This window comes from Bradyrhizobium sp. WSM3983 (assembly GCF_000473045.1).
Lineage (GTDB): Bacteria > Pseudomonadota > Alphaproteobacteria > Rhizobiales > Xanthobacteraceae > Bradyrhizobium.
The window spans coordinates 57,672-160,174 of sequence record NZ_AXAY01000023.1 but is presented as its reverse complement, the minus strand read 5'-3'; the positions used below and the strand labels follow the sequence as shown (position 1 = coordinate 160,174).

The window sequence follows — 102,503 nt, the reverse complement described above, 5'->3', positions numbered from 1 at the left end:
CGCATTGCCTCATTCAAAATGTTACTGGAAAACTTCTCGCCCATGATTGGGTCGGTGCCACCGAATTGGTTCGGTGGCCACTATGGCGGGAAAGATCAGCATGGGCGCGCGGCGCGAAGTGGTGTCAGCGGTGACGGAGCAATACCAGTCGGCCAAGCGGGCGGAAAAGGGACGGATCCTCGACGCGCTGTGCGCGACGACGGGCTGGCATCGTAAGCATGCGGTGCGCATACTCCGGCGGCGCACGACGGTTGGGCCCAGCGAGGCCGAGAAACCGCAAGAGCGTAAACGTAGATATGGTACGACGATCAAGGACGCGATGACGGCGCTGTGGGAGGCGTCGGATCGGGTGTGCGGCAAGCGGCTCAAGGTGATGGTCCCGACCTTGCTGCCGGCGCTCGAGCAACATGGCCGATTGCGGCTTGGCCAGGCGGACCGTGATCGTGTTCTGGCCATCAGCGCCGCCACCATTGATCGCCTGCTCGTCGATGTGAAGATTGCGGCGAGCGGCGGCAGGCGGCGCCGTGCCGGATTCTATTCGGCAATCCGGCGCGAGGTCCCGATCCGCACGTTCAATGACTGGAACAGCCCGGTGCCCGGCTTCTGCGAGGTCGACATGGTCGCCCATGGCGGCACGTCGGTGGCCGGCTCGTTCATCCAGACCCTGACGATGGTCGATATCGCCACTGGCTGGACGGAGTGCCTGCCGTTGCTGACGCGGGAGGGTTCGCTGGTCGTCGAGGCGATCAACCGCGCACAGAGCCTGTTCCCCTGGTTGTTGCGCGGCGTTGACTTCGACAACGACAGCGCCTTCATGAACGATGTCGTCGTGCCATGGTGTCGCGAACAGAAGCTCGAAGTGACGCGCTCGCGCGCGTACAAGAAGAACGATCAAGCATTCGTCGAGCAGAAGAATGGTGCCGTCGTCCGCCGCCTCATGGGCTATGGCCGCTTCGATGGCGTCGAGACGGCGCGCGTGATGGGCCGCCTCTATGCGGCCGCGCGGCTCTACGTCAACTTTTTCCAGCCGTCGTTCAAGCTGAAGGAGAAGCGTCGCGAAGGGGCTAAAGTGATCAAGCGCTATCATCCCCCATCGACGCCCTACGAGCGTGCATTAGCGCATCCCAAGGTGACCGCCGCCGTGAAGAAACGGCTGCGCGATCAGTATCGCTCGCTCGATCCGGTCGCGCTGTTGGCCGAGATTCGCGCAACCCAGGACGAACTCGGCAATCGCGTCGATCGTCGTGCCGGACAGGCGCGTGGCCTGCAATCCGTTCACACGAGCAACGCGCCGGTGACCGCGGCGACGTTCGCGAAGACGCTCGGCAAGAGGGTGACCGCCGGCGAGCCGCGTGCCACGCACCGGCGGACTCGTCGGCCCTATAAAACCAGGGTTCGCATGCCGTCCAAGCTCGACCCGCATATTGCTGCTGTCGAGGGCTGGCTCGCGGAGCAGCCGCAACTGACGGCGCTCGCAATCGTCGGTCGGCTGAGCGAGACTCACCCCGAGGAGTTCGGGGCGAGACAGCATTCGATCGTGCAGCGCCTGCTAAGGGCGCTTAGACAAAAGACGGCCGAGCAGTTGGTCGCGGAGCGGCCGCTTGCGGATGCCCCGACCGCCGCTCCATCGCCCGGGGTTGTGGACGGCTCGGGCTATGTAGGGCCCGACCCGCCCACAGCCCCTCTCGTCGAGCAAGCCGGGAAAGCTACCTGGCGCGGCCGATCAGTCGACCTCGCATCCGTGCCATCAGGGTAACAGTTGCTGATGCGGCAATACGGGGGTCAATGTTCGAGGCCGAAACACACTCCATAGTTCAAGTTCCTCAATCCACGGGCCGCCGGTTGGCGCCCTTTTTCCGATTTGCCCGATTCCATTCAAGACAATCGCGCGTCGGCCGACGCCTGACTCCTGCAAAGGGCACACCTTCGTCAGCGTGCCACGAGCGATTTCGGGCCGGCTGAAGACCCTGTGGGAAGCTCCTGACGACGACCCCACCGCTGCGCCAGGGCCGCGCAGACCATCAGTTGGATCTGATGGAAGACCATGAGCGGGAGGATCACCGCCCCCACCGCGTGGGACGCAAAGATTACCTTGGCCATGGTAACCCCCTGGGACAGGCTCTTTTTCGAGCCGCAGAAGATGATCGCCACACGATCGGCGGGCGCGAAGCCCAGCCATCTGCTGACGAATCCGGTGGTGACGAGCGCGGCAGCGAGAAGAATGCCGTCGGCAACAACCAGCCCCGCGAGTGCGGACGGTGGCACCTGATGCCACAGGCCTTCGCTGACCGCCGCGCTGAAGGCGGAATAGACGATGAGCAGGATCGAGCCCTGGTCGACCGCGCCAACCACGCCTTCGTGACGTCCGATCCATCCGCCAATTAGCGGCTGGAGCAGCTGCCCGCAGACAAACGGCACAAATAGCTGCAACGTGATCTGTCCAATGGCATCCCAGCCCGAGGCCCCGCCCCCATGATTCGAAAGCACGAGACCCGCAACGAGCGGCGTGACGAAAATACCGATGATGCTCGACGCCGACGCACTGCAGATCGCCGCCGGAACGTTGCCCTTGGCGATGGCGGTGAAGGCGATCGAGGATTGGACCGTGGACGGCAGGGTACAAAGGAACAAGATGCCGGCGTAGAGCGTCGGCGTCACCAGCGGCGACAGGATCGGCCGGAACGCCAGGCCGAACAGCGGAAACAGCACAAATGTCGTGAGCAACACCAGTACGTGCAGCCGCCAATGACCCGCTGCGGTGATCACGGCCTGCCGCGACAGCTTTGCGCCATGCAGGAAGAACAGCAAGGCAATCGCGAAATCGGTGAGGTGGTCCACCACCAGCGCCGCTGTCCCGCGGCATGGCAGCTCGCTTGCCGCGATGACGGTAGCGATCAGCGCCAGGGTGAAGTTCTCAGGCAGAAATTTGGGCCGGGACATGCTGAGGATCCGTTCGCCAGAGCCGGGAATCGATCCGGCCCGGTCGCTACGTCAGCGCACCTTGCGACGCAGCGGAAACATCCCCCAGTGAGAACAACTGATCCATCGGTCGTGATCGATCGCGACTACAGATGCCGATGTAGTGGAGGTCATGGTCTTCTCCTGTAATTGTCCTGACAATCCAGAAGTAGGACGCGGCCAACCCGTCACCCACTAAAACTCTATTTAGTCACCCGGAGCAGAACCACGTTGGCGCGCAGCAACGCAGTTTTCGCATCCGGATCAGGTCCGGCCTGAACCAGGCCATCATGGCGCATCGAGAGCACCGAGACCGGCGATGCCGTCGCCCGTTCGAGCAGTGCGTGCAGCTTCGGATGAAGCCCTTCGCCGCGCGAGGCGGCGAAAGAGCTGAATTGATGAAAAGAGCACATTGCCAAGACTCCCAGGGCTGCTTCCGGCTCGGATCAAGCAATGGGAAAGTAGTCGCTCGCTCCCGGATCACGATTAAATCCGCGTTCAGTCAACGCCATGCCGCCTGGTCCCGGACGGGGACCTGCGCACGCGCGCCCAATGCCCGTACATGCTATGCGATCGATCGCGGGAAGATTGCGTGGGGAGGCCCTTCACTTGCGAAGCGGCGGATTTGTATTGCTCCAAGACGGCACCGCACTGGTCACGCCAACCGACGGCCAGTTGTAGGATCCTATCGATGGAGCGGTCACCGTTCCGACGGACGTTCCGGATGCCCCATAGGTGCTGGATTGCGTTGCCGACGGTCCAGACCTGCCATAGGTCTCCGCTTGCATCGTCGAAACATCGTACGTCAGATTTTCGTACGTCCTTGTCTGGCCGGCAAGCGCTGAGCTCGCCAGCCCTGCACTCATGAACGCGGCGATCAATAGTTTCGTGGTCATCATGTTTTGTCCTCTCTCATCCTAGATGGGAGATAACTAGCGTTCTGCACGCCCCGGCCCGCTAACTTCTTGTTGAGGGTGTGTGATCTTCTGCGATCAGACAGTCGCGAACCGCACAGGTTCGAGCGCAATGAAACAGCCTCGGCGCACGGCCCAGACTGCCTCTCAGCCGGCCTTGGCCGCGACGGAGGGCCGGCCCGAGGCACCGGCCGAATCCATCACCGACGCGCGATCGGCCTGCCGCTCGTAGTGCTCGGCAAGCGCCCTAAGCCGATCTGCGATCGTCTGGTCGGCCATCTCGCGAGCGACACGGGCCAGAGTGGACGCTGTCTTCAGATACGGCTCGCTCAACATATTCGTCTCCACGATGACATCGTCAGACCGCTTGACCGGCATCAGGCATCCTGCTTCGGCGTGTATTTTCCGAGCACACACTTGTAAGCCTTCAACGTCCACTCGTGGTACGGGCCGTTGGCCAGCCAGTCGGCTATTCCGATCTGACCATTCACTTGGCATGCAGCCATCGTGATGCCGGACTGCTCGTTGTTGGTGACGACCTTCTCCAGGCACAACGGGCCATTGCAGAGGATAGCGACAAGTGTAACGAGCATGGTCACCTAGATTTTCCGAACGAGTGAAACAACGGCCGCGGCACAGGCGCCCGGCCCCTTCCGGATCACTGCGTTGCTCTCGGGATCCGATCGATGCGATCCAGAATACCGCGCGCAAAGCCACGCTCCATTCCACCGTCGTCTCGATTGGCTAAGCTCTTTAGAAGGGCACATCATACCCGGGTATCGTCATGCCCGACCGCTCACGCCCGGCAGGGACAGCTCGGTATCAAGCACCCGGCCCCTGATCCGATTTGAGCGCGGCCTCGAAGCATCGAATGAGCCCCTCCGCGTCGCACGGCTTGGTCAGGTAGCAAATCGCTCCAGCCGCAAGCGCCTGCGCGCGGATCCTCTCGTCCGGGAAGGCCGTGAAGAAAATGAAGGGAACGCGGCTCCCCTGGGCGCGCAGATGATCCTGCAAATGGACGCCGCTCATGCCTGGCATCTGAACGTCCGTGATGACACACGCGAAGTCGTCGATGCGGTCCGACCTCAGGAACTCCTCGGCGGATGAGAATGTCTGCACGGCGCTTCCAAGCGACCGCACGAGGCTGTCGGTCGTGACCCGCACCGATTCATCATCGTCAATGATTGCAACAAGGGGACGCTTCGACAAAGCGATCTTTCCTCGGTGCGGGATTGGACTGAAGCGGCACCGGTACCCCACGACGATGCACCGGGGATAGAGGTCTGAAAACGATACCCGGGTATATGATGTCGCTTCGAATCTAAAGTATCTTGGGACTTCTGATCCCGAGCGAGTCCGCCATTCCAACCAGCTCAACGACCGACCGGGCTCTCATTTTCCGCATCATATTGACACGATGGACTTTCACCGTGATCTCGGAAACCCCAAGCTTTGCTGCGATTTGCTTGTTCATCAAACCATCGACGACGAAGCCCATCACCTCCCGTTCACGTGCTGTCAGGGAATCGAGCCGCCCCCGAATTTCCCCAACGGCCTTGGCGCCTTCGCGGCGCTTCTGATCGCGCTCAAGCGCTCTGACGACGGCATCCAGCATCTCCTGGTCGCGAAACGGCTTGGTCAGGAAATCGATCGCGCCGGCCTTCATGGCCTGAACCGACATCGGAATGTCGCCGTGCCCCGTCATGAAGATGATCGGGATGTGAATGTCGGCCTTTGCCAACTCAGCCTGGAAATCGAGGCCGCTCGGCCCGGGAAGCCGGATATCCAGCACCAGGCAACTCGCTGCGTCGGGCTTCTCGCGCTGCGCAAATTCACGGGTCGATCCGAACAATTCCACCCGCAAGCCTACGGATCGGAAAAGGCTGCTCAGTGTCTCACGCATCGCCACATCGTCATCGACGACGAAGACGACACGATCCGGCGTTGTTTCGCGCTGCGGTTTCGAGCTGACTGTCACGCGGCTTCCTCTTGATATGACGGCAAGGTGAATCGAAAGCTCGCTCCCGGACCGGCGTTGTTGGCGGCCGACAGCCGTCCGCCATGGGCTTCGATGATCGAGCGGCAGATCGAAAGCCCAATGCCCATTCCACCGGTTTTCGTTGTGAAGAACGCATTGAACAGCCGTTCGGCATTGTCGGCAGATATGCCGGTGCCCGAATCCACGACATCCACGACTACGCGCTGGGCCCCATCGCGGCCGGACCTGACAACGAGTTCGTGCGGTCTATCCGCAATAGGCTGCATGGCTTCGACGCCGTTCATGACCAGGTTGATGATCACCTGCTGAAGTTGAACCCGGTCGGCCAGAACATTGGGAAGAGCAGGCGCCAAGTCCAGCCGCCAACGCACCTCGCGTGTCGCCAATTCGCGCTGAACCAATGCCATCACCTCGTCGACGATGCCGTTGAGATCGAGCAGCTCCTTTTGCGTTTCGGCATTCTTTGCCAGCGCACGGATGCGTCTGATGACCTCAGCAGCCCTGTTCCCTTCCTTTGTAATCCACGCCACGGCCTTTCGTGCTTCGTCCAGGTTCGGGGGGCTGCCATCGAGCCACCGCAGGCAGGCGCCGGCGGCATTGACGACCGCCGCGAGAGGCTGATTCACCTCGTGCGATATCGAGGCCGTCATTTCCCCCAGCGTCGTTACGCGCGACACCCGTGCGAGTTCGGCCTGCGCCATCTGAAGCTTCGCCTCGGCCTCCTTGGTCGCAGTCTCATCGACCACCGCCCCGACATATTCAAGCTGGCCCGCATGATTCTTGTCCGCGTGAGCGACGACGTGGACATACTTGATTGATCCGTTCGGCATCAGCAGTCGATGTTCGTAGTCGAGATCCTCGCCGTTGCAAAATGCGCGCTCGATCGCGCCTTTCACGAGTGCACGATCTTCCGGGTGAGCGCGTTGAAGAACCATGTCGAAAATCACCGAATGGGGATCATCAAATCCCAGGATCCTGAAGAACTCCCGCGATCCGACCCTCTCACCCGTCGGCACGTTCCAGAAGAAGCTGCCGGTCCGGCTTACACGCTGTGCTTCGACCAGCTTGGATTCACTTCGACGCAATTCCTCCTCGGCTCGCTTGCGATCCTCGATATCGGTGGACGAACCATACCATTTGAGAACGTTGCCGGCCTCGTCGTGCAGCGGCTCGGCGCGAAAAAGGAACCACCGATATTCGTCATCGAAGCGCCTCAGCCGGGCTTCGAGCTCTCCAGGCATGCCTGACGCACGTATTGCGCTCCACTTCTGCAACATACCCTTCTTGTCTTCAGGATGAAAGGCGCGAGGCCAGCCGGTCTCCGCCTGATCCAGGGTAAGGCCGGTGTAGTCGAGCGCGGGTTGATTGAGGAAGTCGGGAATCCCTTCCGGGCTCGCGCGCCAGACGAGCGCCGGGATCGTGTCAACGACCAGCCGAAGCCGGTCCTCCGATCTCTTGATATCGTCGAAGGCTTTTTTGAGTTTCTCGTTTGCGAGATGCTGCTCGGTGACATCGATATGGGTGCCGACCATTTCCACCACTTCACCGTCCGCATTCAAGAACGGATGTCCCACGGAATGGACGTATCTGATCGATCCGTCAGGGAGCGCGATACGAAAATGGACTTCGAGATCAGCTTTTTCCCGGACCGCTCGCTGCGTAATCTCGATGACACGATCTCTGTCTTCCGGGACGATGTGACCATGAAAGGGTTGCGGTGATATGGTGTCGGCCTTCGGATCGATCCCAAACAGATTGTACACTTCCAGGGACCGGTACACGAACTCTCGACGACGTACGTCCCAGGCCCAGCTGCTGGTCTGGCTCAAACGCTGGGCTTCGGCCAAGTAGGCCTCGCTGCGTCGCAGCGCGGCCTCGGTGCGGCTTTTCTCCTCAATAGCCATGCGCAGGTCGTTGCTTGATCGTCGAAGGTCTTTCGTTGCTTTCCTTTGAGCCGCAATCAAAAACGCAACAGCGATGGACGTCAGGAAGAACAGAGCAAGACGCGGCCCCTCTCCGGGCACCGTTAGTACTGTCAGATCCTGCTTCCAGACGAACGAGTTGCTCGGCGGAGCAAGATAATAGTGAAAGGCCAGGAGGGCGAGCGCGATCGTCAACAACGCGGGGCCGAAACCACCCATCCATGCGGCGAAAACGATTGCGCAAAGCAAAGCGGATGCTATGGCTTCCGCATTCAGCAGACGTGTCAGCAGATCCGCTGCAATGATTGCAGCTGCGACGGATACGACCGCCAAAGCATACAAGCTCGCGACCGGCTCGGATCGCCCATCGAGAACACCGGATTTTGCCATCCTGCTTAACCCTGTTTGAGGTGATGAGACAGCATGTTGCAGAAGACGCGTCGCACCGGATCCGTGGTCGGGAAGTTCGCCACATGACCCCAAGCGTCCTGGCGGACAAGATTAGAGCATTTTCGAAGAACCGTCCGGGCAATTTGAGCGTAATCGCACGAGGATTCCGAAGGTGCCGGATCAGGGTCGGGCCTGATAGCTCGCGTCCGGACATCCGCGCCTACCGGTCGACCGAAACTCAGGCCAAGACAGCTAAACCTCCATTTAATTGTAGCGATGACCGACGAGAATTAGCTTCTTGCATCGAACAGTGCGGTCGCGTTCTCCTCCCTGACGCACTGTTTGCTCGACCTCGCGGACGGTTTCGCGTCGACACATCCCCACTCTCGATGCGATTCCGTCCGCGTCTTTGTCCCTCCGGCTCCCGTCGGCCCACCGCGGCTTTCCCGTCTTCCGAGCGCGTCCGATCTGCACGACAGGCGACCGGGGCGTGCTCTTCCGCGGGACAGGCGCTGGGCCGTGCTGCCAAGCGATGGCGGTCAAGAGACGAGCATCATATCCCTGGGTATAGAGTTGCTGATCCTTTTCCTCACCGGACTTTACCTCGGTACGATAGAGGCACGGCTTTCATCCTCGTAGTCTTCCTGACTATTGGCCAGCCCAATGAGGATCGGGACGGCAAATGCAGGAAGGCAACGATCTCACGCGAATCAAAGGAGAGCAGGATGCACAACATTTTCGATGCCATCGTAACGGCACTGCCACGCATTGTGCGATTTGCGAGCGACCGTTTGGGCTCATCCGCCATTATTCCTGGCGAACGCCGCTCTGTTCGAAGAAATGCGTCGAGCGGTTCGCGGCGCGCCGGAACATGGACCGCAGTTGGCTATTCTGGATCTCTAAGGCGGACGAACCGCGCTCGTCCGCCGCGCCCCGGTGAGGAGCGATATCGAGCCTCGACTCAATCGAAGACCTGACCATACGAACATCATTGAAGATTGACCGGTCAAAGCAGCCCGGCAACGAAAGAACATCACATGAGCACTCCTCACATGAGCAGCAACCTGCGCTGGGCCGAGCAGACTTTCGTCGACGATGCCCCAAGGATGCAGCCGAGGTTGGCGCACATGCCGAGCCGATCGGCCAGATGCGGCCAGCATCGCGATGCTGACGCAAGCACGGGGCATCAGCCGAAACCACAGCGCGCGCATGCGGAGCTACTCGCCGATATCGACGGGATTCCGGTATTGGTGCGCTTTCTGCTTGCCGATACACCTGGAGAGCTGCCGTCCGACTTCGCATCCGGAGGAGACGATCTCCACGCCCTGTTGTCGACCAAGGTCGAGAAAGCGGCTGAAAGGTTGGGAGGCTCCCGGCTGCGAAGCGACGATCGCGCCAAACGGCCACTCGCAATCGTCGAATTGATCGCGAGTATTGAGCACATGGCACGACCTCCGGCGACACCGGCCCATACCGTGTTGCGCGTGGGACCACTTGAGCTCGATCTTCTGGACCGAACCGCGACACGTGACGGCCGCCGAGTTGATTTGAGACCGCGCGAGTTTCAGTTGTTGAAGTACATGATGGAACGCAGCGATGTGTTACTGACGCGGGCGATCCTTCTCAAGGAGGTGTGGCACTACAAGTTCGTGCCCGAGAGCAACCTCGTCGACGTCCATATGAGCAAGCTGCGTCGCAAGGTCGATGGCTCCAACGAGTTTCCTCTCATTTGCAACGTCCGCGGCGCCGGCTTCATCCTGAGTCCACCGCCCGTCCCGCGGGCCTCAAGGCCGGCGAGTGCCGAACCAATGCCAAACGTGGCATCAGGAAAGACGACGGGCGCGCTGGACCGATTTTTGCTGCGGTGACCCATGCAGCCTTGCACGCAACGCAACGGCTCGGCAATGACGCCGGCCCGCGCTGACATTAGATCGCGCGCGCCTGTCTGCGGACCTCGTTCGCGACCGGCCTAAGGGATTCCGCCGGCGCCTCGCCGACGACGCTGTAGCCGATTCCGTTATCTGCCCAGGCAAACCCGGTGGCGCCGCCGTCCGCATGTGCTGTCATTGGCGCGTTCTGGTCTGCATTGCTCATCGGCCGTGTCAGCACCACAACCCGGCTGCCATGGTCGTCATCATACATGAACATCGCCGCTGGTCCGTGCTGGGTCGCAACCAGCCGTCCACCCATCAGACGGTAACCTGAGTTCGCCAGGTCCGGCACATTGACGGGCCGGTTGAGCCGGCCGGAGATCCATTGGACGAGCTGAGCGGTGTCCGAGGCCCGCACCTCGACCGGGCGGGTCCGATCCGGTGCGTAGACATTGTAGGAATAGGTGGCTTCCTGCGCGAGAGCCGCCAGGCCGCTGGGTGACATCCCCAGCGAGCCGCGCGCCACCCAGCCACCAAATCCGCCCACGCTGAGCAGCAGCATGGCCGCGATCGTCCACCAGGCCGGATGGGAACGACGCCTCCGTCCCTCGATCATGCGCGAGAGGTTGAGCTCGGGTGGCAGCGGCTCGTCGGCGATTGGCGCCAGCGCCGCCCGAAGCAGCTCCCGCTGGTCGGCCAAGCCGGCGACGCGCTTGGCGACATCCGGATGATCGGCGAGGTAGGAGCCCACTTCCGCTCGACGCTCCGGCTCGAGGACATCATCCACATAGGCGTGGAGATCGTCTTCGGTAATCGGTCGATTGTTCATGTCTGCCTCCGCAATATCACCACATTCCCTTGCGCCCCGGCGACGCCGTCGAGCTCCTGCTGCAACCTTTCGCGTGCCCGCGACAGGCGCGACATCACCGTGCCGATCGGAATGTTCAATACTTTCGCGGCATCCGCATAAGAGAGATCCTCGACTGCAACCAGCAGCAGCACGGCCCGCTGCTCCTCCGGTAGCTTCGCAAGCTTGTCTAGTACATCCAGATACATCAGCCGATGCTCCTGAACGGCTCCCCCCTGAAACTCGCCCTCACCCGCCTCCTCGATCGACACGTGCCTGCCGCGCGATGACGCCTGACGGAATCGATCGGTGGCGAGGTTGTGCAGGATCGCGAACAGCCAGGAGCGCACGTTGCCGTCGCGCCTCTGATGCCAGCGGCTGACGGCGCGCTCCAGGCAGTCCTGCACCAGATCGTCGGCGTTTGCGCGGTTGCGCATGAGCGCGCGCGCATAGCGGCGGAGGGCGGGAATCAGCGGCTCGACCTGAGCCAACATATCCTTCATGGCGCCCTCCGGCTGAGTTCCTTCTCGCTGCAGCTGACGTCAACGGGCCTCAACCTGAACCGTCTCGCCGGGCTTGGCCGCTTCGCCGGATGCGATCACGAGGTATCGCCTGTCGGCTCTTGCGCCTTGGTCGACGATCTGGCGGATCGGGCCGGCGGCGTTGACGATAGCCGATCCCGCCGGGTTCGTCATGAAGGCTGCGAGCGGCTGCAACGAACCCGTGCCGTCCTCGCGCTCGGCGAGCGCCAGCACATATTTCTGCTTGGGCTGGAGACCCGTCACCGAAGCCTGCAGGATCTGGATCAGGCCCTGGTCGAACAGCGACACGCTGGTCGGCGCCTTGCCATCGCCCGTCCGCTCCTTGGATGCCAAGGTGAGATGGGCAACCTGGCCCGCAACGCCGAGCGGCTGCAGATTCTGGCGGTCGTCAGGATCGGGCGCGGCGTTGGGGACATAGGCGATCGCCTGCGGAGCCTGACCGATCGGAATGTTCGCAATCACCTTGTTGGTCGCGGTATCGATCGCGGTCAGCGCATCGGCATTCTCGAGGCCGACATAGACGCGCGATCCATCGCCTGCCGGCCAGATGCCATGCGGCAGGTTTCCGACCGGGATGGTCGCGACCTGGGAGAAGTCATCGGTACGGAACACCTTGACCTCGTTGAGGCCGCCGATGGTGACATAGGCGAACGATCCGTTCGCCGTGTGAGCGAAGTTGACGTGGTTCGTGATCGGGCCGGTGTCGATCGTCCTGATGAGGTTGAACGGGGGCTGGGCGTTGAACACCTGCGTCCTTCCGACATCCTTGAGCGTGAACCACACCTGCTTGCCGTCGGGCGTCGCGGCGATGTTCGGGCAGAACGGGCTGTCCTGCTTCACCTTGGCGACGATCTTGTGATCGGCGACCGTGACGACATCGGTTTCCGGATTGAACGAAGAGCAAATGTAGCCGTACTTGCCATCGGGCGAGAAGATCTGCATGCCCGGGCCGCTCGGAGTCGTGATACGCGTCTTCTCCTCGAACGTCTTCGCATCGATCACGGAGATATAGTTCTCGCCGCGCACCGTGACCCACACCTCCCTGCCATCCGGCGTATAGAACGCCTCATGCGGCGAACGGCCGACATAGGTTGTGTGCTTGACGGCATTGGTCGCTGTGTCGATGAAGGTCACCGAATTCGAGCCGATCGACACCACCGCGAGCGTGCGGTGATCGGGCGAATAACCCATGCCGTGGACCAGCACCTGGCCCTTGTAGAGCGGGCTGAAATTGATCGGCTGCGGATCGCCCAGCCGGATCACGCCGAGCAGCTTGTTGTCGACGGGATCGGTCACCGAGACCGTGTTCGAGAACTGCTCTGCCGCGTAGATGCGGTCATGGTGGCTGATCGGGATGTCCGGAGAGGACAGCGCACCCGGCGCCTGCCCAGCCCATGCGGCGGATCCAGTTGCGAGCATCGTTGCCGCCAGGAAGGCTGTTTTCCACGTTTTCATGTTTCGCTCCTAATGTTTCATTCCGGCGGACATGTCCATCTGCATGCCCGAATGATGGTGGTCGTGCGCGGCAGGCAGAGCCTGCGGCTGCGTCGGCGCGGGCGTCGTGTCGGTTGCCGGCTCGCCGATTGCGAGCTTCATCGCGGCGATCTCCTGCATCTGGTCCACGATGATTTCCTGCGCGATGCGCCGAAGCTGCTCGTTCTTGCCGTAGCGCAGCTCGATCACCGCCATGTCGATGGCACCCTGATGATGCGGGTTCATCATGGCGACGAAGTCGCGATCGATGTCACCGGTTGGCTTCGCCGCCATGTCGTTCATCATCTTGGCCATCGCCACATCGTTCTCCTTCAGGAACGCGGATTCCTCGGCGCTCAGCCCTGCCGGCGGATCCGCCGGGTGGGCTTCATGCGCGAACGCGAGCGGCGGAATCGCGCAGGCGATGAGGACCCGGCCACCCAACAGGATCGTGGCAAGCCCTGGTTTTCGAAAACGACATCTGCTTGTGAATGTCGCAAGGAATCTGCGGGACGGCTGGTGCATCTGAACTCCCGTGTTGATCGCATGGGAGGTTGACGGAGCAGCGTGCGTTCTATTCCGAACGGCTTGCAAAAGTTTCTTTGGCCGCGCGTGGCGCGCCTTCAAAACTCGCGCCAAAACAATGACTAAGGCAAAGTCTTCAACCCGATCACAGAAGCGTTAGTGCCCTGAACGGGGCCCGATTGATCGATAGTATCGATCATCATGTGTTATTCAATCAGTTGGATAAATTTGTCGTAGTCCACCACTATTGGCGTAACCACGGAGTGACGCCAATGACCTCTGCCACCGACTTCAACCGCTCTCCAATCAAGCTCGGCGTGCGCGGGACCATAGCAGCACGCATGGAATCCGCCGGTGCCATCATCCCCGGAATAGCGTTGGCCGGAGCCATCGCGCTCGTCGCCAGATGGTTTCACAGCGTCCCGGGGATTGCTTCGTTCAGCCCGATGATCCTCGCGATCACGATCGGGATATTGATGCGCAACCTGGTCGGCACGCCCTCGTTCGCCGCTGCGGGGATTGCCTTCAGCATGCGCCGTCTGCTTCGGGCCGCGATCGTTCTGCTCGGCTTTCAGATCACGCTGACCCAGCTTGCGGCGGTCGGCGCGAAGGGACTGCTCATCGTCATCGGCACGCTCGTCGCCACGTTCGCGTTCACTCTTGCAGCCGGCCGGGTGCTGCACGTCGACCGGAAGCTCACCGAACTGATCGCTGCGGGCACCTCGATCTGTGGTGCTTCGGCGGTCGTCGCGACCAACACCGTCACCGGGGCATCCGACGAGGACGTCGCGTATGCGATTGCCTGCGTCACGATCTTCGGTTCGATCGCGATGTTCGTCTATCCCGTGCTCCCCCGCCTTTTGCACCTCGATGGCGGGGCCTATGGCCTGTGGAGCGGGGCCTCCATCCATGAGATCGCGCAGGTGGCCGCCGCTTCCTTTCAGAACAGCCAGCGAGCCGGCGAAATCGCGACGGTGACCAAGCTTGCCCGGGTCATGTTGCTGGCGCCGGTGGTCCTGGCCCTGAGCATCGTGCCTCGGGGCACCTCCGGCAGGTCGGCAAGGCCGCCCCTACCCTGGTTCGCGATCGGCTTTGTTGCGGTTGCTGTCTTCAACAGCGTCGTCATGCTTCCGGCAGAGGTGCGGGGTGCGACGGTCACCCTGTCCACCTTCCTGCTCACGGTCGCGCTCGCCGCCATGGGTCTGGAGACCGACGTCTCGAGGCTCTACGCGCAGGGCCTGCGCCCGGCTATATTGGGCGCCCTTGCCTTCCTGTTCATTGCAACCTTCAGTCTGGCTCTCATCAAGCTCACGGGGTGACCATGACGCTCGAACAGCTCCGGATCTTCGCTGCGGTCGCCGACAAGCAGCACGTGACGCAAGCCGCCCGCGAATTGAACCTGACGCAATCGGCCACGAGCGCGGCGATCGCCGCGCTCGAAGGCCGTTATGGCGTCAAGCTGTTCGATCGGGTCGGCCGCGGCATCGTTCTCACCCATATGGGTCGCTCGTTTCTCGGAGAAGCCCGTTCCGTGCTGGCGCGCGCCCACGCGGCGGAGCAGGTCCTGCGGGATTTCGCCGGGCTCAAGGCGGGACGGCTCGTGATCGCCGCGAGCCAGACCATTGGCAGCTATTGGCTGCCAGCGAGGCTGCTGGCTTTCCAGGCCGCCTATTCCGGCATCGAACTTGACGTGAAGATCGCCAACACGGAACAGGTGGCGACCGACGTTCGCGAAGGCATGGCCGATCTGGGCTTCATCGAGGGCGATATCGACGACGCCGCATTGTCGGCCCGCCGAGTCGACGGCGATGCGCTGGTCGTTGTCGTTGGCCCGCAACATCCCCTGGCGAACCAGAGGAAGCTGCCTGCGGACTGGATCGCCACGACACCATGGATCCTCCGCGAGCCGGGTTCCGGAACACGCGCCATGTTCGAACGGGCCCTGAAGAAACGTGGTGTGCGCCTTGCCGATCTCACGGTACAGCTCGAGCTCGCATCGAACGAGGCCATTCGAACGGCTGTCGAAACGAGCCGGTGCGCCGCGGCCATCTCCGACCTCGTGGTCGAGAAGGCGATCGCCGCAAAGCGGCTGATTCAGCTGGAAGGCGAGATGGCGAAGCGCTCGTTCTACGCGTTGCGTCACAAGGAGCGGCATGTGAGCAAGGCCGAGGCCGCACTGATGTCTAGTATCGCGGCGAGCGCCGCTACCTAGGAAGCCCTTCGCCGCCGGCCCACTCCCTTCTTCGCAATGATTGAACCGACGCCTCATCGGCAAAGCTTGGGGTTGTCGACGCGCGGCAGCGAGCGCGCATTCAATCGTGGCCGACGATCAGAACGACCTGATCATCGCGTTGGATTGCTGACGCGTTGCGGTCTACCTCTTTCGACAGCGGCAAGCACATCGAACACATCGCTTGCCGGAACAGATGGAGATTCACAATGATCAGTTTCCGCCGCGTTTCCCCCGCGATCGCCGTGCTCGTCACCACCGCCTCGTTGCTCGGAGCGCCGCTCGCGCACGCGTCCAGCCCGATGCATTCTCCGAGCAACAGGCGTGCAATTCACGCGCAAGAGCGCTTTCGGTTTACGACAGGCCACCTTCCGCGCATTCGCCAGGCGCAACCCCACCCGCAGGTGGAAGATCCCCTCGCTGACATTCGCCTAGGATGACCGGGCCTACATCGACGTGAATCCAATTCAGCAGGTGAATTTCGATGCCGCGATACCGCAACGATGAACGCTTTCAAGCCCTGTCCCGCCGCGCCGTTCTCAAGACCATCGGAGCCGCGAGCATGGCGCTCGCCGGCTCAGCGGCCTGGGCAGATCAATCGGTGCGCCTTCCGTTCGCCAGCGGTCCGCAGCAACGGCAGGTGACGCATGACTTCCCGCAGAAGGGGCCCATGATCCTGCAGCGCGCCCGCCCGCCGCTGCTGGAAACGCCGATGGAGGTGTTCGATCTCGGCGTGTTCACGCCGAACGACCAGTTCTACGTGCGCTGGCACTGGGCCGTGATCCCGACGTCGGTGGATGCGGACGCCTTCAGGCTCGCCGTGCGCGGCCACGTCAATCAAGTGCTGTCCTTGTCCATCGGCGACCTGCTCAAGATGCCTCGCGTGGAACTCGCCGCCGTCAACCAGTGCTCGGGCAATTCGCGAGGGTTCTTCTCGCCCCGAGTCCCGGGCGCGCAGTGGGCGCACGGCGCGATGGGCAATGCGCGCTGGGCGGGCGTCCGGCTCAAGGACGTGCTGGACCGCGCGGGGATCAAGTCCGGCGCGATACAGGTCCGCTTCAGCGGGCTGGACGAGCCCGTGGTGCCGGAAGCACCTGATTTCCGCAAGTCGCTCGACATCGATCATGCGCGCGACGGCGAGGTCATGATCGCCTACGCGATGAACGGTGATCAACTCCCCCTGCTGAACGGCTTTCCGCTCCGCCTGATCGTACCAGGATGGTACTCGACCTATTGGGTCAAGATGCTCAACGACATCGAGGTGCTCGATCGCGTTGACGAGAATTACTGGATGGCGACAGCCTATACCGTCCCCGACACGCCGCACGCCAACATCGCGCCGGGCCAGACCGGCGTGAAGATGGTCCCGATCAGCCGTATGGTGCCGCGGTCCTTCTTCACGAACATTACAGACGGCGCATCGCTTCCGACGAACGCAGCTGCAACGATCCGCGGGATCGCCTTCGGAGGCGATGCCGGCGTCGCCAAGGTCGAGTTGTCGATGGACGACGGACAGACCTGGCAACCGGCAACACTGGGCGATGACTTCGGAAAGTACAGCTTTCGCCACTGGCAGGTAGCCGTCCCCCGGCTCGCGCCGGGCCGTCATTCACTTAAGGTTCGCTGTACGAATCTGAACGGCGAGGCCCAGCCCGCGACGCCCAACTGGAACACCAGCGGCTTCATGCTCAATTCCGTCGAGACCGCTCATGTCAACGCCATCTAGGAGAGTTCTTATGCGACACACTGTCGTTGTTCTGGGCGCAGCAATCGCCGCTCTGCTGATGCCTGCCACGGACGGGCACCAGCTTGCCCCGGCGATCACATCCACCACGGTGGAGCTTCCATCGGGCGACGCGCTATTCCCCGGTGGGGCGAACGCGGATGCCATCAACAACAACTGTCTGGCCTGTCACTCCGCGGACATGGTGCTGAACCAGCCGGCTCTGTCCAGGTCCGCCTGGGACGCCGAGGTCCACAAGATGATCAAGGCTTATAAGGCGCCCATCGACGAAAGCGATGTGTCAGCGATCGTCGACTATCTCGCCAGCACGAAGGGAACGAACTAGCGCTCCAGAGATGATCGATCGCACCCACTGGCGGCGGTCCGGCTAGGGTCGGCCCCTCCCCAGGCCCTGCACGGTGTCTCGCGATGGCCTCGCAGCATGACGGCGAATGCTCCAGTGCATGACGAGGCCCGTGACGGCGAGGCTCAGGAGCGTCGATCCGATCAGGCCTGCGGCAATCGGCATCCATTCCGACCGTAACACTTGTATCTCTACAATCAGACCGACGCCGGCCGGCACGAATAGAAGTCCCATGTGACGGATCAACGCTTCGGACGTCTGCTCCAGGCTGACAATGACCGGCGAGTTGGACGTCGGCGCCTTTCTTTTGAAAACCAGCGCGGCGGCCAGGATCGTCATGCCGATCACAGGTCCAGGTACTGGAAGCGCAAGCACCTGGCGAAGCAGATCGCCGGCAAGCTCACAGGCCAATAGAACGAGGAAAGCGGATAGCATCTTGTCTGACGACGTGCACGGCTTCAACATCCGCGGCATATCGATCCTTCCAGCATCTTTTCAACCTGCGCATCTTCCTTGTCGATGCCAGGGTTCGTGCCGAGTAGCGGACCTTTCATGGCGTGGCCGCCGTCGCCGGATGACGGCAGCGCGGTTCCCAGGGAATTCGTTCCCGGCGTCGCGGCGTTCGTGCCGAGCGCACCACCCATGTGCGACCCCATCGATCCCATGCCGCCGCGGGCAAAGGCCGTCGTGGCGGAGAGGACGAGACAAAGTGCGAAGCAAAGCAGGGACAATAGCCTCATGATTGGTGCTCCAGGTGTTGGGGTGACCTGTGCCTGAATCTAGGCATCGGACACGCTCCGCGCCGAGCACGATCCCGCGAACGATCATGACAAAGAATACAGAGTTTCGCATCGATGCGTTCTGCGCCTCCAATCGATTTCGCTTTCCCGAAAGAGTGATCCGCAACGATCCACGATCCGCGGCGGGAGTACCTACATCAGACGTGAATGGCGGCGCCTTGACGGCGGCAGGCCGGATGGGCCTCGAGCGGGCCGGCGGCGCCGCTCCTGTGTTCGCCGGCGGCTACGTCCATCACGAGATGCGGCACACTAAGCGCGAAGCGTGCATAGCGCCATACGGGGTGTTGCCGCAGACTGCGGCGCACCCTGTTTGCTATGCGCACCTCCAGCATCGATCGGCTTTCATTGGGGCCGGACCGCATTTTCCGTGGGAGGAAACTGCAACGCCAGATCCCGCCGCGAATGTGGCCGCGAGGAATGACGGCCGCTGGACAACACATATTTTCCGCCGTGGCGAACGAACGTTTGCATACAGCTGGAGCCTTCACAATGTTCGGGCGCAGTCGGGCAGTGGAGCAGCGAATAATCAAGCCGAACGACCGTCGAGTTGGCGTCGTAAGTCGCAAAGTAGTGACCGGCCTCCGCATCGGCACCGCATCTGGCAACAACAGCCCTCCTGATTTCCGGCGGAAGGCGGGCAATTCGGTCGGCACTCATTGGTGGATCGGGAGGCACGACCGGGACGGCGTAACCTGGCGACACCTGTCCGGAGATTGCCAGTACGATCAGCAGGAATGTGGCTCGTCGCATCTTGTACCTTTGCAAACAGCCCCTTTCGGAGAGCCCATCCCCGACGCTTCTCCGCCATCTAGGCGCTGGAGGCGCTCGGCCAGCCATCATCACAGCGAATTGCAATTCGAATGACACAGGGCTCCGCTCTCGAAAGTGAATTGGATCTGCTCGCCCGACTGCTTACGTCTCGATTCGGCAAATCGATCGTGTGGGATTTTGATGCGCAAATACATGTGGGCGGCAGCCGCTCTCCTGGCGGCCAACAACAGCTGTCTGGCCCAGGTCTCGACCATGGGCACGACCGCCATGGCCATTCCGACAACTCCAGGCGCCATCGTGTCCTCTCCGCTGACGGGACCCAGTCCGTTCACGAACCTTTTCTCGGCCTCAACCGTCCCCGGTGCACCCGCAACCACTCTGGCTTCGCCACCGCTGGCGCAAGATCCGACACTTCCGGGAACGACCGTCAATTGCGCGCCAACAGAGGTGGAGCTTTCACCGTCCGTAGCGAGCGTCACCGCCACGACCAACACTGCTTCCGCAAATCCCGCCGCAGCGACGAGCGCCATGGGTGCGATCGGCGGCATGTTGGGGCCTGCCGCTTCGACGAGCAGCACAAGCCCGTCACCAACCCTTCCGGCAGGCATGCCCGTGACCATCGTCGGCACTGTCACCGGCAGCACGACGGGAACGGTCGCACCGGCACCTGCGCTCGGGAGTTCCACACCGGGAAGTTCGTGCACGTCGGCGCCCGGAAATACGCTGACCAACGCTGCGGCCTTGCCGGCCTTCACCGCTGATATCCCCTCAAGCCCCTCCCCGGGCACCATTCAACCGCCAACGCTTGATTCCGACACGACCAACACAGGCATCAGTCCCACGCCGAGCGTGGTACCGACCCCGAACACGGCCGCATGCAGCGAAAGCATTTCGATGGACATCGCCAATCCGGCCCCGACCAACCCCGTCAATGCGGGCGGCGCTGCGGCCATGACAGGCGCATCACCGCCGGCCGGCTGCTGACCAGCACTCTCAGCCAATGCACCGGCCCGCGAGCCCCGGCGATCGCGCTCGCGGGTAAGATCGCACAAGCCAGGCCAGGTCAGATTGTTCGACGCCCAAGTTGCGCCTCTGGGCTCAACCTCCCAACTGGCCGGTCTCGACGAGTTCCTCAGCAAATCTGCGGATCGTCTCCATGGTCGCAGGTTCCGCCCGGCTGCTCCGATAGCTCTGTGGAGGCCCCGGCGGATGGCGAGAGCATCCCAAAGCCACCAGTAGCGCCTTGAGCCGAAAAGATACTCGCATGATGGGCACGCTCCATGGCGTGACGTCCCTGAAAGGAATCCTCATGCGCACTGGCTGCTGTCGTAAACATCGCGCTCGCGATCAGTCCGATCGACAAGATCTTCAATATTGTCATCTGCCTTCTCCATTCAAATGCAAGCAATGATTTGCTCTATGATGGAGGTGCGGATTTCTACGGCAGATCCGAATGCAAGTCTGTCTCACAGACTCTCAATCCGGTGTGAGCCTACTCGCGACATTTTCCAAACCGTCGCGATCGCGCCGCGCACACGAAGGTCCCGCTTCTGAGGGACGCACGACCCGCGAATTCGAGACAAGGACTCGGATGTGGGGCCAACTGCGTTCTACGACGTGGCGTCGTTGACGCCTTCTCGCGCGCATTGCGCGCAGCCCCCCGCATCAAACTAGCTTGTCTGCGGCCGGCGAGCAGAGACGCGGCTTCCCTCTGTCAACGTCAGCGCCGGATTGAGGATCACCTGATCGCCCGGCTTGACGCCATCGTGCACCTCGACCTGCTTGCCGAAGTCGCGAGCGATCGAGATCTTGCGCATATGAACAAGGCCGTCGCTCACGACCGCGACATGCAGGCCATTTTCATCGAAGACGATGGCATCAGCCGGTACGATCACCGACGGCGTCTTACGCGGAATGAACAGATCGACGGTACAGTAAATGCCCGGCTGAAGCATGCCGTCAGCATTGGGCACGTCGATCTCGGTCAGCAGCGTACGGCTGCCGGGCTGCAGCGCGCTGGCGATCCGGGTGACCTTTCCAGGAAACGTCCGCCCCGGCAGCTCCGGGACGCGGATGACCGCCTCGACACCCGGCTGAACGCCAAACGCCTCGTCCTGCGGCACGAACACCTGCGTACGGATGACATTGGCATGCATCAGCGTGAACATAAATGTCGAGCCGGCCTGCACGAGGCCGCCGTTGTCGACGTTGCGCTGGGTAATTACGCCGTCGAACGGAGCCACCACGCGCTGATAGGCCTTGTCCTGCTCCAGCACCTTGATCTGGGCCTGCTGGGCAGCGATGTTCGACTTCGCCACTGCCTCGGCCGCCTGCTGTGCGCGCAACGTCAGACGGTCATTGTCGCCCTGCTGGGCTGTCAACCATCCCTGCTTGACGAGCCCGCTGTCCCGCGCGTTGGTGACCTCGGCAAGCTCGCGGCTGGCCTGCGTCTGCTGCAGGGTTCCCTGGGTCTGTGCCAGCGTGGCCTGGGCCTGCGCGATCTGGTGGTCGAGCTCGGGCGCGACGATCTCGGCCAGCAGCGCTCCCGCCTTCACCCGATCTCCGATGTCGACGTAGCGCTTCTCGATGTAACCGCTGGTCCTGGCGAATATGTTGGCAGCTTCGAACGCTGCCGTCGTCGCCGGCAAAGTAACGTTTATCCTGCTGTCGCTGGCGCGGACGGTCGCGACGCGGACTTGGGGCACCAGCGTGCGCGCCTGCTCGGACGTCGCGGCCAGTTCGCGATCCGCCTGATAGTGCCGCCAACCGCCCAGAGCAAGCGCCCCGACCAACACCAGAAGCGCCGCTGACCCGAACTTGGCTGCGCCGGATCGCCGGTTGCGTCTCTCCTTGGTCCTCAGAAAAGGCCCGTTCGCCTCACCCGAAGCATCGAGCTCCTGAAGCGCCTGGTCGGGTCGTACATCTATCTCTGTCATGCCTGCGATTCCTCGAACACGCCATGATTCGGCTTTCCGTCATTACCCTTGCGCAGCATGGCAAACAGATAGGGGACGATAAGCAGCGTCGTCGGCGTGGCAAACAACAGACCTCCGATCACGGCGCGTGCCAGTGCCGCGTTCTGCTCCTCGCCGGCACCGCCGATCGCCATCGGGATCATGCCGACCACCATCGCCGCGGCTGTCATCAGCACGGGGCGGATCCGGGTCCGGCCGGCGCTCAACGCCGCCTCGAGGGCGGAATGGCCCTTCAGCTGCTGCTCGCGCGCAAAGGTCACCAGCAGGATCGAGTTCGCCGAAGCAACGCCGACCGACATGATCGCGCCCATCAGCGAGGGCACATTGAGCGTTGTTCCGGTGATGAACAGCATGGTCACGATGCCAACCAGCGTCGCCGGCAGCGCCAGGATAACCACGAAGGGCTCGCCAAAGCCCTGGTAGTTCACGACCATCAAGAGATAGACGAGCACCGCCGCGAACACGAGACCGATGCCGAGATCCCGGAATGCGTCGTTCATGCTCTGGATCTGGCCCAGCACCTGTATGGAATTGCCAGGCTTCAACTGCTTCTGCAGCTCCGCAGTGACCTTACCGATATCGGCCGCCACGCTGCCGAGATCACGGCCCTGCACGCTTGCATAAACCTCGTAGACCGGCTGGACGTTGCTCTGGTTGGCGTTGGTCTGCACGGTATCGCGCTTGAAGGTCGCGATGTTGCTGAGCATGCCCGGAACCGTCTGGCCGCTCGCGGCGAGAGATGTCGACACTGGCGTATTGGCAAGCGCGTTCAGCGAGTTGATCTTGTACTCCGGCGTCTGCACGGCAAGGTAGTATGGAATTCCAGAGCGCAGATCCGTCCAGAAATTGGGTGAGACCTGCACCGACGAGCTGAGGCTGACATTGATATTGGTTGCGACCGTGCTGGCGTTCAAACCGAGCTGGGCGGCGCGGGTCCGGTCGATATCCGCATCGAATGCCGGACCGTCGATCTCCTGCTGGAGATGGGCATCCACGATGCCGGGAATGGCGGCCAGCCGCTTCTGGAGCTCCTTGGCGACCGCCAGATTGTTGGCACCATAGCCGACCGTCCGAACGTCGATCTGTGCCGGCAGTCCAAAGTTCAGGATCTGCGTGACGATGTCGGCGGCTTGGAAATAGAACGTGTCTTCCGGAAACGCGGCCGGCAAGACCTGACGCAGCTTCTTGATGTACTCCGCCGTCGGCTTGTGGCCATCCCGGAGCGAGACCAGGATGACGCCATCATTGATACCGATGGTCGAGCCGTCGGCGAAGGCCAAATTGTAGGCCCGCGCCGGCAGGCCGATATTGTCGACGATGAGCGAGCGATCCTTCTCCGGAATGACTTCGCGGATCTTGTCTTCGACCTTCTGGAAGATGGCTTCGGTGCTCTCGATACGCGTTCCCGCCGGCGCGCGGACATGGAGCTGGATCTGGCCCCCGTCGATCAACGGAAAGAAATCTCGGCCTACAAGACCGAGCATCGCAGCTCCAAGGCCCAGCATCCCGACCGCGACGATCGGCACGATGGCGCGGCGTCGCAGCAGCAATCCCAGAAGCTTCGAATAACCGGCGCGCAACCGCTCGAACCCGCGCTCGAAGGCCTCGGACAAGCACGAGAACAGGCCGGCGGAGACCTCGCCATGGACGTGCCCGCGCTCGCCCTTCAGCAGGAGCCCGATCGTGATGGGGGTCAGCGTGCGGGACAGACCATAGGACGCCAGCATCGCGAACACGACTGCAAGCCCCAGCGGGGTAAACAGATATTTGGCCGGTCCCTCGAGGAACACCACCGATGTGAACACACAACTGATGGCAAGGGTCGAAACGAGCGTCGGCACCGCGATCTCGGCGGCCCCGTGCAGCGTCGCATCCGCGAGCGGCATCCCTTCCTCTTTCCACAGCCGATGCGTGTTCTCGATCGTGACGGTCGAATCGTCGACCAGGATACCGACCGCCAGCGCAAGTCCGCCCAGCGTCATCGTGTTCAGCGTTTCCCCGAGGAAATAGAGCACGACGAGCGACGACAGGATCGCCAGCGGAATCGAAATCATCACCACGAGGGTCGAGCGCCACGAGCCCAGAAACAGCAGGATCATCATGGCGGTCAACCCCGCCGCGATCGCGCCTTCTCGAAGCACGCCGTTCACCGAGTTCGTAACGAACACCGACTGGTCGAACAGCTCGGTAATCTTGAGCCCGGGAGGTGCGGCAGCGCGAACCGCCGACAGCGCCTCCTTCACACCGTTGACGACCGCGAGCGTCGATGCATTGCCATTCTTGATGATACTGAGAAGGACGGAGCGATGACCGTCCTCGCGAACGATGTTCTGTTGCACCATGGCGCCGTCGCGCACCTGGGCGACGTCCTTCAGCAGGATGGTGGCGCCGTTTGCGAACTTGACCGGGATCCTGTTGAGATCGTCGATGGTCGCCGGCGTCGCGTTGGTGCGCACCGTGTACTGGATATTCCCCATCTTGGCGGTACCGGACGGCAGCGTGAGATTTTGAGTGTTGACCGCGTTGACGATATCCAGCGGCGTCAACCCGCGCGACAGCAGCTTGTCGGGGTCGATGTCCACCATGATCTGGCGGTACTTGCCGCCGGCCGGCGTGGGCAGGGTGACGCCGGGAACCGGCGCCAGCTGCTGCCGGACACGATAAATGCCGAAATCGTAGAGCTGCTGCTCATTGAGATTGTCCGAGTTCAGGCTCAGCTGCAACACGGGGACGCTCGAGGCGTTGAACTGCACGACGATCGGCGGCTGGATACCAGGCGGCAGCAACGCTCGAATCGAGTTCGTAGCGGAGACGATCTGCGCAATCGCGAGGTCGAGATTGACGTCGGGCTGGAAATAGATCTTCTGGACCGACAGCCCGTTGAGCGTCTGGGACTCCATGTTCTTGATGCCATTGACGTTGGCACTGATGGAGTATTGGCTGTACGTGCTGACGCGCTGCTCCATCTCCGGCGTCGACAGTCCGCTGTACTGCCAGATGACCGTCACCACGGGGATGCGTATCTCCGGAAATATGTCCGTCGGCATAGACCACAGCGCGGCGCCTCCCAGAAACAGGATCAGCGCCGCCACCACGTAGAAGGTGTGCGGAAACCTCAGAGCAAATCGGACAATTCCCATTCGAATTCCCTGCGCCGTTCGCTTCGAGGCGCGAAGGCGTCACGTCGACAGGCCCGCCGCCTCAATCAGATTGGAGTTCATCGCGCGAACATGAAATGACGAAACGATCGCGCGACTTCATTTTTTGGTCAGGCTTCGCGCAGCCCTGATCGGCTGCAACCACCATTTTATTTCGAGAGGACCCTGCACAGGTCCGGACTCGACACGCGCGCAGCTCACGCGGCCATCGCGTCGTTGCCCGCCCTGGCTCCCTGTATCGTCGCGCGCTTGACCTTGGCGAAGGCGGACGTCTCGATCTGCCGAACGCGCTCACTCGAGATCGAGAGTTCGCTGGCGAGCTGCTCCAGAGTCACCGGCGGCTCTGCGAGCCGCCTCGCCTCGAACACGCGCCGCTCGCGCTCCGTCAGGACCTCCATCGCGGCACGCAGCGCTGATGTCCTGCGGCTCGTCTCGTCGTGCTCGGCGACGATCTCCTCGGCATCCGGAGCATCATCGACGAGCGTCGCTTCCCATTCCGTCGACCGATCGCCGTCGCCAACACGGGCATTCAACGACAAATCGCCGCAGAGCCGGCTGTCCATTTCGATCACGTCACGGGCGGTCACTTCGAGCTTGTCCGCAATGGCCTGCGCAATTTCGGGCGTCATCGCCGCAGTCTCGCCCGCGAGCTTCCTCATTTCGCCGCGCAGCCGGAAGAAGAGCTTCTTTTGCGCGGCTGTGGTGCCGATCTTGACCAGGGACCAGGAGCGCAGGATGTACTCATGGACGGTCGCCTTGATCCACCACACGGCATAGCTCGAAAACCGAGCGCCATGTCCGGGTTCAAAACGCGAGGCGGCAATCACGAGTCCCAGATTGGCTTCCGCGATCAAATCGGCGATCGGAAGGCCGTATCCCTTGTAGCCGCGCGCCACCTTGGCGGCGAGGCGGAGATGGCTCGTGACCAGCTCGTCAGTCGCGCTCTTGTCGCGCCGCTCCTGCCAACGCTGCGCGAGCTGCTGCTCCCGGCCGCGCTCGAGGAAGCCGAAGCGCTTGATGGCTGCGGAATAGGCGAGCAAGCCAGATGATTGCAGAGCTGGCACTCCAGTGACGTCGGCGGTAGCGTTCTGAACCTGCATTTGCAGCTCCTACGGTGGGTCCGGCACCACAACTGTAGGCAGACCGCCGATGCGGCGGCCATTAAATTGGACTTAAGAAATCTGAATTCGGGTTTAGCCGGGCTCGCCGAACCTTAAATCCGTATTTAATTGAGCTCATCGAGTCCCCTTGGCATCTTCAAGGCAACAACCCGCACTAATCTGCGTGCACCATCACATCAGCTTGCTCTGGAGTTCTACGTGCCACTGTTTTCCCGCGGATTCGTACGCAGACGCGCTATCTCGCTGGCAACCAGCCTGTCGGTCATGGCGACGTCATTCGCCCTCGCGCAGAATCCAAGGCATGGTTCTGAAGGCCGTCAGGCGAAAGATACCGACGAGCGGCAACTTCTCTTCGCAGCCGATTTTGCGATGAGCAACATGAGCCGCGGCATGCTCATGCCGACAGGCGACATCGATCGCGATTTCATCAACGTGATGGTCTCCCACCATCAGGGTGCCATCGACATCGCGCGCGCGAAGGCCGACCACGGTCACGATGATGCGCTTCGGCAGCTCGCACGCGGATTAGTGAGTCAGCAGCAACAGGATATTTCCTCCTTGCGTCGGGCGCTTCCACCCGCCGGCAATTCGATGCCGTCGTCGGGCGCCGAACTAGCCTCATACACGGCGAAGTGAAGCCGTCTCACCCGAGTTTTTATCCGGAGTGACTCAAGATGTCCGTCCAGACTCACGATGCCCTTGGTCAATTGTTGGCGTATCCCAACTCCACGAGTTCAGCCTCAATTGACAGTGCTCGCCTGTCGGCGCTTTCGCGCCCCGCCGGGAGCGAGTCTAGCGATCAGGTCGTTCAGTCGCTGTTCGAGGCCTTCAGGGTTGCTTCGAACAACAATGACCGTCAGTGCATGGATGCGCTTCGGTTCGCCATCGCGGCCAGGCAGTTTGGCCTACGGCCGGTTGGGGAGCAATCGATCGAGGCCGATCCGGCCGCTATTCGCCGGCGCCCTATCCGGGCGCTGCAGAAATGGCGGCTCAAGCGTGTCATCGACTACATCGACGCCAGCATGTCGTCGAAGATAACTTCGCGCGATCTGGCCGTGGTTGCGGGGCTCAGCCGCATGCACTTCGCGTCTCAGTTCCGTGCCGCGACAGGCCTGCGCCCGCATGAATTCCTGCTGCAGCGGCGTGTCCGGCGGGCCGCAGATTTGATGCGGGATACTTCGATGACGATCATGGAGATCGCGCTCACGGTCGGCTTCCAGACCCAAGCCCACTTTACGACCGTCTTTAAGCGGTTCACGGGCTATACACCCCGCCATTGGCGCGTCGGCAATCACATGCCTCCGCGGACCGGGTTCGAGCCGGCCGCCGCCGAACTCCTGTAACAATCCTACGCGGTCTGCTGATGCGCGCCAATCGACGGCAGCCGGATGCGGCACCGTCGATTTCGACGTGGCTTGCCCTGTGAGATAACAGCGTTGCGGCCACGCAACACGCGTCAGGCCACGGCCTGGTGAACGCCGAACCGTTTTTCGAACTCAGGGACATTCACGATTCCCCGCCGGTGGGTGCCGCCACCGATCTTTCTGTGATCATTCCACGCCTCGATCTCGAAGAGGATGCTCCTTGCGTCAATGCTTTTGACACGCGCAAGCGCACGAACTCGGCCGCCGATCGGCGTCGCCGCCAGGTGCAGGATATCGACGGCCATGCCGACGCTGACATAGCCTGGCGGCAGGGCGGCTGCGACCGCGAGGCCGGCGGCCATTTCCATATGCAATATCATCATCGGGGTCGCGTAGACCTGTGGCATGCCCGGGACAAAATGCCCAACCGTCATGTCGGGAGTGACCACAATCGACACGGCGGCGGCCATGCCGATAATAACATTCGTGCTGGGCTCCATCTGTCTCACCTTTTTCGATCCCATCCTGCCAACTAGGGTCTTCCGCCGCCAACCGCCGGCGTCGCAACCGCGCGAGTCGCGTGTGCAGACCGCAACGGATCGTCAAACAGCGGATGCGGCGCGAACAGCAAAGCAATCAGCAAGCGAACGCCGTCTTCGGTACCGCCGACCGGCAGCGCCAGCATCACGCAGTCCCAGATGCCTCCGTGGACCGCCCAGATGGCACTCTCCGCGGTCGGTCCCCGTGCCGCCATTGCTCTCACGCAGATCCGACGTAACTGGCTGCGGCTCGGCTGCAACAGCTCCGACAAGCACCGGCCTCGCTGGTGACCGCCGCAGAGCATGCCTATCTCCGCGCCCCACCTGGAAATGACGAAGTCGGCTCCGTGGTCGATCACGATGACCTCCGCCAGATTGGCCTCGAATGCGCCAAACTCCGTGAGGTCGGTTTGCGGATCCGCCCAGCGGGCGCCGCGTATGATGACATCGAGCCATTTCTTAATGATCCAGGCTGATGCCTTGTGCAGCTCGTCTAGCATGGTGCTCTAGTCCGGATGCGAGGAATCGTCGTCCGCGGCGCTGGCAGTCGCGCGCTCGATCCGGACTGGAATGCCTTTGGACGACGGCGTGAAGCTGAGCGGATCGTGCGCATAGAGCGGCACCAGCGGATTGGTTTCCGGGTAGTAGGCCGCGCAGCAGCGATTCGGGAACGAGTAGCCGACGACGCGGAAATTGCGCACCCGCCGCTCGATGCCATCGGTCGACACCGTCACCAGATCGACGCGATCGCCGTCCGCGACGCCGCGCTTGTTCATCTCGAACTGGTTGAGGAACACGATGTCGCGCTGGCCGTAAACACCCCGGTAGCGATCGGACATCGAGTACAGAGTGGTATTGTACTGATCATGGCTGCGTATCGTGCTCAGCCAGAGCGTCTCGGGATGATCGTCGTTCGGATCCTCACCAAGGCCCTCGAAGACCAGGAAATTGGCCTTGCCGCTCGGTGTCGCCCAGATGCGCTCCCGCGCGGTCGAAACGAGGTGGAAGCCGCCGGGCTCGCGAATCCGCGCGTTGTACGCCTGGAAGATCGGGAGCACGATCTCGATCGCATCACGAATACGATCGTAGTCGGCGATGAAACCGTCCCAGTCGACCACCGACGAATGTCCCAGGGTCGCCCGCGCCATGCCGGCGACGATTGCGGGCTCGCTCAGGAGATGCTCGGATGCGGGCTGATTGCGCCCTCCGGACGCATGCACCATGGACATTGAGTCCTCCACGGTGATGGATTGTGGCCCGCCCGCCTGGATGTCGATCTCCGTGCGGCCGAGGCATGGCAGGATCAAGGCATCGCGCCCGTGGATCAGGTGACTGCGGTTGAGCTTGGTCGAGATATGGACCGTCAGGTCGAGCCGCCGGAGCGCATCCTGCGTGAGCTGCCAATCGGGAATTGCAGCGGCAAAGTTGCCACCCATCGCGACGAACACCTTGGCTTCACCGCGGATCATCGCTTCGAGCGCCGTGACAACGTTGTGGCCGTGGGCACGGGGCGGCTTGAAACCGAAGCGAAACTCCAGCCGATCGAGAAAGTTGTCGGAAGGCGTCTCGGTGATACCGACGGTCCGGTCCCCCTGCACGTTCGAATGGCCGCGAACCGGACAGATGCCTGCGCCCTCGCGGCCGATATGGCCGCGCAGCAACGCCAGATTGGCGAGTTGCTGAACGTTCTGAGCGCCGCGCCGATGCTGGGTGATGCCCATGCCGTAGACGATGATGGCGCGCTCGGCTTTCATGTAGATCTGCGCGGCATATTCGATGTCTTCGCGGGCGAGTCCCGAATAGCGCTCGATGTCCGCCCATTGCGTTACCCTGAGGTCGCTGACCATCGCCTCGAGCCCGTGCGTGTGGCCGCGAATGAAGTCCCAGTCCAGGATGGCCTGCTCGCCTCTCGCTCGGGCCGCCGCGTCTTGATCGACGAGAACCTTCATGAGGCCCTTGATCACAGCGACGTCGCCACCGACCCGCACCTGGTAGAGCCGCGAGCTGATCTGCGTCGAGCCGAACGTTGCCATCTCCACCGGGCTCTGCGGGGCCTGGAACCGCTCCAGGGCCCGCTCACGGAACGGATTGAACGAGATGATCGGAGCACCGCGGCGCGCGGCATCGCGCAAATTCGTCATCATGCGCGGGCTGTTGGTGCCGGGATTCTGGCCGAAGATGAAGATGCAGTCCGCCTTGTCGAAATCCTCGAGCAGGACCGTTCCCTTGCCGACGCCAATGGACTGCGGCAAGCCGACGCTCGTCGCCTCGTGGCACATGTTGGAGCAATCCGGGAAATTGTTGGTGCCGTATTCCCGGACGAAAAGCTGATACAGAAACGCCGCTTCGTTCGAGGTGCGGCCGGACGTGTAGAACTCCGCCATGTTCGGGTCGGGCAGCGCCTTCAGGTGGCGGCCGATGATCGAGAACGCCTCACTCCAGCTTACGGGAAGGTAGCGGTCGGTTGCACCATCGTAAGCCATCGGATGGGTGAGGCGACCGGCCATCTCGAGATCAAAGTCGCTCCAGGTGGCGAGTTCGGCCACCGTGTGATCGGCGAAGAATTCCGGCGTGCAGCGCCTTGCCGTCGCTTCCCACGCCACGGCCTTCGCACCGTTCTCGCAGAACTCGAACGACGAGGTATGTTTGGGATCGGGCCAGGCACACCCGGGACAGTCGAACCCTTCGGGCTGGTTCATGCATCGGAGCGTAGCCGCTCCCTTGATCGGAATGCGCTGCTCGATCAGGTGTTCGCTCAGGGCCTTGAGCGCGCCCCACCCACCGGCCGGATGATGATAGGGGTGAATTGCCTTCCGTTCCGACATCGCGAGAACCTCTGCAGGTACCGATGCAGAGCAATTGTGATTCCGGCCGCACACTTTCTTTCCAGAATGCCGGATCGTGTCGGCACGACAGAACGGAGGGATGATCGCTGCGATATCGTAGTGCGTTCCGGAAAAGCCGACGTCGTCTCCGGCTTGGGCTCCTTCGGCACCTTCCTAACTTCACGAAGAGAGGCGGCCGCTGTCGGCTCTGGAGACGAATCCTTTTGGAGGTACGATCATGATTTCGAGACGAAACCTGCTGGCTGCCTCGGCAATGGGCGCGGCCATGACGGTGTCCGCGGCGAAGGCCGGATCTTTCGGCAATCCGGACGAGCCGCCCCAGGGCGCCATCAACGCGAAAGGCCCGGGAAATCTGCGCGATCCGGGCCCGCAAAGTCAGATCCTCGGCGATCAGTTTCCCTCCGCCCAGTCTCCTCCGGCAACCGATGTTGGCGACATGCCGACCACCTGGGCCTCCTTCAACAATGCGCCGAAGCGGATCCAGAATGGCGGATGGGCGCGGCAGGTCACGGTCGCCGATTTTGCCATTTCCAAAGAGATCTCCGGCGTCAACATGCGCCTGACCGCCGGCGGCATCCGCGAGTTGCACTGGCACCAGGCTGCCGAGTGGGCCATCATGACATATGGCACTTGCCGCGTGACGGTTCTCGATGCGCATGGTCGCCCCTATGTCGCGGATGTCAAGAAGGGCGATCTCTGGTACTTCCCGCCGGGAGCGCCGCATTCGCTCCAAGGCCTTGGTCCCGACGGATGCGAATTCGTGATCTGTTTCGATGACGGGCACGCGGACGAATTCAACACTTTGCTCGTCTCAGACTGGTTCGCCCACACCCCGCCCGAGATCCTGGCCAAGAACTTCGGCGTTCCGGCGGACACGTTCGCGAAGATCCCGCTGCACAATCTCTGGATCTTCCAAGGCACCGTGCCCGGCGACCTCGCCGCGGATCGCGTCGCCATCCAGAAGGATGCCCCCGTCGCCACTCATCCCTTCATCTTCCCGCTCGGATCCTCCCGTCCGTTCAAATCATCCGATACGGGAAGCATCCAGGTCGCCGACAGCAATAATTTCAAGGTCTCGACCGGAATCGCCGCCGCGCTGGTCACTGTTCGTCCCGGCGGGATCAGGGAGATGCATTGGCACCCCAATGCCGACGAATGGCAGTACTACATCAAGGGCAAGGCGCGCATGACCGTGTTTGACACCGGCCCGAATGCGCTGACGACGGACTTCAATGCCGGCGACATCGGCTATGTCCGGCGTAACCTCGGTCACTATATCGAGAACGTCGGCGACACCGATCTGCAATTCATTGGCGTGTTCCGCTCCCCGCACTACGAAGAGGTTTCCCTCTCAAACTGGCTCGCGCACACGCCGCCGAAACTCGTGGCACAACATCTCAATGTCGACGAGGCCACGATCGAGAGCTGGCCCGACGATGCACCGGGCCTGATGGCGAAGCGATAGACGGGGCGACTGGTCCCCTGAACGCATCGGACGCATCGGTCAGCAGAGCCTGATCAATGTCGTCGCCTTGGCCCGATGACGCAATACGGTCAGATCGCTTTCACGCCGTTGCGCGACCCGGCAATGTTCCGCAGCTCGGACAAAGCTGCCGTGGAGCTCCGCTCATAGTTAACGACTATCGAACCCGATCGCCATCGGGCCGGTATCTATCAATCCATCTGCGCCTCATGGGCTGAAGCGCCGGGATCCGACGCCACAACGATCTCGGACACCTCGAGGAATCCGTCGAGATGGCCCGCGTCGATTCGGCGCGACGCCTGCTCGAGGACACTGACAAGCCGCTGCAGCGCGTCGCCTCGAGCTGCGGGTTCGCAAATCCCGACGTGATGCGCCGGGCCTTCGTGAGGCGGATCGGTACGGGCCCAAGTGAATATCGCGAACGCTTCCGCCGATAACTGACTTTCACCGGGACAACATGGCCAAACCCGTGAGAGCTCCAAACATTACGATCCAGGTGATAAGCAGGTCTATAGGCATGTTCAGCGTTTTCGGCCGGTCCGCTCCAACGCGGGCGGGTTCATCGTTCGCAGTCGGTGTCAGCAGCCCCCGCTACAGGTAGGCTGCGCCGGCGCCATGACCATGCACATTCACGAGAGCGGATCGCTGGACGAGATCTCGCGCTGGTTACGAATGTCCTGCGGGGCCTCCGACCTTGCCTCGGAACACCCGATAACCGATGGCGACATACAGGACCATCAAGGGAAAGACGAAGAGGCCCTCCCCCCAGAACATGAAGGCGAGACTCGCGTGGGGTGCTGCCGCCTGGTCGATCGTGACGGCAAAGGGAATCATGTAAGGCCAGAAGGACAGCGCCAGCGTTCCAAATGCCGTGCCAAAGATGACGGCGACAGCGGCGAACGGCCAGCGATCATTGCGATGCAGGATGCTGCTTGCGAGCACAGCAGCGGCCACCGCGCCGATCGCGGGAAAGATGAAGAGATAGGGGCGGTCGAGCCAGCGATGCATGATCGGCAGGTTCTCGATCAATGCGTGGGCAAACACGGCAATGAGAAACATCATGACTGCAACCGCCAGCACCGGAATTTGGCGGCGCGCCGTGTCGCGAACGCTCGACTGGCACTTTTGCACCAGCCAGGTGGCTCCCAGAAGCGCATAGCCAAGACACAACCCGATGCCGCAAAGCACGGAAAACGAGTTCAGCCAACCGAAAACGCCCCCGGCGTAGACGCCGTCGGTGAACTTCAGGCCCTGCACCAGGGCGCCGATCGTCACGCCCTGCATGAAGCTCGCCGCGAGCGAGCCGGCCACGAAGCTCGCGTCCCAAATCCAGCGGAACCGCGCCGCCCGGTGGCGGAATTCGAAGGCAACACCGCGCAGGATCAGTCCAAGCAGCATGATGATGACCGGCAAATAGAACGCCGACAGCAGCGTGGCATAGACGATCGGGAACGCGCCCCACAGGATCACGCCGGCGACGACGAGCCAGGTTTCATTGCCATCCCAGACCGGCGCTACGGTGTCGAGCATCGTGTCGCGATCCGCCTCGCTACCAGCGATCCCAAACAACATGCCAACGCCCAGATCGAATCCGTCTAGTAGGAGATAGATCATGATGCTGATGGCGAGAAGTGCAACCCAGAACAAGACCATCGCTATTCTCCTGCAGTCCGGTAACCTGACTGAATAAGGTCCTGGTCGGCGAGCGACATCGGACGATTTGGCGAGGCGCCATGCGGTGGCGTGGCGACAAGGCGGGTCGGACCGGCGCGCAGGAGCCGGTAGATGTAGAATGTGCCGAAGGAGAAGATGAAGAGATAAACCGCTCCGAACAGCACGAGCGAGGTCATCGCGGCCGGGGCCGTCAGGAACGGCGTCACGGCATCCGCGGTCCGCAATAATCCGTAAATCGCCCAGGGCTGTCGTCCCACCTCGGCAACATACCAGCCGGTCAGGATAGCGATGAACGGAAGCGGAAAGCTGAGGAAGATTGCCCAAAGCATGGCACGGTTTCTGCGCAATCGCCGCTTGATGCTCAGATAGGACCCAAACCAAGCGAGCGCGAGCATGATCAGCCCGCAGCCGACCATGATGCGGAACGTGACGAACGGGATCAGCACCGGCGGGCGATCCTGCGGCGCGAAATCGGCCAAACCCACTTCTTTCGAGGTCAGGCTCGAGCTGGCGATGAGGCTTCCGAGGATCGGCACCTTGATTTCGTATTTGTTGCTCTCGGTCGCCGGATCCGGAATGCCGATCAGCACCTCGCTCGCGGGCTGCTCGTCGTGCCAGCGCCCCTCGATGGCCGCGAACTTTGCCGGCTGGTAGTCGTGAACGTAGTCGCCGACCAGATGGCCGAACAGGAGCTGGAGGGGGATGACAAGCGCTGCGAGGAACAGTCCCATCCGCAACATCACCCTTGACTCCGCGTAGTTGTCGCCGCGCAACACGTACCATGCGCCGGTCGCGGCGACACAGAATGCACCGGTGAGATAAGCGGCCAGCAGCATGTGGGGAAAGCGCGACCATACGACCGAATTGAAGATGATCTTGGCCCAGTCGTCCGGTACGAAGTCGCCGTTCTGGATCACATAGCCGACCGGTACCTGCATCCAACTGTTGTTGGTCATGATCCAGAAGGCGGACAATGTGGTCCCGAGCGACACCATCGCGGTAGAGAAAAGATAGAACCACGGCGGCACCCGCTTGCGTCCGAACACGAGGACTCCGAAGAAGCTGGCCTCTAGCATGAACGCCGTGAACGTCTCGTAGGACAGCAACGGCCCCTGGATCGGCCCGGACATCTTGGCCAGGACGCTCCAGTTCGTCCCGAACTGGAATCCCATAACCACGCCCGAGACGACGCCCATGCCGAAGGCGACGCCGAAGATCTTGAGCCAGAATTCGAATAGTGCCTGATGGACCGGACGTCCCGTTCGCATGTGCATTGCTTCGAGGACTGTCAGCCAGGCCGCAAGACCGATCGTGAAGGCCGGGAAGATGATGTGAAACGAAATGGTGAAGCCGAACTGTATCCGCGACAGCAGAAGCGCCGTTGCATCCATGTGAGCCATCCTTCCCCTCACGGGCCTCGCGTTGATCGCTTTCGTGCAGATGGGGATCGCTCCAAGACCCTCTTTTCCGGAGCGAATGGATTTTGCGCATTTGCACGCGCAGACTTCACGTGGCGATGGTCGGACAATCCGAGAAGACGAGGCGGTCGGGGTGGGTGAAGATCTCATATCCATCCGCGCGGGCAACTGCGATCAGCGTGATGCCAGCCCGATCGGCCGTCTCGATCGCGAGCGAGGTCGGCGCCGAGACCGCGACGAGGACCGGAGCGCCGATTCGCGCGGTCTTTTGAACCATCTCGACCGACACGCGGCTCGTCAGGAGGATCGCACCGCCTGTCCGGGCTAAGTTCTCCCGCATGAGCGCACCGGCGAGCTTGTCGAGCGCGTTGTGACGGCCGACATCCTCCCGCACCAGTGCTATGCCCTTCTGCGGTTGCCAGAAGGCCGCGGCGTGCACGCCACGTGTCTTCTCATTGAGCTCCTGCAAGGGTGCGAGCGCGCTCATGGCATGCAACAGGTCGCGCGAGCGAAGGGTCACCATGCTTGATACACGCGGTGGCGCCGGACAGGCCTGCTCCAGGCTTTCGATCCCGCACAATCCGCAGCCAACCGGGCCGGTCATGGCCCGGCGACGCGCGGTGAGCGCGTCCGCCCGACATCCGTCGAGCCACATCTGGACCTCGATCCCGAGGCTGCCCTGCACGATCTCGATGCTGGTAATCTCGTCCACGTGCTGGATAATCCCTTCGGTCAGGGCAAAACCAAATCCGAAATCCTCCAGGTCGGCCGGCGTAGCCATCATCACCGCGTTGGTGGATCCCCCGAAAGTCAGAGCAATCGCCCTCTCTTCGGCCACACATCTCGATGAAAGTGTCGGGTTTCCACCACGCCATAGCAGCTTTGCGCGCTGCTGAAGCGAACCATTGGGAATCATTGCGGCTCCTTGCTGGTAGCGTCCTCGCTCAGATAGGCTCGCCTTCCGACAGATGTCTTCGCGCCGCGGCCGCTTTTTCTTGATTGCACGGCAGGCACGAAAGGTTTGTCCTGCTTCGTGCGAACTCGAAAAATCATTCGACGCTGGACGACGACATTGGAGGCAGGCCGACAGGGCCGGACCGATCGCCCGTCTGGGCGCAAGAACAGCAAACTCACGGAGCGCACGAGCATGACGAAGCCGGAAAGCACTGCCCTCACCGGTCGATCACCGATCGTGGTGCGCAGACGACCTATTCACCAGATGCTGGTGCCATTTCCGGTGGCCTACTTCGCGGCGGCATTCGTGACCGACCTGGCATATTGGCGGACCGCAGAGGTGATGTGGTACCGGTTCTCCGTCTGGCTGATCGCGGCGGGGTTGATCATGGGCGCGTTCGTCGCGTTGGCCGCGGTGATCGATCTCTTTCGTCGCCAGCGACCGGCATGGATCCGCGCACTTGCCTATGCGTCGGGGGTCGTATTGTCCATTTTCAATGTCCTGATTCACAGCCGCGATGGCTACACCGCGATCGTCCCGACGGGGCTGACTCTCTCGGGCGTCGTCCTCGTTCTGCTGCTTGTCGCAATCTTCCCGGGCTGGGCGCTGACCAACCGCTATCGCATCGGAGCAAAGGCATGATTGACGTGAAGACGAGCCTGCCGCGCGTTGCGGCCATCATGGCCGCAGTCGCAGGGCTGGGTCTGGCCGGCTGTAATGACATCGGAGGTGACCCGAAGCTGCAGATCGGCGCCAATCCGGTGCTGCCGGCGCTGCATCAATATCTGTTGCCACCGATCCGGATTGCGACCCCGGTAGTGTGGGGCTCCGAAACGCCCAAGGTGCAGCAGGGGCTGCAGGTCCATGCACTTGCTACAGGATTCCAGCATCCGAGATCGGTGTACGCCCTGCCGAACGGCGACGTGCTGGTCGTCGAGAGCAATGGTCCCAAGCCGCCGATCTTCCGTCCCAAGGATCTGGTCACCGGCGTGGTGCAGTGGTTCGCCGGCGCCAAGGCAAAAGATGCAAACCGGATTACGCTGCTCCGCGACACCAACGGCGATGGCATTCCCGACCTGCGAACGGTGTTTCTGGATCACCTCAATTCTCCGTTCGGCATAGCGCTGGTCGGCCACGATCTCTATGTCGCGAACACGGATGCGATCATGCGCTATCAGTATCAGGACGGACAGACCAGCATTACCACTGAGGGCACCAAGCTGACCGATCTGCCGGGCGGCCCGATCGATCATCATTGGACCAAGAGCCTTCTTGCAAGCCCCGACGGATCCAAGCTCTACGTCGGTGTCGGCTCGAACAGCAATATCGCGGAAAACGGCCTTCAGGCCGAGTATGAGCGCGCCGCCATCTGGGAAGTTGACCGCGCGACCGGCGCACATCGCATCTTCGCCAGCGGCTTGCGCAACCCGACAGGCCTGCAGCGGGAGCCGATCACCGGCAAGCTCTGGGCGATCGCTAACGAACGCGATGAGATCGGTCCCGACCTGGTGCCGGACTATCTCACCTCCGTGCAGGACGGCGGCTTTTACGGATGGCCCTACAGCTATTACGGCCGGCATCTCGATCCTCGCGTTCAACCGCAACGGCCCGATCTCGTGGCCAGGGCGACCGTGCCCGACTACGCGCTCAGCTCACACGTGGCTCCTCTGGGATTCGTCATGTCCGCCGGCCATGGCCTGCCCGCGAAGTACGAAAGCGGCGCCTTCGTCGGAGAGCACGGCAGCTGGGATCGAACACCGCTCAACGGCTATAAGGTGGTCTTCGTACCCTTCAAGGACGGAAAGCCGTCCGGGCCTGCGCAGGATGTCGTCACCGGCTTTCTTGACGCGGACAACCACACCCACGGCAGACCGGTCGGCCTTGCCGTCGACCGGACCGGCGCGCTGCTCATTGCTGATGACGTCGGCAACACGGTGTGGCGCGTCTCGTCGACCAGCGCTGCTGCAAAGCCGGCCTCGTAGCGAGCGACTGGGCGAGCCCGGACTGCCGGGCCCGCTCTTCCTTTCTCGGTCTGCCATTCGGAACAGCCGCCATGAACCTTGCTCCGTTCTCCGCCGTGTCGAAAAGTTCGTTGGCGCTCGGTCTGCTGTCAGCGTCCATTGTGATCCTGCTAACAGCCGCCTTTGTGCGCCTGCCCGGAGCTCATGCCGGTGCTGCGAGCACCTCCCCCACGCAACCGGTGACATATCTGCCGAGCATCAGCGATCTGATGATCGGCACGATTCAGCCTCGGCACGAGCGGATATGGCGCGCCGAGCAGTCCGGTGACTGGGATTTTGCCGATTACGAGCTGGGCAATCTCCGCGGAGCGTTCGGTCGGCTCGGACGCGCGCATCCGGTCGCAGAGAACACTCCGTTTCCCGAGATGATCGAGTCCGTCACCGGACAACCGCTCGAGGCACTGAAGGGTGCGATCGACCGAAAAGACAATGCGGAGTTTGGCAGGGCCTATGACGCGCTCAGCGATGCCTGCAATTCCTGCCACCAGGCGCTGAATCACGGCACGGTGGTGATTGGCCGCCCAGCCGGCGCGTCTCAACCTGACCTGATCTTCGAGAAAGCTGCACCGTAGCGCCACGTCTTCCCGGATGCTCGATCATCTTGGCGGCAGGTTCGGTCCGTTTGCCTTGTCCGGACAGACGACCTCGATCCGGCCTCCGGAACCGGGATGGATGACCAGCCGGAAGCCATGCAGCTTTACGATGGCCGTCACCAGGCTAAGTCCGAGCCCGACACCCGGCGTATTGCGCATCTTGTCGGAGCGATAGAATCGCCGCAGCACGGCTTCACGCTCCTGTTCGCCGACGCCCGGTCCCGTGTCGGTGACGCACACGGTGGTCTCCTGATCGCTCCGCAAGAGCTCCAGGCCGACCTTCCCGCCGGCCGGCGTGAACTTGATCGCGTTGTCGACGAGATTCGCCACAGCCTCGAATAGAAGATCCCGGTCCCCCCAGACGTGCAGCTTGCGGTCGATATCCACGCCAAGCTCGATGCTTTTGTCTTCAGCGATCGGCTCGTAGACGTCACACACCTCCCGCAGGATTTCATGAAGCGCAACGTTGCCGAACCCGGCCGAACGCCGGCTATTCTCAATCTCCGTCAGTCGCAGGAGAGCGGTGATGATCGCGAGGGACTGATCAATGCCTCCGATCGCCTTGTCCGTAACCACCTGAAGCTGTTCCAGGGTGGTGGCATGGGTGCGCCCGCGCTCCAGAGACAAACGGGCACGCGTCAGCGGAGTTCGCAGATCGTGCGCGATGTCGTTACCGACGCCGGCGAGCGCGTTGATCATCGCCTCCATCTCATCGAGCATGCCATTCACGATCGCAGCGAGTCTGGAGAACGGATCGTCTACTTTTCGATCGGGGAGACGCTCACTAAGGTCGCCGGCGATGATGCGCTGAACCCGCTCATTGACCTCCTCGACGCGCCTTTGCGCGCGCACGCTCAGCCAGACGCCCGCCAACAGGCAAAGGCAGAGCGTCGGCAGCAGCCCCAGTGCGAGGGCCTGGCCCACGACGGTCGAAATCTCGCGGGTCTCGTCGACATTGCGTCCAAGCAGGAGGACATCGCCATTGTCCAGATGCCGGCCGACAGCCCGGATCAGCGGATCGCCACTCGGCGATTGGCCAATTCGCGAAGCCTTCGCAGCTTGCGCCCCGCCATCGATCCTGAAGCCGTGCGGCACCTCCCTGAGATTGCCCGCAAGCCGATTGCCGGCAGGATCGAACAATCCCGCATACTGCACGCCACGGGAGTCCTGGCCAAGATGGTCCGCAATCGCATCAGCGCGCCGATCGCGCGGCAGGGCGGCCATGAAATTGAGCTGTTGGGCGATCATCCGATCGGAACGCGAGATCAGATAACCGTCGATCTTCCAGTAGATAAAGCCGAATATCGCGATCATGAAGATGGCGAAGACGACGGCCACAGCCGTAGCCCACCGGAAGGTATTTGAGCGTATGAGCTGGCGCATCGATCTGGCCGGTTGCTGTTGCTACGTCGTCCAATCGCCGGGTCACGGCGCCGGTCCTTCTATTGCTGCGCCCGCAGAATGAAACCGGAGCCCCGGACATTGTGGATCATCTGCACTTCACCGGGACCGTCGACCTTGTGCCGCAAACGTCCCATGTGCACATCGACCAGATTGGTCGTCGCCGGAACGAACTTGTAGCTCCAGACCTCTTCGAGCAGCATTGCGCGGGTCAGCAGTTGATCGCTACGCCGCATCATGTATTCAAGGAGGCGGAATTCACGCGGCAACAAATCGATCTCACGCTCGCCGCGCCGGGCGGTGCGCTCGATCAGGTCGAGCTCAAGCGCGCCGACGCGCAGGCTCGTCCCGCGGCTGTCAGCCGGACGACGAAGCAGAGCTTCTATTCTCGCGATGAGCTCCACGATGGCAAACGGCTTCGTCAGATAGTCGTCTCCGCCGCTGCGCAGGCCGCGCACCCGATCATCGACGGCACCGAGCGCGCTCAGCACCAAGACCGGGGTACCCACCTGCTCCTTGCGCAGCGCCTCGATGATCGTCAGACCGTCCATGCCGGGCAACATGCGATCCACGATCAGAACATCGGGATCCAGCGCGCGGGCCTTGTCGAGGCCATCGATTCCGTTCGATGCCCACTTGACATCGAACCCGAGCTCGCTCAGTTCGGCCAGGATCTCCTCGGCCGTTCCGGCGTCGTCTTCGATCAGAAGAACCTTCATCATCAACTCGATCTCAGGTGTGCCAAATTGCCCGGCCGGCCGGTGGGAAATCATATGCTGGCTTGTTGGCAAAGTCATAAGCCACCGTTCGATAGCCGAGTTGGAATAAGCCGGGCTGCGCTATCCCGTTCGTTGGCCTGGCGCCGTCCACTTCGGATCAGCACGCCGCCTTGGCAAAGCGCGGCAGGGCCCTCGGCCAAAGACATAAACTCTCCGCCCGGGCGCTGCCATTAAATAGCATTTTAGGGAGCTTAGCGGACCGGAAACCAGCCGGCACATGCCTGCCCGACGCCGCACGGCTCCGCCGAAAGACCCCTCGCCCCGCAACACTGAATCCGATTTTAGACGACATCGGCCAGGGGGCTTCTTACTTTTTTCGTTGAGCGAACGAGGGAGCGAGCCGCCATGCTGGACACCGCCGACGACCGGAGCACGAATGGCAATCTGTTGGGTGATCCGCGGATGTCGGCCAAGGTCGGATTCGTCGGGCTCGGCCTGATGGGGACCGCCATGGCAGCCAATCTCGCCGCGGACGGTCACAACGTATGCGCCTTTGTGCGCCGGCCGGAGCGCATCGGCGACCTTCAGGCTCTCGGCATAGCGGTCACGACCCGCCGGCCGGACCTGTTCGACAGCGACATCATCATCACCATGCTGCCCGATGACGCTGCGGTGCGGAACGTCTTGTTTGGTAAATTCGGATTATCGGATTCGCTGCGACCCGGGGCGGTCCATCTGTCGATGAGTACCATCAGCACCGCGGCCTCGACCGAGTTTCTGCTCGAGCATGAGCGTCGCGGGCAAGGCTATGTTGCAGCCCCCGTGTTCGGCAACCCCGACGCCGCGAGAGCCCGCCAGCTCGCCGTCATCGTGGCCGGCGACCCGGCGTCCTGCGAACGTTGCCGGCTGGTGACGGATTCCCTGGGACAGACCTTCGTCATCGGCACGGATCCCGCGCAGGCCAATCTGATCAAGCTGCTCGGCAACATGATGACCGCGACAACGCTTGAGGTCCTCGGAGAAATCGTGACCGTGCTGCGAAAGCGAGGACAGGACCCGCAACAGTTCGTGGACATCATGACCGGCACGATGTTCGACAGCCGGGTTCACAGAAATTATGGTCGGCGGCTCATCGCGCAGAACTATCAGCCCGGGCTGACCATGCCGCTGGCGCTCAAGGACGTGCGACTGGCTCTCGCGGAGGCGGAACTGGCCAGTGCGCCTATGCCATCGGTCGGTGTCGTTCGCGACCGCTTGATCACGGGTATTGCTCGCGGCCACGGCGGGCTCGACTGGACGGCGCTGGGGATGGTGTCTTCGGAGGAAGCCGGGCTGTAGGCGCGCCGGTTCGCGCGGCGACGTCGTGCGCTTGCCAAGAACCTGCCTCGTGCCGCCACGCTCAATCTCGCCCCGCGCGGATAGCGGGCTCAATGATCCTGCCCTCTGTGCTCCCTTGCGCGGCCACTCGAATGCTCGCGCGCTGCTGTCCCTTCAATCGAACGACGTCTTCGAGACGCGGCCGCACGGGGACGCTGATGCGATTCCGTTTCTGCTACTCCGCAGGTCACGCTCGCTTGAATGCGTGTGAGCGTTTCGTGCGTTTGGCTCATCCGTGATCCGTCCCACTTGCTCGGACGGGCCACGCTTTCACCCGGCCTACTGCTTTTCAACGGAGAAGATCAATGACGAATCTCAAGCTGCTGTCGACTGGCCTGATTGCGGTGGCAATGCTCGCGACGCCTGCCATGGCGCGCGAAAGCGCCAGCCTTGCCCGACGGACCGCCGTGGAAGCCAATGCCGCGGCCCCGGGCGCGCCGTTCTACTGGGCTCACCGTGCCTGCGTTCCGGCGCCCCGCGTCGGCGCGTTCGCAACGCCGCCGTGGACCGGCAGCAACGTTCCCTGCGAACCGGGCACCGGTGCGTTCTAATCCACGTACTCTGCTTCGGTCTGATCGACGGCTCTGCTCTCGCTTCTGTGCTAAGAGGCCGGCCGATCACCGCTTCGACAAAAGCGGGCTGGAATCCGCGTCCAGCCTGCTTTTTCTTGATCATTTCGCATGCAGTGACCGGGCGCTATTGATCGCGCGCCCTCAACTTCCCGCGAGCCGAACGGCATTCCGGTTGTTGTGAAGGCAGACTTACCGGATCGGCCGTCGAGCATTCCTACTCTTTCAGATATCGCGAAGGCCCGGTTGCACAACAACGCACGGATCGAGCGTCGACCGGCAAAGCTTCGAGTCAAAAGGAGTGTTCTGATGAAACGAGTGTTGATGATTTTGGCCACAGCCGCGCTTGCCTCTACAATGGCAGTCGGCGCAGCCGATGCACGTGGCGGCGGAGGCGGCGGAGGTGGCGGAGGTCACGGCGGCGGCTTCGGCGGTGGCGGCCACATGGGTGGTTTCGGCGGCGGTGCGCACGTCGGCGGTTTTGGCGGTGGCCATGTGGGAGGCTTCGGTGGAGGCGTTCATGTCGGCAGCATGGCAATGCATGGCAACATGGGCCGGCTCGGCGGCGACCATGCTGGCCTCGGTGATCATCCCCATGCGGATAGTACCGGCTTCCATGACCATGCCATGCATCGCCACGGAAGATACGCGCCGGGCTACGGCTACTATTACGGCGATTCCGACTGCTACGACTGGTACGTCCTGCATCCCGATCAGCCCTTGCCGCTGAGCTGCAGCTAGTCCGCCTGCCTTCGGTCCGGATCCGCTTGCGCCATCCGGACCGGTCGCGGCTCCAATCAAGAGCCTCAAGTCAACGTGACGAGTCTGAAGTCCAATTTAATGGCGGGGTGTTGCCAGCGGCAATACCTCCCACACGACAAAGTCGCCCATTCAGCGTGACCGACCTGCTTTGCAGTCCGCTGGCCTCCAGAGACAGGCAGCCACCGAATCGCAGCGACATCGGCTCGCGCGGCGACTCCCGGCTTCGTCTCGTGCAATCCAAATGGGCGCAGAGCAACAGGAGCAGCAATGAACATTGCCCAGAGAAGAAACATGGAATTTGTCGACATCCCCGGCGCGTCGATCCGCGTGTCCCGCGTCGCACTCGGGACGTGGGCGATCGGTGGCTGGATGTGGGGCGGGACCGACGAAAACGATGCCATCGAGACGATCCAGGAAGCGCTCGACGGCGGAATCAACTTGATCGATACCGCGCCCGTCTACGGATTCGGACGCTCGGAGGAAATCGTCGGTAAGGCCATCGCCGGCGGTCGCCGCTGGAAGGCCGTGATCGCCACAAAGGTTGGACTGGACTGGACGAACGGCAAGCCGTTCCGCAACGCCAGCAAGGCACGCATCGTCGAGGAGGTCGAGAATTCGCTACGACGGCTTCGCACCGATGTCATCGATCTCTACCAGGTCCATTGGCCCGATCCGCGCACGCCCATTGCTGAAACCGCCGAAGCGATTGCCGCGCTGCATCGCGACGGAAAGATTCGCGCCGTCGGCGTCAGCAATTTCAGTCCGGCGCAGATGGATCAGTTCCGGAAGGTGGCGCCGCTCCATGCGGCCCAGCCGCCTTACAATCTATTCGAACGCGCCATCGAGCAGGACATCCTGCCCTATTGCAGCGAGAACAAGATCGCCCTGCTCGCCTATGGTTCGCTGTGCCGTGGCCTTCTGTCCGGCAGCATGTCCATATCGAGCCACTTCACCGGCGACGACCTCAGGAAGAGCGACCCCAAGTTTCAATCGCCGCGCTTTCAGCAATATCTTGATGCCGTCGAACGGCTCGACCGGTTCGCGCGAGACAATTTCGGCAGGCGGGTGATCCATCTGGCAGCGCGCTGGGTGCTGGATCGGGGCGCGCGCAATATCGCGCTGTGGGGTGCCCGGCGCGCCGAGCAGCTCTCGCCGATCGCCGGCGTGCTCGGATGGCGGATCGATACGCAAGCCATGGCGGAGATTGATCGCATTCTTCAGGAGACGGTGAGGGATCCCATCGGTCCCGAATTCATGGCCCCTCCGGCACGGGAGCTGGCATGATGCACACGCGATCTGCAATCCAAATCGTTAGCCGGGAGCGCTTCGACGCGACGACGGCCCAAACCTCCGGCTCCCAGCGTTTTGCCGCGATCGGGCCGTCGCTGGGCATCAGCTCGACCATCTGGGGCGGCCTCTTCGAAGTCGAACCGGGCGCCCGAACCGGAATCCACCACCACGGGGAACAGGACACCATCGCGTTCGTCCTGTTCGGTCGCTGTGAAATTCGCTGGGGCGAGAGGGGCGAATTCTCCGGACGCGCGAAGGCCGGCGACTTCATTCACGTGCCCGCCTTTCTTCCGCATCTGGAGATCAACCCGTCCCGGCTGATCCCTTTCCGGTGGGTCGTCGTGCGCAGCACGCCTGTGCCTATCGTCGTCAATCTGCCGGACGGGTTCTGGTCATGAGCCAGGCGACCTGCTCCCGACGTTCTTGATCCGCCCTGCACTACGGAACAGACATGGACGAATCCATTTTTCCAAACGTGGAAGTCACGCGCCGGACGGTCATCGAGACCGGAACCACTGCGCTCCTATTGAGCAGCCTCCCGCATGGAGTACTTGCCAGCGAGCCCGATCAGGCTGACCGCACCCCGGCATCGATCGAGCTTCTGGTCAATGGCCATGCGCACACTCTGGCGCTCGATCCCCGCACGACGCTACTCGACGCCTTGCGCGAGCATCTGACGCTCACCGGCACGAAGAAGGGATGCGATCACGGCCAATGCGGCGCCTGCACCGTGCTGGTCGACGGACGCCGCGTCAATTCTTGTCTCACGCTCGCAGTCATGCATGACGGCCAGTCGATCACCACTGTCGAGGGTCTCGCCTTCGACCAGGATTTGCATCCGATGCAGGCGGCATTCGTCGAGCACGACGGGTATCAATGCGGCTACTGCACCTCCGGCCAGATCTGCTCCGCCGTCGGCATGCTCGCCGAGAGCCGCGAAGGCATGCCTAGCTACGTGACTGCCGATCTCATTCAGCCGCTGACCGAACTGAGCGACAATGAGATTCGTGAGCGGATGAGCGGGAATATCTGCCGCTGTGCCGCTTATCCGAACATCGTCGCGGCGATCAAACAGGCGATGGGAGAACAGACGTGAAAGCATTTTCCTATGGCCGCGCACGATCGCTTGCAGATGCGGCCGCAACCGCGAACAAGCCAGGTTTCAAGATCATCGCCGGCGGCACCAACCTGCTTGATCTCATGAAGCTGCAGGTGGAGACGCCGTCGGCCCTGGTGGACATCAACCGGCTCCCGCTCGACAAGATCGAGGAGACCTCGGAGGGCGGCCTGCGCATCGGCGCCCTGGTCCGCAACAGCGATCTCGCGGCAGATCCGCGGGTGCGGCAACACTATGGCGTGCTGAGCCGTGCCCTGCTCGCCGGAGCGAGCGCGCAATTGCGCAACAAAGCGACGACTGCTGGCAACTTGTTGCAGCGGACGCGCTGCTATTACTTCTATGACATCACAAAGCCCTGCAACAAGCGCGTACCCGGCTCGGGCTGTTCGGCGCTTGCTGGCTTCAACCGGATTCATGCGATTCTGGGCGGTAGCGAGGCGTGCATCGCGACCCATCCGTCGGACATGGCCGTCGCCATGCGGGCACTCGATGCAAAAGTCGAGACGACCGATCACGAAGGCCGAACCCGCGCAATCCCGATAGCCGACTTCCAGCGACTTCCTGGCCGTACGCCGGAAGTCGAATCGGCTCTGGCATCAGGCGAGATCGTCACGGCGGTAACACTGCCTCCGCCGCCTCCGGGCGTGCAGGTCTATCGAAAGGTGCGCGACCGTGCGTCCTACGCTTTTGCGCTAGTTTCGGTGGCTGCCATCGTCGACAGCGTTCGCGGACGAATTCGCTCGGCGCGGCTCGCTTTCGGTGGTGTTGCTCCCAAGCCGTGGCGCATCGCCGCCGCCGAACAACGCCTCACGAATGAAGCTGTCGGCGCCAGATCGTTCGATGCAGCCGCGGATGCGGCTCTGGAGGGCGCGCGTGGGGCCGGCGCCAATGATTTCAAGATCCCGCTGACCCGCCGCACCCTGCATGCTGTGCTCGGCGAGATCACCCGCATCTGAGGGAATCCAAAATGGACATGAACGCACCTGTCGGGGCGAATGCGCTGGATGCCGAGAGAATTGTCGGAAAGCCACTTGACCGTATCGATGGACGACTGAAGGTAACGGGCGGTGCGCGCTATGCCTATGAGATGCAGCAGGACGCGCTCTATGGGTTTGTCGTTGAAGCCTCGATCGCAAAGGGGAAAATCACCTCGATCGACACGCTCGCGGCCGAGCGCTCGCCGGGCGTCAAACTCGTCCTAACCCATCGCAACGCCCCCAAGCAGGGCACGGGCAATCATCGCGAGGCGCATCCTGTGCTCACGGGCCCTGTCGTGTCCAGCTACGGCGAACCGGTTGCGTTCGTCGTCGCCGAAACATTCGAGCAGGCTCGGGCCGCCGCCTATCTGGTCGATGTAAAGTATGACCCGAAGGGAGGACACTTTGCCCTACCGCAACATCTCGGCCTGGCCCGCGTCCCGCACCAGGCGGACGGCGCGCCGGCCGACAGCGAGGTCGGAAACTTCTCGGGCGCGTACGCGAGCGCTCCGGTGCAGATCGACGTATCCTACGGCACACCGCTGCAAAGTCATGCGATGATGGAGCCGCATGCGACGCTCGCGATGTGGGACGGCGACAAGTTGACCCTGCATACGGCAAACCAGATGCTGAATCAGGGCCAGCGGGTCATCGCCAGGACCTTGAACATCCCCATCGGCAACGTGCGACTGGTCAGCCCCTTCATCGGCGGCGGCTTCGGCGGCAAGCTATGGGTGAACGCCGATGCCATTCTTGCAGCAATCGCGGCACGATACCTCAAGCGGCCCGTCAAGGTCGCGCTCACGAGGCAGCAGATCTTCCATGTGACGACGCATCGCTCGGACACCATCCAGCGCGTCCGCCTCGGCACCGACCGCGATGGCCGGATCGTCGCGATCGGGCACGACGTCTTCTCCGGCAACTTGCGGTCCGAGCAGGTCTACGAAGCAGCAGCGCTTCAGACTCGTTCGCTCTACGCTGGCTCCAATCGGCTGACGCGGCATCGCCTGGTGCCGCTCGACATTCCCGTTGCATCGTCCATGCGCGCCCCCGGCGAGGCGGTCGGACTGCTTGCGCTGGAGTGCGCCATGGACGAGCTTGCCGAAAAGCTGAAGCTCGATCCGATCGAGCTGCGAATCCGCAACGAGCCGGCCGAGGATCCTGAAAGGCACGTCCCCTACTCCAGCCGTCATCTGGTTGCCTGCATGCAGGAGGGCGCACGCCGGTTCGGCTGGAACAGGCGCAATCCGGTCCCCGGCCAGGTTAGGGACGGACAGTGGTTGGTCGGAATCGGCATGTCCGCGGGAACTCGAGGCAATCCCCTCCGGTTCTCGAAAGCCAATCTGCGGCTGGATCCGGATGGCGTCGCCACCGTGAGAATGGCGATGACCGATATCGGCACGGGGACCTACACGATCCTGGCACAGATCGCCGCCGAAATGCTGGGACTGCCGCTTGAAAGAGTCCAGGTCGATCTGGGCGATACGATCTTTCCGGAAGCGGCCGGCTCAGGCGGTTCGTTCGGAGCGGCGAGCTCCGGATCGGCATTGTTCGAAGCGTGTCAGGCCTTGCGTCAGAAATTAGCAACACGTGCGGGCATGGATCCAGAGACGGCCCGTTTCGCCGATGGCCGCGTTGCAACCGGAGAACGCTCGATCAACCTGACAGAGCTTGTTGGCTCTGGAATCGAAGCCGAGGGCGAAATCAGCCCGGGCCGCAACAATCAGGATCTCTCGCAACAGTCCTATGGTGCGCATTTTGCGGAGATCGGCGTGGACCAAGATACCGGAGAAGTGCGCGTGCGACGGATGCTCGGCGTATTTGCTGCTGGACGCGTCCTAAACGCAAAGACGGCGCGGTCGCAAGCCATTGGCGGAATGGTGTTCGGCGCAGGCGCAGCCCTGCATGAGGACCTCGTCCTCGATCCTCGCTTCGGTTACTTCGTCAACCACGACTTGGCCGAGTACCACGTGCCGGTGCACGCGGATATACCGCCGAACATAGACGCGATCTTCCTCCCGGAACTCGACGAACGCTCCAATCCATTGAAGAGCAAGGGAATCGGCGAGCTCGGGATCTGCGGTGCAGGAGCCGCGATCGCCAACGCGATCTACAACGCCTGCGGCGCAAGGATCAGGAGCTATCCGATCACGCTCGACAAAATTCTCACCGATCTGCCGAAGCAAAGCTGAGCATTTGCTTCAGAGCATTGAGCTGACCCGCACTTGAAAGCGAGTGGACCTGCTTCAGCGGGTCTTTTTGCTGGCCCGACGACGACCTGCAGCCGCCCGGGAACGTGGTCAGCCGATTTTCGTGCAAAACCGCAAGGGCGTGCATCCCGCCATCGACAGATTCAATGCACACGCTTCGTCCGCAATGGAGCCCACCCGTGAGATATTGCCTTGTCGCCGCCTGCCTTGCCTTCTTCGCCGGCGGCGGAGCGCTTGCACAAGTGACGGGGATGGCCGTCCCGACGCCCACCGTCGGCGCAACCTCTCCACTCGCCAGCGTCACCGGATCGCCGCTATCGCCATTGGGAATTGGCCTTGGCGCGACCGAACTTCCGTCACCTGGCATCAGCCCAGCCCCGGTCGGCACCGGCAGCATCGCCGCACCGTCAACCGGCAACGCATGCTCGACCCTTGGTCTCTCACCAAACGGAATGTTCGGATCGACGTCGACTTATGACGGCGGCGGAATGGCGATGGCAGGATCAACACCGGCCGTCGGCAGCACGGCCGGAAACACGGCAGCGTCGGTCGACATGTCGTCGGGGATTGCGGCGACGTCTTCGATGACCGCGGGAATGACCGAGAGCGCGGGGATGCCGACGAGCTCCGGCACGCTCGATACCGCCGGCATGTCGGGCATGTGCGGCTCCGGCGCGAGCAACATCGCCGCGTCGTCGAACCCGAGTTCGACGGCGGCGACAACGCCCGGCGGCGGCCCCAAGGTCGGGGTCCCCTTGGGCTCGACGGAGATCGGCAATCTCGGAGTCAGCTCTGCGGCGCTCGTTCCCACGCCGACAGTTACGTCCCTTACAGGCGGCATTGGACCGGCCATCCCAACCATGCCGACGGTCACCGCTCCGTCCGCCGCCGCTTCGATCGCCGCACCTGGGTGCTCCTCCCTGGGTACGACGACGTCCACAAGCCTACCGGGCAGCTGCTGATCGTCTGCCCTTCCGGAGCAAAATCCATGAAAATGAAGATCGTCATCTCTGCCGCCATGTTGGTGGCAGCCGCCGCCGGCGCCGGCTTGGTGCATGTCGCGCATGTCCGCCTGCTGCAGAAAGCCGCCGCGGCACCGGCGCCAGCACCGTCCGTTCCGATCGTCGCCGGAACTGTAACCCAGCATGACGTTCCGATCTATCTGACCGGCGTCGGCACGGTGATCGCCTACAACACCGATATCGTTCGCGCCCAGGTTCAGGGACAGATCACCAGCATCAACTTCACCGAAGGCCAGCAGGTGCATGCCGGTGATCTGCTTGCGCAGATCGATCCGCGTCCCTACCAGGCCCTGATCGATCAGTATGCCGCCAATCTCGAACGCGATCAGGCACAGCTCGCAAACGCCCGGGCCAACCAGGCCCGTTACAACCAACTCGGCGACAAGGGCTGGGCCACGCCGCAATTGATAGAAACACAAAATGCGCAGGTCAGTCAGCTCCAGGCAGCGATCAAGGCTGACCAGGCCTTGATCGATGCCGCAAAGGTGCAGCTCAGCTTCACGCGCCTAACGTCTCCGATCAACGGGGTGGTGGGCATTCGCCAGATCGACGTCGGCAACATCATCAGCCCGTCGAACACGAACGGCCTCTGTGTCGTGACCCAGTTGGACCCGATCTCGCTGATCTTCACGCTACCGGAGACCGCTCTTCCGCAGATCCAGCAACAGCAGCGGAAAACGAAAACGCCCCTTTCCGTTCTGGCCTACAACCAGGACAACACGATCAGGCTTGGCGAAGGACAGCTCGGTCTCGTCAATAACGAGATTTTACAGACCACCGGCTCGATCCAGCTCAAGGCGAACTTTCCGAACAAGGAGAATAGCCTCTGGCCCGGTGAGCTCGTCAATGCACGACTGCTGCTCGACACGCGGCACAATGGCCTGACAGTTCCTGCCTCCGTCGTCCAGCAGGGGCCGAGCGGGCCATACGCGTACGTCGTCAATTCGGACGACACGGTCTCGATCCGTCAAATCAAGGTTGCGCAGATCAGTGATGGTCAGGCCCTGATCGATTCCGGCCTCAAAGCCAACGAAAAGGTCGTAGTCGACGGACAGTACAAGCTGCGGCCGGGAACGCGCGTGGTCACGCTCCATGGCAACGCCGCCCAGGAAGCCGCCGCTCAGGACGCATTGCAGGCGCCCATCCCATGAACATCTCTGCACCCTTTATCCGGCGACCGATCGCGACCGCGCTACTGATGATCGGATTGCTGGCGGCCGGCCTCGTCGCCTATCCGTTGCTGCCGGTGGCTGCCCTGCCGAACGTCAACTATCCGACGCTGACCGTCACTGCACAATTGCCTGGCGCGGATCCGCAGACGATGGCTTCCTCGGTCGCCTCGCCGCTCGAGCTGCAATTCGGTGAGATCCCCGGCCTGACGCAGATGACGTCGGCAAGCGCACTCGGCTACACCCAGGTCACGCTGCAGTTCGACCTGAGCCGCCAGATCGATGGCGCAGTCAGTGACACGCTCTCGGCCATCAACGCGGCGAGCCCGTATCTGCCAACCGGCATCCCCTATCCGCCGACGATCCGAAAGGTTAATCCGGCCGACACGCCGATCCTGGTGCTGGGTCTCACCTCCGACAGCCTGCCGCTCACGACAGTCGACGCGTACGCCGAAAACATTCTGCTGCAAAAGATCTCGCAGGTTCAAGGCGTGGGCCTCGTCGGTATCGGCGGCCAGCAGAAAGCGGCCGTGCGTGTCCAGGTCGACCCGCAGGCGCTGGCAGCGCGCGGCATTAATCTGGAAGACGTGCGCACCGTTCTCGGTCAGGCCAACGTCGATCTGGCAAAGGGGACACTCAACAGTCCGCGCCAGACCTATACGCTCAACACCAATGACCAGTTGTTCCATCCGGAGCAATATGACGACCTCATCATCGCCTATCGCAACGGATCTCCGGTTCGCATTCGCGACATCGGACACGCCGTCAGCGCCGGCGAGAACGATCTGATCGCGGGCTGGTACAACAACCAGCGCGCCATCATCCTCGCCGTTCAGCGTCAGCCCGGGGCCAATGTCATCGAGACGGTCCAGCGCATCAAAGCCATGATGCCGACTCTCCAGGCTTCGATTCCCGCTGCTATCAAGATCAACGTCATCTCGGACCGCACCCAGACGATCCGCGCGTCAGTTGCCGATGTGCAGTTTACGTTACTGCTGACGATCGCCCTCGTCGTGATGGTGATCTTCATCTTCCTGCGCAATCTGTGGGCAACCATCATTCCAGCCGTCACCGTGCCACTCTCGCTGATCGGCACCTTCGCGATCCTCTACGAAATGGGCTACAGCCTCGACAATCTGTCGCTGATGGCCCTCTCGATCGCGGTCGGGTTCGTCGTCGATGACGCGGTCGTCGAGATCGAGAACATCACGCGGCATATCGAGGAAGGCTTGTCCCCCTACGACGCCGCGATGAAAGGATCCGGCGAGATCGGATTCACCGTCATGGCGATCACGTTCTCCCTGATCGCCGTCTTTATTCCGCTGTTCCTGATGAGCGGCTATGTCGGACTGCTGTTCCGCGAGTTTGCAATCACGGTGAGCGTCGCGCTGGTTCTTTCGCTGGTGATCTCCCGCACCCTGACGCCGATGATGTGCGCCTACCTGCTCAAACCCGAGAGCCATGAGCACGGCCGCCTCTACCGCTGGTCCGAGCGCGGCTTCGATCTGTTGCTCAATGCCTACGAAGCGGGTCTGAAGGTTGTGCTGCGGCATCGTTTCGTCACCTTGATGGTGATGATCGGCACCATCGTGGTGACTGGATATCTCTACGTCATCATTCCCAAGGGCTTCTTCCCTCAGCAAGATACCGGCCTGATCCTGGGTCAATCAGAAGCCGCCCAGGACATCTCGTTCCAGGCGATGGCTGAACGTCAGCAAGCCATGCTTGATGCGGTCATGCGAGACCCAGCCGTGGCCACAGTGGGCTCGGCGGTCGGCGCCGGCGGCGGTACCACCACCGTCAATGACGGGCGGGTGTTCATCCAGCTCAAGGCGGCCGATCAACGGGATCCAATTGGGAAGGTGATCGCCCGACTGCACACCAATCTTGCCAAGATCCAGGGCATTACGCTCTACATGCAGCCCGCGCAGGACATCACCATCGGCGCGCGGCTGAACAAGACCCAGTTCCAGTACACCATGAACGATGCCGATCCGGGCGAACTCAGCCACTGGGCCGGTCTGTTTCTCGACAAGATCAAGACGCTGCCCACGGTCGCTGACGTGACGACGGACCAGCTCAATGCCGGACCGCTGCTCGACATCACGATCAAGCGCGAGGTCGCCTCGTCCTACGGCATCCTGCCGTACACGATCGACAATACACTCGACGACGCATTCGGACAGCGGATCGTCTCGACGATGTACACATCCCTGCAGCAATATCATGTGGTCCTCGAGGTCAATCCGAAGTTCCAGTATGGGCCCGAGGCGCTCAACAACATCTACGTCAAATCATCCAGCGGTCAGCAGGTGCCGCTGTCGACGCTGGTCGATTCGGTGGTGAAGGTCTCGCCGCTCGTCGTGAACCACCAGGGGCAATTCCCCTCCGTGACGATCTCGTTCAACCTGGCTCCCGGAGCCGCGATCGGCGAGGCGGTGAGCGGCGTACAATCCATCCAGAAGGAGCTGCATCCGCCGCTGTCGCTGCAGACGAGCTTCCAGGGCAATGCCCAGGCGTTCGGCGCCTCGCTGAAGAGCACGCCGATCCTGATCGCCGCGTCGCTATTCGTGATCTATCTCATCCTCGGCGTGCTCTATGAAAGCACGATCCATCCGATCACGATCATCTCGACGCTGCCGTCGGCGGGCGTCGGCGCACTGCTGCTCCTGATGGCCGTGCACCTAGACCTGAGCGTGATTGCCGTGGTCGGCATCATCCTGCTGATCGGCATCGTCAAGAAGAACGGCATCATGCTCGTTGACTTCGCCATCCAGGCCGAGCAGGCCGACGGCCTTACGCCGGAGCAATCGATCTACCAGGCCTGCATCAAGCGCTTCCGTCCCATCCTGATGACGACGATGGCAGCGCTGCTTGGCGCAGTGCCGATGATGATCGGCACCGGCGTGGGATCGGAGATCCGCCAGCCATTGGGCTACGCGATCGTCGGCGGCCTCGCGCTGTCGCAAATCCTCACGCTCTACACCACGCCTGTCGTCTACCTCTACCTCGATCGGCTCCAGAACCGGCTTTTCGGTGCGCGACGGCATCAGACGGTATCCCGCGACGTTCACCCGGCGCCTGCCGAATAAGCGAGCGCGGGTCTTGAGCCCGGAAACAGGCTTGCCTCCCCTCTCGCCCACGATCCCGATTGGCCCGCGAAAGCTCTCTTCCCGTTATCGAATTTAGCCGGATCGGCGAAGCGGAAGCCTATCTCAGACTTATGACGATGGAGTGTGTGACATGTATCTGCGAATCAACCGATGCGTCGTTGTGACGACGCTGCTCCTTGCAACCGGCGCGTCGTGTCCAGCTCTCGCTTCCCCGGCGCCTCCATCCCAGCATTCCGCCGCAAGCTCCCTTGCTCCTCAATTTGAGCGTGGCGATCTCGTCAGGCTGCGGTCTGGAGGGCCCGCGATGACGGTCTCCGCGGTCAAGGGCAACCAGGTCGAATGCGTTTGGACGGACGATACCGGCCAAACCGATGATGCAAGCTTTCCGACCGTCGTGCTGCAAAAGCTCTGATTGAGCTGTCGCTGGATCGCTTCGTCCACCTCGCCATCAAGTGTGAGTTATGATTATCATATCATTGAGCGATGGACTGCGGTGATGGCGGCGATGCTAGGCGGGTCGACGATGCGGATTGGGAAGGCAAAGACAGTCATTGACGCGTGCGCGTTGACGGTGAGTGAGTTGACGTTCCGAACGAGGCAGTCGCGAACGGACCAAATCGGGTTAGCCGGACGACGGTTTGGCCCTGCTACCAGGCTGGCCATCGGAAGGCGCGCTATTTCATGCCCCGCGGTATGAGCCGAGACTTCTCCCATGCCAACCGAGATCGGGTCGCCTGACGCAGCCGCCGCACTTGAAACCAGACATCTGTCGCGACGAGCAGGTGAGCGTGTTCTCGTAAGCGACGTCTCCATGCAAGTCTCGGCCGGCGAGATTCTAGCAATCGTCGGGCCGAGCGGAGCCGGAAAGTCGTCATTTCTTCGCCTGCTCAATCGCCTGGATGAGCCGACGTCCGGTACCGTTCTCCTCAATTCGCGGGATTTTCGTTCCATTGCCCCGCGGGAATTGCGGCGCCGGATCGGCATGTCGATGCAGACCGCGTATCTATTTCCGGGCACGGTCGCCGCCAACATTGCGTTCGGACCGCGCCAACGCGGCGAGATCCTCTCGTGCGCCCAAGTTGACAGCCTCCTGGAGCGGGTCGGTTTGCCCGGATTCGCCGCCCGCGACGTCAGCAATCTCTCCGGCGGTGAAGCGCAGCGCGTAGCTCTGGCGCGAACGCTCGCGAACGAGCCCGAGGTGCTGCTGCTGGACGAGCCGACCTCTGCACTGGACGAGACCTCGGTGCGAGGCATTGAAGATCTCATCCTCACCATTGTCAGGGAGCGGCAAATGACATGCGTCATTGTCACTCACAACCGCGCCCAGGCAATCCGGCTTGCGGACAAGACGATGGTCATGGAAGCGGGACGCTCGGTCACAATCGGTCCTACCAGTGAGGTGCTGCGTGTTGGCTGAGCTTCAGAACAGCATCGGCAACGACGTCTTGATGGGCCTGGCGCAGGCCGTGGGGGCAATCGCGCTGTGTGCGGCCGTCGTGGCGCTATGCGGCTGGCAATCCGTGCATGTGGAGCGTGAGGCGGCCGTGTCGATGGTGCGCGGCCTCGTGCAGATGGTTCTGGTCGGCGCGGTGCTGGCCCTCCTGCTGAGTGGCAGCCTCCCGATTGGCTCTCTCATTCTGCTCATGATGACGATCGCCGCTGCGTTCACTGCTGCCCGACGTCTGAAGGGAATGAGTGGCGCGCTTCCGCTCTGTTTCTGGTCGATTGGCGGGGGCGCGGGTACCATCATCGCGGTGATGCTTGTGACCCGCAGTCTTCAGCCAGACATTTCAATTCTCGTGCCCGTCGGCAGCATGATCATTGCCAACGCGATGAACGCATGTGCGCAGGCTATCGAGCGCTTCCGCGCGGAGATCCTCGCCCATGTCGGCCAGATCGAGGCAGGCCTTTCGTTGGGCGCCGAGCCTTCCATAACCGTCGCGACCTATCTTCAGAGTGGCGTTTATGCAAGCCTTCTCCCCCGGCTCGATATGATGAAATCCCTCGGACTCGTATGGATTCCGGGCGTCATGGCGGGCATGGTGGTCTCGGGTGCCAATCCGGTTTACGCTGCCATCTATCAGTTCATTGTCGTGGCGATGATCCTGGCCGCTTCCGGCATTACAGGCCTTGTCGCCGTCGTTCTCATGCGCGCGCAGGTCTTCTCCGCGGCGGCGCAACTGACGCTTCGACCGACGGAGACGCAGCGCACGGGTTGATTGCCTGTTTTGCCAACTGAACATCAATTTGTTCCCTTCGCTTTTATGCCCTTCAATCCATACGAATTCAGTTGAGCAATCTTGCAGGGGGCTGTCGCCTTCGTTGGTCGGATAGCGCAAGGAATCGCCGTGGCCGCTTAATCGCATTGCATTTATCAGTTCTCGTGATCGGATCGATCTGAAAATTGCGTTGGTGCGCAGATGTGATGCTCCTACTTCACAAGCAGGAAGACGGGCCCGTCGGCAGGACGTTCGATGGGTTCGCCAACACGCAAGTTGAGGAGACACGAATGACGATCGATAGCTCGCGGCGCACTGCCCTTGTCAGCCTAGGCGCGTTGGCGGTGGGAACCGCTGCACTCGCAGCCGGTCCCACACATGCCGCCACGACCGCACAAATCATCCCGCCAGGGGCCAAAGAGCTCGCCAGTTTGACAGGCCGGCTGCGCCGCGCACCACGCCGGCGCGATTTCAGGACAACTCCCATGATTCTCCAGCATCCCGATTTGTGGGACAATGAAGCGCTCCAGGAGGTCATAGCCTACCGCGGCACGCACAAGCAGGTGTGGGACAACACCAATGTCGCGGGGCCCTGGCTGAACTTGATGCGCAACTCGATCAACGCGCAGATCTTTTCCTTCGGACACAAGGATTTTCTGGCGGTCTCCGCTACGCATGGTACCGCGCATCTGGCTCTGTTCGACCAGGCGATGTGGGAGAAATACGAACTCGCGGCATTGGCCGGCGGCGGCTTCAAGACCAACACACTTGCGATGTCCAGACCGGCGCCGACGACCTTCGCGCAGAACGAGGACCCCAACAGCGTGTTCGGGCCGAGCGGCGACACCATCCCCGCCCTGCAGGAGCGCGGCGTCGTCTTCCTGGCGTGTCACAATGCGATCTGGGAATTGTCCGCGAAGCTCATCGCTATCGGCAAGAACCCCGATCATGCCTCGCACGAAGCGATGAGCGCCGAGCTGACCAACCATCTCATCGACGGCATCGTGCTGACCCCCGGGATGGTTGCCACCATTCCGGAGTTGCAGCAGGCCGGCTTTCACTACGCAGCGTGAGGCGAGATCATGCGCAGGCCAACCTTAATCGCCGCACTCGCCACTGCCCTGCTTCTGCCGCTCGTCGCGCATGCCGCAGAGCCGAACCGGGACACGATCTTTCCGCCCTGGCAACACGGGGCGAACAACGACGCCGCGCCGCGCGGCCTTTCGTTCACGGTTCCCCAGATCGACGACCTCGCGGATTTCCATGGCGACGTCTCCGACCCGAAGCTCGTGCTCTATGTCGGCGGCAACTACTTCTTCGCGATGGCCCCGCTGGTCGCCGCGTTCGAGCAGCAGCATCCCGAGCTCAAGGGCAGAGTCTACTGGGAGACGCTTCCGCCAGGCCTGCTCGAGAAGCAGATTGCGGCCGATGGCACCGTCACCTCGGGCAACATGACGTGGACGGCAAAACCGGATGTCTATCTTGCCGGACTAAAGAAGGTTGACGGCCTGATCGACCAGGGCGTGCTGACCGGACCGGCCGTTCCCTACGTAACCAATACGCTGACGATCATGGTGCCTGCCGGCAATCCGGGCCACGTCCAGGGTCTGTCCGATCTGGCCCGTCCGGACCTGCACGTCGCGATGCCCAATCCGGCTTTCGAAGGGGTCGCCCGCCAGATCGAGGCCTCGTTGAAGAAAGCCGGCGGCAAAGCCCTCGCCACGACCGTCTACAAGACCAAGGTCGCCGATGGCCGCACGGTTCTGACCCAGATCCATCATCGGCAAACGCCGCTCTTCCTGATGCAGGGACGTGCGCAGGCGGGCGTGACCTGGCAATCGGAAGCGACCTTCCAGGAGCAGGTGGGCCATCCGATCAGCCATGTCGACATCCAGTCGGCGCAGAACACAACGGCGATCTATGCCGGCGCAGAAGTGCGGAGCGCGCCGCATCCGGATGCGGCGCGGCTCTGGCTCTCGTTCGTCCGCTCGCCCGCGGCGCTTTCGATCTTCGGGCGCTACGGTTTCAAGCCGCTCACGAGCGCCGCATCAGCCGGCTGATTGATCAAGGAGGGTGCACTCATGACCATTCTGTCCTTCACATCTTCGTCCAACATCCCTCGCGCGGCCGACGAGGCCGCAGCCCTAACGGCAGCGCAGCGTTCATGGCGAACCGCGGCGCTTGCCATGCTGTCGGTTCGCATCATCCAGGGCTTCATCTACTGGGGCGGCGGATCCCGGCGCTTCATCTACGCGCCCTCGAAGCTCAACCCTGACGCGCCCACCTGGATGGCGAACAAATTCCAGACGGCATTGCCCGGCGCGCTGTTCGGAACCGATCATTTGATCAGCTTCATGCTGCATCACTTCTGGCTGCTCTATGCCGGCGTGATCCTGTTCAGCGCCGCCGAACTCATTGTCGGCGCGATGCTGATGGCCGGGCTTCTGACCCGCGCGGCCGCTCTGGTGTCGATCGGGTTTTCGGTGCTGCTGATGGCGATGTTCGGCTGGCAGGGTGCGACCTGCATCGACGAATGGACCATGGCCGCCTGCAATCTCGCGATGGGCGCAACGCTGCTGCTGGGCGGCAGCGGCGCTTACAGCATCGACAACGTCATGCTCGGGCGCAATCCTGCGCTCGCAGGAAAGCGCTGGATTCGCTGGGCGGCGGGAAGCCTGCCGCTGCCGGTCAAGGAGGCCGCGTTCCGCAATCTCGCACTCACGGTGCTCGGCTTTGTCCTGGTGTTCGACATTGGTACCTACAGCTACTATCGCGGCTCGGTGGTGACGCCGTTCCACGGCGGGCCGGTCAGCCCGACGAAACATCATCTCACCCTAAACGATGCCCGGTTGCTGCCTGACGGCTCCGTTCGCTTTCACGTCTATCTCGATGCCGGCACGCCGGAGGCGCCGGTCCATGTCGTCGCCGCCGATCTGCTCGACGCGAGCAATGATCCCATCGCGCACTACGACGCCGCCGCCCTTTCGGCCTTGCCAAAGACCGCTTTCACCAACGATTACGCCTACAACAAGTTCGCACCTGGTCCGTTCGGAATCCGGGCGCCGATGGGGGCGGCAGCAACCGTGACGCTGCCCGTGCCCGTCGCAGGCGCCGATGGTCGCGCAAGATCGCTTCGGCTCACGGATGTCGACGGCCGAAGCTTCTCGGCGACCCTGGCCGGAAGATAGCGGTCAATGTCGTCGCTTCCGCTTCAGTGGCCATGACCAGAAAGCAGGCACCGAACTGGCGGCTCGCAACCATACGCAGATCGATGATTGGATTGCGGCGGCTCAACTCCCACGGAATCATTAGCACGAACGCCGCTTTCCCGATCTGGCGAGCACGGTCAGCCGCATGGCGCGCGACCTCAGCGCAAGCCTCGGGATTCGGCTGTTGAGCGAGTTAACGCAACCAGGCGAGCTTCGCTCGTGGCCGGCTTTTGCCCCGGAGCGCCTGCCGAGGACAGCTCGTCTCTTTCTCGACCCCGCCGCCGTGCCGATGCTGCCCCGCGCACGTTCGAGGTCGACCTCAAGGTGCTGGACACTGAGATCGATGAGCATGTGGTCCGGAGCGTCGCCTTCTTTCTTGCCGCCTGCCGTGGCGGCGCGAAAAGATCCTGGCTGATGGCAACGCCGACACGGCAATCAACAAGGGGCCAACCGGGGCCGCATCGTTGTGCATCGCTAGCAATGATCTCTGGAAGCTCCGCAAGCTTACCGGTCCAACCAATAGCATCAACCCCATGCCGCGATATCATCGTCGTCGCTTCCGTTCGTGCTACGATCGAAAACGTTCGATGGTTTCGATGAAGCGCGCAGCATCGCCGTAGCGGAGAGCAAGGATCACCACATAGGCAGCCGCCGCAGCGGATTCGCGCGACGGACCCTCCGAACCAATCGAGCCCCGATCCAGACAATCCGGTCCTGGCTCTGCAGCAAGCGCTACCTTGGGGCGACGGGAAGAATAGATTGTCCGTTTCGCTCGCCCCAATATCCTATTCTACGACGAGCATGTAATCGACCTGTACCATCGGATCCACGCGCTGTATCGAATGGGGTGAAGATACAGAAGCAATGGAAAAGTCGCACAGCAGTCCAACTGTGCGAAGTCCGACAAAAACGTTGCACGAGACCCATTCTGCTCTCAAGCGCCTTCGCGCGAAGCGATTGGAAAATAAGGACTTTCGTGATGGTGGGCGCACCAGGGCTCGAACCTGGGACCCGCTGATTAAGAGTCTCATCTTTCAGAAGACATTTCAGTCACTTAGCTGTAAAAAGCCGCGTACAACAGCATTATTGAGATCAATAGGTTACAGACGAAATGTAAATTGCTTCGGCCACGTCTCCGGCACTTGCGACCCCTGCGTCCCGAACGTAAATAGCGATCGAAAAGATCAACAAAAACAATGAAGTTTGCGGATGATTGGCCACCTTTATCGCGGTTTGTTCCCGGGGTTTCGGTGGTCAACCGGTGGTCAGCTCCTGACTTGCTCAAAATGATGAAAAGCCGAAGACCTGCTGATTAGAAGACCTGCTGATTAAGAGTTCAAAATCAGCGCTTCGCTGCGATTTCTAAATCTGCTCTGCGCTACGACGATCCATCAGAAGTCCTTTGTTTTATAGGGTTTTGTCGCATAGCTTCGCGGTACATCGAACCCAAACATCCAAACATCCCGGTTCGCCAAAACCGTTTGAAAACCGTTTTAGTCCACGGCCTCCGCCCCAATGAACGACATTCGCATTCCTCTGAACGACAAGAGCATCGCTCAGCTAGCTAGCCCGAAGGAGGGCTGGTATCTAGCCCGCGACACTGAGTTGAAGGGCTTCTTTCGTCGTCGTGGGGAAGAGGAAAAGAACCTTCACTGTCCAAGGCGATCTTCGGCAGGGAGGCAAGCGAGCATCGTCCATCAGAGTATCGATCGGGGATACGCGCGAGTTGACTACCCGAGCAGCGCGCGCGATCGCGAAGGAATATCTGGCTCAGATCAGCAGGGGACAGCGCCCGAAAGCGGCAAAGCAAGACGGAGACCTTGGCTCTGGCCAGGTTGGGAACGAGGAGAATACCGAGATTGCGACTGTTACCCTTAGGCAAGCATGGCAGCGATATCTGGAAGCCCACCTGCTCCGAAAGGGTCGTAGTGAAAAGACCATAAGTGGTTATCGCGACCACGTGGAACGTCTCTTTGCGGAGTGGCTTGATACTTCATTGGGCGGACTCGCGATGGATCCTGCTCGCGTTGCCAAGAAGCACGACGAGATAACGAAGGAGAACGGTCCTTATATCGCGAATGGCTGTATGCGAACGCTGCGCGCAATTTACAATCATGCCCGTAAGACCAACAGATTACTGCCGCGCGACAATCCAGCGGACGCCGTCGACTGGAATGAGGAGAAGCGCCGAGATACCGGGATGGGCGTCAGCGACTTGACCGAATGGTTCCGAGAGTTGGCTGTCCTTGAAAATCCGGTCCGCCGTGAATTCCATCCTGCTCACGCTGCTCTGTGGTTCTCGAACTACCGCGTTACAGCAAGTGAAGCCAAGTCACATCGACTTTCACCGCCGAACTCTGCACATCGAAAAGCCGAAGGGCGGCAGAAAGCGAGCTTTCGATATCCCCCTCTCCCGCGAAATGATTCTGTGTCTCATTCGGGCAATCCGCTTCGGCCGGCAAATGTTTCCGTTGCAGTCGCAGAAATGGGTGTTTCCCGGTGACAGTGAGTCAGGGCACCTTGCTGAAACAAAGGAGGATCGCGACACCCTCTCGAAGTGGGGTAACGATCTTCGTCAAACATTCCGCACCGTTGCAACAGCTGCTGGAGTCTCGGAATTCGACGCGAAGCTCCTGATGAATCATTCAATTCCAGGCGTGAATGCCGGCTACGTTACTCGCCACAAACTACTTGAGGATCACCTTCGCAGCCAGCAACAAGCCATCAGCAGCGCAGTATTCTCCGCTCTCGGTAAGTCGATCAGGGAAGACGCCGCTTTGCGAGATTGGCTCGGCCGAGGGGCAAGCCGTCGTGTAATCGGCGAGATTCAAGTGAAGCTAGGCGCTCTGGGCGAGGAACAAGACAGAATTCGGCGTGCAGCCTGATGCATGCACAGGCTAGGCAGCCTAGGCACAGTTGGGAGTAAGGAAGCAGCATATGAGCGACAAAGCCGGACAACCGAAGCATCCCCCGGAAAGGAAATACGAGGCGCCAAGATATCGTACCTAGAACGCGAACTCGTCAGGTGCAACAGGGCCGCTCGCAATACCAGAGCCAAGCCGTTTGCGATCACCTGGTTCGCACGCCGGAAAGAACTAGTTGAGGCTGAGTTGTATCGCCGAACTCGACACTAAAGAACGAAACTCTTGCCGCGCACCACTCTCAGCCCACAGGGACCTGACGTTGCGGCGTTTTCCAAACGGTCCAAGGATCTGCGTCTTAACGGAGCTTTGTTTCCAATTAACTCAGCCCGTTAGGTCCTATTTGGGTCGCGACGGATCCGACTTCGAATGGCGGAATCAAAATCAGTTTGATTATTCAAGGAATTCAACGCGCGTTTGGAAAAAACGGTCGAAAACACGGCTTAACAATCTCAATAGGTTGGCGGCCATTTCCAAATGAAAACGGCCTTGCAACGAGGATCAGCCGCGGCAAAAAGCGGGGCCGCAGTGCACCAACGCGCTCAAGAGCTTCGGGTCGACCGTTGCCCCCGAAAGGCAAAGGTCACTCGGTCGACACAAGGACATCGTGTGACAGCCACAGCGTCGCGATCCTCGTAGGCACCACACCGCTAACGGACCGGCATAGTCTGCGACATGCGGCCTCGCGAATTCGGCTGAGGCCGTGCATTATTATTGCGCGCTTGACGGCTAACGCTAAGTTTACTGGCGCACCAGGCTCAACGAACGACATCCGTCTCCGAGAAGCCAAAGCCCCCTTCGGCTTCCACCAACAAGCGGAGACCCTCCATGATGAACCTGACGCTCCTGTCGACCGGCCTGATCGCGGTCGCCATGCTTTCGACTCCTGCCATCGCCCGCGAGCATCACATCGCTTTGCGGCATTTCGCAGAACGCGCGAATGCCTCCACTTCGCCAGCCGCAGTGCTGGGCGGCCGTCCCTGCTATCCCGCACCGCGTGTCGGCGCATTTGCGACGGCGCCGTGGACCGGAAACAATGTCCCCTGCGAACCAGGACCCGGCGAGTATTGATACGTTCGGATCGGGGCCACCGATCGGCCATCAAAATCAACCGGTGGCCTTCGATAAGGTGCATTGGCCACAACGGTGCTCGCCTGTAATTCGTGCAAGTCGGGCTGGAGGTTTTCCTCCAGTCCGATTTCTTCCCTACGGGACCTCCGGCAGCATAGAGAGATAACCGACAATCGTCACTCCCGCCGTCGCGGATGATCTCACGGAGAGTGCGGACGAGTAGCAACATCTTGATCCGTTTCATCAGCAGAGTGCAGCCCACCCGATGTACGTAGCGTCAACGATATGCATTGGCTTAGAGCCATTGTGGCTTTTGGTCCGCGATTGCTTCAAACTTCTGATCGCTTCGCGGTTTTCGACGGCCTGTGGGATTGGCGCGAACCCAATTCCCGAGCCGGCCTTTGGCGCAATTTTTGCTAAGTCGACTTAATTCTGGTCAAGCCATTCGCGGCCAGATGGCTAGGCTACCCTGGGGCTGCAAACTCCAGGAGCCGCGCATGCCGACGCAGATTGTAATGGATCACACGGGCGATACCCGTCACGTCTTCGACGCGAACGACGTTGAGGCGCTCGCCAAAGCAGAAGAACGGTTCAAGTCGCTTGTCGGCAAGGGATCTACGCCCGCTGTTCGCGGCCCGGCCGGCGAAGTCAGGATTACACGCTCGTTTGATCCGACTGCGCAAGAGACGCTGTTCTACCCGCGACTTGTCGGCGGCTAACGGCGGCGGAACATGTTCGCCAATAAGCTTCTCACGGCTATACGCATGCCTTGGACGGTTGGGCGGGCCTTCCGCGACCGCTGCGTCGCCCTAAGCCGCGCCCTAACCGGCGAGGACGATCGCGAGGGCCGCGGCACGATGCTTCTGCGAGAATGGCTGTCGCCTGAGCAGTGCGCGCAATTTGATGCCAACAAATGGTTTGACGTTATCGGCTGCGACACCGGGAAGCGATACCGCATCCGTTACGGCCGGGCAGCGAACGTCGTTGAAATCAGCGAAGAAGACTGTCCGGTGGTCGGCTGGTGTTTTGTTCCTCGGGGACCGCTGGTCGCTGGCGACGTCATGCTTGCACAAAAGATCGCTTTGGAATCCGATGAACATGCTGCGCTATCCGTGGCACAGCCGTTTCCAGTTCAAGCCCCACTGCACATACGGGCATAGTCTACGCTCACCCGCCCATCAGAGCGGGGACATGACCATCGGCAATTGCCGGTTTGCGAGGATTGCGAAGCAAGGGAGGTGATATGCGCAGATATTCAAGCGTCTTGACGAAGCAGCAGCAAGCGGTCTGCGACCTCGTCATGGAAGGGTTGGGCAACAAAGCGATTGCAAGGCAACTAGGGCTCAGTCCCCGAACGATCGAGGACCACAAGCTCAGCGTCTATCGGAAAATGGGCGTGTCGAATGGGATTCAGTTGGTGCGGAAGATATTTGAAAGGCGGATCGAGGAGTTGGCTTCATCTCACGGTGATACCGCGCCAGCAATCGTTCGTCACCGACCAACCGGAGGCCTCATTGACGGAGCTGGCGGAACTCGGCTGCAAGACGCGCGCCGGCTCGCCGAACAGGTCGAGTACACGGCGTAAGGTGGCTCGCTGTTAGAGCGATCCAGATCCATGGCGTGTGAATCGACGAGCTGGAAAGCCTCCATGCGGATCAATGATGGAGTGGCTGACGGCGCCAATCAGCCACCCGGCCCCCGGGCCTATTCACGAGCAAGCTCGCGAGCTCTCCAATATCCGATACGTCGGTTCGATTCCGACACAAACGTGTCGATTCGGCCTCCCCGGGTATAATGGACTTCGCGGCTCAATCGGCTACTACTCAGGCTGATCACGATCAGCGACTGAAGAGATCGGTCGAATTTCAAGGAAGCGGGAGAAGCCGATGAACGGCGTTTTGTGTGGGCGCAATCGCATCAGCCTGAACGATCTCGGTTCGGCGAGTACAGCGAAGCGGTCCCTCGATGAATGGGGTGCGGGCGTCTTGTGCGTCGGGAGCTCGTTATGATCGAGTCCGCTATGGAATTGCCTTTTCTGGAGGAACTCACGCTGCTGAACGAGCTCAGCCACAGGGTCAAGAACGAGTTTGCCTGTGTGATCGGCGTCGTTGCTCACGCTGCAGTTCATTCCGACAACGAGGAGGTCAAGACCGCCCTGACAAGGGTCTCTGAACTGCTTCACAGGTTTGTCGACGTCCATCGTGCCATGCAGAGGCCGGAATATCACGCTTTCGTGGACGCAGCAGCGTACCTTGAGGAACTATGCGCGTCGATCCGCCGGTCCAGGCTCGATCATGCGAAAATAAAGCTGGTGCTCGCCACGTCGCCAATGCAATTGCAGTCGGACCAATGCTGGCGACTGGGTCTGATCGTCTACGAGCTCATAACCAACTCGGCGCGGCACGCCTTTGCCAACGGGAGCGGCGAGATTCGGGTCGAGCTGTGCCGTGCGGGACCGCTCGTAGAATGCAGGGTGCTCGACAACGGATCGGCTCCAGCCACAATACAGCCTGGCCGAGGCCTGAACGTCGTCCGCGAACTCGCCAAAACTCTTGCCGGAAAGCTCGATCATCAGTTTGGAAGGGCGGGAACGAGATCGATCCTCACGTTCCCATCGTGCTGCGAACCTCCAAGAAACCGGCACGAAAGAATTCTGCCTACAGAGCCGAGCCGCTTTGCGACGCAGTAGCGGCTCCCGAAACGCCTCGCCAGATCATCGGCTGACATCAAGATCGTCCGGGCCTCGGGCGCTCATCGCGAGCAATTACGGCGCCCCTGAACTTGCACAGGTGCTGGCGATGAGCTTGCGCGCGAGCACGTCAAAACGCGGCCACGACCGTCACTTCACCGCGGGTACCGTGAACTGAAAAATGGCGCCTCGGGGAACGTTCGCGCTGGCCCACAGACGTCCGTCGTGGGCTTCGACGATCGAGCGGCAGATCGAGAGTCCCAACCCCAAACCGCTCGGCTTGGTCGTGTAGAACGATTCGAAGAGACGATCGAAACCTGCTGATGCCAGTCCCGGACCGGAGTCACAAACAGTGACAAGCACGCCACCTGAGTTGGCGGTCCCGCTGCTGATCAACAATTCTCGCGGCCCCTCGCCGATGCCACTCATGGCTTCGATCGCATTGATGATCAAGTTCAGGAGCACCTGCTGCAGTTGGACCCTATCCCCCTCCACCAACGGCAGCCCGTCCGTGAGGTTTGTATGCACAGAGACGCTGTTCTTGGCCGTCTCGCCCCGGGTGAGCTCAACGACCTCGCGAATTGCCCCATTGACCTCCCAGCGATCCCGCCGAGGTGGGGCCTTCTTGACGAGATCGCGGATGTGGCTGATGACCTCGCCCGCACGAGCTCCATCTCTCACGATGTCGTGGAGGATCTGTCGTACTTCATCAATATCCATCATCGGACCATCAAGAAAGCGCAATGCGGCCTGCGCATTGGTCATGGTCGCGGCGATCGGCTGCTTCACTTCGTGAGCAATGGAGGCTGTGAGATGTCCCATTGTCGCGACGCGGTTGGCGTGGGCCAATTCCATCTGCATTTCGCGATTTCGGCGATCGCTCTCGCGGGCTTCGGCCTCCGCACGCTTTCGCTCAGTAATGTGCCGACCGACACCGCGGTACCCGATAAAGCGTCCCGCCTCGTCAAAGACCGGCAGTCCCGAAACGGATACATAGCGCTTGCCGCCGTGAGGCGTGGGACGCGCGACCTCGAAATCACGGAACGGCTGGTGGGCATCGAGCGTGTCCCGATGCTTGCGCCACGCATCTTCATCGGGCTCCAAGTGAGGCACTTCCCACCGCGTCTTGCCGAGTTCGGAGCCCGTCGCCGGCGCATCGCTAACGCTTTGGGCGAATTCCTGGCGAATAAAGCGATGCTGCGCGTCGGTCTCCCAGTATGCATCGAACGAGAATTGCACGAGTGTGCGAAACCGCTCCTCACTCTCACGCAGCTCCTGCTCGGACCGCTTGCGTTCGGTCAGATCGAGCACGAAGGCGACGAGCTGGTATCGTTCTTCATCAAACGCAGCCACACCCACCAGGACGGCGACGCGGCTGCCATCTTTACGAAAATACTCCTTCTCGAAGGGCTGGATGGTCCCGGTACTGTCAAGTTCAGCAAGCGCCAGTGCGGTTCGGTCGAGTGATTCGGGTGCTGTTAGATCCATCCATTGCACACGACCCGCGACGAGATCCTCGCGGTCATACCCGACGATCCTCAGAAACGCATCATTTGCCTCGATGATGCCGCCATCCCGCGTCGAAATGCAGATTCCGATAATGTTGGCCTCAACCAAGCGCCGGATCTTCGCCTCGCGCAGCTCAAGGTCGCGGTACAGCCGCGTGTTTTCCAGCGAGACGGCCGCTTGCGAGGCGAGCAGCTTCAGTACTGCAATCCGGGCCGGCGCAAAGACGCGGGGCGCGAGGTTGTTTTCCAGATAGAGTACCCCGCTGAGCTTGGCCTGGTTGATCAAGGGCAAACAGAGAATGGAACGTGCCTTGCGCTGACGGATGTAGGGGTCCGCAAGAAACGAAGGTTGAATCGCGGCGTCGTCGATAATGACGCTCTCGCGGGTGCGCAGGACGTAGTGAAGAACCGTCTCCGGCAGCACAGATGCGGTTACGGGTGCATCGCGAATCTCAACGAGGATCGTCTCGCCCGAGGTCGTTGCTTCTGCCGCGATCCATTGCTCGGCAGCGCGTGACAGGATCAACAGGCCACGCTCGGCACCCGCTTGCGCGAGCGCGGTGCGCATGAGCGTATCGAGCATTTTCTCGAGAACGATCTCGCCCGAGACGGCCTGCGAAACCTTGATCACGGTCGTGAGGTCAAGGTGTTCGACCGGCGTCGCGATCGTGCCCGTCGAGATGGGCACCGGCTCCTGCTTACCGAGCTGCGGATGGAGCTCGTCGAGCTGCCGCACCTTGCCGCCTGCTCCCCAACGCAGGAAGCAGTAGCGGGCGTCCTGCAAATACACACGGGAAATCTTCTCAAAACCGCGCGTCGCGTAGAAGCGGGCGGCGAGTTCATTGGCGAGCGCCTCAGTGTGTACAAATCCGTTGGCGCGCGCCGACTGAATTGCCTCTTCGTAGAGGTGCTCGGCATCCAGCTTGCGGCCCTCGAGGCGCGCAAGCTCCGCGCCCACAAGCGCTGCGCGGTTCTCGAAGTTCTCCGGGCAGTTCTCGGCCCAGACCCGCAGCTGCTTGTGATGTGCAGCCACGGCGGCTATGTGCTGCGCCCGTTCGTCGGCCGATCCGGAATCGCGATAGGCGGCTTTGGCCAGCGCGCCGTAAAAGTGAAATTCGGCTTCCTCAAAGAACGAGGAGGAGGTCCAAAGCAGCCGTTGCGCCTTCGATGCGGCATCGATGGCCGTCACGAAGTCGCCAGCTATATAGCGCGCCTGCAATTTTCGGATCCAATACCAGCACGCAGCGAGCGCCAAGGCCGGATTGCGGGACAAATAGTCTTCGAAGCGAAGTTCATCGAACTGCCCGTCGTCAAAGCAGCCGAATTCTGGCGTTAGACCACGAAGCATCCGAATCAGCGCGAGTTGCGGTATGATGTAGTCAATGACCGGGCCGAACCGCGCCTTCCCTGCGAACGCGAGGCTATTTTCGGCTTCGCTTTGCACCTCCAGCAGCGGTTCGCCTGCAAAGAGAAGGACCGAGTTGAGATTGTTGCACGTGTAGCCCGCATACATGAGATCTCCGATCCGGTTCGCCGCCTCGAAAGCGCGGCGAAGCAGATCACGGCATTCCCGCACGTGTTTCATCCAGGGAACAACGTAAACCGAGAAGCAAAGGTATGTGCTCGCCTCGAAGCGCCTTAGCTGGCGTCGTTCGACCAGTTCGTAGCCGAGCTGCCCAAAGCGAAATCCCGCCTCGTAGTCGCCGAAGCGGGGTCCGGCGATCCTGGCGAACCATACATATGTCAGACACGAAGCATCGCAGTTGCCCTGCTCGAGGCTGAGACCAACCGCCTTGCAGACCGAGAGGGAAGCCAAATTCACGTCCGTAATCAAGGCTGACGGGAAGATCTTGCTCAGAACGTCGACTGTCGCGAGGGCCGCCGGGTCGGTCATGACTGGCAGATTGATAACTTCCTCAATCACGCTGCCTCCGAGTTGTGACCAAATCCGCTCATACTCGCGGTGTGCTTCCTCGTCCTGCGGATGGGGCGACCACTCGATCCCGACATGCCGGAGGTAGTCCAGACAGACGAGCACCGCCCGCTCGCTCTGATCGAGGGCCGTGCAGACATCTATGCGCAAGCACGCGACGAGGGCTTGTTCGACCGTTGTCGTCGCCCGACTCGACAGCGCCGCCAATCGCCCGTCTGCGGCGGACAATTGGCCGGTCAAAAATTCGCATTCCGCCCGATTCAGCTCCAGCGTGAAGGCAAGCTCATGCCTGCGCTCCCAGCTATCCTTCGCCAACAGAGCCACACCGGCATTGAGATAGATGAGCGCCGAGTCGTAGGCGGTCGCCCCCTTTGCACGCCTGCCGGCGATCAGGTCGAGCGCGGCGAGCTCGTCCCGCTCCTCTTGCACGGAGATCAGCGCGGCGCCGCGGTTGAGCTGACCAACGATCTCAAAGATCGCCTCCTCACGTCTCTCGGGAGGCGTTTGAGCCACGAGCAGACGACCTATCCGGAGATGTGCCTCGGCGCGTAGTGGCTCCGGGATCAGTGAATAGGCGGCCTCCTGCACCCGGTCATGGATAAATTTGTAGGAGCCTTCGAGACGCACAACCAACTCCAGGCGGGCCGCCGGCCATAGCGCCCCGTGCAGGCGTTCCTCGGAGCTCCCGAGAACGGTCGAAAGCAGCGCGCTCGCAGCAACGTTGCCGAGGCAGGCGAATTGCTGCAAGGCCCGCTGAGTTTCGGCCGGCAGGCGGGTGAGCTTGGCGACCATGAGCTCCACGACATTGTCGGTGTAGCCTTTGGCGCGTATGCGATCGAGCTCCCAGCACCAAGTCGCCGCCTCGTGATCCAGGCGGAGCAAGTCCTCTTCCGCGAGCGAGCAAAGAAATTGAATCACGTAGAACGGATTGCCGGCAGTCTTCTGGTATAGAAGTTCCGCGAGGTCTGCGGCGCGTACCGACTCACAGCGAAGGGCGTCCGCGACAATCTGCTCAAGATGCTCCCGGGCAAGCGGCGCAAGCGCGATCTCCTCTACCTTCGCGCCAACGTGCCTCATTGCTTCAAGCTTTCGCCTTAGCGGGTGGGCGGCGTCGACCTCATTGTCCCGGTAAGCGCCGATCAGCATGAGGTGTTGCAGCTCCGGTCGGCCCAACAGATCCTCCAACAGGTCGAGTGTCGCCGCGTCGAGCCACTGCAAATCGTCAAGAAACAAAGCCAGCGGATGTTCCGGTCGGGCAAATACGCCGATGAAGCGTCGGAACACCGACTGAAAGCGGCTCAGGGCCTGCTGTGGCGCCAGTTCAGGGACCGGCGGCGGATCACCGATGATGAGCTTCAGTTCGGGGATTAACTCGGTTATGAGCCCTGCATTCGGCTCCAGTGCCTCCAGAAACGCACCTCGCCAGCTCGCCAGCTCGATATCGCTCTTGCCGAGAAGAGGCCGCACAAGGCTCTGAAAAGCCTGCACCAGCGTCGAATACGGAATGTCGCGTTTGTACTGGTCGAACTTGCCGGCTGCAAAGAGCCCACGCGGCGGGACAAGCACCTTCTGCAGTTCATTGACGACGGAAGACTTGCCTATGCCGGAATAGCCGGACACCAGCACCAATTCCGGCGCGCCGCTTTTGATGATCCGATCGAACGCTGCAACCAAGGTATCGACCTCGCGCTCCCGTCCGTACAGCTTCTCCGGAATCAACAGCCGGTCCGGCATATCGTGTTCGCAGAGCGGAAAATCCTCAATGTGGCGAGCCCGCTCCCACATGCCGAGACAGCGTTGCAAATCACGCCCAAGACCAGCAGCGGTCTGGTAGCGATCTTCGGCGGTCTTGGCGAGCAGCTTCATGACGATCTGCGAGAGCGGAGCAGGAAGACTCTCCAGCCGCTCGCCCGGCGACACCGGCTTTCTGGCGATGTGACAGTGCACCCATTCCATTGGGTCGGCGGCGGAAAATGGCAAGGCGCCGGTAAGCATCTGGTAGAGCGTGACACCAAGCGAATAGAGATCGCTACGGGAATCGATGGAGCGGTTCATGCGTCCGGTCTGCTCAGGCGCCATATAGGCCAACGTGCCGGCGATGGTCTCAGGGGGATCGAGCGACTGTCGCTCGCGAGGAAGCCGTGAGGCGATGCCGAAACCAGTGAGCCGGACTTTGCCGATCGAGCGGTCGACCATGATGTTGCTCGGCTTGATATCCTTGTGAACCAAGCCGCGCTGGTGAGCCTTGCCTAACGCCGCAGCGATTCCGATAGCGAGTTGCAGGAAGCTATTGATCTCCATGGGCGCCCCGGTCAGCCGCTCGAGCGGCTCACTGCGGGAGTCGTCGAGCATCAACATGATTGAGGCGCTCTCGTTCAACAGCTCCAGTGGCGGCACGGCCCAAGTCTCGTCGAGCTCATCCTTCAATGCGCATTCATGAGCGAAGCGTGCGAGGATGCTGGGAGATGGATGCTCCCCAGCAGGCAGCACCACCAGCGCAGCTCGCACCTTCCCATCGTCGCCCAGCCGCCACCCGCGACAGAACACGCGTTCCACGTCCTGCCAAAGGATTTCCAGACCCTTGTTGGCATCAGGGCCCAATCCAGAGCTTCGGGACAGTTGGTCCAATGGGCGGATCTCCAGGTGTGCAGATGGTGGGGCGTTCAAGTTTCGTTAGAGTTGCCTTCGTGCCTCTTCAGCGCGCGCTGCACGCAGTCGAGCAGCCGAGGTTCGTCGAATGGCTTGCTCAAAAAGTCCACGGCTCCCGCTCCCATTGCGCGTTCTCGAATCCGCTGCTCCGGAAACGCCGTTATGAAGATCATCGGCGTATTATGACCGTTACTGACCAAGTACTCCTGCAGCTCAAGGCCGCTCATGCCGGGCATCCCCACGTCGGCAATGAGGCATGACGTTTCACGCAATCGAGGCGACAACAGGAATTCCTGAGCCGAAGCAAGCGCATGTGCTGAGAATCCCAATGACCTCAACAATCTTGCGGTAGCGGTGCGCACCGAAGCATCATCGTCGACGACCGAGATTATTGGGACATTGTCCAGGCGACTTACCTTTGTTCGAGGGAAGGCGACCGAAGTCGCACCCCGACTGTGGTGCCGCCTGAGTGCATGATACGGTGGAATTTGCGGTTGAGAATTATACCTGGGTATCGAGGGGCCGGCGGCGGCGCATCGTGAGGGACTATGCGCGTCGATCAGCCGGTCCAGGCTCGATCATGCGAAAATAAAGCTGCTGCTCGCCGCCTCGCCCCTGCAATTGCAGTCGGACCAGTACTGGCGACTGGGTCTGATCGTCTACGACCTCAGCAGCGCACGCCTTTGCCAATGGGAGCTGAGAGATTCGGGCCGAGTTGTGTCGGGCGGGACCGTTCGTGGAATGCAGGGTGCTCCAAACCTTGCGGGTGCGCTCGCGACAGGATCGCGCGCGAGCACGTCAAGACATGGGCACTCCCGCCGGGACCGTGAACTGAAAAATGGCGCCTCGCGGAACGTTCTCGCCGGCCCACAGACGTCCGCCGTGGGCTTCGACGATCGAGCGGCAGATCGACAACCCCAGCCCCAAGCCGCTCGGCTTGGTCGTGTAGAACGTCTCGAAAAGACGATCGCGGCCTGCTGGCGTCAGTCCCGGACCCGAGTCACAAACAGTGACAAGTACGCCACCCGAGTCGGCAGTCCCGCTGCTGATCGACAATTCCCGCGGCCCCTCGCCGACGCCATTCATGGCTTCGATCGCGTTGATGATCAAATTCAGGAGCACCTGCTGCAATTGGACTCTATCCCCTTCCACCATCGGTAGGCCGTCTGCGAGATCCGTCTGCACCGAGACGCTGTTCTTCGCCGCTTCGCCGCGAGCGAGCTCAATGACCTCGCTGATCGCGCCGTTCATTTGCCACCGATCCCGCCGGGTCGGCGCCTTCTTGACGAGATCGCGGATCCGGCTGATGACCTCGCCGGCGCGACTCCCATCCTTGACGATATCATTGAGGATCTGTCGCACTTCGTTCATATCCACACTAGGAGCGTCAAGAAAGCGCAACGCGGCTTGCGCGTTGGTTATTGTCGCGGCGATCGGCTGGTTCACCTCATGGGCAATGGAGGCCGTGAGCCGTCCCATGGTCGCCACGCGGTTGGCATGGGCCAATTCCACCTGCATCTCGCGGTGTCGCCGTTCGCTCTCGCGCGCTTCTGCCTCCGCCCGCTTGCGCTGCGTCAGATCGACAACGAAGACAACGCCCAGCGGAACGCCCAGATTGCTTCCATCGAAAAGCGTCGAGCCAACCAGCACAGGCACGCGGCTGCCGTCCCTCCGGAAGTACTCCTTCTCATACGGTTGGACGGTTTTTCCCAACTTTATTTCGGTCATCGTCTGGGCAGTTCGGTCCCGCCATTCCGGTGGCGTCATTTCGACCACGTGCATCCGACCGGCGATCAGATTCCCACGCTCGTATCCCACAATGCGGAGAAACTCATCGTTGGCTTCGATAATCCGACCCCCGAAATCCGCGACGAAGATCCCGATGATGTTGGCGTCCACCAGGCGCCGGATCCGTGCTTCGCGTTCGCGTACATTTGCCTCCGCCTGACGGCGGGCAGCCAACTCTCGGGTAAGCTGGTCGTTGGTCCGATGAAGGCTGCGATAAGCGAGCTGCAGGTCATCAGACAGCGTGTTGAATGCTGTGACCACTCGATCCAGCTCGTCCGCATGCTGGCGGGGTGGACGTCCCAATCGCAACGGCGAGGGCGGTTCGCTGATCCGGTATTTGTCAACGAAGTTCGCAATTGCGAATAGATGGCGCGTCACAAGGTAATGAAAGATACAAACGATAAAGAGAGACACCAGGAATGTCTTCGCTGCCTGGCTGAGTAAAATAGTCAATGCCGTCTGGAACAGTCTCCGATATATGTCGGCAAGCGTTGCTTGGATAGAGAGCGTGCCGATCATCACGTTCCGCCCCTGCACATCGCGGCGCAGCGGATATTCTCGGATGATTGCTGATGATACGGAGACCTTGCCAAGCCTTATGTCAAAGGGCTTACCCACCTCGCCAGACCCTCGAACCTCAACGGCGCTCATATCGGGGAGTTGAAGAATACCCGTGAGCTGCAGCCGCAATTGCTTTTCATCCAACTCCCAGAGACTTTCAGATAGGCTGCCCAGATTGCTCTTGCTGATCTGCTCAAGCCGCAACCCGAGAGCCGAGACATCGTGTCGGTACTCGAAGTAGAGTTGAAGCAGCGTCAGACTGAGCGTGATGCATCCGCTGAAGAGCAGAATACTCCCCAGCAGCCGCATGCCTAGGCTTCGGCGCGTCAGGGCTACCGAGCGCAAGCGCCCGCGCAGATAGGCCGCGAGTTCGCTGGCGAACGCCAAATGCTGTTTCGACCGCTTACCGGCGCCACGCGCCGAAGGTTCGGGGGCCGCAGCTCGACCAGACGAGTCGCCATTCGATACCATGCCTGCTGCCTCCGTCTCACCAACTCGCACCTGCCAAGAAACGATGACGGCTCGATTCCTCCCTCTCGCGTCACCAGCGACCTACTGCATTATCGATAGGATCTAGGGCATTTGCGCCGGATCGAACCACAAATTCTTGCGGTTGAGCGGCACCCAACCTGGCAAGAATGGATTCTCCAGTTCGATCACGACCCGTTGGCGGAGATTGAGGTCCACCAGAAGCTTGCCGTAATGCTCGGCAAACAAGGCATCCAAGCTGCCGTCCAGGACCATGCGCTCGAGCCCGGTCGCGAGACGGGTCGCCAGGCGGGGGGCAGACCGACTGACATAGAAGACCTTGCAGAAAGGGTAGTGAATCAGGAGGTGCTGCTCGATCGCGAAATCCGGGAAGCGCTGGCTGTAGGCTGAAAGGCCGCGCGGGAACAGATCGAACCGGCCGTTCAGGAGCATCGGGAACAGCGACTCGAAGTTCGGTGCGGTTTCGATGGGAATCCGGTTGTACTCATAAATGGGCGTATCGGCCCAGCCACTTCCCTGGCCGACACGTACTTGGCGCAGATCTTCGATACTCTGAATGCGAGAGAATCGCTCCTGGTTACGCTGATTGATCAGGGAGACCCTGTAGCTGAGCAGGCCCTTGTCGATCGGGAATGGTACGGGGATCATCTCCCGCTCGGGGACAGCTTGGCCGACACCTGCCGGGTAGAGGTTGACCAAGTCGCCCCCGACGGCCAGTTGGATGGCGCGTGCGTTGGAGACATTTTCAGAGAACGGCTTCACCTCGTAGGCACCATAGTCGGGCCGCGTCCGCTCGAGCGCTCCATGCAAGAGCGCAAGTTCATAGCCGCTGATGGCCCAAGGCAGATGCTCAGCCATGATTGGCCTCACGACATCGTCGGCGAGCGCCCAACGCGGCAAAAAGGCCAGCATCAGCAAACCAATCAGCAGTCTCAACGCATCAACCACGAGGCGTGCTCCGGACATGCGAACGCGCGGCGGCGATTAATCGATCCCGCGCTGATCATCATTGAGTGGTCAGGGTGGGGGGGCCGCACGAATTGAAAGACAGCGCCGCTTGAGCCGTTCGCAAGGGCCCAGAGTTGACGTGGCTGATCGCGCAATCCGATCAAGGGTCGTTCGGGCGGTCTTGGCGCATCGCCAGTGCCCGCTCCACACATTCGAGCAGCCGCGGCTCATCGAATGGCTTGCTCAAAAAATCGATCGCCCCAGCCCGCATCGCGCGTTCTCGAATCCGATCCTCCGGGAATGCCGTGATGAAGATCATCGGAGTGTTATGGCCGTTGGCAATCAGATACTCCTGCAGCTCAACGCCGCTCATACCGGGCATCTCCACGTCGGCAATAAGGCACGATGTTTCAAGCAGTCGCGGCGACGACAGGAATTCCTTGGCCGAAGCAAACGCATGGGCTGAGAATCCCAGTGACCTCAACAATCTTGCGGTCGCGGTACGCACCGAAGCATCGTCGTCCACGACCGAAATTATAGGCCCATCAGTCACGCGACTTACCTTTGTTCGAGGGGAAGACGACCGAGATCGCACCCCCGATAGACGGCGCCGCCTGAGCGTATGATAAGGCTGATTTGAGAGATGAGAACTATACTCAGGTATCGAAGGACCGTACCTCAGTGCTGGAGCGTCGGAGGCTTTACTCCAAGGGCTTCAGCCATCCTGACCAGATCGGCCACTGATCTGGCTTCCATCTTCTTCATGATATGGCTACGGTGCACTTTCACCGTGATCTCGCTCAGATTGATCTGAGCCGCGATTTGCTTGCTCATCAACCCGCTGGCGACAAGGGCCATGATTTCGCGCTCGCGAGCGGTAAGGGATGCAAAGTGCGCCCTCATGTCCGCGATCGCATGTTCATTTTCGCGGCGCTTCTTGTCGCGCTGGATCGCCGCGGCGACGGCATCCAGAAGGTCCTGGTCACGGAACGGTTTGGTGAGGAAATCGATGGCACCAGCCTTCATGGCTCGCACTGACATGGGAATATCGCCGTGTCCCGTAATGAACACGACCGGAATAGGAAGCGCGGCCTCTGCCAATCCGGCCTGGAAATCAAGACCACTCAGCCCAGGCAGTCGGATATCGAGCACGAGACAAGCCGGAGCGTCCGGCCGCTCGGCCTGCAAGAACTCCTGGGTCGACGCGAATACTTCAACCTTCAACTGGACCGAATAGAACAGCCGTGCGAGCGCCTCACGCATTGACGCATCGTCATCGATGACGAAGACGGTCGGCTGGTCCGTGCTTCCAGCCGGCTTCGTTGATGAATTATGCTGCCTCATCCTGGTTCTTCACCATCTGGAGCCGGTCCCGATTGAAGCAAATCACAATAGCTCAGCGGCTCGACCGAGCTGAGGTCATATTGTAACGGAATCCGCTGGACAGGCAAATCCCGCACGCTCTGTCGCCCCTTCGCCCGCGCCTGCCAAGCCAATCCCAGCCTTCCCGCGAGGTTAAACGAGCGGTATGGTTGAGGACATTCCGCCTCCGGAGCGAAAACTGTCAGGAGGCTTTGGTCTTAGTGATCCTTGATGATGCGCGATCCACTTCAGGAGCTGCTGCGATTGTTGGTCGGCGTCCTCGCGCTCGCGGCACTGACCGCGCTGTGCTTTTGGCTCAACCTCGGCCTGGTCTCCGCGGGCTTCGCATATTTGATCCTGATTGTTCTGCTGTCGCTCTCCGGCGGCCTGATTTCGCTCATTGTTCTGTGCTTCGCTGCCGTTGCAACTCTCAACTATTTCTTTGCGCCTCCTGTTTTCTCCTTTCGAATCGATTATCCAGAAGACATCATCGCGTCGGCCGCCTTCCTGATCACCTCACTCGTCATCACCGGCCTCATAGCAAAGATGAGGACAGCACGAGATGAGCTTGTGCAGATCCTGGACGGATTACCCGCGCTCATCTGGAACATGTCACCGGATGGCGCGGCTGATTTCTTCAATGATCGCTTCCGGAACTACACTGGTTTCTCCGAGCAGCAGTTGCGGCACCTGGGGTGGCTAAACGCAGTACATCCGCATGATCACCTCCTTGAGGAGTGGAGCGCCGCGTTCGCGACTGGAAAGCCGTTCGAAAAGGAACTACGCATTCGAAGCGCTGGCGGCGAATATCGTTGGTTCTTTGTCCGCGCGGTGCCGATCTTAAGCGAACGAGGAAGGATCTTAAGATGGTGCGCCAGCGCGGGCGACATCCAGGACCGCAGGCGGGCGCTCGAGGCCTTGCGCGATAGCGAAGAGCTGTGGCGCGCCGTATTCGAGCACAATCCCACAATGTATTTCATGCTAGATGCGGCCGGAACCGTGCTTTCGGTCAATCCGTATGGCGCCAACCAGTTGGGCTACGACGTCCGTGATCTGACAGGCCGTTCCGTGCAGGAGGTGTTTCATGAAACTGATTGGCCGATAGTTCAGCGCAAGGCCGCCATGTGCATGGAACAGCTTGGTGAGCCGACAAGCTGGGAGGCGCGAAAGCGGCGCAAAGACGGAACCATCCTGTGGGTACGCGAAACGGCCAAGGGTATGCTAATCAAACAGCAGCCGGTACTCTTGGTCGTCTGCGAGGATGTCACCGATCGCAAACGCGCCGAATATCTGGCTCAACATGTCTTTGACACGTTACCAGACGTCGTATCCGTGATCGGTAAGGATTACCGATATCGACGATCCAATCGGGCACATCAGCGAGTTTGGGGACTAACCGCCGACAAGCTCATCGGGATGCACGTTGCCGATGCCATGGGAGGGGACGCGTTCGAGCAACTGGCCAAGCCGAATTTGGATCGGTGCTTTGCTGGAGAAGAGTTCAACTTCAGTCAATGGTTCGATGGCCCCACCGGCCGAAGATACTGGGTCGTGACCTATTCACCGCTCCAGCTCGAAACAGACGCGGTCGACAGCGCGCTTGTATTGGCGCGCGACCTGACGGATCACATGCTGGCCTCCGAAGCCGTACGGGAGGCCCAGGCCGAACTTGCGCATGCAAATCGAGTGGCGACAGTCGGTCAACTAACCGCCTCTGTTGCGCATGAGGTCAATCAGCCCGTTGGAGCGCTGGTCACGAACGCCCATGCCGCCTTGCGCCTGCTCAGCGCAACGCCTCCTGATCTGGAGCTGTCGTCCAGGGCGCTCGAGGATATCATCAAAGACGGGCGCAGGGTCAGCGAAGTCATCAACCGGATCCGCGCATTGGTCAAAAAGACGCCAGCGCAGATCGACAAGTTGGATATCAACGAGGTGATCACCGAGACGATGGCCCTGACCCGCGGCGAGATTATCAAGAACCGGATATCACTGGAGGCAGACCTTGCATCCAATTTGCCGTTCGTTCGCGGAGATCGGATACAGCTGCAACAAGTCGTCATGAATTTGGTGATGAATGCTGTCGAGGCCATGAGCAATGCCGACGACGACGGACGAGAGTTGCAGATTAGCTCCGCAAAGGACCGAGAGGACGGCATCTCGCTCACAGTTCGCGACTCCGGTCCGATATTGCGCCCAGAAGCTCTGGACCGGTTCTTTGAGCCTTTCTACTCCACCAAAACCAGCGGGATGGGTATCGGACTATCGATCTGCCATTCAATAGTTGACGCACACGGCGGCCGCATTTGGGCCACTGCGAATGATAGCCGAGGCGCTACGCTTCACATCGTCCTGCCGGCGTTGCGGGAATCTGCGCCTCGAGATGTTTCGTGACCCCACAACCGTTCCCCACGGTCGGACGTCGCCTGGCCTGCACATTCACCCTAAGCTTCGGCGGTACTGCGTGGGAGTGATCCCTGTCGTCTGCCGAAATGCTGCCGAAAATGAGCTCGTCTCGCTGAACCCCAGTGCGAGCCCGACGTCAGTCACTGACTGTTTCGGATCTCCCAGCAATGCTTTGGCGCGTTCGATACGTCGATAGATGTGGTACCGGTGTGGTGGCATGCCGAATGACTGCTTAAATGCGCGGCAGAAATAGTAAGAGCTCAGACGAGCGAGAGCCGCCAACGCAGCGAGCGAGATGGGCTCGGCCAAGTGTTCCTCGATATAGCCGGTGACGGCGCGCTGCTGCCAGACGGCCAGCCCACCCCTCGCCAAAGGTTTGCGATCTGGAGAATGCCCGTGGTTTTGCATCAGCTCATGCGCGACGATCACCCCAAGCGCTTCACAATAACGTTCGTTTTCGCAGCCCTGGTCGATTGCTGCTGTGAGCTTGGCAGCGGCATCCCACAGCCCGCTATGTTCGAACAATAGTCGAGGTGCAAGTTGAGCATCCGGTGAATCCGCGTCGATCGCAGAAATCTTGTCCGGATCAAGATAGAAGCAGGTCATCCGACTGGGAACGCGGGGCTGCTGCCAATCATGGTATTCGTGACCGGCGGGCACAAAGGTGAGCTTGCGCTTGAGCGTTCGCAGCTTCGAAGGCGGCAGAGTCCGAACGAACGTCTCGCCGTAGTCACGAACGCCCTCTTCGTGGACAAGCAGCAGATGGCACGGTGCGCGGAATCGAAACTCGACCCTGTCATGTGCGACGCACCGGACGATCTCGACGGTGATCCCATCCCAGGCGATCGCCCGACGACTGACGGCATGAGCAGGAAATATCTCAAGGGCATGGCGACTGGCTTTATGGGTCCCGCGGTCACGGAGCTGCTCGCCGCGCCCGACGCGCGGCACGCGGTTGTTCTCGAGGAGCGGATGATCGATGCGCGGCAGCCTCGTCTCTTCCTGATGTTGGCGATTGTTTAGAACGGAGACTTCGGAGACGTCGGCGAGCCGCGCAGCGTTGACATCGAACGAGTAGGTCAGCATCGTTGCTCCCCTTATGCGGGTCCATGAGGCCCCTGCTCCTCGACAGTCGTAGGGTTACAACGGCGACCGCTCAATCGTAGCGAGGTTGACGCGACTGATTCGCTCGTTTCGGCCGCAGATACCCGGCGGTCGCGGCTCTCATACTTCGGTTGCCTGCCCTATACCTCGGTATGCAATGGAGGGAGATAATAGGCTACAGCGGGTCGATCGAATGACCTCGCGCAGAACAAGGGTGAGCACGCTCGCCAAATGGGGAGCGGCTATCTTCCTTCGACCACCGGGATAGTAAACTGAAAGACGGCGCCCTGGGGATCGGTCGGACTCGCCCACAGGCGTCCGCCATGGGCTTCGACGATCGAACGGCAGATCGACAAGCCGAGCCCCAAGCCGCTCGGCTTGGTCGTATAGAAAGACTCGAAGACGCGATCACGCATGGATGGCTCCAGTCCCGGACCCGAGTCTCGCACTCTCACGAGCACGCCGCCCGGCTCGATAGTGCCGCTGCTGACCAGTAATTCCCGCGGTCCCTCGCCGAGGCCGCTCATGGCCTCGATCGCATTGATGATCAAGTTCAGGAGGACCTGTTGCAGTTGGACGCGGTCCCCATGAACAATTGGCAAGCCGTTCGCGAGCTCCGCGTGAATGGAGACGCTATTCTTCACCGCCGCGCTACGGGTCAGTTCCAGCAGTTCACGAATCGCTTCGTTTATGTTCAAGCGATCCCGCCGGGGTGGCGCTTTTTTGATGAGATCCTGGATACGGCTGACGACCTCTCCTGCTCGATTGCCGTCTTTCAGCATGTCGTTGAGTATCTGTCGTACTTCATCCAGATCCACCGTTGGGGCGTCAAGAAAGCGCAATGCAGCTCGCGCGTTGGCGACCGTCGCGGCGATCGGCTGCTTCACTTCATGGGCGATCGAGGCCGTTAGCTGCCCCATGGCCGCAACGCGGTTTGCGTGCGCCAACTCCATCTGCACCTCGCGATATCGCCGCTCGCCCTCGTGCGCTTCGGCTTCAGCCTGTTTGCTCTCCGTAATGTCGCGTGAAACTGAGAGCAGTTGCTCGGGGTGGCCGTCCGCATTGCAGATCGGGGTGGTGATGACGTCCCACCAGCGCGGAGCCCCCTTGGCCGATGGACAGAACGCCTGAAATTTCCCAATTCCTCCAGCCCTTGCGGCGGCGATGGCTTCGCTGATCTTTGGGCGGTCTTCCGGCTGCCAGAAATCTACCCAGCAGGCATTCAGGTACGTCTGGATATTGTCTATTTCGAGCAGCCGCTGACCGCCGCTGCTCATGAACAGCAGGTTTCCATCCAGATCCAGCACCTTGATACAGTCCCTACTGCTCTCGATGATTCTCCGTTTTAGCTCTTCGCTCGCGCGCAGCTCGTCCTCGGCCCGTTTGCGCTCGGTCAAATCGAGTACGAAAGCGACACCTTGCCGTCCGCTTTCTTCGAAATCGGCCAGGCCGATCAGGACAGGCACGCGGCTGCCATCTTTCCTGAAAAACTCCTTCTCGAACGGGTGCAAGCGCCCGGTCCTAACGTACTCCGGCCCCCGTTGCACATCGCCTTCGAGCCATTCTTGCGGCATCAATTCCGTGCAACGCAATCGGCCCGCGGCGAGATCTTCGCGGTCATATCCCATGATGCGAAGAAACGCGTCATTGGCCTCGAGAATTCCACCTTCGACCTCCCAGATGAAGATGCCGATGATATTGGCGTCTACCAGGCGCCGGATTTTGGCTTCGCGCACTGTGAGATCGCGGTCCAAGTGGGCACGTTGAATCGCAACCCCCGCCAGATGGGTGATCTGTTCTATGATCTCCTGATCGCGCGGGCTAGGGCTCCGCGGCTCGCTATAATACATGGCGAAGGTGCCAATCACCTTGCCTTCTGAGGACATGATCGGCGTCGACCAGACGGCGCGCAGCGAAGGAAAGAGACGCACAGCGTCGCGAAGCTCGTCAAATGACGGGTCGGTCGTGATATCGGAAACGATGACTTGTCTGGCGAAATACGCCGCGGGCCCGCATGATCCGACCTTGGGTCCAACCGCGATTTTTCCCTCGACAGCCTCGACATAGGCTGGAGGAAGGCTCGGCTTCCCCACATGCCTCAGGCGGCCGTCCTCGACCAGAAGGATCGCAGTGAGCGCATCCCGAGTATGCTCTTCCACCAGCAGGCAGAGGCAATCGAGGATATAGGGAAGCGATTCCCCTTTGGCCACCATCTCGAGAATGCGATTCTCTCCAGCCAGCAGGGCCTCCGCCCGCTTGCGATCCTCGATGTCCGTCAGGATTTTATACCACCTCAGAATATTTCCTTGGTCGTCGCGGAGCGGGACGGCGCGCCCCAAGAACCAGCGGTATTCCCCATCGGCAGCGCAACGGAAACGCGCCTCACCTTCGAACGGTTCGCCGGTGGCCAGGGACTCACGCGATTTGTGCAAATATTGCTCAGCGTCTCCTGGATGAATTGCAGCCTGCCAGCCCGAACCCACGGTGTCCTGCGCAGACAGACCGCAATATTCGGCCCAACGCCTATTCGCAAATGCGTTGGAGCCGTCAGGCAACATCGTCCAGGCCATCACCGGAATGGTTTCGATGATGTCGAAAAGCTGCTTGTCACCCGGGCCTACGGCCTCACCAGCACCGTTCACCTTTTTAGGGGCGCCGTTCAAATGTCCAAGTAGCGCCGCACCGCCCAAGTGCGGCCGGCGTTCTTCCGTGCTGGTCAAATCGCGTTCTTCGACCTGGGAGGGCTCGCCGTTGGCCATCGTGTGTCAACCCCGCCGCGTCGCGTGTGAACTCCACGGCTCCAAACCAGCCTCGTTTTTCGCCCATGACAACGAATCGTACCCTTATCTGTGCGCCGGCCAGCGATAGCGAAACTCTGTTCGGTCGCGTCTCGTCGTGATTTCCCGCTGGCGCCGGGTTGGACGAGGCACCCGAATGATCGAGGGGATCGGAGACACCGTTCACACAACCAAGCTGCATTCGAGAGCAACGGGCCATGCCCACCTTCGATCTTACAGTATGCTCCAGGATGATATCGCAGCGTTTATAGATGAGAACTATACTTGGGTATCGGCCGGTGACCGGCTGCTCATGCGCCGGCCGGCCACGAAAAACCATGTGCTGAGACCTTCGCTACGTCAGGTTGAGGCGCGAGAGGGGCAATGACAGGATTGACGCGAGCTGCCTTGCCGAAGTGGGCGGTGTTAAAGGGGCGAGCGCCATACACCTTCGTATCGCTCCGTGACGCCTTTCGATGTCGGACAATAACCTACGTTCAATTGAGACACTGACGGCGATCGTCTTAGGCTGCATGCGTTGGACAAGCACACAGGGCTCATGAAGTGCTGTGAAAAAGGGATGATCGACGTACAGAGATACTAATGCCAAGGGAGACCACAATGCTCAACTGCTCTGAAACTCCTAGATCTGGCAGAGCCGCGCGATGCGCGGTTTGCGATGGCAAGTTTGGTCTCGTCCGACACTACTCGTGGCGAACTCCGCTTTGTTCCAAGACGTGCGTCGATCGCTTCAGAGCTCGCAGGGAAAGTGACCGCAATTGGGTGGGCTGGCTCAAGGTCTCATTCGACCAGGTGCTGGAGAACTGCGGGAGGATTCTATGAGCGTTCATGTTTCACAGCGAGGCAAGGAATATCTGGAGATAGCGCGGACTTTGCTCCGCGCTGCCCAAACCATGACCGACGCAGCGGTTGCCGGCCAGCTTAAGGCCCTTGCCGACGACTACCAAAGGCGAGCCGAGAAGGCCTCACATGTTGATGCGGCCAATGCTCATTGTAGCAAGGGGGTTGTCCTGTCGTGATTAAGATCATCGCCGTGCTCTGCAGTCTCTCCTCTCCGGCAAGCTGCCACGAGCAAATCGTCACCACCTCGGACTTCGCTGATGTCTCGATGCAGTCCTGCCTTATGGGCGCGCCGCAGCTCGCCCAGTGGATGAACCAGCATCCGACCGAACGCTTGGCGGCATGGCGCTGCGTGATTGGCAAACAGGATGGCAGGCCAGCTTAGGGCGGAGGGCAGCTCCACGGGATACTTTGAACCGCCCGCCGGGCAGTCCGCAGCACCTGTGCGGCAACAAAGGCTAAAGCTGGAAGAAGTGCGCGTGCCAGCCGGCAAGCGACCCTTTTCGGCCAATCATGCCCCTCCTAATTCCGCCAGCACATTGGCCGGCGTAAACGGCACAGAGCGCAGCCGCACGCCCGTTGCCTCGAAAACGGCACCGGCAATCGCCGAGGGCACGACCGCGCAGGCCGGCTCCCCGCCACCCCAAGGGACCTCTTCCGGCCGATCGATCAGGTCGATCACGACCTCAGGGATTTCCGGAAAGGTCAGGATGGGATAGCTCGCCCAATCGAGGCTTGTGACCATCGACCGATCGAATGTTACCTGCTCCTTCAAGGTGCGGCTCACCGTCTGAACGATGCAGCCTTCGATCTGATTCCGCAGCCCGTCAGGATTGATGATTTGTCCGCAATCATGCGCGACATAGAAGCGCTTGACCGCAAGTTGTCGGGTCTTGCGGTTGACCTCGACCTCGGCGACTGCGCCGACGTAGGTGCGGACCAGTTCGTATTTGACATAGGCAAGCCCGCGTCCCGTCACGATGTTCGCACCACGATCGCTTTTCGGGCGCTCACGCCATTTGCTCAATTTAGCGAGCCGCTCGAGAAGCTCCTTGCCGCGATCGTCGGTGAGATATCTCAGCCGGATATCGAGCGGATCGGTATCAGTTGCGGCGGCGATCTCGTCTAGAAAGGACTCATTCGAAAACGTGTTCTGCAACCGGCCGGGTGAGCGGATCCAGGCCGGCCGTAGCGGTGTCGATGCCAACCGGTGGGCGGTCGTCGTGACATTCGGAAAGACGTACGGGACTGCCAGGTCGTTCAACACCCCACCGGGGCTCAGTTTGCCGAGACTATCGAGTCCGGCAAGTTCGGAGCCGACCAGCGTTACGAAACCAGCGGTTCCATCCGGAACGCAGAGCTCGGATTCCCAGGCTGCCACGCCCCCAACGTTATCGATCGCGGCCCGCATATCGAGAAGCGTAGGTGGTCCTTTTGGGTCCCAGCCGTGCTCGTCCGCACGCATCCATTGCACACGGACCGGCTTGCCGACCGCGCGCGACAGCAGAGCCGCGTCGGCCGCAGCATCCTCATGTCCATTGCGGCCGTAGCACCCCGCCCCTTCAACATAGATGCAGCGCACGTCTGAATCGGGGATCGCGAGCGTGGCGGCGAGTTGCTTGCGCAGGTCGTGCGTTGCTTGCGAAGCAGTCCAGCACGTCAGCTTACCTTCGGCGAAAATTGCCACGGAGCAGGAGGGGCCGATGGAGCCATGGGTATGGATGGCGAATTCGTAGGTTGCAGCAAGTTTGCTTGCTGTGCTTGCGAGCGCAAAACGAGAATCGCCAGTGCGGCTGGTGACATCATCGCGCACGACCGGGGTGCTGCGCACGTGCTGCCAAATTCTGCTTTGGTCCGGCAACCCCTCCCACTTGGACCAGGTCACCGCCAATTGCTGGGCGGCCTTGATTGCGCTCCACTCGCTTTTCGCAACGACGCCGAGGAAGTTGTTGATGCGGACGACCTTCACGATGCCGGGAATGTCAGCGACTGACGATTCGTTATAGGAAACGAGTGTGGCACCGAATCCGGACGGGCGTACCACGCGGCCGTGTAACATGTCCGGCAGCTTAAAATCCTGCATGAAGGTGAAGCGGCCGTTGACTTTGTCAGGAATGTCCAGCCGGGGCACGGATTTGCCGACGATCGTGTAAGCGTGGGGAGACTTTTCCTGCACGTCTTTGGTGATATCGATGGCCAACGTCGTGCCGTCAACGAACTCGCCGATCGGCAGCCGCTTGCCATTTTTGGCCGTTATGACGCCCTCGTGAAGCGACAACGTTGAAATATCCTGCCGCAGACGGGCGGCTGCTCGACGGAGGACAGCCCAGCGCGCGGTCGCGGCGGCCCGGCGCAACTGCATGCCGCCGTTCTGAATCGAGAGACTTCCTGACGTCACGCCCTGGTCGGGAGTTAGCGCGGTGTCGCCCTCGACGAGCGAGACGTGGCTCATCGGAACGTCAAGCTCCTCGGCGACGATCTGGGTCAGCGCCGTCCGCACCCCGGTGCCGAGATCGACCTTGCCGGAATAGACGGTGATATGGCCGTCCCGCGTGATGGCCAGAAAGCCATCGACCCGATCCGGCGAGACGGTTTTCGGTCCAGAAGCAGGCTTGGCAGTGCTCGAAGATAGCGGCAGGCAAAAGCTGACAACGAGCGCACAGCCTGCTTGCAGCAACGAGCGTCTATCGATCTGGTTCATGGGCCTGCCTCAAGTGCCAGCGGCGCGCAGGACCGCGCGCACGATGCGCAGGTGCGTGCCGCAACGGCATAGATTGTTCGCCAATTCGGCTTTGACCTCTCCTTCATTCGGCTTTGGGTTGCGCGCCAGAAGCGCGGCGGACTGCATGATCATCCCGTTGATGCAGTAACCGCACTGCAGAGCCTGTTCCTGGACGAAGGCCTCCTGAAGCGGATGCGGCTTTGCGTTCGTGCCGAGCCCCTCGAGCGTGACGATCTTGCCCTTGACCGCGGACAATGGGGTGACGCACGAGCGGATCGCCGCTCCATCAACATGCACAGTGCAGGCGCCGCACTGGCCGAGACCGCAGCCGAAACGCGGGCCATGCAGGCCGAGTTCATTTCGCAAGACGTAGAGCAGTCGTGTGTCGGGGTCATCGACGGCTACCGAGACGGTACTGCCGTTCACGTTCAGGGCCGTTGTCGCCACAGTCTCTTCCTTTTGCTTGTCCCCATCGAGATGAGGGAATGCGGCCGGCCACCGCGCTGCGGAGGCCAGCCGCGCCCAAGTCGGTTGCGACACGGGGGCGGGAGGAGACAACCGACCAACCGAGACCTATCTATCGGTTGAACTAATGACTTTAGCGTTTTTGCCGCATTCGGCTTGGTCTTGCGCAATTTCACTATTGCACCGACGTCAATCAATCGCGTGCCACGGCTGCTGATCGCAAGGGCAAGAACGGCACACTGCAGCAAGCCGCGCCAAGCAAATTCGGGACGGGCCACCTAGATTGGCACTGCAATGCCACTCGCGAGGTACTTAAAATGCGAAAACCGATGGACTCAGTCATTCCTGGCCTCGCCGTTGCTACGGTAGTCGGCACAACCCTGGTTGCCCTGCCGGCCGTGGCCGCCGGAGACGCTGCCGCGGGAAAGCAGGTATTCGCGCGCTGCGCCGGATGCCATGCCACGACGCCAGGCGAGAACAAGATCGGCCCGTCCTTGGCCGGCGTTTTTGGCCGCAAGAGCGGGTCCGAGCCCGGCTACAACTATTCGCCGGGGCTGAAGGCGGCGAACATCACATGGGACGAACATACTCTCGATCAGTTCCTCGCCAATCCCGCGGCCGATGTCCATGGCACCAAGATGTTCGTCAACCTTCCGCAAGCGGCAGACCGCGAGAATGTCATCTCCTACTTGGAGACCCTAAAGTGAGCACGAATGACAAAGATTGAAGTCAGCATCGGAATAGTCGCCGCGCTGTTCTGCACGTCAGCCCACGGACAAACCGTCAAAGTCCTGCGCCTTGATCAGGCTGGAGCCCAGAGAGTCCTGCAGGCCGCCGAGACGACAGCGCAACAGCGGAATGCGCCCTCCGTTGTCGCAGTTGTTGACCCCGCCGGCGATCTGCTTGCATTCCAGCGAATGGACGGGGTCCGCCCGGCAAGCGTGGATCTCGCCATCGGGAAGGCGCGAACGGCTGCGCGGCTGCAAAGACCGACGGTGGAGATCGAGGACAGCATCAACCGGGGCCGGACGGCATTCGTCACCACCGGCGTCATGGCGTTGCGCGGCGGCATGCCGATACGCGTGAATGGCGAAGTCGTGGGCGCAGTCGGTGTTGCTGGCTTGAGCAAGGAGACCGACACCGACATCGCGAACACCGCTGCAGCGGTTCTCAGCCCCTCGTCTGCCGCACCTCAGCACAATTGAGAGAGCTGCCGTTGAGCGCGGACAGCGACGTGACGTGGATTCGATGCACGCGTGACTACCGCTGCATGTACCCGTCACTGAGCGTCTGCATGAAGCTGACCAGTGCATCCTCCTCCTCGTCGGAAAGACCTAAGCGTCCGACGAACTTCGTGTTCATGTTGCGGGTGGATTCCGGGGCCGGCCAGCACGCAATCCCCTCGCCCGGGTCGTTGCGACCGCAGCGTGGCAGCACGTCGCGCGTGTTGTAGAAATGCACGATCGACTTGAGACTGGTGAAATAGCCGTTGTGACCGTAAGCCTTGATGAAGTCCGGGTAAGGCCTCTTGTCGACGTTGCGCAGCGTCGGGACCTGAAAGCGGCCGACATTCTCCGGCGCGAGCGGGGCCCAGCGCGCATCGACGGATGATGGTTGGCTGAGCAGATGATCGGCAGCGAGAAAGCCGGCGACGCCCGGATCCACATAGGATGAGCCTGCGGGATTGGCGCGATAGCCACGTGCGTCCGGTTGCTGTTCGGCGTAGTACGGAAGCCGCGGATTTGCGGGAGTGCCGATGTTGCTCGCTGTGAAATCGGTGAACAGCGGATCTTCGCCAGGCCCGCCATCGCGGTGGCAATTGTTGCATTGCCCTTTGCCGCGGAACAACGCGTAACCCGCCTGCTCCTGCGGCGTAAACTGCGCCTTTCCCGCCTGCACCGCATCGAACTTGGAAGTAAACGCCGTCACCTCCGCCGATGCTTCATAGCCGGCGATGGACTGCGCCATCTGGTCGAACGTTGTCGCGGCCCGGCCGCGATCTATCGGCGTCAGGTGAACCGGTATCGGATCGTTCGTAGGAGGTGGACCTGGTTGACTGCACACCTGCTCCACGTCACTGGGCCACTGGATAGCAAATGCCTGTAGACCCCAGACGGCCTCGAACAGGCCGCGATAGGGCCGTTGGGCGGCTCGATATACCGCACAAGCGACATCGGGCAGGCCCATCTCGACGGGATTGGTCGGTGGCCCCTCTGCCTGTTCGGCCGCCGGGTTACCCAATCGGCGGCCCGTTGCGCGCATGTCCCAAAAATTGCCGCCGACGAGATCGCCCTGGCCAGGATTGTAATGCAGCACGGGCGAGAGCGGCGCGTAGGCGTGCGATTGCGGCTTCCGATTGCTGAATCGGGTGCGCACCGAACCCGGATAGGAGGCGGTCGTACGATTGAGCTCGGACACCGGCCCGGTGAAGCCCGTCTCAGGTGTATGACAAAACGCACACGCCTCATTGTGATTCACCGACAGCTCCTTGTCATAGAGCATCAACTTGCCGAGCAGTTCGACCTGCTGCACCTGATTATCAGGTGGCGCCGCCAGCCGCTGGAGGCTTTCTGCTTCTATGCGGTCGATCTCGGCCTCAACCCGCGCAATTTCCTTCAAGACGGCCGGCGAAAGCGTCGTGTCTGTCTCCTGCGCCCACACGACCGCAGCCCCGGCAGTCGTAAGCACCACAATCGCCGCCCTGATCGAGACGTTCATCCGGCGTGATCTCGCAAATACAATGTCCATTCTCCTACCGTTCTCTGCGACGCCGGGACGGAACGCTTGTTGGTAATTGTTTCAATCACCGAGTTCTTGCCTGAAACAGCCCAGACGGCGATCCGCGCGAGGAAGCTGTCTCAGTTCAGAACGAGCGAATCGCAGCAATCGCAATCAACAAAAGACAAGGGCTCTCAAGTTGATTTTCGCCGCGGCGACTAGCTTTGGGCATGTCGTCAACATCGGCTGCTCATATGCAACAAGTCAAGATCAACGGCGCCTTGCACAATATCGATGCCGATCCGCAGATGCCTTTGCTTTGGGCGATCCGCGACATTCTCGGGTTGGCCGGCACCAAATTCGGCTGCGGCATCGGGGCGTGTGGCGCATGCACCGTGCACATGGACGGACAGGCGGTGCGCTCTTGCGTGACGCCGTTGTCGGCCGCCGCCGGGCATGAGATCGTCACGATCGAAGGACTAAGCTCCGATGGCACCCACGCCGTCCAGCGCGCGTGGCGCGCCAACAATGTGCCCCAGTGCGGCTACTGCCAGCCGGGCCAGATCATGCAGGCCGCGGCTCTCCTCAAGGAGACGCCAAAGCCGACGGATCAGCAGATCACCGATGCCATGTCCGGCAACATTTGCCGCTGTGGCACATACGTGCGGATCCGCGCCGCGATCAAGTCAGCCGCGGAGACAATCTGATGACGAGGGTCGTAAATCTCAGCCGGCGCGAAGTCATCGCGGGCGGCGCCACTGGCCTCGTTCTCGGTTTCACAATGGGATTCGGCAATTTTCCGGCTCTCGCGGCGCATGCTCATGCGAGCGAGGTTTTTGAACCCAACGTCTACCTGATGATCGATCAGACCGGTTTGGTGACAATTGTCGCGCATCGGTCGGAGATGGGCACGGGAATCAAGACCGGATTGCCGATGGTGCTCGCCGATGAGCTTGGCGCCGACTGGAGCCGCGTCAGGATCGTGCAAGCCCAGGGCGATCCGAAATATGGCGACCAGAACACTGATGGCTCCCGCAGCATGCGGCAATTCTATCAGCCGATGCGCGAAGCGGGCGCGTCAGCCCGGCAGATGCTCGAGGCGGCGGCTGCCCGTGTCTGGAACGTCAACGCAAACGATTGCCAGGCGCGCAATCACGTGATCGTTCACGTTCCAACGGGTCGGCAGCTGTCGTTCGGCGATGCCGCCAAGATGGCGGCGACAATGGAGATCGCGCCACTCGATCACATGGAATTGCGTTTCACGGCGGCGGACGAACGGCGCTACGTCGGCAAACCCGTTCCCATAGTCGATCTCGACGCAATCACGCGTGGCACGGCGACCTATGGCATCGACGTCACCCTTCCCGGGATGAAGTACGCGTCCGTGGAGCGCTGTCCGGTCTATGGCGGCAAAGCCTTGCACTTCGACGCCACGGACGCGCTGAAAGTCTTCGGTGTCGAGCAGGTGGTGGAGATTCCGGCCACCCCTATTCCGTCCGGCTTCTATCCCCTCGGCGGCATTGCCGTCATCGCCAGCAATACCTGGTCGGCGCAGCAGGGCCGCGCAAAGCTGAAGATCACCTGGGATTTTGGCGCCAATGCCGATCACGATACGACGACTTATCGGGCTGAGCTTGAGGCAACGGCGAAGCAGCCCGGACGGGTCGTGCGCAGCCAAGGCAACGTCGACGCCGCCCTCGGCGAGGCCCATCGCCGCATCTCGGCGGATTATTTTGTGCCCTATTACGCGCATGCACCGATGGAAGTGCCGAACGCCGTCGCCCACTTCGCCGATGGGAAGTGTGAGATCTGGGCGCCCACGCAATTTCCGCAATCCGCACGTACGACCGCCTCCCAGGTCCTCGGCGTGCCGTTCGAAGACGTCACGGTCAACGTAACGCTGCTGGGAGGCGCATTCGGCCGTAAATCCAAATCCGACTACGTGGCCGAGGCAGCACTGCTGTCACGTCGCATCGGCGCGCCGGTCAAGGTCACCTGGACGCGCGAGGACGAGATCCAGCACGACTATTATCACGCGATTTCTGCCCAGCACCTCGAAGCCGGGCTCGACGCCGAGGGACGCCCGTCCGCCTGGCTGCACCGAACCGTCTTTCCGGCCATCGAATCGACCTTCCAGCCGGACGTCACATACGGCAGCGCCGGTGAGCTGCAGCAGGGCGTGACCGACATGCCCTACGCGATCGCCAACGTCCGCTGCGAAAACGGCCCGGTCGCCAACCACGTCAGAATCGGCTGGTATCGGTCGGTCTACAACATTCCCCATGCGTTCGCCGTGTGCTCGTTCGCCGATGAGCTCGCACACGCGGCCGGCAAAGACCCGCTCGACTATCTGCGCGATCTGTTGGGCGAGCCGCGCAAGCTCGACTTCGCCGCCATGCATGTCAACTATCCCAACTACGGAGCATCGCTCGATACGTATCCGGTCGACACCGGCCGACTGCGAGGTGTCCTTGACCTGGTCGCGCGCAACAGTGGATGGGGCAGCAGCCTGCCGCCACGGCACGGACGCGGCATCGCCGTCCACCGCAGCTTCCTGAGCTACGCGGCAGCGGTTGTGCAGGTCGCCGTCGGCAACGACGGCCAACTCACCATTCCCAGGGTGGATATCGGCCTCGATTGCGGTCTCGTCGTCAATCCGGACCGTGTGCGCGCCCAGCTCGAAGGCGCAGTGATCATGGCCATCAGCAACGCGCTCTACAGCAATATCAGTATCAAGCAGGGGCGCATCGAGCAGGGCAATTTCAGCGATTACCTGGTCGCTCGTACCGATATCGCGCCTGAAACTCACGTCCACCTCGTCGAGAGCGACGAGCCTCCAGGCGGGGTTGGAGAGCCCGGCGTGCCGCCGGTCGCGCCAGCCATCTGCAACGCGATTTTTGCCGCAACCGGGAAGCGGATTCGTGCGCTGCCGATCGACCCTGCGCAACTGAAGGTCACCTGACAGGCGGAACGGCCGCTTCGGTCAAAGGGGACCGAACAGGCATCGAGTAAGGAGCAAGCTTATGCCTGATGAAGCCAAGACACTCGAAAACAAGACACCCGACTACAAGGCTCCGGCGAGCACGCCTGTCGGTATCGGCATGGAGCGCGCCGAAATCCGGGGAACGCCGCTCCAGGTCTCACGGGTCGCGCTAGGGACGTGGGCCATCGGGGGCTGGATGTGGGGCGGCACCGATGAAGCGGAATCGATCAAGACAATTCAAGGCGCGATCGAGCACGGCATCAACATCATCGACACTGCGCCCGCCTACGGGTTCGGCCGTTCCGAAGAAATTGTCGGCAAGGCACTCGCAGACGGTGGTCTGCGCTCCCGTGTGCAGATCGCCACAAAGGTCGGATTGGAATGGAAGGACGGGCACGTATTCCGCAATGCCAGCCGCGCGCGGATCCTGCGGGAATTGAAGGATTCTCTTCGTCGGCTTCAGACCGACTACATCGATATATACCAGATCCACTGGCCGGATCCGTTGATCACGATCGAGGAGACCGCCGAGGCGATGCGCGACCTGTACGAACAGGGAACAATCCGCGCAATCGGCGTCAGCAACTTCTCGGTCCTGCAGATGGAGCAGTTCCGGCGAATTGCGCCACTTCACGTGCTGCAGCCGCCCTTCAATTTGTTTGAGCGCGGCATCGAGACCGATATCCTGCCCTATTGCCGCGAGAACAACATTGCGACCTTCGGGTATGGCGCGCTGTGCCGTGGTCTCCTCTCCGGCCGAATGCGGCCGGACAGCAAATTCGAAGGGGATGACCTCCGACGAATCGATCCGAAATTCCAGCAGCCACGCTTTGCGCAATATCTTGCGGCCGTCGAGCAGCTCGATCTATTCGCGCAGCGACGCTTCGGCAAGCGAGTGATCCACCTGGCCATCCGGTGGATGCTCGACCAGGGCGTCACGACGGCGCTCTGGGGGGCGCGCAATCCGGCGCAACTTCTCCCGGTCGACGAGGTGAGCGGCTGGCATCTGGATGAGACAGACGGAGCGGACATCGATCGCATCCTGCACGAAACGATTACCGATCCGATCGGCCCGGAGTTCATGGCGCCGCCGGCACGGAGTTCTGCCGCGCACTAGGCCCAAGGACCCAAGCGTGGCGGTAAAGGCATTGGCTTCTTAGAAAGGAAACGACATGAGCGGGACAGTGGCGGACCAATTCGTAAAGATCCTCGTCGCGGCTGGCGTCAAGCGAATGTATGGCATCGTCGGCGACAGCCTGAACGGACTGACGGACGCGATTCGTCGCGACGGCAAGATCGAATGGATCCATGTCCGGCACGAGGAGGTCGCAGCCTTCGCGGCAGGCGCCGACGCTCACCTTACCGGCGAGCTCGTCGTCTGCGCGGGCAGTTGCGGGCCCGGTAACCTGCATCTCATCAATGGGCTGTTCGACTGTCATCGCTCCAGGGTTCCGGTCCTCGCCATCGCCGCGCAAATTCCGTCGAGCGAAATCGGCTCCGGATATTTCCAGGAGACGCATCCGGAGCAGCTGTTCAAGGAATGCAGTCATTATTGCGAGGTCGTTTCCGGTGCCAACCAGATGCAGCGCACGCTCGAGCTCGCCATCCGGCAGGCCGTCACAAACCGCGGCGTCTCCGTGATCGTCATTCCGGGTGATGTCGCGCTGCAGCCTGCCGAAATGGGATCGGATCCGCAGCCCGCGAACCTGCTGCCGGCCCGACCGGCCGTGCCGGCAGCGAACGATGCCTTGGATCGATTGGCCGCACTGCTCAACGGAAACGGGCGCGTGACGATGCTCTGCGGCTCCGGCTGTCAAGGCGCGCATGATCAAGTCGTCGCTCTCGCCGAGCGCCTCAAGGCGCCTGTCGTTCACGCGCTGAGAGGCAAGGAACATGTCGAGTGGGATAACCCATATGACGTCGGCATGACTGGTCTCCTCGGCTTTTCATCGGGCTATTACGCGATGCTGGATTGCGACGTCCTGCTGATGCTTGGGACCGACTTCCCGTACCGACAGTTCTATCCGCGCGGTTCGGGGGTGAAGATCGCGCAGGTCGACCTGAGAGCGGAGGTCATCGGGCGACGAACTCCGGTCGATCTCGCCGTAATTGGCGACGTGGGCGCGACGGCTGACGCACTTCTGCCGCTCCTCAAGGAGAAGCGAGACGGTAGTCATCTTGCTCAGGCACGCGAACATTACGGTAAAGCACGCAAGGGCCTTGATGAGCTTGCTCGCGCGGGCAGCGGCAAGTTGATTCACCCGCAGCAGGTCGCGAAGTCCGTTAGCGATTTGGCTTCCGATGATGCGGTCTTCACCTGCGATGTCGGACTGCCGACGGTCTGGGCAGCGCGATATCTCGCGATGAACGGCAAGCGGCGGCTGATCGGGTCATTCTGGCACGGCTCGATGGCCAATGCGATGCCGCAGGCAATTGGCGCACAAGCCGCTTTTCCGGGACGACAGGTGATCTCGCTCTCGGGCGACGGGGGCGTCACCATGCTTATGGGCGACTTGCTCACGCTCGTGCAGCACCGCCTTCCCACGAAGGTGGTGGTGTTCAACAACGGCGCTCTCGGTTTCATCGAGCTCGAGCAGAAGGGCACCGGTTTCCTCGATTTTGGCACCGAGCTCAAGAACCCCAATTTTGCGGCCATGGCCGAAGCTGTCGGCATTCGCGGCATTCGGATCGAAGACCCCGCGAAGGTGGAGGAGGGAATCGCCGCGGCGTTTGCGCACGATGGCCCCGTTCTCATCGATGCCGTCGTCAGCCGCACAGAGCTTGCGGTACCGCCGTCGATAAACGTCGAGATGGCGAAGGGCTTCTCGCTCTACATGGTGAAGGCGATCATGAGCGGCCGGGCCGACGAGGTCATCGACCTCGCAAAGACCAATCTCTGGCGGTAAGGGCGGTCGCATCATGGAGATCACCGCGCTTCTTCTGTCGCGACTGCAGTTCGCGTTCACCGTTTCGTTTCACATCATCTTTCCGTCCTTCACGATCGGCCTGGCGGCGTGGCTCACTGTCCTGGAGGCCCTTCATCTCGCGACTGGGCGCCCGGCGTACCGCGTGCTGTTCGACTTCTGGCTTAAGATCTTCGCCGTGGCTTTCGGACTCGGCGTGGTCTCGGGGGTCGTCATGGCCTTCGAGATAGGCACCAACTGGAGCGACTTTTCACGGATGACGGGACCGATCCAGGGGGTGCTTCTCTCGTATGAAACATTCACTGCTTTTGCGCTAGAGGCGGGTTTCCTCGGCGTACTTCTGTTCGGCCGGCCGAAAGTCCCTGCGTGGTTCTACCTGTTTTCGACCGCAATGGTCGCCCTCGGCACCACGCTGTCGGCGTTCTGGATCATGATCAACAACAGCTGGATGCAAGTTCCGGTCGGCTATGTCGTCGAGAACGGAATGTTCGCGCCAAACGATTGGGCCAAGATCATCTTCAATTCGGTGGTCTGGTCGCGCTTTCCGCACATGCTTCTTGCAGCTTACCTGACCGGCGCATTCTGCGTGGCTGCGACGGGCGCCTGGTATTTGCTGCGGGGAATGTTTATCGCCGAAGCAAAAATCATGCTCCGTATGGGCTTGTATCTCGCGGCCGTGCTCGTTCCCGTCCAGATCATCTTCGGTCACCTCAACGGTGAATACGTTGTCCGCTACCAGCCCGCGAAGATGGCCGCCATCGAGGCGCGATGGCACAATGAACAGCCGGCATCCGAAGTGCTGCTGGCGTGGCCGGACGTCGCAAATCGGCGCAACCTTTTCGCGATCACTTTGCCACCGCCCTGGGGCAGTTTGATCGACTCTGACAGCCTCGACGCCGCGGAAGTTGGGCTCGATAGCATTCCTGAGAGCGATTGGCCGCCGATACTCATTCCTTTCTTCAGCTTCCGGATCATGGTCGGCTGCGGCGTCCTTATGTTGGCTCTGGCCTGGGTCGGATCATATCTGAGCCGCAAAGGGCGTCTGGCGCGAAACCGGACGGTGCTCTGGGCAACGTTTCTCAGCTTTCCTCTGCCCTTCGTCGCGACGTTGACCGGCTGGTTCACGGCCGAGGTGGGACGTCAGCCCTGGGTGGTCTACGGCGTGCTGAGAACCGTGGATGCGATGACGCCATTCCTCACGAAGGGCACGGCAATGATCTCGCTCATCGTTTTTGGCGCGATCTACAGTTTCATCTTTGCGTTCGGCATCTTCTACATCTACAGGCTGCTGCGTGCAGGACCGGTCGGTCGCCTTGGGCTGCCACCAACCGCCGTTCTTCCTAATCGGCCCCTGTCAGCCGTCGACCGGCCAGATGCGGCAGCTGCCCTCATTCACCTTCCGGCAGGAGAATAGCCATGGTCATGTTCTGGGTGACGATCCTTGCTGTCAGCATTCTACTTTATGTTTTACTGGACGGTTTCGATTTGGGCGTCGGCATGCTGTTCGGCTTGGCTTCCGACGAGCCGCGGAGACACGCTATCATAAGCGCGGTGGCGCCGGTCTGGGACGGCAACGAGACCTGGCTCGTCGTCTCGGGCGTGATCCTCTGGGGGGCGTTTCCGGTTGTCTATTCTGTGCTGATGTCGGCGTTCTATCTCCCGGTTCTGCTGATGTTGGCGGGCCTGATCCTGCGCGGCGTGGCCTTCGAGTTTCGCCACAAGACCGTGCGGATGCGCTGGATGTGGAACGCAAGCTTTGTGGGAGGCTCGCTTGTCGCAACATTCATGCAGGGCTTGATGGTGGGCGCTCTTGTGCAGGGTCTGCCGGTCTCCGGCGACCGGTATGCTGGCGGCGAATTCGGCTGGTTCAGTCCCTTTGCGATTGCTTGCGGTATCGGCCTGTGTGTCGGCTACGCGTTGCTCGGCGCCTGCTGGCTTGTGCGAAAATGCGAGGACGACGTCCGCGACCAGGCCTATCGCCTCATTCCTTGTCTATCTGCGGCGCTGCTCGTCTTCATGATCGTCGTGTTCGGCTATGCGCTGGTCGGACATTTTGCGGTGATGACGCGTTGGCTTGACCGGCCATCTTTGTTTGTTTTCCCGGTGGTTGGCGTGTTGGCCGCGATCACGCTCGCTGCCAGCGTTCACCGCCAACAGGACGCGCTCCCCTTTCCCATGGTCGCTCTCATCTTCCTGGCCGCGTTCGGCACGCTCGCGATCTCGTTCTGGCCGTACATGATTCCGTTCTCGGTTACGATCGAACAGGCAGCCGCTCCTCATTCGAGCCTTGCCTTCATGTTTTGGGGAGAGGGGCTCTTCGTATTCCCTCTCATGCTGCTCTACACCGTGATCAGCCTGACCGTGTTCAGAGGCAAAGTCGCAGCGTCAAGAGACCATTATTAGCCGGAAGAGCGTTGCAGACCTTCGCACTTCCAGCTGTTAACGGCCATCAGGCGCGACCATTTCGAGACATAAGAACGGAGCGATCACGAGATGTCCACACCCATCAGCAAGAGAATCGCACCGCCGCTGGGTCACCCCGCCAGCTACCAGTTGCTGCATGATCCGCGCCTCAACAAGGGCACCGCCTTCACCGAGGCTGAGCGCCGCGCCTGGGGTCTCGAAGGTCTTCTGCCCCCCGCCGTCACCAATATTGAATTGCAGGTATCACGCCGGCACGCCGAGATCGCCGCGCTCGACAATGATCTCCTGAAATACCTTGTGCTGTCGGATCTGCAGGCGCGCAACGAGACGCTCTACTACGCGACCCTGATGTCCGACCCGGCCACCTATATGCCGCTGGTCTACACGCCGACCGTCGGAGAAGCCTGCCAGAAGTTCGGGCACATCTTCCGCCAGCCGCGCGGCATGTATCTGCCGATCGGCGCGCGCGGTCGGATCAAGGAATTGCTTTCCAACTGGCCGGAAAAGGACGTGCGTTTCATCGTCGTCACTGACGGTGAGCGCATCCTCGGCCTCGGCGATCTCGGCGCCGGCGGCATGGGCATTCCGATCGGCAAGCTCGCGCTCTATACCGCCTGCGCCGGCGTTCCGCCGCAAGGCTGCCTGCCGGTCGTTCTCGATGTCGGCACGAACAACGAGACCCTGCTCGATGACCCGCTCTATCTGGGGCTGCGGCAGCACCGCGAGCGCGGCGACGCCTATATGGCCTTTGTCGACGAGTTCGTAACTGTCGTGCAGCAGCTCTACCCGAAATGCTGCATCCAGTGGGAGGATTTCGCGAACATCAATTCCGTCCCGATTCTCGCGCGCTATCGGGACAAGATCTGCACCTTCAACGACGACATCCAGGGTACTGCCGGGGTGGCGTTGGCCGGCATCCTCGCCGCTTCCCGCCTCACAGGGAAGAAGCTCGCCGAGCAGCGATTCCTGTTTCTCGGTGCGGGGTCGGCTGCAACCGGCATCGCCGAGTTGATCAGCCTCGCGATGACGCGCGAGGGCATGGATCCCGCCGAGGCGCGTCGGCGCAACGCGCTGTTCGACGTCCACGGGCTGCTGGTGACCTCGCGCACCGATCTGGCCGAATTTCAGAAGCCGTTCGCCCAGGACCGGGCGCCGCTCTCCACTTTCGCCGAGGCTGTTGAGTCAGTGCGACCGACCGGCATCATCGGGGTCAGCGCCGTTCCGAAACTGTTCAATCAGGCGGTGATCAGCGCGATGGCGCGCGTCAACGAGCGGCCGATCATCTTCCCCTATTCGAACCCGACCTCGCGCTCCGAGTGCACGGCCGAGGAGGCTTATCGCTGGTCGAACGGGCGGGCCATTTTTGCCAGCGGCAGCCCGTTCCCGCCGGTGGAGATCGCCGGCCGGCGCTTCGTCCCGGGCCAAGGCAACAACGTCTACATCTTCCCGGCGCTGGGCATGGCGGTGTTTGCCACGGAGGCGACCCGGGTGACGGACGAGATGTTCCTAGTCGCTGCGCAAGCCGTCGCCGAGCAGGTCACCGAAGATAACCTCTCGGTCGGACTGATCTATCCGCCGCAGAGCCGTATACTCGAAGCATCGCTCCATGTCGCGGAGCGGGTCGCGGCCTGCATTTTCGACCAGGGGCTCGCCGGCGTGAAGCGACCTGACGATATCAGCGCGCTGATCCGCAGCCGCGTCTACCGTCCCGGCTATCTGGGGTGATGCGGATGGCCGACGTGTTGCAACGCGATCCCGATCAGGACTTAACTCGTGCAAATCCGCGCTCTGAGACGGCGACGCTGCACCTCTGCGACCGCGTTGGCGCCACGGCGCTGCACCGCATCGTCGTCGTGGGCGGCGGTGCAGCAGGGCTCGAGCTCGTCACCCGGCTCGGCGATCGCCTCGGCCGCAAATCACGGGCGTCCATTACCCTGGTGGAGTCGGCCCGGACCCATCTCTGGAAACCGCTTCTGCACGCGGTGGCGGCAGGAAGCATTGATCCCGGCGAATACGAGGTGAACTATCTCGCGCAGGCGCATTGGCACGGCTTCAGATATCACTTCGGCGAGATGATTGGGCTTGATCGCACCAGCAAGGAAGTGCATCTCGCCGCCACCTTCGACGACGAGGGGCGCCAGATCACGCCACCGCGCGCGGTCGGATACGACACATTGGTGATCGCCATTGGCAGCGTGACCAACGATTTCGGGACGCCAGGCGTCGCAGAATATGCCGTTCCGCTTGAAACGCCCGCACAGGCAGAGCGGTTCAACCGGCGACTTGTCAACGCCTGCCTGCGCGCGCAAACACAGCCGGGCCCGGTGCGGCCGGGCCAGCTTCACGTGGTTGTGGTCGGGGCTGGCGCGACCGGCACCGAATTGGCCGCTGAGCTCTATCGTACCACGCGCGAGGTGGTCGCCTACGGCCTTGACCACATCGATCCGGAGCGCGACATCCGCGTGGTGCTGATCGAGGCCACGTCGCGCATCCTGCCTGGCCTGCCGGAGCACATCTCCGATGCCACGCACCGCCTGCTCGACCAGATCGGTGTCAAGGTCCGCACCGGCGCA

Annotated in this window: 86 protein-coding genes and 2 pseudogenes (1 of these 88 only partly in view); 47 read left to right on the top strand and 41 right to left on the bottom strand. The window is 61.4% G+C overall.

Going from position 1 to position 102,503, the window contains the following annotated elements; all coding sequences use genetic code 11:
* The first annotated feature begins 82 nt into the window (after nt 1-82).
* Nucleotides 83-1,756: a DDE-type integrase/transposase/recombinase gene (locus tag YUA_RS0127645; RefSeq protein ID WP_027533615.1), complete on the top strand. Its 1,674-nt coding sequence runs from the start codon at nt 83-85 to the stop codon at nt 1,754-1,756.
* A 173-nt stretch (nt 1,757-1,929) separates the two neighbouring features.
* Here YUA_RS0127645 and YUA_RS0127640 read toward each other — a convergent pair whose 3' ends face one another.
* From YUA_RS0127640 to YUA_RS45205, 7 genes are all read right to left on the bottom strand, one after another.
* Entirely contained in the window at nt 1,930-2,940 is a 1,011-nt protein-coding gene (locus tag YUA_RS0127640; RefSeq protein WP_027533614.1) for a bile acid:sodium symporter family protein, read from the bottom strand.
* A gap of 221 nt (nt 2,941-3,161) precedes the next feature.
* On the bottom strand, nt 3,162-3,371 hold the full coding sequence (locus tag YUA_RS0127635; RefSeq protein WP_027533613.1) for a hypothetical protein: 210 nt from the start codon (nt 3,369-3,371) through the stop codon (nt 3,162-3,164).
* 648 nt (nt 3,372-4,019) lie between these two features.
* Nucleotides 4,020-4,208, bottom strand: a complete 189-nt coding sequence (locus YUA_RS0127630) for a hypothetical protein (RefSeq protein ID WP_156947272.1) — start codon at nt 4,206-4,208, stop codon at nt 4,020-4,022.
* Nucleotides 4,209-4,249: 41 nt separating this feature from the next.
* A complete protein-coding gene (locus YUA_RS0127625) occupies nt 4,250-4,465 on the bottom strand; it encodes a hypothetical protein (RefSeq protein WP_027533611.1) in 216 nt (71 codons plus the stop codon).
* A 229-nt stretch (nt 4,466-4,694) separates the two neighbouring features.
* Entirely contained in the window at nt 4,695-5,132 is a 438-nt protein-coding gene (locus tag YUA_RS0127620) for a response regulator transcription factor (RefSeq protein ID WP_371259915.1), read from the bottom strand.
* Nucleotides 5,133-5,193: 61 nt separating this feature from the next.
* Nucleotides 5,194-5,850, bottom strand: a complete 657-nt coding sequence (locus YUA_RS0127615; RefSeq protein ID WP_027533609.1) for a response regulator transcription factor — start codon at nt 5,848-5,850, stop codon at nt 5,194-5,196.
* Nucleotides 5,847-8,183 (bottom strand): PAS domain-containing protein, encoded by a 2,337-nt coding sequence (locus YUA_RS45205; RefSeq protein WP_084292901.1) that lies wholly within the window; start codon nt 8,181-8,183, stop codon nt 5,847-5,849. Before YUA_RS45205 ends, YUA_RS0127615 begins: the two co-directional genes overlap by 4 nt.
* A gap of 1,052 nt (nt 8,184-9,235) precedes the next feature.
* Between YUA_RS45205 and YUA_RS47095 the strand changes: the two genes are divergently transcribed.
* A complete protein-coding gene (locus tag YUA_RS47095) occupies nt 9,236-10,051 on the top strand; it encodes a winged helix-turn-helix domain-containing protein (RefSeq protein WP_051383405.1) in 816 nt (271 codons plus the stop codon).
* Between the two features lie 58 nt (nt 10,052-10,109).
* Here YUA_RS47095 and YUA_RS0127595 read toward each other — a convergent pair whose 3' ends face one another.
* From YUA_RS0127595 to YUA_RS0127580, 4 genes are read right to left on the bottom strand one after another with little or no spacing between them, the layout of a single operon-like run.
* Nucleotides 10,110-10,883 (bottom strand): anti-sigma factor, encoded by a 774-nt coding sequence (locus YUA_RS0127595; protein ID WP_027533608.1) that lies wholly within the window; start codon nt 10,881-10,883, stop codon nt 10,110-10,112.
* Nucleotides 10,880-11,404, bottom strand: a complete 525-nt coding sequence (locus YUA_RS0127590) for a sigma-70 family RNA polymerase sigma factor (protein WP_027533607.1) — start codon at nt 11,402-11,404, stop codon at nt 10,880-10,882. The genes YUA_RS0127595 and YUA_RS0127590 overlap by 4 nt, the downstream gene beginning before the upstream one ends.
* A 39-nt stretch (nt 11,405-11,443) precedes the next feature.
* Entirely contained in the window at nt 11,444-12,898 is a 1,455-nt protein-coding gene (locus YUA_RS0127585; RefSeq protein WP_027533606.1) for a YncE family protein, read from the bottom strand.
* Nucleotides 12,899-12,907: 9 nt separating this feature from the next.
* Nucleotides 12,908-13,441, bottom strand: a complete 534-nt coding sequence (locus YUA_RS0127580; RefSeq protein ID WP_051383404.1) for a DUF305 domain-containing protein — start codon at nt 13,439-13,441, stop codon at nt 12,908-12,910.
* A 362-nt stretch (nt 13,442-13,803) separates the two neighbouring features.
* Here YUA_RS0127580 and YUA_RS0127575 point away from each other — a divergent pair, with 362 nt between their 5' ends.
* Together YUA_RS0127575 and YUA_RS0127570 are read left to right on the top strand one after the other, a co-directional pair.
* On the top strand, nt 13,804-14,760 hold the full coding sequence (locus tag YUA_RS0127575; RefSeq protein WP_027533604.1) for a YeiH family protein: 957 nt from the start codon (nt 13,804-13,806) through the stop codon (nt 14,758-14,760).
* A 2-nt stretch (nt 14,761-14,762) separates the two neighbouring features.
* Nucleotides 14,763-15,653 (top strand): LysR family transcriptional regulator, encoded by an 891-nt coding sequence (locus YUA_RS0127570; protein WP_027533603.1) that lies wholly within the window; start codon nt 14,763-14,765, stop codon nt 15,651-15,653.
* Nucleotides 15,654-15,753: 100 nt separating this feature from the next.
* Here the strand turns inward: YUA_RS0127570 and YUA_RS0127565 are convergent, their stop codons facing one another.
* Complete coding sequence (locus tag YUA_RS0127565; RefSeq protein ID WP_156947270.1) at nt 15,754-15,927, bottom strand: hypothetical protein; 174 nt, start codon at nt 15,925-15,927, stop codon at nt 15,754-15,756.
* A 228-nt stretch (nt 15,928-16,155) separates the two neighbouring features.
* On the opposite strand from YUA_RS0127565, the gene YUA_RS0127560 reads away from it, so the two are divergent.
* Nucleotides 16,156-17,397: a molybdopterin-dependent oxidoreductase gene (locus YUA_RS0127560; RefSeq protein ID WP_035971974.1), complete on the top strand. Its 1,242-nt coding sequence runs from the start codon at nt 16,156-16,158 to the stop codon at nt 17,395-17,397.
* A gap of 10 nt (nt 17,398-17,407) precedes the next feature.
* A complete protein-coding gene (locus YUA_RS0127555) occupies nt 17,408-17,740 on the top strand; it encodes a sulfite:cytochrome C oxidoreductase subunit b precursor (RefSeq protein ID WP_027533600.1) in 333 nt (110 codons plus the stop codon).
* 42 nt (nt 17,741-17,782) lie between these two features.
* Here YUA_RS0127555 and YUA_RS0127550 read toward each other — a convergent pair whose 3' ends face one another.
* The 8 genes from YUA_RS0127550 to rpoH all read right to left on the bottom strand — a co-directional run bounded on the left by YUA_RS0127550 (nt 17,783) and on the right by rpoH (nt 26,562).
* Nucleotides 17,783-18,193: a CidA/LrgA family protein gene (locus YUA_RS0127550; RefSeq protein ID WP_027533599.1), complete on the bottom strand. Its 411-nt coding sequence runs from the start codon at nt 18,191-18,193 to the stop codon at nt 17,783-17,785.
* 23 nt (nt 18,194-18,216) lie between these two features.
* Complete coding sequence (locus YUA_RS0127545) at nt 18,217-18,498, bottom strand: hypothetical protein (protein ID WP_027533598.1); 282 nt, start codon at nt 18,496-18,498, stop codon at nt 18,217-18,219.
* 899 nt (nt 18,499-19,397) lie between these two features.
* A complete protein-coding gene (locus YUA_RS0127535; protein WP_156947268.1) occupies nt 19,398-20,084 on the bottom strand; it encodes a hypothetical protein in 687 nt (228 codons plus the stop codon).
* Nucleotides 20,085-20,120: 36 nt separating this feature from the next.
* Nucleotides 20,121-20,282, bottom strand: coding sequence for a hypothetical protein (locus YUA_RS50275; protein ID WP_156947266.1), 162 nt, complete (start codon nt 20,280-20,282; stop codon nt 20,121-20,123).
* 179 nt (nt 20,283-20,461) lie between these two features.
* Entirely contained in the window at nt 20,462-20,710 is a 249-nt protein-coding gene (locus tag YUA_RS0127520) for a hypothetical protein (protein ID WP_027533596.1), read from the bottom strand.
* Nucleotides 20,711-20,999: 289 nt separating this feature from the next.
* Nucleotides 21,000-22,265 carry an efflux RND transporter periplasmic adaptor subunit gene (locus tag YUA_RS0127515; protein ID WP_027533595.1) on the bottom strand — a complete coding sequence of 422 codons (1,266 nt, stop codon included), beginning with the start codon at nt 22,263-22,265 and terminating at the stop codon, nt 21,000-21,002.
* Nucleotides 22,262-25,444 (bottom strand): efflux RND transporter permease subunit, encoded by a 3,183-nt coding sequence (locus YUA_RS0127510; protein WP_027533594.1) that lies wholly within the window; start codon nt 25,442-25,444, stop codon nt 22,262-22,264. Before YUA_RS0127510 ends, YUA_RS0127515 begins: the two co-directional genes overlap by 4 nt.
* A gap of 215 nt (nt 25,445-25,659) precedes the next feature.
* Entirely contained in the window at nt 25,660-26,562 is a 903-nt protein-coding gene (rpoH, locus tag YUA_RS0127505) for an RNA polymerase sigma factor RpoH (RefSeq protein ID WP_051383403.1), read from the bottom strand.
* 219 nt (nt 26,563-26,781) lie between these two features.
* Between rpoH and YUA_RS0127500 the strand changes: the two genes are divergently transcribed.
* Both YUA_RS0127500 and YUA_RS47090 read left to right on the top strand, forming a co-directional pair.
* On the top strand, nt 26,782-27,219 hold the full coding sequence (locus YUA_RS0127500; RefSeq protein ID WP_198029511.1) for a DUF305 domain-containing protein: 438 nt from the start codon (nt 26,782-26,784) through the stop codon (nt 27,217-27,219).
* A 38-nt stretch (nt 27,220-27,257) separates the two neighbouring features.
* On the top strand, nt 27,258-27,926 hold the full coding sequence (locus YUA_RS47090; protein ID WP_051383401.1) for a helix-turn-helix domain-containing protein: 669 nt from the start codon (nt 27,258-27,260) through the stop codon (nt 27,924-27,926).
* Nucleotides 27,927-28,039: 113 nt separating this feature from the next.
* Here the strand turns inward: YUA_RS47090 and YUA_RS0127490 are convergent, their stop codons facing one another.
* From YUA_RS0127490 to YUA_RS45190, 3 genes are read right to left on the bottom strand one after another with little or no spacing between them, the layout of a single operon-like run.
* Nucleotides 28,040-28,447 carry a thioesterase family protein gene (locus tag YUA_RS0127490; protein ID WP_027533591.1) on the bottom strand — a complete coding sequence of 136 codons (408 nt, stop codon included), beginning with the start codon at nt 28,445-28,447 and terminating at the stop codon, nt 28,040-28,042.
* A 32-nt stretch (nt 28,448-28,479) separates the two neighbouring features.
* Entirely contained in the window at nt 28,480-28,986 is a 507-nt protein-coding gene (locus YUA_RS0127485; RefSeq protein ID WP_027533590.1) for a hypothetical protein, read from the bottom strand.
* A gap of 6 nt (nt 28,987-28,992) precedes the next feature.
* The gene (locus YUA_RS45190; RefSeq protein WP_035971972.1) at nt 28,993-31,311 is read right to left on the bottom strand and encodes an FdhF/YdeP family oxidoreductase; all 2,319 of its coding nucleotides are present in this window, start codon (nt 31,309-31,311) and stop codon (nt 28,993-28,995) included.
* Nucleotides 31,312-31,549: 238 nt separating this feature from the next.
* On the opposite strand from YUA_RS45190, the gene YUA_RS0127475 reads away from it, so the two are divergent.
* Nucleotides 31,550-32,797, top strand: coding sequence for a cupin domain-containing protein (locus YUA_RS0127475; protein ID WP_027533589.1), 1,248 nt, complete (start codon nt 31,550-31,552; stop codon nt 32,795-32,797).
* A gap of 290 nt (nt 32,798-33,087) precedes the next feature.
* Nucleotides 33,088-33,252, top strand: a complete 165-nt coding sequence (locus tag YUA_RS48735) for a helix-turn-helix domain-containing protein (RefSeq protein ID WP_084292899.1) — start codon at nt 33,088-33,090, stop codon at nt 33,250-33,252.
* A gap of 229 nt (nt 33,253-33,481) precedes the next feature.
* On the opposite strand, the gene cydB (YUA_RS0127460) is transcribed toward YUA_RS48735, so the two are convergent.
* From cydB (YUA_RS0127460) to fdhD, 3 genes are all read right to left on the bottom strand, one after another.
* Nucleotides 33,482-34,468, bottom strand: coding sequence for a cytochrome d ubiquinol oxidase subunit II (gene cydB, locus YUA_RS0127460; protein WP_027533588.1), 987 nt, complete (start codon nt 34,466-34,468; stop codon nt 33,482-33,484).
* Nucleotides 34,469-34,470: 2 nt separating this feature from the next.
* Entirely contained in the window at nt 34,471-35,880 is a 1,410-nt protein-coding gene (locus YUA_RS0127455) for a cytochrome ubiquinol oxidase subunit I (protein ID WP_027533587.1), read from the bottom strand.
* Between the two features lie 115 nt (nt 35,881-35,995).
* Nucleotides 35,996-36,745 (bottom strand): formate dehydrogenase accessory sulfurtransferase FdhD, encoded by a 750-nt coding sequence (fdhD, locus tag YUA_RS0127450; RefSeq protein ID WP_245285272.1) that lies wholly within the window; start codon nt 36,743-36,745, stop codon nt 35,996-35,998.
* Between the two features lie 309 nt (nt 36,746-37,054).
* Here fdhD and YUA_RS0127445 point away from each other — a divergent pair, with 309 nt between their 5' ends.
* Genes YUA_RS0127445 through YUA_RS51900 form a run of 3 tightly spaced genes read left to right on the top strand, consistent with a single transcriptional unit; the run spans nt 37,055 to nt 39,455 of the window.
* Nucleotides 37,055-37,504, top strand: a complete 450-nt coding sequence (locus YUA_RS0127445) for a DUF2231 domain-containing protein (RefSeq protein WP_027533585.1) — start codon at nt 37,055-37,057, stop codon at nt 37,502-37,504.
* On the top strand, nt 37,501-38,844 hold the full coding sequence (locus tag YUA_RS0127440; RefSeq protein WP_051383400.1) for a sorbosone dehydrogenase family protein: 1,344 nt from the start codon (nt 37,501-37,503) through the stop codon (nt 38,842-38,844). Before YUA_RS0127445 ends, YUA_RS0127440 begins: the two co-directional genes overlap by 4 nt.
* Nucleotides 38,799-39,455 carry a cytochrome family protein gene (locus YUA_RS51900; protein ID WP_245285271.1) on the top strand — a complete coding sequence of 219 codons (657 nt, stop codon included), beginning with the start codon at nt 38,799-38,801 and terminating at the stop codon, nt 39,453-39,455. Before YUA_RS0127440 ends, YUA_RS51900 begins: the two co-directional genes overlap by 46 nt.
* A gap of 66 nt (nt 39,456-39,521) precedes the next feature.
* Here YUA_RS51900 and YUA_RS52735 read toward each other — a convergent pair.
* Nucleotides 39,522-40,859, bottom strand: a pseudogene (locus tag YUA_RS52735) (sensor histidine kinase); the annotation flags it as partial.
* A 59-nt stretch (nt 40,860-40,918) separates the two neighbouring features.
* Nucleotides 40,919-41,599: a response regulator transcription factor gene (locus YUA_RS0127425; protein ID WP_027533582.1), complete on the bottom strand. Its 681-nt coding sequence runs from the start codon at nt 41,597-41,599 to the stop codon at nt 40,919-40,921.
* 402 nt (nt 41,600-42,001) lie between these two features.
* Here YUA_RS0127425 and YUA_RS0127420 point away from each other — a divergent pair, with 402 nt between their 5' ends.
* Nucleotides 42,002-42,934 carry an NAD(P)-dependent oxidoreductase gene (locus YUA_RS0127420; protein WP_051383399.1) on the top strand — a complete coding sequence of 311 codons (933 nt, stop codon included), beginning with the start codon at nt 42,002-42,004 and terminating at the stop codon, nt 42,932-42,934.
* 344 nt (nt 42,935-43,278) lie between these two features.
* On the top strand, nt 43,279-43,524 hold the full coding sequence (locus YUA_RS0127415; RefSeq protein ID WP_027533580.1) for a hypothetical protein: 246 nt from the start codon (nt 43,279-43,281) through the stop codon (nt 43,522-43,524).
* A 243-nt stretch (nt 43,525-43,767) separates the two neighbouring features.
* Here YUA_RS0127415 and YUA_RS51885 read toward each other — a convergent pair whose 3' ends face one another.
* Nucleotides 43,768-44,166, bottom strand: a complete 399-nt coding sequence (locus YUA_RS51885; protein ID WP_156947264.1) for a hypothetical protein — start codon at nt 44,164-44,166, stop codon at nt 43,768-43,770.
* A gap of 429 nt (nt 44,167-44,595) precedes the next feature.
* On the opposite strand from YUA_RS51885, the gene YUA_RS0127405 reads away from it, so the two are divergent.
* Genes YUA_RS0127405 through YUA_RS0127385 form a run of 5 tightly spaced genes read left to right on the top strand, consistent with a single transcriptional unit; the run spans nt 44,596 to nt 49,880 of the window.
* Nucleotides 44,596-45,588 (top strand): aldo/keto reductase, encoded by a 993-nt coding sequence (locus YUA_RS0127405; protein ID WP_027533578.1) that lies wholly within the window; start codon nt 44,596-44,598, stop codon nt 45,586-45,588.
* Entirely contained in the window at nt 45,585-45,992 is a 408-nt protein-coding gene (locus YUA_RS45180; RefSeq protein ID WP_051383398.1) for a cupin domain-containing protein, read from the top strand. Before YUA_RS0127405 ends, YUA_RS45180 begins: the two co-directional genes overlap by 4 nt.
* A gap of 53 nt (nt 45,993-46,045) precedes the next feature.
* Nucleotides 46,046-46,690, top strand: a complete 645-nt coding sequence (locus tag YUA_RS0127395; RefSeq protein ID WP_027533577.1) for a 2Fe-2S iron-sulfur cluster-binding protein — start codon at nt 46,046-46,048, stop codon at nt 46,688-46,690.
* Nucleotides 46,687-47,667: a xanthine dehydrogenase family protein subunit M gene (locus YUA_RS0127390; RefSeq protein ID WP_027533576.1), complete on the top strand. Its 981-nt coding sequence runs from the start codon at nt 46,687-46,689 to the stop codon at nt 47,665-47,667. The genes YUA_RS0127395 and YUA_RS0127390 overlap by 4 nt, the downstream gene beginning before the upstream one ends.
* Before the next feature lie 11 nt (nt 47,668-47,678).
* A complete protein-coding gene (locus YUA_RS0127385; RefSeq protein ID WP_027533575.1) occupies nt 47,679-49,880 on the top strand; it encodes a xanthine dehydrogenase family protein molybdopterin-binding subunit in 2,202 nt (733 codons plus the stop codon).
* Nucleotides 49,881-50,370: 490 nt separating this feature from the next.
* On the opposite strand, the gene YUA_RS0127380 is transcribed toward YUA_RS0127385, so the two are convergent.
* Nucleotides 50,371-50,739, bottom strand: coding sequence for a hypothetical protein (locus tag YUA_RS0127380; RefSeq protein WP_156947262.1), 369 nt, complete (start codon nt 50,737-50,739; stop codon nt 50,371-50,373).
* Between the two features lie 147 nt (nt 50,740-50,886).
* On the opposite strand from YUA_RS0127380, the gene YUA_RS0127375 reads away from it, so the two are divergent.
* From YUA_RS0127375 to YUA_RS45150, 14 genes and pseudogenes are all read left to right on the top strand, one after another.
* Nucleotides 50,887-52,071 carry an efflux RND transporter periplasmic adaptor subunit gene (locus tag YUA_RS0127375; RefSeq protein WP_027533573.1) on the top strand — a complete coding sequence of 395 codons (1,185 nt, stop codon included), beginning with the start codon at nt 50,887-50,889 and terminating at the stop codon, nt 52,069-52,071.
* On the top strand, nt 52,068-55,181 hold the full coding sequence (locus YUA_RS45175; protein WP_035971969.1) for an efflux RND transporter permease subunit: 3,114 nt from the start codon (nt 52,068-52,070) through the stop codon (nt 55,179-55,181). Before YUA_RS0127375 ends, YUA_RS45175 begins: the two co-directional genes overlap by 4 nt.
* Before the next feature lie 151 nt (nt 55,182-55,332).
* Nucleotides 55,333-55,614, top strand: coding sequence for a YodC family protein (locus tag YUA_RS52370; protein ID WP_035971967.1), 282 nt, complete (start codon nt 55,333-55,335; stop codon nt 55,612-55,614).
* Nucleotides 55,615-55,914: 300 nt separating this feature from the next.
* Nucleotides 55,915-56,619 (top strand): ATP-binding cassette domain-containing protein, encoded by a 705-nt coding sequence (locus YUA_RS0127360; RefSeq protein WP_035971965.1) that lies wholly within the window; start codon nt 55,915-55,917, stop codon nt 56,617-56,619.
* A complete protein-coding gene (locus YUA_RS0127355; protein WP_245285268.1) occupies nt 56,612-57,421 on the top strand; it encodes an ABC transporter permease in 810 nt (269 codons plus the stop codon). Before YUA_RS0127360 ends, YUA_RS0127355 begins: the two co-directional genes overlap by 8 nt.
* 485 nt (nt 57,422-57,906) lie before the next feature.
* Nucleotides 57,907-58,494 carry a transcriptional initiation protein Tat gene (locus YUA_RS0127350; protein ID WP_245285267.1) on the top strand — a complete coding sequence of 196 codons (588 nt, stop codon included), beginning with the start codon at nt 57,907-57,909 and terminating at the stop codon, nt 58,492-58,494.
* A gap of 9 nt (nt 58,495-58,503) precedes the next feature.
* Nucleotides 58,504-59,481 carry a substrate-binding domain-containing protein gene (locus tag YUA_RS45165; RefSeq protein ID WP_084292898.1) on the top strand — a complete coding sequence of 326 codons (978 nt, stop codon included), beginning with the start codon at nt 58,504-58,506 and terminating at the stop codon, nt 59,479-59,481.
* Between the two features lie 21 nt (nt 59,482-59,502).
* On the top strand, nt 59,503-60,609 hold the full coding sequence (locus YUA_RS0127340) for a TQO small subunit DoxD (protein ID WP_035972022.1): 1,107 nt from the start codon (nt 59,503-59,505) through the stop codon (nt 60,607-60,609).
* A 1,536-nt stretch (nt 60,610-62,145) separates the two neighbouring features.
* Nucleotides 62,146-63,515, top strand: a pseudogene (locus YUA_RS45160) (tyrosine-type recombinase/integrase).
* An 864-nt stretch (nt 63,516-64,379) separates the two neighbouring features.
* Nucleotides 64,380-64,622, top strand: coding sequence for a hypothetical protein (locus tag YUA_RS0127330; RefSeq protein ID WP_027533568.1), 243 nt, complete (start codon nt 64,380-64,382; stop codon nt 64,620-64,622).
* A gap of 497 nt (nt 64,623-65,119) precedes the next feature.
* A complete protein-coding gene (locus YUA_RS0127325; protein ID WP_027533567.1) occupies nt 65,120-65,341 on the top strand; it encodes a hypothetical protein in 222 nt (73 codons plus the stop codon).
* Nucleotides 65,342-65,386: 45 nt separating this feature from the next.
* Complete coding sequence (locus YUA_RS0127320) at nt 65,387-65,782, top strand: hypothetical protein (RefSeq protein WP_371259914.1); 396 nt, start codon at nt 65,387-65,389, stop codon at nt 65,780-65,782.
* A gap of 104 nt (nt 65,783-65,886) precedes the next feature.
* Complete coding sequence (locus YUA_RS47545; protein WP_245285266.1) at nt 65,887-66,207, top strand: LuxR C-terminal-related transcriptional regulator; 321 nt, start codon at nt 65,887-65,889, stop codon at nt 66,205-66,207.
* Nucleotides 66,208-66,627: 420 nt separating this feature from the next.
* The gene (locus YUA_RS45150; protein ID WP_051383397.1) at nt 66,628-67,311 is read left to right on the top strand and encodes a sensor histidine kinase; all 684 of its coding nucleotides are present in this window, start codon (nt 66,628-66,630) and stop codon (nt 67,309-67,311) included.
* Between the two features lie 150 nt (nt 67,312-67,461).
* Here the strand turns inward: YUA_RS45150 and YUA_RS0127305 are convergent, their stop codons facing one another.
* The 6 genes from YUA_RS0127305 to YUA_RS0127280 form a co-directional block, all read right to left on the bottom strand.
* Nucleotides 67,462-73,329 carry an AAA family ATPase gene (locus YUA_RS0127305; protein WP_027533565.1) on the bottom strand — a complete coding sequence of 1,956 codons (5,868 nt, stop codon included), beginning with the start codon at nt 73,327-73,329 and terminating at the stop codon, nt 67,462-67,464.
* 86 nt (nt 73,330-73,415) lie between these two features.
* Nucleotides 73,416-73,790, bottom strand: coding sequence for a response regulator transcription factor (locus YUA_RS0127300; protein WP_371259913.1), 375 nt, complete (start codon nt 73,788-73,790; stop codon nt 73,416-73,418).
* Nucleotides 73,791-74,199: 409 nt separating this feature from the next.
* Nucleotides 74,200-76,137, bottom strand: coding sequence for an ATP-binding protein (locus tag YUA_RS47085; RefSeq protein ID WP_245285264.1), 1,938 nt, complete (start codon nt 76,135-76,137; stop codon nt 74,200-74,202).
* 186 nt (nt 76,138-76,323) lie between these two features.
* Entirely contained in the window at nt 76,324-77,187 is an 864-nt protein-coding gene (locus tag YUA_RS45140; RefSeq protein WP_156947260.1) for an amino acid ABC transporter substrate-binding protein, read from the bottom strand.
* A 160-nt stretch (nt 77,188-77,347) separates the two neighbouring features.
* Complete coding sequence (locus tag YUA_RS0127285) at nt 77,348-77,713, bottom strand: response regulator transcription factor (protein WP_245285263.1); 366 nt, start codon at nt 77,711-77,713, stop codon at nt 77,348-77,350.
* Nucleotides 77,714-77,865: 152 nt separating this feature from the next.
* A complete protein-coding gene (locus YUA_RS0127280) occupies nt 77,866-78,531 on the bottom strand; it encodes a response regulator transcription factor (RefSeq protein WP_027533562.1) in 666 nt (221 codons plus the stop codon).
* Between the two features lie 249 nt (nt 78,532-78,780).
* Here YUA_RS0127280 and YUA_RS45135 point away from each other — a divergent pair, with 249 nt between their 5' ends.
* Nucleotides 78,781-80,940, top strand: coding sequence for a PAS domain S-box protein (locus tag YUA_RS45135; protein WP_027533561.1), 2,160 nt, complete (start codon nt 78,781-78,783; stop codon nt 80,938-80,940).
* A gap of 45 nt (nt 80,941-80,985) precedes the next feature.
* Here YUA_RS45135 and YUA_RS48725 read toward each other — a convergent pair whose 3' ends face one another.
* Together YUA_RS48725 and YUA_RS47080 are read right to left on the bottom strand one after the other, a co-directional pair.
* Entirely contained in the window at nt 80,986-82,038 is a 1,053-nt protein-coding gene (locus YUA_RS48725; RefSeq protein ID WP_084292894.1) for a helix-turn-helix transcriptional regulator, read from the bottom strand.
* Nucleotides 82,039-82,298: 260 nt separating this feature from the next.
* On the bottom strand, nt 82,299-84,815 hold the full coding sequence (locus YUA_RS47080) for a PAS domain S-box protein (protein ID WP_051383393.1): 2,517 nt from the start codon (nt 84,813-84,815) through the stop codon (nt 82,299-82,301).
* Between the two features lie 857 nt (nt 84,816-85,672).
* Here YUA_RS47080 and YUA_RS51205 point away from each other — a divergent pair.
* Both YUA_RS51205 and YUA_RS0127250 read left to right on the top strand, forming a co-directional pair.
* On the top strand, nt 85,673-85,873 hold the full coding sequence (locus tag YUA_RS51205; RefSeq protein WP_027533559.1) for a hypothetical protein: 201 nt from the start codon (nt 85,673-85,675) through the stop codon (nt 85,871-85,873).
* On the top strand, nt 85,870-86,079 hold the full coding sequence (locus YUA_RS0127250; RefSeq protein WP_027533558.1) for a hypothetical protein: 210 nt from the start codon (nt 85,870-85,872) through the stop codon (nt 86,077-86,079). Before YUA_RS51205 ends, YUA_RS0127250 begins: the two co-directional genes overlap by 4 nt.
* Nucleotides 86,080-86,205: 126 nt before the next feature.
* On the opposite strand, the gene YUA_RS0127245 is transcribed toward YUA_RS0127250, so the two are convergent.
* Together YUA_RS0127245 and YUA_RS0127240 are read right to left on the bottom strand one after the other, a co-directional pair.
* Entirely contained in the window at nt 86,206-88,395 is a 2,190-nt protein-coding gene (locus tag YUA_RS0127245; RefSeq protein ID WP_027533557.1) for a xanthine dehydrogenase family protein molybdopterin-binding subunit, read from the bottom strand.
* A gap of 9 nt (nt 88,396-88,404) precedes the next feature.
* Entirely contained in the window at nt 88,405-88,863 is a 459-nt protein-coding gene (locus tag YUA_RS0127240; protein ID WP_027533556.1) for a (2Fe-2S)-binding protein, read from the bottom strand.
* Between the two features lie 347 nt (nt 88,864-89,210).
* On the opposite strand from YUA_RS0127240, the gene YUA_RS0127235 reads away from it, so the two are divergent.
* Both YUA_RS0127235 and YUA_RS47540 read left to right on the top strand, forming a co-directional pair.
* Nucleotides 89,211-89,588: a cytochrome c family protein gene (locus tag YUA_RS0127235; protein WP_027533555.1), complete on the top strand. Its 378-nt coding sequence runs from the start codon at nt 89,211-89,213 to the stop codon at nt 89,586-89,588.
* A gap of 6 nt (nt 89,589-89,594) precedes the next feature.
* A complete protein-coding gene (locus YUA_RS47540) occupies nt 89,595-90,086 on the top strand; it encodes a heme-binding protein (RefSeq protein WP_084292893.1) in 492 nt (163 codons plus the stop codon).
* A 55-nt stretch (nt 90,087-90,141) separates the two neighbouring features.
* Here the strand turns inward: YUA_RS47540 and YUA_RS0127225 are convergent, their stop codons facing one another.
* Nucleotides 90,142-91,599 carry a cytochrome-c peroxidase gene (locus YUA_RS0127225; protein WP_051383390.1) on the bottom strand — a complete coding sequence of 486 codons (1,458 nt, stop codon included), beginning with the start codon at nt 91,597-91,599 and terminating at the stop codon, nt 90,142-90,144.
* Between the two features lie 254 nt (nt 91,600-91,853).
* Between YUA_RS0127225 and YUA_RS0127220 the strand changes: the two genes are divergently transcribed.
* From YUA_RS0127220 to YUA_RS0127185, 8 genes are all read left to right on the top strand, one after another.
* Nucleotides 91,854-92,306: a (2Fe-2S)-binding protein gene (locus YUA_RS0127220; protein WP_027533552.1), complete on the top strand. Its 453-nt coding sequence runs from the start codon at nt 91,854-91,856 to the stop codon at nt 92,304-92,306.
* A complete protein-coding gene (locus tag YUA_RS0127215; RefSeq protein WP_027533551.1) occupies nt 92,306-94,561 on the top strand; it encodes a molybdopterin cofactor-binding domain-containing protein in 2,256 nt (751 codons plus the stop codon). Before YUA_RS0127220 ends, YUA_RS0127215 begins: the two co-directional genes overlap by 1 nt.
* Nucleotides 94,562-94,700: 139 nt before the next feature.
* Complete coding sequence (locus tag YUA_RS0127210) at nt 94,701-95,699, top strand: aldo/keto reductase (RefSeq protein WP_027533550.1); 999 nt, start codon at nt 94,701-94,703, stop codon at nt 95,697-95,699.
* A gap of 55 nt (nt 95,700-95,754) precedes the next feature.
* Nucleotides 95,755-97,488 (top strand): ubiquinone-dependent pyruvate dehydrogenase, encoded by a 1,734-nt coding sequence (poxB, locus tag YUA_RS0127205; RefSeq protein ID WP_027533549.1) that lies wholly within the window; start codon nt 95,755-95,757, stop codon nt 97,486-97,488.
* Nucleotides 97,489-97,501: 13 nt separating this feature from the next.
* Nucleotides 97,502-98,920 carry a cytochrome ubiquinol oxidase subunit I gene (locus YUA_RS0127200; protein ID WP_027533548.1) on the top strand — a complete coding sequence of 473 codons (1,419 nt, stop codon included), beginning with the start codon at nt 97,502-97,504 and terminating at the stop codon, nt 98,918-98,920.
* Nucleotides 98,921-98,922: 2 nt separating this feature from the next.
* Entirely contained in the window at nt 98,923-99,909 is a 987-nt protein-coding gene (gene cydB / locus YUA_RS0127195) for a cytochrome d ubiquinol oxidase subunit II (RefSeq protein ID WP_027533547.1), read from the top strand.
* Nucleotides 99,910-99,999: 90 nt separating this feature from the next.
* Nucleotides 100,000-101,655, top strand: coding sequence for an NAD-dependent malic enzyme (locus tag YUA_RS0127190; RefSeq protein WP_051383389.1), 1,656 nt, complete (start codon nt 100,000-100,002; stop codon nt 101,653-101,655).
* Nucleotides 101,656-101,660: 5 nt separating this feature from the next.
* A protein-coding gene (locus tag YUA_RS0127185) for an NAD(P)/FAD-dependent oxidoreductase (protein WP_084292903.1) crosses the window boundary here: on the top strand, nt 101,661-102,503 show its 5' portion. The gene runs 567 nt beyond the window's last position; the window shows 843 of its 1,410 coding nt (coding positions 1-843); the start codon lies at nt 101,661-101,663; its stop codon lies beyond the right edge, outside the window.

Coding starts and splice junctions, on each gene's coding strand:
- YUA_RS0127545 (WP_027533598.1), bottom strand. CDS start 18,498: ATGAGGCTATTGTCCCTGCTTTGCTTCGCACTTTGTCTCGTCCTCTCC.
- YUA_RS0127580 (WP_051383404.1), bottom strand. CDS start 13,441: ATGCACCAGCCGTCCCGCAGATTCCTTGCGACATTCACAAGCAGATGT.
- YUA_RS48735 (WP_084292899.1), top strand. CDS start 33,088: ATGGCCCGCGTCGATTCGGCGCGACGCCTGCTCGAGGACACTGACAAG.
- YUA_RS0127475 (WP_027533589.1), top strand. CDS start 31,550: ATGATTTCGAGACGAAACCTGCTGGCTGCCTCGGCAATGGGCGCGGCC.
- YUA_RS51205 (WP_027533559.1), top strand. CDS start 85,673: ATGAGCGTTCATGTTTCACAGCGAGGCAAGGAATATCTGGAGATAGCG.
- YUA_RS0127220 (WP_027533552.1), top strand. CDS start 91,854: ATGCAACAAGTCAAGATCAACGGCGCCTTGCACAATATCGATGCCGAT.
- YUA_RS0127210 (WP_027533550.1), top strand. CDS start 94,701: ATGGAGCGCGCCGAAATCCGGGGAACGCCGCTCCAGGTCTCACGGGTC.
- YUA_RS0127625 (WP_027533611.1), bottom strand. CDS start 4,465: ATGCTCGTTACACTTGTCGCTATCCTCTGCAATGGCCCGTTGTGCCTG.
- YUA_RS0127555 (WP_027533600.1), top strand. CDS start 17,408: ATGCGACACACTGTCGTTGTTCTGGGCGCAGCAATCGCCGCTCTGCTG.
- YUA_RS0127640 (WP_027533614.1), bottom strand. CDS start 2,940: ATGTCCCGGCCCAAATTTCTGCCTGAGAACTTCACCCTGGCGCTGATC.
- YUA_RS45190 (WP_035971972.1), bottom strand. CDS start 31,311: ATGTCGGAACGGAAGGCAATTCACCCCTATCATCATCCGGCCGGTGGG.
- YUA_RS0127325 (WP_027533567.1), top strand. CDS start 65,120: ATGCCGACGCAGATTGTAATGGATCACACGGGCGATACCCGTCACGTC.
- rpoH (WP_051383403.1), bottom strand. CDS start 26,562: ATGCAGGTTCAGAACGCTACCGCCGACGTCACTGGAGTGCCAGCTCTG.
- YUA_RS47540 (WP_084292893.1), top strand. CDS start 89,595: ATGACAAAGATTGAAGTCAGCATCGGAATAGTCGCCGCGCTGTTCTGC.
- YUA_RS0127245 (WP_027533557.1), bottom strand. CDS start 88,395: ATGAACCAGATCGATAGACGCTCGTTGCTGCAAGCAGGCTGTGCGCTC.
- YUA_RS0127340 (WP_035972022.1), top strand. CDS start 59,503: ATGACCATTCTGTCCTTCACATCTTCGTCCAACATCCCTCGCGCGGCC.
- YUA_RS0127635 (WP_027533613.1), bottom strand. CDS start 3,371: ATGTGCTCTTTTCATCAATTCAGCTCTTTCGCCGCCTCGCGCGGCGAA.
- YUA_RS0127380 (WP_156947262.1), bottom strand. CDS start 50,739: ATGCCGCCTGTAAGGGACGTAACTGTCGGCGTGGGAACGAGCGCCGCA.
- YUA_RS47090 (WP_051383401.1), top strand. CDS start 27,258: ATGTCCGTCCAGACTCACGATGCCCTTGGTCAATTGTTGGCGTATCCC.
- YUA_RS0127425 (WP_027533582.1), bottom strand. CDS start 41,599: ATGATGAAGGTTCTTCTGATCGAAGACGACGCCGGAACGGCCGAGGAG.
- YUA_RS0127320 (WP_371259914.1), top strand. CDS start 65,387: ATGCCTTGGACGGTTGGGCGGGCCTTCCGCGACCGCTGCGTCGCCCTA.
- YUA_RS0127215 (WP_027533551.1), top strand. CDS start 92,306: ATGACGAGGGTCGTAAATCTCAGCCGGCGCGAAGTCATCGCGGGCGGC.
- YUA_RS0127455 (WP_027533587.1), bottom strand. CDS start 35,880: ATGGATGCAACGGCGCTTCTGCTGTCGCGGATACAGTTCGGCTTCACC.
- YUA_RS0127225 (WP_051383390.1), bottom strand. CDS start 91,599: ATGAACGTCTCGATCAGGGCGGCGATTGTGGTGCTTACGACTGCCGGG.
- YUA_RS47095 (WP_051383405.1), top strand. CDS start 9,236: ATGAGCAGCAACCTGCGCTGGGCCGAGCAGACTTTCGTCGACGATGCC.
- YUA_RS0127440 (WP_051383400.1), top strand. CDS start 37,501: ATGATTGACGTGAAGACGAGCCTGCCGCGCGTTGCGGCCATCATGGCC.
- YUA_RS0127375 (WP_027533573.1), top strand. CDS start 50,887: ATGAAAATGAAGATCGTCATCTCTGCCGCCATGTTGGTGGCAGCCGCC.
- YUA_RS0127350 (WP_245285267.1), top strand. CDS start 57,907: ATGATTCTCCAGCATCCCGATTTGTGGGACAATGAAGCGCTCCAGGAG.
- YUA_RS45165 (WP_084292898.1), top strand. CDS start 58,504: ATGCGCAGGCCAACCTTAATCGCCGCACTCGCCACTGCCCTGCTTCTG.
- YUA_RS51885 (WP_156947264.1), bottom strand. CDS start 44,166: ATGGTCATGGAAGCCGGTACTATCCGCATGGGGATGATCACCGAGGCC.
- YUA_RS0127485 (WP_027533590.1), bottom strand. CDS start 28,986: ATGCTAGACGAGCTGCACAAGGCATCAGCCTGGATCATTAAGAAATGG.
- YUA_RS0127405 (WP_027533578.1), top strand. CDS start 44,596: ATGGAATTTGTCGACATCCCCGGCGCGTCGATCCGCGTGTCCCGCGTC.
- YUA_RS45180 (WP_051383398.1), top strand. CDS start 45,585: ATGATGCACACGCGATCTGCAATCCAAATCGTTAGCCGGGAGCGCTTC.
- YUA_RS0127515 (WP_027533595.1), bottom strand. CDS start 22,265: ATGACAGAGATAGATGTACGACCCGACCAGGCGCTTCAGGAGCTCGAT.
- YUA_RS0127395 (WP_027533577.1), top strand. CDS start 46,046: ATGGACGAATCCATTTTTCCAAACGTGGAAGTCACGCGCCGGACGGTC.
- poxB (WP_027533549.1), top strand. CDS start 95,755: ATGAGCGGGACAGTGGCGGACCAATTCGTAAAGATCCTCGTCGCGGCT.
- YUA_RS45205 (WP_084292901.1), bottom strand. CDS start 8,183: ATGGCAAAATCCGGTGTTCTCGATGGGCGATCCGAGCCGGTCGCGAGC.
- YUA_RS0127550 (WP_027533599.1), bottom strand. CDS start 18,193: ATGCTATCCGCTTTCCTCGTTCTATTGGCCTGTGAGCTTGCCGGCGAT.
- YUA_RS0127585 (WP_027533606.1), bottom strand. CDS start 12,898: ATGAAAACGTGGAAAACAGCCTTCCTGGCGGCAACGATGCTCGCAACT.
- YUA_RS0127645 (WP_027533615.1), top strand. CDS start 83: ATGGCGGGAAAGATCAGCATGGGCGCGCGGCGCGAAGTGGTGTCAGCG.
- YUA_RS45135 (WP_027533561.1), top strand. CDS start 78,781: ATGATGCGCGATCCACTTCAGGAGCTGCTGCGATTGTTGGTCGGCGTC.
- YUA_RS52370 (WP_035971967.1), top strand. CDS start 55,333: ATGTATCTGCGAATCAACCGATGCGTCGTTGTGACGACGCTGCTCCTT.
- YUA_RS0127330 (WP_027533568.1), top strand. CDS start 64,380: ATGATGAACCTGACGCTCCTGTCGACCGGCCTGATCGCGGTCGCCATG.
- YUA_RS0127420 (WP_051383399.1), top strand. CDS start 42,002: ATGCTGGACACCGCCGACGACCGGAGCACGAATGGCAATCTGTTGGGT.
- YUA_RS0127520 (WP_027533596.1), bottom strand. CDS start 20,710: ATGACAATATTGAAGATCTTGTCGATCGGACTGATCGCGAGCGCGATG.
- YUA_RS0127360 (WP_035971965.1), top strand. CDS start 55,915: ATGCCAACCGAGATCGGGTCGCCTGACGCAGCCGCCGCACTTGAAACC.
- YUA_RS0127235 (WP_027533555.1), top strand. CDS start 89,211: ATGGACTCAGTCATTCCTGGCCTCGCCGTTGCTACGGTAGTCGGCACA.
- YUA_RS0127415 (WP_027533580.1), top strand. CDS start 43,279: ATGACGAATCTCAAGCTGCTGTCGACTGGCCTGATTGCGGTGGCAATG.
- YUA_RS0127445 (WP_027533585.1), top strand. CDS start 37,055: ATGACGAAGCCGGAAAGCACTGCCCTCACCGGTCGATCACCGATCGTG.
- YUA_RS0127595 (WP_027533608.1), bottom strand. CDS start 10,883: ATGAACAATCGACCGATTACCGAAGACGATCTCCACGCCTATGTGGAT.
- YUA_RS0127490 (WP_027533591.1), bottom strand. CDS start 28,447: ATGGAGCCCAGCACGAATGTTATTATCGGCATGGCCGCCGCCGTGTCG.
- YUA_RS45175 (WP_035971969.1), top strand. CDS start 52,068: ATGAACATCTCTGCACCCTTTATCCGGCGACCGATCGCGACCGCGCTA.
- YUA_RS0127560 (WP_035971974.1), top strand. CDS start 16,156: ATGCCGCGATACCGCAACGATGAACGCTTTCAAGCCCTGTCCCGCCGC.
- YUA_RS0127630 (WP_156947272.1), bottom strand. CDS start 4,208: ATGTTGAGCGAGCCGTATCTGAAGACAGCGTCCACTCTGGCCCGTGTC.
- YUA_RS48725 (WP_084292894.1), bottom strand. CDS start 82,038: ATGCTGACCTACTCGTTCGATGTCAACGCTGCGCGGCTCGCCGACGTC.
- YUA_RS0127200 (WP_027533548.1), top strand. CDS start 97,502: ATGGAGATCACCGCGCTTCTTCTGTCGCGACTGCAGTTCGCGTTCACC.
- YUA_RS50275 (WP_156947266.1), bottom strand. CDS start 20,282: ATGGCCGCAGCGCCGCCCGCATTGACGGGGTTGGTCGGGGCCGGATTG.
- YUA_RS0127190 (WP_051383389.1), top strand. CDS start 100,000: ATGTCCACACCCATCAGCAAGAGAATCGCACCGCCGCTGGGTCACCCC.
- YUA_RS45150 (WP_051383397.1), top strand. CDS start 66,628: ATGATCGAGTCCGCTATGGAATTGCCTTTTCTGGAGGAACTCACGCTG.
- YUA_RS0127280 (WP_027533562.1), bottom strand. CDS start 78,531: ATGAGGCAGCATAATTCATCAACGAAGCCGGCTGGAAGCACGGACCAG.
- YUA_RS0127510 (WP_027533594.1), bottom strand. CDS start 25,444: ATGGGAATTGTCCGATTTGCTCTGAGGTTTCCGCACACCTTCTACGTG.
- cydB (WP_027533588.1), bottom strand. CDS start 34,468: ATGGTCTTGTTCTGGGTTGCACTTCTCGCCATCAGCATCATGATCTAT.
- YUA_RS0127570 (WP_027533603.1), top strand. CDS start 14,763: ATGACGCTCGAACAGCTCCGGATCTTCGCTGCGGTCGCCGACAAGCAG.
- YUA_RS47080 (WP_051383393.1), bottom strand. CDS start 84,815: ATGGCCAACGGCGAGCCCTCCCAGGTCGAAGAACGCGATTTGACCAGC.
- cydB (WP_027533547.1), top strand. CDS start 98,923: ATGGTCATGTTCTGGGTGACGATCCTTGCTGTCAGCATTCTACTTTAT.
- YUA_RS0127590 (WP_027533607.1), bottom strand. CDS start 11,404: ATGAAGGATATGTTGGCTCAGGTCGAGCCGCTGATTCCCGCCCTCCGC.
- YUA_RS0127385 (WP_027533575.1), top strand. CDS start 47,679: ATGGACATGAACGCACCTGTCGGGGCGAATGCGCTGGATGCCGAGAGA.